Origin of the sequence: Streptomyces sp. KL116D, from assembly GCF_030766975.1 — a bacterium.
In the GTDB taxonomy this organism is placed as follows: Bacteria; Actinomycetota; Actinomycetes; order Streptomycetales; family Streptomycetaceae; genus Streptomyces; species Streptomyces longispororuber_A.
This window is the reverse complement of record NZ_JASERH010000041.1, coordinates 1-104,770: the sequence shown is the minus strand read 5'-3', so window position 1 is coordinate 104,770 and position 104,770 is coordinate 1. Positions and strand designations below refer to the sequence as shown.

At 72.4% G+C, this 104,770-nt stretch carries 84 protein-coding genes, 2 tRNA genes, 1 pseudogene and 1 CRISPR repeat array; of the genes and pseudogenes, 51 read left to right on the top strand and 36 right to left on the bottom strand.

The genetic code is table 11. The features are described from left to right. Nucleotides 1–91: 91 nt before the first annotated feature. The 4 genes from RBJ77_RS17165 (at nucleotide 92) to RBJ77_RS17150 (ending at nucleotide 2,825) form a co-directional block, all read left to right on the top strand. Nucleotides 92–661, top strand: coding sequence for a hypothetical protein (locus tag RBJ77_RS17165; protein WP_372345841.1), 570 nt, complete (start codon nucleotides 92–94; stop codon nucleotides 659–661). Continuing rightward, a complete protein-coding gene (locus RBJ77_RS17160) occupies nucleotides 658–1,383 on the top strand; it encodes a winged-helix domain-containing protein (protein WP_372345840.1) in 726 nt (241 codons plus the stop codon). Before RBJ77_RS17165 ends, RBJ77_RS17160 begins: the two co-directional genes overlap by 4 nt. Nucleotides 1,384–1,542: 159 nt before the next feature. Beyond that, complete coding sequence (locus RBJ77_RS17155; protein ID WP_372345839.1) at nucleotides 1,543–2,598, top strand: glycosyltransferase family 2 protein; 1,056 nt, start codon at nucleotides 1,543–1,545, stop codon at nucleotides 2,596–2,598. Nucleotides 2,599–2,630: 32 nt separating this feature from the next. Next, a complete protein-coding gene (locus tag RBJ77_RS17150) occupies nucleotides 2,631–2,825 on the top strand; it encodes a hypothetical protein (protein WP_255971552.1) in 195 nt (64 codons plus the stop codon). Nucleotides 2,826–2,889: 64 nt separating this feature from the next. On the opposite strand, the gene RBJ77_RS17145 is transcribed toward RBJ77_RS17150, so the two are convergent. Continuing rightward, a complete protein-coding gene (locus RBJ77_RS17145; RefSeq protein ID WP_372345838.1) occupies nucleotides 2,890–5,520 on the bottom strand; it encodes a valine--tRNA ligase in 2,631 nt (876 codons plus the stop codon). 115 nt (nucleotides 5,521–5,635) lie between these two features. On the opposite strand from RBJ77_RS17145, the gene RBJ77_RS17140 reads away from it, so the two are divergent. After that, entirely contained in the window at nucleotides 5,636–6,598 is a 963-nt protein-coding gene (locus RBJ77_RS17140) for a hypothetical protein (RefSeq protein WP_255971556.1), read from the top strand. Nucleotides 6,599–6,687: 89 nt separating this feature from the next. Here RBJ77_RS17140 and clpX read toward each other — a convergent pair whose 3' ends face one another. The 5 genes from clpX to RBJ77_RS17115 form a co-directional block, all read right to left on the bottom strand. After that, nucleotides 6,688–7,974, bottom strand: a complete 1,287-nt coding sequence (gene clpX, locus RBJ77_RS17135; protein WP_255971558.1) for an ATP-dependent Clp protease ATP-binding subunit ClpX — start codon at nucleotides 7,972–7,974, stop codon at nucleotides 6,688–6,690. Nucleotides 7,975–8,129: 155 nt separating this feature from the next. Then, nucleotides 8,130–8,789: an ATP-dependent Clp protease proteolytic subunit gene (locus RBJ77_RS17130; protein ID WP_018531452.1), complete on the bottom strand. Its 660-nt coding sequence runs from the start codon at nucleotides 8,787–8,789 to the stop codon at nucleotides 8,130–8,132. A gap of 67 nt (nucleotides 8,790–8,856) precedes the next feature. Beyond that, a complete protein-coding gene (locus RBJ77_RS17125; RefSeq protein WP_255971568.1) occupies nucleotides 8,857–9,462 on the bottom strand; it encodes an ATP-dependent Clp protease proteolytic subunit in 606 nt (201 codons plus the stop codon). 333 nt (nucleotides 9,463–9,795) lie between these two features. Continuing rightward, entirely contained in the window at nucleotides 9,796–11,193 is a 1,398-nt protein-coding gene (gene tig, locus RBJ77_RS17120; RefSeq protein ID WP_372345837.1) for a trigger factor, read from the bottom strand. 163 nt (nucleotides 11,194–11,356) lie between these two features. Next, nucleotides 11,357–11,433 (bottom strand) — tRNA-Pro (locus RBJ77_RS17115). A 176-nt stretch (nucleotides 11,434–11,609) separates the two neighbouring features. Here RBJ77_RS17115 and RBJ77_RS17110 point away from each other — a divergent pair. Next, nucleotides 11,610–11,680: transfer RNA gene (locus RBJ77_RS17110), tRNA-Gly, on the top strand. A gap of 76 nt (nucleotides 11,681–11,756) precedes the next feature. Here the strand turns inward: RBJ77_RS17110 and RBJ77_RS17105 are convergent. Beyond that, on the bottom strand, nucleotides 11,757–11,951 hold the full coding sequence (locus tag RBJ77_RS17105; RefSeq protein ID WP_372345836.1) for a hypothetical protein: 195 nt from the start codon (nucleotides 11,949–11,951) through the stop codon (nucleotides 11,757–11,759). 644 nt (nucleotides 11,952–12,595) lie between these two features. Here RBJ77_RS17105 and RBJ77_RS17100 point away from each other — a divergent pair. After that, nucleotides 12,596–13,750: an acyltransferase family protein gene (locus RBJ77_RS17100; protein ID WP_372345835.1), complete on the top strand. Its 1,155-nt coding sequence runs from the start codon at nucleotides 12,596–12,598 to the stop codon at nucleotides 13,748–13,750. On the opposite strand, the gene RBJ77_RS17095 is transcribed toward RBJ77_RS17100, so the two are convergent. The 3 genes from RBJ77_RS17095 to RBJ77_RS17085 are packed head-to-tail and all read right to left on the bottom strand — an operon-like array spanning nucleotide 13,738 to nucleotide 17,453. Further along, the gene (locus RBJ77_RS17095; RefSeq protein ID WP_372345834.1) at nucleotides 13,738–14,190 is read right to left on the bottom strand and encodes an HD domain-containing protein; all 453 of its coding nucleotides are present in this window, start codon (nucleotides 14,188–14,190) and stop codon (nucleotides 13,738–13,740) included. The two genes, RBJ77_RS17100 and RBJ77_RS17095, sit on opposite strands and share 13 nt — an antisense overlap. Nucleotides 14,191–14,214: 24 nt before the next feature. Beyond that, complete coding sequence (locus RBJ77_RS17090) at nucleotides 14,215–16,659, bottom strand: ABC transporter permease (protein WP_372345833.1); 2,445 nt, start codon at nucleotides 16,657–16,659, stop codon at nucleotides 14,215–14,217. After that, nucleotides 16,659–17,453, bottom strand: a complete 795-nt coding sequence (locus RBJ77_RS17085; RefSeq protein ID WP_372345832.1) for an ABC transporter ATP-binding protein — start codon at nucleotides 17,451–17,453, stop codon at nucleotides 16,659–16,661. Before RBJ77_RS17085 ends, RBJ77_RS17090 begins: the two co-directional genes overlap by 1 nt. A 251-nt stretch (nucleotides 17,454–17,704) precedes the next feature. Here RBJ77_RS17085 and RBJ77_RS17080 point away from each other — a divergent pair, with 251 nt between their 5' ends. Next, nucleotides 17,705–18,883 (top strand): cation:proton antiporter, encoded by a 1,179-nt coding sequence (locus RBJ77_RS17080; RefSeq protein WP_255983064.1) that lies wholly within the window; start codon nucleotides 17,705–17,707, stop codon nucleotides 18,881–18,883. A 314-nt stretch (nucleotides 18,884–19,197) separates the two neighbouring features. On the opposite strand, the gene RBJ77_RS17075 is transcribed toward RBJ77_RS17080, so the two are convergent. Beyond that, nucleotides 19,198–20,370 carry a PP2C family protein-serine/threonine phosphatase gene (locus RBJ77_RS17075; RefSeq protein WP_372345831.1) on the bottom strand — a complete coding sequence of 391 codons (1,173 nt, stop codon included), beginning with the start codon at nucleotides 20,368–20,370 and terminating at the stop codon, nucleotides 19,198–19,200. A 129-nt stretch (nucleotides 20,371–20,499) separates the two neighbouring features. Between RBJ77_RS17075 and RBJ77_RS17070 the strand changes: the two genes are divergently transcribed. Then, nucleotides 20,500–21,729 carry a GNAT family N-acetyltransferase gene (locus RBJ77_RS17070; protein ID WP_372345830.1) on the top strand — a complete coding sequence of 410 codons (1,230 nt, stop codon included), beginning with the start codon at nucleotides 20,500–20,502 and terminating at the stop codon, nucleotides 21,727–21,729. 19 nt (nucleotides 21,730–21,748) lie between these two features. Here the strand turns inward: RBJ77_RS17070 and RBJ77_RS17065 are convergent, their stop codons facing one another. Continuing rightward, nucleotides 21,749–22,567: an Fpg/Nei family DNA glycosylase gene (locus tag RBJ77_RS17065; protein WP_372345829.1), complete on the bottom strand. Its 819-nt coding sequence runs from the start codon at nucleotides 22,565–22,567 to the stop codon at nucleotides 21,749–21,751. A 184-nt stretch (nucleotides 22,568–22,751) separates the two neighbouring features. After that, a complete protein-coding gene (locus RBJ77_RS17060; RefSeq protein WP_372345828.1) occupies nucleotides 22,752–23,240 on the bottom strand; it encodes a ribose-5-phosphate isomerase in 489 nt (162 codons plus the stop codon). A gap of 175 nt (nucleotides 23,241–23,415) precedes the next feature. On the opposite strand from RBJ77_RS17060, the gene RBJ77_RS17055 reads away from it, so the two are divergent. Beyond that, on the top strand, nucleotides 23,416–24,867 hold the full coding sequence (locus RBJ77_RS17055; protein ID WP_372345827.1) for an amino acid permease: 1,452 nt from the start codon (nucleotides 23,416–23,418) through the stop codon (nucleotides 24,865–24,867). A 9-nt stretch (nucleotides 24,868–24,876) separates the two neighbouring features. Here RBJ77_RS17055 and RBJ77_RS17050 read toward each other — a convergent pair whose 3' ends face one another. Beyond that, entirely contained in the window at nucleotides 24,877–26,496 is a 1,620-nt protein-coding gene (locus RBJ77_RS17050; protein ID WP_372345826.1) for a serine/threonine-protein kinase, read from the bottom strand. 174 nt (nucleotides 26,497–26,670) lie between these two features. On the opposite strand from RBJ77_RS17050, the gene RBJ77_RS17045 reads away from it, so the two are divergent. Both RBJ77_RS17045 and RBJ77_RS17040 read left to right on the top strand, forming a co-directional pair. After that, nucleotides 26,671–27,432, top strand: coding sequence for a hypothetical protein (locus RBJ77_RS17045; RefSeq protein WP_372345825.1), 762 nt, complete (start codon nucleotides 26,671–26,673; stop codon nucleotides 27,430–27,432). A gap of 114 nt (nucleotides 27,433–27,546) precedes the next feature. After that, nucleotides 27,547–28,878 carry an FAD-binding oxidoreductase gene (locus tag RBJ77_RS17040; protein ID WP_372345824.1) on the top strand — a complete coding sequence of 444 codons (1,332 nt, stop codon included), beginning with the start codon at nucleotides 27,547–27,549 and terminating at the stop codon, nucleotides 28,876–28,878. Between the two features lie 4 nt (nucleotides 28,879–28,882). Here RBJ77_RS17040 and RBJ77_RS17035 read toward each other — a convergent pair whose 3' ends face one another. Continuing rightward, complete coding sequence (locus RBJ77_RS17035) at nucleotides 28,883–29,467, bottom strand: biotin transporter BioY (protein ID WP_372345823.1); 585 nt, start codon at nucleotides 29,465–29,467, stop codon at nucleotides 28,883–28,885. Nucleotides 29,468–29,735: 268 nt separating this feature from the next. Between RBJ77_RS17035 and RBJ77_RS17030 the strand changes: the two genes are divergently transcribed. The 5 genes from RBJ77_RS17030 to RBJ77_RS17010 all read left to right on the top strand — a co-directional run bounded on the left by RBJ77_RS17030 (nucleotide 29,736) and on the right by RBJ77_RS17010 (nucleotide 34,122). After that, on the top strand, nucleotides 29,736–31,136 hold the full coding sequence (locus RBJ77_RS17030) for an amino acid permease (RefSeq protein ID WP_372345822.1): 1,401 nt from the start codon (nucleotides 29,736–29,738) through the stop codon (nucleotides 31,134–31,136). A gap of 168 nt (nucleotides 31,137–31,304) precedes the next feature. After that, entirely contained in the window at nucleotides 31,305–32,732 is a 1,428-nt protein-coding gene (locus RBJ77_RS17025) for an amino acid permease (protein WP_372345821.1), read from the top strand. 143 nt (nucleotides 32,733–32,875) lie between these two features. After that, nucleotides 32,876–33,526: a superoxide dismutase gene (locus RBJ77_RS17020; RefSeq protein WP_372345820.1), complete on the top strand. Its 651-nt coding sequence runs from the start codon at nucleotides 32,876–32,878 to the stop codon at nucleotides 33,524–33,526. Between the two features lie 150 nt (nucleotides 33,527–33,676). Further along, the gene (locus tag RBJ77_RS17015) at nucleotides 33,677–33,907 is read left to right on the top strand and encodes a hypothetical protein (protein WP_372345819.1); all 231 of its coding nucleotides are present in this window, start codon (nucleotides 33,677–33,679) and stop codon (nucleotides 33,905–33,907) included. Between the two features lie 2 nt (nucleotides 33,908–33,909). Next, the gene (locus RBJ77_RS17010; protein WP_372345818.1) at nucleotides 33,910–34,122 is read left to right on the top strand and encodes a hypothetical protein; all 213 of its coding nucleotides are present in this window, start codon (nucleotides 33,910–33,912) and stop codon (nucleotides 34,120–34,122) included. 13 nt (nucleotides 34,123–34,135) lie between these two features. Here RBJ77_RS17010 and RBJ77_RS17005 read toward each other — a convergent pair whose 3' ends face one another. Further along, nucleotides 34,136–34,777, bottom strand: a complete 642-nt coding sequence (locus RBJ77_RS17005; RefSeq protein ID WP_372345817.1) for a DsbA family protein — start codon at nucleotides 34,775–34,777, stop codon at nucleotides 34,136–34,138. 177 nt (nucleotides 34,778–34,954) lie between these two features. Here RBJ77_RS17005 and pepN (RBJ77_RS17000) point away from each other — a divergent pair, with 177 nt between their 5' ends. Together pepN (RBJ77_RS17000) and RBJ77_RS16995 are read left to right on the top strand one after the other, a co-directional pair. Continuing rightward, nucleotides 34,955–37,534, top strand: a complete 2,580-nt coding sequence (gene pepN / locus RBJ77_RS17000; RefSeq protein ID WP_372345816.1) for an aminopeptidase N — start codon at nucleotides 34,955–34,957, stop codon at nucleotides 37,532–37,534. A gap of 203 nt (nucleotides 37,535–37,737) precedes the next feature. Next, nucleotides 37,738–38,799 (top strand): hypothetical protein, encoded by a 1,062-nt coding sequence (locus RBJ77_RS16995; RefSeq protein WP_372345815.1) that lies wholly within the window; start codon nucleotides 37,738–37,740, stop codon nucleotides 38,797–38,799. Nucleotides 38,800–38,906: 107 nt separating this feature from the next. On the opposite strand, the gene RBJ77_RS16990 is transcribed toward RBJ77_RS16995, so the two are convergent. After that, complete coding sequence (locus RBJ77_RS16990; RefSeq protein ID WP_372345814.1) at nucleotides 38,907–40,676, bottom strand: TIGR03767 family metallophosphoesterase; 1,770 nt, start codon at nucleotides 40,674–40,676, stop codon at nucleotides 38,907–38,909. 220 nt (nucleotides 40,677–40,896) lie between these two features. After that, nucleotides 40,897–41,364, bottom strand: coding sequence for an NUDIX hydrolase (locus tag RBJ77_RS16985; protein ID WP_372345813.1), 468 nt, complete (start codon nucleotides 41,362–41,364; stop codon nucleotides 40,897–40,899). 272 nt (nucleotides 41,365–41,636) lie between these two features. On the opposite strand from RBJ77_RS16985, the gene RBJ77_RS16980 reads away from it, so the two are divergent. Continuing rightward, complete coding sequence (locus tag RBJ77_RS16980) at nucleotides 41,637–44,954, top strand: S8 family serine peptidase (protein WP_372345812.1); 3,318 nt, start codon at nucleotides 41,637–41,639, stop codon at nucleotides 44,952–44,954. Nucleotides 44,955–45,028: 74 nt separating this feature from the next. Here the strand turns inward: RBJ77_RS16980 and RBJ77_RS16975 are convergent, their stop codons facing one another. Continuing rightward, entirely contained in the window at nucleotides 45,029–45,751 is a 723-nt protein-coding gene (locus RBJ77_RS16975; protein WP_372345811.1) for a hypothetical protein, read from the bottom strand. 1 nt (nucleotide 45,752) lies between these two features. Continuing rightward, nucleotides 45,753–46,268 carry a sigma-70 family RNA polymerase sigma factor gene (locus RBJ77_RS16970; protein ID WP_372345810.1) on the bottom strand — a complete coding sequence of 172 codons (516 nt, stop codon included), beginning with the start codon at nucleotides 46,266–46,268 and terminating at the stop codon, nucleotides 45,753–45,755. 130 nt (nucleotides 46,269–46,398) lie between these two features. On the opposite strand from RBJ77_RS16970, the gene RBJ77_RS16965 reads away from it, so the two are divergent. Together RBJ77_RS16965 and RBJ77_RS16960 are read left to right on the top strand one after the other, a co-directional pair. Continuing rightward, complete coding sequence (locus tag RBJ77_RS16965) at nucleotides 46,399–48,468, top strand: TerD family protein (protein WP_372345809.1); 2,070 nt, start codon at nucleotides 46,399–46,401, stop codon at nucleotides 48,466–48,468. Between the two features lie 119 nt (nucleotides 48,469–48,587). Further along, nucleotides 48,588–49,607, top strand: coding sequence for an aspartate-semialdehyde dehydrogenase (locus tag RBJ77_RS16960; RefSeq protein ID WP_372345808.1), 1,020 nt, complete (start codon nucleotides 48,588–48,590; stop codon nucleotides 49,605–49,607). A 203-nt stretch (nucleotides 49,608–49,810) separates the two neighbouring features. On the opposite strand, the gene RBJ77_RS16955 is transcribed toward RBJ77_RS16960, so the two are convergent. After that, entirely contained in the window at nucleotides 49,811–50,998 is a 1,188-nt protein-coding gene (locus RBJ77_RS16955; protein ID WP_372345807.1) for an MFS transporter, read from the bottom strand. A gap of 90 nt (nucleotides 50,999–51,088) precedes the next feature. Between RBJ77_RS16955 and RBJ77_RS16950 the strand changes: the two genes are divergently transcribed. Next, nucleotides 51,089–51,991: a LysR family transcriptional regulator gene (locus RBJ77_RS16950; protein ID WP_372345806.1), complete on the top strand. Its 903-nt coding sequence runs from the start codon at nucleotides 51,089–51,091 to the stop codon at nucleotides 51,989–51,991. Here the strand turns inward: RBJ77_RS16950 and RBJ77_RS16945 are convergent. Continuing rightward, nucleotides 51,933–52,448, bottom strand: coding sequence for a DUF1203 domain-containing protein (locus RBJ77_RS16945; protein WP_372345805.1), 516 nt, complete (start codon nucleotides 52,446–52,448; stop codon nucleotides 51,933–51,935). The two genes, RBJ77_RS16950 and RBJ77_RS16945, sit on opposite strands and share 59 nt — an antisense overlap. A gap of 123 nt (nucleotides 52,449–52,571) precedes the next feature. Here RBJ77_RS16945 and pepN (RBJ77_RS16940) point away from each other — a divergent pair, with 123 nt between their 5' ends. Beyond that, nucleotides 52,572–55,142 (top strand): aminopeptidase N, encoded by a 2,571-nt coding sequence (gene pepN, locus RBJ77_RS16940; protein WP_372345804.1) that lies wholly within the window; start codon nucleotides 52,572–52,574, stop codon nucleotides 55,140–55,142. 431 nt (nucleotides 55,143–55,573) lie between these two features. Here pepN (RBJ77_RS16940) and alc read toward each other — a convergent pair whose 3' ends face one another. After that, entirely contained in the window at nucleotides 55,574–56,701 is a 1,128-nt protein-coding gene (gene alc, locus RBJ77_RS16935) for an allantoicase (RefSeq protein ID WP_372345803.1), read from the bottom strand. A 113-nt stretch (nucleotides 56,702–56,814) separates the two neighbouring features. Next, a complete protein-coding gene (locus tag RBJ77_RS16930) occupies nucleotides 56,815–57,720 on the bottom strand; it encodes a LysR family transcriptional regulator (protein ID WP_372345802.1) in 906 nt (301 codons plus the stop codon). 33 nt (nucleotides 57,721–57,753) lie between these two features. On the opposite strand from RBJ77_RS16930, the gene RBJ77_RS16925 reads away from it, so the two are divergent. Then, nucleotides 57,754–58,275 (top strand): GNAT family N-acetyltransferase, encoded by a 522-nt coding sequence (locus tag RBJ77_RS16925; protein ID WP_372345801.1) that lies wholly within the window; start codon nucleotides 57,754–57,756, stop codon nucleotides 58,273–58,275. On the opposite strand, the gene RBJ77_RS16920 is transcribed toward RBJ77_RS16925, so the two are convergent. The 4 genes from RBJ77_RS16920 to RBJ77_RS16905 all read right to left on the bottom strand — a co-directional run bounded on the left by RBJ77_RS16920 (nucleotide 58,232) and on the right by RBJ77_RS16905 (nucleotide 62,495). Next, complete coding sequence (locus tag RBJ77_RS16920; RefSeq protein WP_372345800.1) at nucleotides 58,232–59,230, bottom strand: alpha/beta fold hydrolase; 999 nt, start codon at nucleotides 59,228–59,230, stop codon at nucleotides 58,232–58,234. The two genes, RBJ77_RS16925 and RBJ77_RS16920, sit on opposite strands and share 44 nt — an antisense overlap. 75 nt (nucleotides 59,231–59,305) lie before the next feature. Further along, entirely contained in the window at nucleotides 59,306–60,277 is a 972-nt protein-coding gene (locus RBJ77_RS16915; RefSeq protein ID WP_372345799.1) for a DMT family transporter, read from the bottom strand. A 50-nt stretch (nucleotides 60,278–60,327) separates the two neighbouring features. Beyond that, nucleotides 60,328–61,248: an EamA family transporter gene (locus tag RBJ77_RS16910; RefSeq protein WP_372345798.1), complete on the bottom strand. Its 921-nt coding sequence runs from the start codon at nucleotides 61,246–61,248 to the stop codon at nucleotides 60,328–60,330. After that, nucleotides 61,245–62,495, bottom strand: a complete 1,251-nt coding sequence (locus tag RBJ77_RS16905) for an MFS transporter (RefSeq protein WP_372345797.1) — start codon at nucleotides 62,493–62,495, stop codon at nucleotides 61,245–61,247. The genes RBJ77_RS16910 and RBJ77_RS16905 overlap by 4 nt, the downstream gene beginning before the upstream one ends. A gap of 112 nt (nucleotides 62,496–62,607) precedes the next feature. Here RBJ77_RS16905 and RBJ77_RS16900 point away from each other — a divergent pair, with 112 nt between their 5' ends. Continuing rightward, nucleotides 62,608–63,129: a MarR family winged helix-turn-helix transcriptional regulator gene (locus RBJ77_RS16900; RefSeq protein WP_372345796.1), complete on the top strand. Its 522-nt coding sequence runs from the start codon at nucleotides 62,608–62,610 to the stop codon at nucleotides 63,127–63,129. A 17-nt stretch (nucleotides 63,130–63,146) separates the two neighbouring features. Here the strand turns inward: RBJ77_RS16900 and RBJ77_RS16895 are convergent, their stop codons facing one another. From RBJ77_RS16895 to RBJ77_RS16885, 3 genes are read right to left on the bottom strand one after another with little or no spacing between them, the layout of a single operon-like run. Beyond that, nucleotides 63,147–63,791 carry a LuxR C-terminal-related transcriptional regulator gene (locus RBJ77_RS16895; protein WP_372345795.1) on the bottom strand — a complete coding sequence of 215 codons (645 nt, stop codon included), beginning with the start codon at nucleotides 63,789–63,791 and terminating at the stop codon, nucleotides 63,147–63,149. Next, nucleotides 63,755–65,017, bottom strand: coding sequence for a histidine kinase (locus RBJ77_RS16890; protein WP_372345794.1), 1,263 nt, complete (start codon nucleotides 65,015–65,017; stop codon nucleotides 63,755–63,757). The genes RBJ77_RS16895 and RBJ77_RS16890 overlap by 37 nt, the downstream gene beginning before the upstream one ends. A 35-nt stretch (nucleotides 65,018–65,052) precedes the next feature. Next, nucleotides 65,053–66,528: an FAD-dependent monooxygenase gene (locus RBJ77_RS16885; protein ID WP_372345793.1), complete on the bottom strand. Its 1,476-nt coding sequence runs from the start codon at nucleotides 66,526–66,528 to the stop codon at nucleotides 65,053–65,055. Between the two features lie 117 nt (nucleotides 66,529–66,645). On the opposite strand from RBJ77_RS16885, the gene RBJ77_RS16880 reads away from it, so the two are divergent. After that, nucleotides 66,646–67,227 carry a TetR family transcriptional regulator gene (locus RBJ77_RS16880; RefSeq protein WP_372345792.1) on the top strand — a complete coding sequence of 194 codons (582 nt, stop codon included), beginning with the start codon at nucleotides 66,646–66,648 and terminating at the stop codon, nucleotides 67,225–67,227. Between the two features lie 122 nt (nucleotides 67,228–67,349). On the opposite strand, the gene RBJ77_RS16875 is transcribed toward RBJ77_RS16880, so the two are convergent. From RBJ77_RS16875 to RBJ77_RS16865, 3 genes are read right to left on the bottom strand one after another with little or no spacing between them, the layout of a single operon-like run. Continuing rightward, nucleotides 67,350–67,589 carry a hypothetical protein gene (locus RBJ77_RS16875; RefSeq protein WP_255976278.1) on the bottom strand — a complete coding sequence of 80 codons (240 nt, stop codon included), beginning with the start codon at nucleotides 67,587–67,589 and terminating at the stop codon, nucleotides 67,350–67,352. Nucleotides 67,590–67,609: 20 nt separating this feature from the next. Then, nucleotides 67,610–69,670, bottom strand: a complete 2,061-nt coding sequence (gene malQ / locus RBJ77_RS16870; RefSeq protein WP_372345791.1) for a 4-alpha-glucanotransferase — start codon at nucleotides 69,668–69,670, stop codon at nucleotides 67,610–67,612. After that, the gene (locus RBJ77_RS16865; RefSeq protein WP_255976282.1) at nucleotides 69,667–69,879 is read right to left on the bottom strand and encodes a hypothetical protein; all 213 of its coding nucleotides are present in this window, start codon (nucleotides 69,877–69,879) and stop codon (nucleotides 69,667–69,669) included. Before RBJ77_RS16865 ends, malQ begins: the two co-directional genes overlap by 4 nt. A gap of 318 nt (nucleotides 69,880–70,197) precedes the next feature. Here RBJ77_RS16865 and RBJ77_RS16860 point away from each other — a divergent pair, with 318 nt between their 5' ends. The 4 genes from RBJ77_RS16860 (at nucleotide 70,198) to RBJ77_RS16845 (ending at nucleotide 75,871) form a co-directional block, all read left to right on the top strand. Next, entirely contained in the window at nucleotides 70,198–73,170 is a 2,973-nt protein-coding gene (locus RBJ77_RS16860; protein WP_372345790.1) for a beta-N-acetylglucosaminidase domain-containing protein, read from the top strand. A gap of 120 nt (nucleotides 73,171–73,290) precedes the next feature. Further along, nucleotides 73,291–73,833 (top strand): PadR family transcriptional regulator, encoded by a 543-nt coding sequence (locus RBJ77_RS16855; RefSeq protein WP_372345789.1) that lies wholly within the window; start codon nucleotides 73,291–73,293, stop codon nucleotides 73,831–73,833. Beyond that, nucleotides 73,830–74,522, top strand: a complete 693-nt coding sequence (locus tag RBJ77_RS16850; protein ID WP_372345788.1) for an ABC transporter ATP-binding protein — start codon at nucleotides 73,830–73,832, stop codon at nucleotides 74,520–74,522. The genes RBJ77_RS16855 and RBJ77_RS16850 overlap by 4 nt, the downstream gene beginning before the upstream one ends. Then, nucleotides 74,519–75,871 carry an FtsX-like permease family protein gene (locus RBJ77_RS16845; protein WP_372345787.1) on the top strand — a complete coding sequence of 451 codons (1,353 nt, stop codon included), beginning with the start codon at nucleotides 74,519–74,521 and terminating at the stop codon, nucleotides 75,869–75,871. The genes RBJ77_RS16850 and RBJ77_RS16845 overlap by 4 nt, the downstream gene beginning before the upstream one ends. Nucleotides 75,872–75,946: 75 nt before the next feature. On the opposite strand, the gene RBJ77_RS16840 is transcribed toward RBJ77_RS16845, so the two are convergent. After that, nucleotides 75,947–77,020 (bottom strand): mechanosensitive ion channel family protein, encoded by a 1,074-nt coding sequence (locus RBJ77_RS16840; protein WP_372345843.1) that lies wholly within the window; start codon nucleotides 77,018–77,020, stop codon nucleotides 75,947–75,949. A gap of 294 nt (nucleotides 77,021–77,314) precedes the next feature. Here RBJ77_RS16840 and RBJ77_RS16835 point away from each other — a divergent pair, with 294 nt between their 5' ends. From RBJ77_RS16835 to RBJ77_RS16755, 17 genes are all read left to right on the top strand, one after another. Next, nucleotides 77,315–77,851: an HNH endonuclease gene (locus RBJ77_RS16835; protein WP_018531511.1), complete on the top strand. Its 537-nt coding sequence runs from the start codon at nucleotides 77,315–77,317 to the stop codon at nucleotides 77,849–77,851. 109 nt (nucleotides 77,852–77,960) lie between these two features. Beyond that, entirely contained in the window at nucleotides 77,961–78,818 is an 858-nt protein-coding gene (locus RBJ77_RS16830) for an aldo/keto reductase (protein WP_372345786.1), read from the top strand. Between the two features lie 65 nt (nucleotides 78,819–78,883). Next, nucleotides 78,884–79,495, top strand: a complete 612-nt coding sequence (locus tag RBJ77_RS16825; RefSeq protein WP_372345785.1) for an RraA family protein — start codon at nucleotides 78,884–78,886, stop codon at nucleotides 79,493–79,495. A 21-nt stretch (nucleotides 79,496–79,516) separates the two neighbouring features. Further along, nucleotides 79,517–80,404, top strand: coding sequence for an alpha/beta fold hydrolase (locus RBJ77_RS16820; protein WP_372345784.1), 888 nt, complete (start codon nucleotides 79,517–79,519; stop codon nucleotides 80,402–80,404). Between the two features lie 110 nt (nucleotides 80,405–80,514). Further along, nucleotides 80,515–81,684 carry an ROK family protein gene (locus tag RBJ77_RS16815; protein ID WP_372345783.1) on the top strand — a complete coding sequence of 390 codons (1,170 nt, stop codon included), beginning with the start codon at nucleotides 80,515–80,517 and terminating at the stop codon, nucleotides 81,682–81,684. Between the two features lie 100 nt (nucleotides 81,685–81,784). Then, complete coding sequence (locus tag RBJ77_RS16810) at nucleotides 81,785–83,122, top strand: ABC transporter substrate-binding protein (protein WP_372345782.1); 1,338 nt, start codon at nucleotides 81,785–81,787, stop codon at nucleotides 83,120–83,122. A gap of 10 nt (nucleotides 83,123–83,132) precedes the next feature. After that, the gene (locus tag RBJ77_RS16805; RefSeq protein ID WP_372345781.1) at nucleotides 83,133–84,068 is read left to right on the top strand and encodes a carbohydrate ABC transporter permease; all 936 of its coding nucleotides are present in this window, start codon (nucleotides 83,133–83,135) and stop codon (nucleotides 84,066–84,068) included. A gap of 5 nt (nucleotides 84,069–84,073) precedes the next feature. Beyond that, entirely contained in the window at nucleotides 84,074–84,982 is a 909-nt protein-coding gene (locus tag RBJ77_RS16800) for a carbohydrate ABC transporter permease (protein WP_372345780.1), read from the top strand. A gap of 16 nt (nucleotides 84,983–84,998) precedes the next feature. After that, nucleotides 84,999–86,264, top strand: coding sequence for a 6-phospho-beta-glucosidase (locus tag RBJ77_RS16795; RefSeq protein ID WP_372345779.1), 1,266 nt, complete (start codon nucleotides 84,999–85,001; stop codon nucleotides 86,262–86,264). Next, nucleotides 86,255–87,235 carry an N-acetylglucosamine kinase gene (locus tag RBJ77_RS16790; RefSeq protein WP_372345778.1) on the top strand — a complete coding sequence of 327 codons (981 nt, stop codon included), beginning with the start codon at nucleotides 86,255–86,257 and terminating at the stop codon, nucleotides 87,233–87,235. The genes RBJ77_RS16795 and RBJ77_RS16790 overlap by 10 nt, the downstream gene beginning before the upstream one ends. 127 nt (nucleotides 87,236–87,362) lie before the next feature. Continuing rightward, a CRISPR array of direct repeats spans nucleotides 87,363–87,720; the repeat unit is 26 nt; unit sequence TCCAGGGGCGCGGGGAACTGCGCGAG. A gap of 150 nt (nucleotides 87,721–87,870) precedes the next feature. Continuing rightward, complete coding sequence (locus RBJ77_RS16785; protein WP_372345777.1) at nucleotides 87,871–89,319, top strand: hypothetical protein; 1,449 nt, start codon at nucleotides 87,871–87,873, stop codon at nucleotides 89,317–89,319. Nucleotides 89,320–89,333: 14 nt separating this feature from the next. Further along, the gene (locus RBJ77_RS16780) at nucleotides 89,334–90,386 is read left to right on the top strand and encodes a glutamate ABC transporter substrate-binding protein (protein WP_372345776.1); all 1,053 of its coding nucleotides are present in this window, start codon (nucleotides 89,334–89,336) and stop codon (nucleotides 90,384–90,386) included. A gap of 50 nt (nucleotides 90,387–90,436) precedes the next feature. Next, nucleotides 90,437–91,738, top strand: a complete 1,302-nt coding sequence (locus tag RBJ77_RS16775) for a hypothetical protein (protein WP_372345775.1) — start codon at nucleotides 90,437–90,439, stop codon at nucleotides 91,736–91,738. A 194-nt stretch (nucleotides 91,739–91,932) separates the two neighbouring features. After that, the gene (locus RBJ77_RS16770) at nucleotides 91,933–94,410 is read left to right on the top strand and encodes a tetratricopeptide repeat protein (protein ID WP_372345842.1); all 2,478 of its coding nucleotides are present in this window, start codon (nucleotides 91,933–91,935) and stop codon (nucleotides 94,408–94,410) included. 4 nt (nucleotides 94,411–94,414) lie between these two features. Beyond that, nucleotides 94,415–95,755 (top strand): PP2C family serine/threonine-protein phosphatase, encoded by a 1,341-nt coding sequence (locus RBJ77_RS16765; RefSeq protein ID WP_372345774.1) that lies wholly within the window; start codon nucleotides 94,415–94,417, stop codon nucleotides 95,753–95,755. Between the two features lie 48 nt (nucleotides 95,756–95,803). Further along, the gene (locus RBJ77_RS16760; RefSeq protein WP_372345773.1) at nucleotides 95,804–97,156 is read left to right on the top strand and encodes a VWA domain-containing protein; all 1,353 of its coding nucleotides are present in this window, start codon (nucleotides 95,804–95,806) and stop codon (nucleotides 97,154–97,156) included. A 62-nt stretch (nucleotides 97,157–97,218) separates the two neighbouring features. Next, on the top strand, nucleotides 97,219–98,412 hold the full coding sequence (locus RBJ77_RS16755) for an FHA domain-containing protein (RefSeq protein ID WP_372345772.1): 1,194 nt from the start codon (nucleotides 97,219–97,221) through the stop codon (nucleotides 98,410–98,412). A 331-nt stretch (nucleotides 98,413–98,743) separates the two neighbouring features. Here the strand turns inward: RBJ77_RS16755 and RBJ77_RS16750 are convergent, their stop codons facing one another. After that, a complete protein-coding gene (locus RBJ77_RS16750) occupies nucleotides 98,744–99,721 on the bottom strand; it encodes a methyltransferase domain-containing protein (RefSeq protein ID WP_372345771.1) in 978 nt (325 codons plus the stop codon). A gap of 94 nt (nucleotides 99,722–99,815) precedes the next feature. On the opposite strand from RBJ77_RS16750, the gene RBJ77_RS16745 reads away from it, so the two are divergent. The 3 genes and pseudogenes from RBJ77_RS16745 to RBJ77_RS16735 form a co-directional block, all read left to right on the top strand. Continuing rightward, entirely contained in the window at nucleotides 99,816–100,220 is a 405-nt protein-coding gene (locus RBJ77_RS16745; RefSeq protein WP_255980592.1) for a globin, read from the top strand. A gap of 140 nt (nucleotides 100,221–100,360) precedes the next feature. Beyond that, entirely contained in the window at nucleotides 100,361–103,657 is a 3,297-nt protein-coding gene (locus tag RBJ77_RS16740; RefSeq protein ID WP_372345770.1) for an FtsX-like permease family protein, read from the top strand. A gap of 1 nt (nucleotide 103,658) precedes the next feature. Beyond that, a pseudogene (locus tag RBJ77_RS16735) lies at nucleotides 103,659–104,770 on the top strand (ABC transporter permease); the annotation flags it as partial.

Genomic DNA, 104,770 nt, shown 5'->3' with positions numbered 1-104,770 from the left:
GCCGGTCGTCGCGCGTCCATCCGCCGTAACCCGCTCGGCCGTCCGGCGCGGTGACCACCCGGTCCGGGGACTCCGGGGGTCCAATCGGAGCATGTGGTACGCACATCACCCCGGCCGCCGCGTCCGGCAGGTCCTCGGCGACGGAGCCGTCCTGCTGTGGACCGCGGGCTGGGCCGCGGCCGCCGTCGTCGCGCACCGGCTCATCTCCGTCCAGGCCCGCCCCGCGCCCCACCCCCGGCCCCGGATCCCGCTGCTCGGGCCGCGGATGAACGGCACGCTGCACGACGTCGCCCTGGCCGGCGACCGGCTCGCGAGCGCCGCGCCGCCCGGGGCGGGTCCCGCCCGGGCGCTGGCCCTCCTCGCGGCCGTCGCCCTGTTCGTCGTACCCGTGGGGCTGCTGCTCCTGCTGTGGCTGCCGCGGCGGCTGCGCTGGGTCCGGCAGGCCGCCGCCGCCCGGGACCTCGCGGCCACCGAGGACGGCCGTGAACTCCTCGCCCTGCGCGCCCTGCTGCGCCCCCTGGACGAGGTCGGCCGCACCGCCGACACGCTCCCCGACAGCACCCCGGGCAGCCTCGCCGAGAGCTGGCGGGAGGGCGACCCGGCGACCCTGGACGCGCTGGCGGAGGCGGAGCTGGTCCGGCTCGGGCTGCGCGTCGCATGACGCACGGCACGCCCGGGAAGCGGGCCCTGCCGCTGCTGCTGGTGGCGGCGCCGCCCGACGCTCCCCTGGACGTCGTCCACGAGGTGCTGGACGAGCAGTTCACCTACCACCTCGTCCACACCGGCCGGGACGCGCTGCGCGATCTCTACAAGTACCGGCCCGACCTGCTGCTGCTCAGCCTGCGGCTGCGCGACCCCGGTCCGTGGGAAGTGCTGCAGCAGGTCCGCACCATGGACGAGGACCTGCGCATCATGGCGCTCGACCGGACCTACCGCGAGCGGGTCGCGCTGCGGGCGTTGCGGGCGGGCGCCGACGACCTGCTGTCGCTCGACGTCCCCCTGCCGCTGATCAAGGAACTGATCCAGGCACGGCTGCGGCGTGCCAGGCCCGCTGCCCCGACCAGCCAGTTGCTGAACGACGGCTGCCTCAGCCTCGACGTCGCCACCCGCGAAGCCTCGCTCGACGGCACCTTCGTCCCGCTCACCCCCCTGGAGTTCGACCTGCTGTTCGCGCTCGCCTACAACGCCGGACAGGTGCTCAGCCCGCAGCAGCTCATCGACCGGGCGTGGCGGACCCGGCCGGACGGCGACCCCTCGAAGGTCAAGTACGCGGTGCTGCGGTTGCGCCGCAGCATCGAGCGCGCCACCGGTCACCCTGCCCCCGTGGAGACGGTCCGCGGCGTCGGCTACCGGTACCTTCCGCCCGGCCGCCCCCGGCCTTAGGACCCGGGCCGAAGGACCCCTTCCGTCCCGGGCCGGCCGCGGCAACCGTCGTGCAACCCACGCGCCACGGCCCCACCACCCTTCCCTCCCACAGTAGTTGGGGTCGCAGGACGACCTGACTGCGGCGCTTCTCCAGCAGAGCGAGGGACAGCTCTTCCCATGACACTCGTCGCCCTGATACCCGCCCACGACGAGCAGGACCGCATCGTCGCCACCCTGGCCGGCCTGTACCGGCAGACCCGGCGCCCCGACCGCATCGTGGTCGTCGCCGACAACTGCTCCGACCGGACGGCCCGCATCGCCGAGTACTGCGGCGCCGAGGTCTTCCTCCCCACCGACAACAGGGACAAGAAGGCCGGCGCGCTCAACCAGGCACTCGCGCCCCTGCTCGCGGACCTGGACGACGACGCGTACGTCCTCGTGCAGGACGCCGACACCGTCCTCAACCCGGACTTCGTGCGCTGCGCCGTCGAGGCCTTCGACGAGGACGGAACGGTCGGCGCGGTCGGCGGCATCTTCTACGGCGAACAGGGCAGCGGCGTGCTCGGCATGCTCCAGCGGATGGAGTACCAGCGCTACGCACTGGAGATCCGGCGCAAGAAGAACGAGGCCGTGGTCCTCACCGGCACCGGCACCCTGTTCCGCGCCGACGTGCTGCGCCAGGTCCGCGAGGCCCGGCTCGCCGGGACGATCGGCGGGGGCGACGGCTACTACTCGCTGGCCTCGCTCACCGAGGACGACGAGATGACCAAGGCGGTCAAGACGCTCGGCCACCGCACCGTCTCCCCCGACGGCTGCTGGCTGGTCACCGAAGTGATGCCGTCCCTCGGCAAGTTGTGGCACCAGCGGCTGCGCTGGCAGCGCGGCGCCCTGGAGAACCTGCGCGACTACGGCTGGACCAAGGTCACCGCGCCGTACTTCCGCCAGCAGATGCTGCTCGGCGCGGGCGCCCTGGCACTCGCCCTGTTCGCCCTGTTCGCCGTACTGAACCTGACCCTCGTCGGCTGGGGCGGCTTCTCCGTCTTCTGGACCGCGATCACCCTGCTGTTCGTCGCCGAACGCACCCTGACCGTGCGCCGCCTCGGCTGGCGGGCCGCGCTGCTGGCCGCGCCACTGATCCCGGAGCTGCTCTACGACGTCTTCCGCCAGGCCGTCTTCGTCCGCTCCCTCGTCGATCTGGCGCTGCGCCGCGAGGCCCGCTGGGTCGCCACCTGAACCCACGCCCTACGCACAGGAGTTGATCCACCATGTACGGAAAGCCCACCGACGCCGCGATACTCGGTGGCGGCGGCACCGGAGCCCTCGCCGCCACCGGCTCGAACCCGCTGGCCATCCTGGCGCTGGTCGTCGGCTGCCTCACCCTGATCGCCGCGGGGCTCGCCCTGCGCAGCCTGGTCCCGGTGCTGCGCGGCAAGGACGACGGCCCCGGCCCCACCGCGTGACCGCACGCACGAAGGCCCCCGGAACCCTGCGGTTCCGGGGGCCTTCGTCATGCCCGTACGAGGGTCACGCCTGCGGCAGTCGCTCCAACTGCGCCTGGATGCGGGCGATGTCCTCGTCCGCCTTGGCGAGGCGCGCACGGATGCCGTCGACGACGTGGTCCGGAGCCTTGCTCAGGAACTTCTCGTTGCCCAGCTTGCCCTCGGCCTGCGCCTTGTCCTTCTCGGCGGCGGCGAGGTCCTTGGCCAGACGCTTGCGCTCGGCGGCCACGTCGATCGCGCCCGACAGGTCAAGCGCCACCTCGGCACCGGCGACGGGCAGCGTCGCGGCGGCCGTGAAGTCCTCGCCCGCCGGCTGCAGCTTGAGCAGCTGACGGATCGCCGGCTCGTGCGGGGCCAGCGCCGTGCCGTCCAGGGTGAGCCGGGCCGGGACACGCTGCCCGGCCTTCAGACCCTGCTCGGCCTTGAAGCGGCGGACCTCGACGACGACCTGCTGGACCGTCTCGATCTCCTTCTCGGCCGCCTCGTCCCGGAAGCCCGAGTCCTTCGGCCAGTCGGCGACGACCACGGACTCACCACCGGTCAGCGTCGTCCACAGCGTCTCCGTCACGAACGGCACGACCGGGTGCAGCAGCCGCAGCGTCACGTCCAGGACCTCACCGAGGACCCGGCCCGACACCTTGGCCGGCTCGCCGCCCGCCATGAACGTCGTCTTCGACAGCTCGACGTACCAGTCGAAGACCTCGTCCCACGCGAAGTGGTAGAGCGAGTCGGAGAGCTTCGCGAACTGGTAGTCGTCGTAGTACGCGTCGACCTCGGCCACGACCTTGTTGAGCCGCGACAGGATCCACCGGTCGGTCGCCGTCATCTGCGACGGCTCCGGCAGCGGGCCCTCGATCGTCGCGCCGTTCATCAGCGCGAAGCGGGTCGCGTTCCAGATCTTGTTGGCGAAGTTCCGGGAGGCCTGGACCCAGTCCTCGCCGATCGGCACGTCCGCACCCGGGTTGGCGCCGCGGGCCAGCGTGAACCGGACCGCGTCCGAACCGTAGGCGTCCATCCAGTCGATGGGGTCCACCGCGTTCGGGTTCGACTTCGACATCTTCTTGCCGAACTCGTCGCGCACCAGGCCGGTCAGGGCGACCGTCCGGAACGGGATCTCGCCGTCCATCGAGTACAGCCCGAACATCATCATCCGGACGACCCAGAAGAAGATGATGTCGTGCCCGGTCAGCAGCACCGAGGTCGGATAGAACTTCGCGAGGTCCTCGGTCCGCTCCGGCCAGCCGAGCGTGGAGAACGGCCACAGGCCGGACGAGAACCAGGTGTCCAGGACGTCCTCGTCCTGCGTCCAGCCCTCGGCCTCGGTGCCGGGCGCCTCCTCGTCGGGACCGACGCAGACGACCTGACCCTCCGGGCCGTACCAGACGGGAATCCGGTGACCCCACCACAACTGCCGCGAGATGCACCAGTCGTTGAGGTTGTCGACCCAGTCGAAGTACCGGCGCTCCATCTCCTTCGGGTGGAGCTCGACCCGCCCGTCACGGACCGCGTCACCGGCGGCCTGCGCGAGCGTCTCGACCTTGACCCACCACTGCAGCGAGAGCCGCGGCTCGATGGTGGTCTTGCAGCGGGAGCAGTGGCCCACGGAGTGGACGTACGGCCGCTTCTCGGCGACGACCCGGCCCTGCTCGCGCAGCGCGGCGACGATCGCGGACCGCGCCTCGAAGCGGTCGAGGCCCTGGAACGGACCGGGCACGGTGATCACACCGCGCTCGTCCATGATCGTCAGGGTCTCCAGGTCGTGCCGCTGCCCGATCGCGAAGTCGTTCGGGTCGTGGGCCGGGGTGACCTTGACCGCGCCGGTCCCGAACTCCGGGTCGACGTGCGTGTCCGCGACCACGGGGATCGTCCGGTCCGTCAGCGGCAGCTTGATCCGCTTGCCGATGAGGCGCGCGTACCGCTCGTCGTCCGGGTGGACGGCGACCGCGGTGTCACCGAGCATCGTCTCGACCCGGGTGGTCGCGACGACGACGGTCTCGTCGCCCTCGCCGTACTTCAGCGAGACCAGCTCGCCGTCGTCGTCCTGGTAGTCCACCTCGATGTCCGAGATGGCCGTCAGACAGCGCGGGCACCAGTTGATGATGCGCTCGGCACGGTAGATCAGGCCGTCGTCGAACAGGTCCTTGAAGATCTTCTGGACGGCGCGGGACAGCCCCTCGTCCATGGTGAACCGCTCGCGCGACCAGTCGAGACCGGCGCCGAGCCGCTTCAGCTGGCCGAGGATCCGGCCGCCGTACTCGTTCTTCCACTGCCAGGTCTTCTCGACGAAGGCCTCGCGGCCGATGTCGTGCCGGGACTTGCCCTCCTCGGCGAGCTGCTGCTCCACCTTGTTCTGCGTGGCGATGCCGGCGTGGTCCATGCCCGGCAGCCAGAGGGTCTCGAACCCCTGCATGCGCTTGCGGCGCGTGAGGGCGTCCATCAGCGTCACCTGGAACGCGTGGCCCAGGTGCAGCGCGCCCGTGACGTTCGGCGGCGGGATGACGATCGAGTACGGATCCTTCTCGCTCTTGGCATCAGCGGTGAAGTAGCCGCGGTCCACCCAGCGCTGATACAGCGCCCCCTCTACCTCGGCCGGCGCGTACTGGGTCGGCAGTTCGGTGGTGGGCGCTGGGTTCTGCTGCTGAGAGTTCTCGGTCACGGGGCCAGTTTAGAGGGGTCACAAGGCTGTACTGAAACCGAATCCGGTGGCCCGAACCGCACGCGCGTACGTCAGGATGTCGGGAGCACATAAGCATCGGGAGGGAACCCAACCAATGAGCTACAACCAGCCGGGCCCTTACGGAGGCCAGCAGCCCCAGCAGCCCGGGCCCTACGGCCAGCAGCCGCAGCAGCCGGGCCCGTACGGCCAGCAGCCCCAGGCCCCGCAGCCCGGCTACGGCTACCCGCAGCAGGCGCCGCAGGGCGTCCCGCCGCAGCAGCCGAACCCGTACGGCCAGCAGCCCGGCGGCTACAGCCAGCCGCAGCAGCCCGGCCCCTACGGCCAGCCGCAGCAGGACGCGTACGGCCAGTACCCGCCGGCCCCGCCGCAGGGCGGCGGCAAGAAGAAGACCGGCATCATCATCGCCGCGGTCGCGGTGGTGGCGGCGCTCGGCGTGGGCGCGTACTTCGTGCTCGGCGGGGGCGGCGGCGCGTCGGTCGCGGACGACGGCGCGCACAAGCTGACGACGCCGGCCACGGTCCTGGGCGAGTACAAGAAGGGCGCCGACGACGGCGACGGCTTCGACGAGCAGGACATGAAGGACGCCGAGAAGGACGGTCTGAAGAACGGCAAGCCGGTCAACGCCTCGTACCAGGTCCAGGACACCTCCAACCCGCTCGCGGGCAAGGTGCTCCAGTTCCAGGGCGCGTACGGCGAGATCGAGGACCCGGAGTCGGTCGTCGACGGCATGTTCTCCAAGGGCGCGCTGGAGGCCGCGAAGGGCGGCGACAGCGACGACGCCAAGGCCGAGCTCGTCGGTGACCCGACCGACTACAGCACGGACGACTACATCCTGAAGTGCCAGGAGATGACGGTCGAGAACACCGACCCGTCGTCGGGTACGTCCACCGGGCCCAAGAAGGTCCACATGCCGGTCTGCATCTGGGGCGACCACAGCACCGTCGCGCTCGTCGCGCCGGTCGAGATCGCCGACATGATGGCCGGCAAGAGCCCGGACCTGAAGACGGCTTCGGAGACCACGAAGAAGTTCCGCGCCGAGGTCCGCGTCAAGGCCTGACGCCCGGATCGCAGCGCACGAGAGGGGCCCCGGTCGGATGTCCGACCGGGGCCCCTCTCACATCTCACGTCGTGTCGACCGCTCCGCGGCTACGCCGACTTCTGCTCGCCGCTGCCGCCGCCGCGCGCGTCCCGCGGGATCAGCGTCGGGTTCACGTTCGAGTGAACGGCTTCCGCGGTGATGACCACGCGCGCCACGTCCTTGCGGGACGGGACCTCGTACATCACCGACTGGAGGACTTCCTCCATGATCGCGCGCAGGCCGCGTGCGCCGGTGCGGCGCAGGATCGCCTGGTCGGCGATGGCCTCCAGGGCCTCGCGCTCGAAGTCCAGCTCCACGCCGTCGAGTTCGAAGAGGCGCTGGTACTGCTTCACCAGGGCGTTGCGCGGCTCGACGAGGATCTGCAGGAGCGCCTCGCGGTCGAGGTTGTGGACCGAGGTGATGACGGGGAGACGGCCGATGAACTCGGGGATCATCCCGAACTTCACCAGGTCCTCCGGCATGACCTCCTGGAACTGGTCCTTCTCCTCCAGCTCGCGCTTGGAGTGGATCGTCGCGCCGAAGCCGATGCCCTTGGCACCCGCCCGCGACTCGATGATCTTCTCCAGGCCGGCGAACGCGCCGCCCACGATGAACAGCACGTTCGTCGTGTCGATCTGGATGAACTCCTGGTGCGGGTGCTTGCGGCCGCCCTGCGGCGGGACCGACGCCGTGGTCCCCTCGAGGATCTTCAGGAGCGCCTGCTGGACGCCTTCGCCGCTGACGTCGCGCGTGATCGACGGGTTCTCGCTCTTGCGGGCGACCTTGTCGATCTCGTCGATGTAGATGATCCCGGTCTCGGCCTTCTTGACGTCGTAGTCGGCCGCCTGGATCAGCTTCAGCAGGATGTTCTCGACGTCCTCGCCGACGTAGCCCGCTTCCGTGAGCGCCGTCGCGTCGGCGATGGCGAACGGGACGTTCAGCATCCGCGCCAGCGTCTGGGCGAGGAGCGTCTTGCCCGAGCCCGTGGGGCCGAGCAGCAGAATGTTGGACTTCGCCAGTTCGATGGCGTCGTCACGGCCGCTCGCGCCGCCGTTCTCGCCGGCCTGGACGCGCTTGTAGTGGTTGTAGACCGCCACGGAGAGCGCCTTCTTGGCGGCCTCCTGACCCACGACGTAGCCCTCGAGGAACTCGTAGATCTCGCGCGGCTTGGGAAGTTCTTCCCAACGCACTTCGCTCGTCTCCGCGAGTTCTTCCTCGATGATCTCGTTGCAGAGGTCGATGCACTCGTCGCAGATGTATACACCGGGGCCTGCGATGAGCTTCTTGACCTGCTTCTGGCTCTTTCCGCAGAACGAGCACTTGAGCAGATCGCCGCCGTCACCGATGCGTGCCACGAGGTGCTTCCCCTTCGCCTGGGAGACGCCACGTTCAGCGGCTCCTGGTGCCTGTATCCGACGGTACCTTGCCGGGCCCCCCGTTCGGGCCCCCCTTGGCACGGTTCACTTTGACGTGAACCGTGCCAAGGGATGGCAGACGATACAGCGAGCCGTTACGCGATCGCCTCGTTGTTCATCTTGCGCGTCGAGATGATCTGGTCGACGAGGCCGTACGCCAGGGCGTCCTCGGCCGTCAGGATCTTGTCGCGCTCGATGTCGTCGCGGATCTTCTCGATCGGCGTCGTCGAGTGCTTGGCCAGCATCTCTTCCAGCTGCGTACGCATCCGGAGGATCTCGTTCGCCGCGATCTCCAGGTCGGAGAGCTGCTCACGGCCGGTGCCGCCGGAGGGCTGGTGGATCAGCACGCGGGCGTTCGGCAGGGCCATGCGCTTGCCCGGGGTGCCGGCGGCGAGGAGCACGGCGGCCGCGGAGGACGCCTGGCCCATGCAGACCGTCTGGATGTCCGGCTTCACGAACTGCATCGTGTCGTAGATGGCCGTGAGGGCCGTGAACGAGCCGCCGGGGCTGTTGATGTAGATGGAGATGTCGCGGTCCGGGTCCATCGACTCCAGGCACAGCAGCTGCGCCATGACGTCGTTGGCCGACGCGTCGTCGATCTGCACGCCGAGGAAGATCACGCGCTCCTCGAAGAGCTTCGCGTACGGGTCGTACTCGCGCACGCCCTGCGAGGTGCGCTCGACGAAGCGCGGGATCACGTAGCGGTTGTCGACCTGCGGGCCCGTGTAGAGGCCGCTGCCGGGGATGTTGTTCATGATGGCGGTGTTCCGTCCTGGTGAAGGAAGCAGTGGGCTTGGGGCAGGCCGACGCTGATCGCGGGGATCAGGCGCCGGTGCCGCCGCCGCCCGGAACACCCGTAGCGGCAGTGATGATCTCGTCGATGAGGCCGTAGTCCTTGGCCTCCTCAGCGGTGTACCAGCGGTCGCGGTCGCCGTCCCGGATGATCGTCTCGACGGTCTGGCCGGAGTGCTGGGCCGTGATCCTCGCCATGCGCTGCTTCGTGCGCAGCAGGTACTCGGCCTGGATCTTGACGTCGGAGGCCGTGCCGCCGATGCCGGCGGAGCCCTGGTGCATCAGGATGTCGGTGTTCGGGAGCGCGAAGCGCTTGCCCGCGGTGCCGCCGGTGAGCAGGAACTGGCCCATGGAGGCGGCCATGCCCATGCCGATGGTCACGACGTCGTTCGGGATGTACTGCATGGTGTCGTAGATCGCCATGCCGGCCGTCACCGAGCCACCGGGGCTGTTGATGTAGAGGTAGATGTCCTTGTCCGGGTCTGCGGCCAGGAGGAGCATCTGCGCGGTGATCTTGTTGGCGATGTCGTCGTCGACCTGCTGGCCGAGGAAGACGATTCGCTCGCCGAGCAGCCGGTTGTAGACATGGTCGCCGAGGCCACCACCGATGGACGGCTCGCCGGCGGCGGAAGGCATCTGAATCGTCACGTATCCACCTGCTCGTCTCTGACGGCTACGCGCCGTCTCGCGTCTCTAGCTGGGGGCGGGGGCCTCGCTCGGGACTCCCCTGCCCGCCTCTTCATGGACCCTAACGCGCGGGTCCCTCCGGGGAATCCCGCAGAAGGAACTGTTCGCTGTGAGCGCAGGTCGCTCCGCTCGGGCGGGATCCGCGGACGCGTCTGCCTCGCGGTGCCGGTCGGCGGGTGCGAGTGGTCCGTGGTCGCTCGCGCCGCTCCCCGCGCCCCTGCGGGGCGCGACAGGCCCCCGGGACGTGCGTCCCGGGGGCCTGTCGCGCAACTACGGAGAGGCTCAGGCCTCGGTCTTGTCCTCGGCGGACTCGACGGTCTCGGTGGCGTCGGCGGCGGCCTCGGTGGCCTCCTCCGTCGTCTCCTCCTCGTCGTCCTCCAGGTCGACGACCTCACCGTTCGTGTCCTTGACGGTGGCGGCCTCGACGACCACGGCAAGGGCCTTGCCGCGGGCGACCTCGCCGACCAGCATCGGGACCTGGCCGCCCTCGACGACGGCCTGGGCGAACTGGTCGGGGGACATGCCGGAGGAGGCGGCGCGACGCATGAGGTGCTCGGTGAGCTCCTCCTGGTTCACGTTCAGCTTCTCCTTGTTGACGAGCTCGTCGAGGACGAACTGCGTCTTGATGCCCTTGACGGCCTGCTCGCGCGTCTCGGCGTCGAACTCCTCGACCGTCTTGCCCTGGATCTCGAGGTACTTCTCGATGTCCAGGCCCATCTGGCCGAGCTGGTGGTGCTCGAGGTTGTGCTTGCGGGTGTTGACCTCGTCCTCGAGCAGCTTCTCGGGAACGGGGACCTCGACCAGCTCGAGCAGCTTCTCCAGGACGCGCTCCTGGGCCTGCGTGGCCTGGTCGTACTGCTTCATGTTCTCGAGGCGCTTGCGGCTGTCGGCCTTCAGCTCGTCGAGGGTGTCGAACTCGGAGGCGAGCTGGGCGAACTCGTCGTCCAGGGCCGGGAGTTCACGGGCGGCGACCTGGGTGACCTTGACGGTGACCTCGGCCTCCTTGCCCTCGGCGGAACCGCCCTTGAGCTCGGAGGTGAAGGTGGCCTCGCCACCGGCCTCCAGGCCCTTCACGGCCTCGTCGATGCCGTCGAGCAGCTCGCCGGAACCGATGGTGTAGGAGACGCCGGAGGCGACGCCGTCCTCGAGGACCTCGCCCTCGACCTTGGCCTCCAGGTCGATCGTCACGACGTCGCCGTCCTCGGCGGCGCGCTCGACCGGGTTCGTCGAGGCGAAGCGGTCGCGCAGCTGCTCGACCGACTTGTCGACGTCCTCGTCGGTGACCTCGACGGCGTCGACCTCGACCTCGATGCCGGAGTAGTCCGGGATCTCGATGGTCGGGCGGACGTCGACCTCGGCGGTGAAGTTCAGCGTCTCGCCGTCCTTCAGCTCCGTGATGTCGACCTCGGGCTGGCCCAGCACGTTGAGCTCGGCCTCGTTGACCGCCTCGGTGTAGAACTTCGGGAGCGCGTCGTTGACGGCCTCCTCGAGGACCGCACCGCGGCCGAAGCGCTGGTCGATGACGCGGGCCGGGATCTTGCCCTTGCGGAAGCCCTTCACCGTGACCTGCTGGTTGATCTTCTTGTACGCCGCGTCGAGGCTGTCCTTGAGCTCCTCGAAGGGCACCTCGATGCTGAGCCGAACCCGGGTCGGGTTCAGGGTCTCCACGGCGCTCTTCACGGTTCGGTCTCCTTGGGGGCTGACTTCTTGGGTTCTGCCCGGCTTGAGAGACACACGGGCATGCAGCTTGCATAGTAACGGCACGCCGGAGCCCACCCACAATGCGATCTTGAACTGGGCCCTACGGTGATCCGCAGCGGCCCGCACGACGCCGCGACAACGCTGGTCGGGGTGGCGGGATTTGAACCCACGGCCTTCCGCTCCCAAAGCGGACGCGCTACCAAGCTGCGCCACACCCCGTCGGTGCGACACGTAGGGTACATGCCCGCAGGCAGTGCGGCTCCCGCGTTGCGGGGCGCACGGGAGGGCGCATCGGAGGGCTCGGTGGAGGGGCTCGGTAATGGGGTGTGCGGGCGGGGCCCGGGACCCGCTACGATGCCACCGTGCCGCGGTCACCGACCTGCGGTGCGAGCCGTGCGGGCGTAGCTCAATGGTAGAGCCCTAGTCTTCCAAACTAGCTACGCGGGTTCGATTCCCGTCGCCCGCTCTCGACAAAGGCCTCCGGCCCGGATCCACTCCGCGTGGACCGGGCCGGGGGCTTTTTCGCGTCCCCGGCCGCCGCCTCAGAAATTGATCGCGCTGATGCTGTCCGCGACGGAGTTGAGGAAGTTGTTGATGGCGGGGGCCATTCCCGTCGACGCCAGGAAGAAGCCGAAGAGCACCGCCACTATGGCGGGCCCTGCCTTGATCGAGCCGCCGCGCATCAGCACGATGAGAACGATCGCCAACAACAGCACCACTGACAGCGAAATGGCCACACTGATCACACCCTAGGTCGGTCCGCTCTCCCGGCCCGGGGGGCTCAGCCCCACACACCCCCCGCCAGAACCATCGTGCCACCAACGCGGCTCCTGTATGCGGTCGGTGACGCATCGTCGGCCACGCGCACGCAGGGGCGCGTGGGGCCTGTGGCCTTGGGGCGCACGAGCAGCGCACGTCGGCGGGGCCGTGGGGGTGTGAGGCGGGGGTCGGAATTCGGCTTGATCGTTTCCATCGGCGCACATGCGGCGCACACATGCCCCACGCATGTCTTTCCCGGTTTTCCCGCAGTTTCCCCTTGGCGTACGCACAAGGAAATCAACAGAATCCGACGGCTGAATTATTGCGGAACATACTCGAATGAATCGGGCATATCCCCGGAGTCGCCCGCGGGCGTTATGCGCGCTTTAAGCGGGATGAGCAGTGCGATAAGGGACAGATCGGCAATAGGGCGACGTCATGCGCAGGGATGTCGACTTCCGCGAATCCTGGGTACCCGAGACCGATAAGGAGGAATCGAGTTGAGGGTTTTACGAAATCCCACAGGCCCCACTAGGGTGCCTCAGATGTTCCACACTGCCACGACCCCAGCCGGCGCAGTGCGGTCCCGGATCTTCTCCCCGAGTTCCTGGTGGGAGGGCCGGTGACCAACTCGCTGTACCCGCACGGCTCGCATCGCAGCCCCCTGCCGCCGACGGCGCCCGCCCCCGTTCCCCGGCCGTCTCCCCCGGCCGCCACCACCACCGCGGCCACCACCGCCGCGGCACCGAAGCCCAAGCAGCGGGACGCGTTCTTCGACAACGCCAAGTACCTGGCCATCGTGTTCGTGGCGATGGGTCACTGCTGGGAACCCCTGACGGACGGCAGCCGTACCGCCGAGGCGCTGTACATGGTCGTCTACAGCTTCCACATGCCGGCGTTCATCGTCGTCTCCGGCTACTTCTCGCGCAGCTTCGACATGCGGCCCGACCGGCTGCGGCGGCTGATCACCGGTGTCGCCGTGCCGTACGTCCTCTTCGAGATCGCGTACACCTTCTTCAAGCGGACCGCCGGGGGCGACCCCTCGTACCCGATCAGTCTGCTCGACCCCTGGTACCTGACCTGGTTCCTCGTCGCCCTGTTCGTGTGGCGGCTGACCACTCCGCTGTGGAAGGCCGTGCGGTGGCCGCTGCCGCTCGCCGTCGCCGTCGCGGTGCTGGCGTCGGTCTCGCCGGACATCGGTGACGACCTCGATCTGCAGCGTGTCCTGCAGTTCCTGCCGTTCTTCGTGCTCGGTCTGGTCCTCAGGCCGGAGCACTTCCAGCTGGTGCGGCGGCGCGAGGTGCGGATCCTGTCCGTGCCGATCGCGGCCTGCGCCCTGGTGCTCGCGTACTGGGCCGGGCCCCGGATGACGTCCGCGTGGTTCTACCACCGGGACAGCGCGCAGGAACTGGGCGCGCCCTGGTGGGCCGGCGTCGTGATGACGCTGGCGCTGTTCGGCTGCTCCGTGGTGCTCACCGCGTGCTTCTTCTCGTGGGTGCCGCGGCGCCACATGTGGTTCACGGTGCTCGGCGCCGGAACGCTGTACGGCTATCTGCTGCACGGGTTCCTGGCGAAGGGGTCCCGGTTCTGGGGCTGGTTCGACGCCGAGTGGGTCCACACGCCGTGGGGCCAGATCGTCGTCACCGTCGCCGCGGCCGCCATCGTCACCGTGCTGTGCACTCCGCCGGTCCAGCGGATCTTCCGGTTCGCCATGGAGCCGAAGATGGAGTGGGCCTTCAAGAAGGACGCCGCCCAGCTGGCCCGTCAGCGCCGCTGAGGTTCCGCCGGGCCCAGGAGTGCGCGCATCCGCGCGTACTTCCGGGTCAGGCGGGTGCGGGTCTCCTCGTCCAGGACCGCGAGGCGGGCCGGATCGGCGTTGTGGGCCAGGTCCGACTCCTTGACCAGGCGGGCGCCCGGGGTGGCGAGGATGCGCTGCGCGTACGCCTCCGGGGGCTCGCCCGGTCGTTTCGTCAGGGCGCGGACGATCGCCTTGGTGGTGTCCGGGAGCGCGGCCCGCGTCAGCCAGTCGTCCGTGAGGGCGTCGTCCTCGATCGCGTCGTGCAGCCACGCCGCCGCGATCTGCTCCTCGGTGCCGCCCCTCTCCCGTACTCCGTCCGCGACGGCGCGGAGGTGTTCCTCGTAGGGGCGGCCCGCCTTGTCCGTCTGGGTGGCGTGGGCCCGGCGGGCCAGGGCTTCTACCTCGGTGAGGGTGAGCATGCGGTCACCCTAGGGCCCGCGCCCCTAGTTGACCTTCTTCATCGCCAGCCGTGCCGGTACCGCGGTCGCCGTCAGGCCCAGGAGGAGTGCCGCGCCCGCGAACGCCCCGTACAGCAGCGGCGGGACGTACGGGTTCTCGCCCGTCAGGCCGTTCATCATCGGGACCAGCGTCGCCAGGGCGATGCTCGTGCCGAGGACGATGCCCGCGCCGGCCACCAGGAGCGCCTCCCAGCGGATCATGCGCAGGACCTGGGTGCGGGTCGAGCCGATGAGGCGGAGGGTGCCCAGTTCGCGGCGGCGGTCGAGGACCGTCATGACGAGGGTGTTGACCGCGGCGATCGCGGCGAAGCCGCCGAGGACCGCGGCCATGGTGATGTTGGCCCAGGCGTTGAGTTCGCGGTCGACGGACCTGGCGGTCGTGTAGTCGTCGCGGGCCAGCAGGGTGCCGAGGCCGCCGAGGTCCTTCGTGGTGCCGCCCGCGGTCCAGATCTCCGCGTCGTACGGGTTCGTGACGTGGCCCTTCAGCGCCTCGCGCGGGAGCGTGACCTGGGACAGGCCGAGGCCGCGTGCGTACGTGGCCGTGACCTTCGGGGACGCCTTCGTGCCGTCCGGGAGGCGGAGGTGGATGGGGTCGCCGACCTCGACGTGCGCGCTGCGGGCCAGGGCCGCGTCGAGCGCCACGGCGTGCGGGTCGGTGAGGTCGAGCGCGCCGCGGGTCACCTTGAGGTCCTGGACCCGGGACAGCTCCTCGGCCGTGCCGGTGACCGCCTGGGTCGACGCGGTCTCCAGCCAGCGGTCGCCGCCGGAGCCCGCCGGCACCAGGACCGAGGTCTTGAGCAGGCCGACCGCCGAGGTGACGCCGGGCCGCCCGGCCGCGTCGGCGACGGCGCCCGGGGCCAGGCCCGCGTCCGCCGTGACGATGTGGTCGGCGGTGATGCCCGCCTTCTGCTGGCCGGCGGCGGCCCGGTCCTCGCTCGTGTGCATGAAGACCAGGACCGAGGAGAAGGCCATCGCCAGCACGATCGGGGTGATCGCGGAGGCCAGCCGGCGGGCGTTGCTGCGGGAGTTGGCGGCGGCGAGCGAGGCGGACGCGCCGGCGCCGCGCAGCGGGAGGCCGAACAGGGCGGCGCAGCCGCGGGCCAGCAGCGGACCCAGCAGGGCGACCGCGAGCATGAAGAGCATGACGACGCCGAGCGCCGCGTTGGCCGCGTCCTCGCCGTGCAGGCGCGCGGCGAGGAACGTGAAGAACGTGCCGCCGACCGCGGCCACGATGCCGAGGGGGGTGCGGATCCAGCCGACCGGGAGCCGCTCGACCGACGCTTCCGCGAGGGCCTGGCCCGGCTTGATGCGGGAGGGGCGGCGGGCCGCCATGTATCCGGCGAGGAGGCCGGTGAGCAGCGAGGTGCCGACGGCCGCGAGCAGCGGGATGTACGAGACCGCGAGGTCGACGGCCTGCGGGACGGCGCCCTTCGCCTGGAGCTGGCCGAACCACCAGCGGGCGAGGGCGGTGCCGGGCAGGCAGCCGAGGGCTCCGGCGAGCGGGGCGACCAGCAGGGTCTCGGTGGCGATGGAGCGGCGGATCTGCCGCGGGGTGGTGCCGATGGCGCGCAACAGGGCGTATTCGCGGGCGCGTTGGCCGACGGAGAGGGCGATCGTGCCGGCCGCGGTGAACACGGCGACCATGGTGGCGATGCCGCCGAACGAGCCGCCGATCCCGGTCAGGTTCTCCTTGGCGTAGGCGAGGGCGGAGTTCTCGACCGCGCCCCTGTCGTTCCCCGAGAAGACCTCGGCCGGCCCTGAAGTCACCTTCTGCACCCGTGACTTCAGGGTGGCCGTCGCGACGCCGTCCTTCGGGAGGACGGCGATGGCGTCGATGCGGCCGGGGTGGCCCGACACGCGCAGGGCCTCGGAGTCGGCGAGCCAGGCGGTGGCGTGGCCGGCCGTCGTGCCGGAGACGCGGTACGCGCGCTCGCCCTCGGGGGTGGTGAGCGTGACGCGGTCGCCGACGTGCGCGCCGCCGGACGTGACGATCTCGCCGGTCCGCGGGGCGCGGCCCGAGGTCAGCCGCTCGCCGGTGAAGGCGGTGGAGCCCCAGTTGTGGGCCTGGAGGGCCGTGCCGTCGCGCTGCACGGGGAAGGTGAGGTCGGCGACCGCCGTACGGACGCCGGGGGCCGAGGCGACCTTGGCCACCAGGGAGTCGTCGATGCGGGCGCGGTCCGGGAGCGGGACCGACTCCTCCTCGCGGTCCTCGCCGGAACCGGTGACGACCTTGACGCTCTGGTCGGCGGCCACGACGACGGGGGCGGACGCGTAGCGCTCCGGCGGGACCGAGGCGCGCAGGCCCGTCTCCAGGAGGATGCCGCAGGCCGAGACGATCAGGGCCGACATCATCAGCGCGACGAACGTGCCGACGAAGGCCGCGGGTTTGAAGCGGAGGGCGGCGCGGGCGAGGCCGTTGGGGCGGAACATCACGCGGCCGCCCCCACCGGCGTGCGCACGGTCAGGGTGCGCATCCGGGCCGCGATCCGGTCGGCCTGCGCGCCCTCCAGGTGGTCGACGATCTCGCCGTCCGCGAGGAACAGCACCCGGTCCGCGTACGCGGCGGCGGCCGGGTCGTGCGTGACCATGACGACGGTGGCGCCCATCCGGTCCACGGCGGAGCGCAGCAGGCCGAGGATCTCGGCGGCGGTCGTGGTGTCGAGGGCGCCGGTCGGCTCGTCGGCGAAGATCACGTCGGGCCGGGTGACGAGGGCGCGGGCGATGGCGACGCGCTGCTGCTGGCCGCCGGAGAGCTGGCCGGGGCGGCGCCTCCCCTTGTCGGCGAGGCCGACCTGGGCGAGGACCTCGGCGGCGCGGCGCTTGTCGGGGCGCTGTCCGGCGAGGCGCATCGGGAGCAGCACGTTCTGCTCGACGGTGAGCGAGGGCAGCAGGTTGAACGCCTGGAAGACGAAGCCGAGCCGGGTCCGGCGCAGCGCGGTGAGCTTGTTCTCGCTCATGCCGGTGATGGTGGTGCCGCCGAGCGAGACGGTGCCGTCGGAGGGCCGGTCGAGGCCGGCGGCGCACTGCAGGAACGTGGACTTGCCGGAGCCGGAGGGGCCCATCACGGCGGTGAACGTGCCCTTGGGGAGGGCGAGTTCGATGCCGCGCAGCGCGTGCACGGTCGCGTTGCCTCGGCCGTACCGGCGGCGTACGCCGCGCAGTTCGACGGCCCAGTCGCCGCGGGGTGCCTCCGGCTCGTCGTGCCGCTTCTTGCGCAGGCCCATGGTCGCCCTCTCGTACGTGCCCGATTCGATGTCTCGAACGTACGGATTCGGCACTGGTCGGAGCCATGGTGGCGGCTGGCGGAACGGGGGTGGGGAGAACCCCACCACGGGACGTTCGTCCTGCCCTCCCGGTCCTTTGGTAAGCTAACTATTGACGCTTTCTTGACACTCTCTTTGCCAAGTCGCACTGCCAGGCAGCCTTATCAACAAGGAGGAACGGGCCCATCGGACACGCAGACACCTTGATAGCCATGGGTGGCGCCTTTCTCGCCGCCGCCGTCCTCGCCCGCGTGGGCGGGCGCATCGGACTCCCCACCATCCCTCTGTTCATCCTGGCCGGGATCCTGCTCGGCCCGCACACACCCGGCATCGTGCTCGTCGCCGACCCGCACGACCTGGAGATGCTCTCCGCGCTCGGCCTGGTGCTGCTGCTCTTCTACCTCGGCCTCGAGTTCCACATGGACGACCTCAAGGCGGGTGGCCGCAAGATGGCCGTCGCCGGTGGTACGTACCTCGCGCTGAACGTCGGCGCCGGCCTCGGTTTCGGATTCGCCCTCGGCTGGGGCACCTCCGAAGCTCTGGTCCTCGCCGGGGTGCTCGGCATCTCGTCGTCCGCGATCGTGACGAAGGTCCTGGTCGACACCGGGCGGCTGGGCAATCCGGAGACCAAGCCGATCCTCGGCATCATCGTGGTCGAGGACATCTTCCTCGCGCTGTACCTGGCGGCGCTGCAACCGATCCTGTCCGGCGCGGACTCGCTGTCCGCCGCGGTCGTGGACGGCGGCAAGGCGTTCGGGTTCCTGCTGCTGCTCGCGCTGGCGGCGCGCTTCGGCACGCGGGTCGTGGGCCGGTTGTTCGACATCAAGGACGACGAGCTCCTCGTCATCTCCTTCCTCGGCGCGGCCGTGTTCGTGGCCGGGGTCTCGGAGTGGTTCGGGGTCGCGGACGCGATCGGTGCGTTCATGGTCGGTCTGATGCTGGGCTCCACCGCGTCCGGTGAGCGCATCCGCAAGCTGGTCCATCCGCTGCGGGACGCCTTCGGTGCGATCTTCTTCTTCGCGTTCGGCCTGTCGATCGATCCCGGGGACCTGCCGACGGTGCTGTGGCCGGTGCTGGCCGCTGTCGCGGTGACGCTGGTGATGAACGTGCTGGCGGGGCTCGGGGCGGCGAAGGTGTACGGGTTCGGGGCGGGGCCCGCGGCGAACATCTCCACGACGCTGCTGGCTCGGGGGGAGTTCGCGTTGATCCTCGCGACGATGGCGGCGGGGGCGGGGCTCGACGAGCGGCTGTCGCCGTTCATCGCCGGTTATGTGCTGCTGCTGGCGGTCCTCGGGCCGTTGGCCGCCGGGCGGTCGGAGTGGCTCGCCCGGATTCTGCCGGGTGGGCGAGCGGGTGAGCGGGAGCCGGAGCGGGTGTCGGTCGGCGTGTAGTGACGGTCACCCCCTTGCCGGGCCGGTCGACTGCGGCCCGGTGAGGCTTCCCGCGCCCCGCGGCGGAGCCGCTAATGACACAGCCCCGCGCCCCTGAGCGTCTGCCGGGCCGTTCCTTCGTCGTCTTCTGCGGCCCGGTGGGGCTTCCCGCGCAGTTCCCCGCGCCCCTGGAAGGCATGCGCTTCGCGCAGCCTTCCCCCGCCGGGGAGATGCCGCACCGCAGGTGCGCATCTCAGGGGCGCGGGGAACTGCGCGACCAGCCACGACGAAACCCGCACCCACCCACGACCCTCCACCCGGCCCCCCGCGGAGCGCTACGCGTCGCGGCAGATCAGGAGCAGCGCCCTGTCGTCGTTGACGTCCTTGGCGACCGCCTCGATGAGGTGCCAGGCCGCGCCGTGGAAGCCGCCCGTCACATAGCGGTCGGCCTCTCCGGTGAGGCGGTCGATGCCCTCGGCGATGTCCCGTTCGGACGTCTCCACGAGGCCGTCCGTGAAGAGCATCAGGACGTCACCGGGCCGGAGCGTGCCCTTCGTCGCGTCGAACTCGGCCCCGTCGTACACCCCGAGGAGAGGACCTTCCGCGGCCTTCTCCTCCCAGCGGCCCGTGCCCGCGCTGAGCTGGAGGCCCGGCGGGTGGCCCGCCGAGTAGAGCTCGTAGTCGCCCGATTCGAGGTCGAGGACGAGGTGGATCGAGGTCGCGAAGCCCTCGTCCCAGTCCTGGCGGAGGAGGTAGCCGTTGGCCGCCGGGAGGAAGGCGTGCGGGGGCAGCGAGCCGAGGAGGCCGCTGAAGGCGCCCGCCAGGAGCAGCGCGCGGGACGCGGCGTCCATGCCCTTGCCGGAGACGTCGGTGAGGACGACCTCCAGCGTGCGGCCGTTGTTCGTGCGGGCCGCCACCACGAAGTCGCCCGAGAACGACTGGCCGCCCGCCGGACGCAGCGCCATCTCGCGGTGCCAGCCCTGCGGCAGCTTGGGCAGCCGGCTCTGGGTGCGGATGCGTTCGCGCAGGTCGAAGAGCATCGTGCCGCCGCGCCGCCAGGGCACGCCGACCCGGCTGCGGAACTGGGCGATGAGCAGCCCGAAGAATCCGCAGGCCGCGACCGTGAGGACGGTGCCGGGGGTGACCGCGGCCGCGCGCTCCGAGTACGGGCCGAGCTGGACCGACTCCACGATCAGCGCCGCGGCGGCCGCCGCGTACAGGCCGAGCAGGCTGGCGGGGCGCAGCAGCAGGCCGCCCGCGACGATCGGCAGGACCAGCACCGCGGGCGAGCACCAGACCGGGTTGAGGATCGTGGCGCAGGCGATCAGCGGGATCGTGATCAGCAGTCCGGCGAGCGCGATCCAGTCCGACCCGTCGCCGCGGAAGTAGTCGACCCCGGATCTGCGCACGGCGGTGCGGACCCGGTGCATCCGCATCTTCAACCGGGCCGGGAACGTCTCGGCTTCGGCGCGCTGTTCGCGCCCGCGCCGCTCTCGTCGTACCGCCATTGCTCGTGGACCTTATCCGTGAGGCCTGGACCTGTGCACGGGAGGTCCCACTTGTCCCCCTTTCCGGGCACGTTCCCCGCCCGGTAAATCCCTCGCTCGCGGCCTGCCCGCCCTGGTAGGGATGGGCGTATGACGAACGACCTGCACGTGCTGCGCCGTGATGAGTGGGACCGCTGGTACGGGAGGCTGGAGCTGGCCTTCGGCGGGGTTCCCGAGGCGCCGCAGGAGCGGCGGCTGTGGGACGACCTGACGGAGCTCGACCGGTCGATCGGCGTGTGGGACGGCGACGAGTGCGTGGGCACCGCGGGTGCCTTCTCGTTCCGGGTGTCCGTGCCGGGCGGCGCGTTCGTCGACGCCGCCGGGGTGACCATGGTGAGCGTCGCCGCGACCCACCGCAGGCGCGGCATCCTCACGTCGATGATGCGCCGCCAGCTCGACGACGTCCGGGCCTGGGGCGAGCCGCTCGCCGTCCTCACCGCGTCCGAGCCCGCGATCTACGGCCGGTTCGGATACGGCATCGCGACCCGGCAGTTGGCGCTGGCCATCGACTCGACGAAGGTGCGGATCGACGCGCCGGCCGGCACCGACGACGTGCGGCTGCGGATCGTGGACGCGGCCGAGGCCGCCGAGCGCTGCGAGGCCGTGCACCTGCGCACGGTCGGCACCCGCCCGGGGATGCTCGCCCGCAAGCCGGGCTGGGAGCGGCTGCCGCTGCTCGACCCGGAGCAGGACCGCGGCGGCGCGTCCCCGCTGCAGTGCGTGGTCGCGGAGCGGGCCGGGGAGACGGTCGGTTTCGCCCGGTTCCACAACAAGCCGGAGTCGGAGTTCGCGGTGGCGCACGGCCGCATCCAGGCCCGCGAGGTCATCGCCCTCGACCCGGCGGCGTACGCGGCGCTGTGGCGGTTCCTGTGCGACATCGACCTGACGGAGACGGTGGAGGCGCGCAACCGTCCGGTGGACGATCCGCTGCTCTCCCTCGTTTCCGACGTTCGGCGGTGCGGGGTGCGCGTGCGCGACTCGATGCACGTACGACTGGTGGAGGTGGGCGCCGCCCTCGAAGCGCGTACGTATCTCACCCCGGTGGACGTCGTGTTCGACGTCGAGGACTCCTTCTGTCCCTGGAACGAGGGGCGTTGGCGGCTCGTCGGCGACGCGAAGGGCGCGTCGTGCAAGCGGACCGAGGAGCCGGCCGATCTCGCCCTGTCCGTAAGGGAGTTGGGCGCGGCCTACCTCGGTGACGTGTCGCTCACCGAGCTGGCCGGGGCGGGCCGGGTGCGGGAGCTGCGGCAGGGGGCGCTCGGCGAGGCGGCGGTCGCCTTCGGCTCACCGGTCGCGCCGTGGCTGCAGCACGGGTTCTAGGGCCTGCTGTCAGGCGCGGTCAGGTGTGGGCGGGCTGGCAGGTCGGGCACCAGAACAGGTTCCGGGCCGCCAGTTCCGCCGTGCGGATCTCGGTGCCGCACAGGTGGCACGGCTGGGGTGCGCGCCGGTACACGTAGACCTCGCCGCCGTGGTCGTCGACGCGGGGCGGTCGGTTCATCGCCTCGGGGGTGTGCTCGGGGCGGACCGTGTCGATGCGGTTGGCGCGCACGCCGTCCCGCATCAGCGCCACCAAGTCGTCCCAGACCAGGGCCAGTTGGGCCGGGTCGAGGTCCCGGCCCGGGGTGTACGGGTCGATGTGGTGGCGGAAGAGGACCTCGGCCCGGTAGACGTTGCCGACGCCCGCGATGACCTTCTGGTCCATGAGGAGCGCGGCGATCGTCGTACGGCTGCGGGCGATGCGCGCGTATGCCCTGGCCGGGTCGTCGGCGGGGCGCAGCGGGTCCGGGCCCAGGCGGTCGTGTATCGCCTGCTTCTCGGCGTCGGTGATCAGGGCGCAGGTGGTGGGGCCGCGGAGGTCCGAGTAGGCCCGCTCGTCGAGGAGGCGCAGGCGGACCGTGTCCGTGGGGGGCGGGGCCGGGGTGTCGCCGATGGCGTACTTGCCGAAGAGTCCGAGGTGGATGTGGATCCAGGCGTCGTCGTCCTCGAAGCCGAGGAAGAGGTGTTTGCCGTGGGCTTCTGTGCGGGTCAGTTCCTGGCCGGTGAGGAGCGCTGCCGCGTCGGAGAACTTGCCCTGAGGGCTGGTCACCGTGATCTTGCGGCCCTGGAAGCGGGCGGCGTGGTCCTGGGCCAGGCGGTGGATCGTGTGGCCTTCAGGCACGGCCGTCGCTCTCCTCGGGTTCGTGGGGGTTGCCGTCCTGGGGCTCCGCCCCGGACCCCGCTCCTCAATCGCCGGAGGGGCTTGATCGGGCAGGCCCCGCCTTGATTGGGCGGTCCTACCGGAGGGGCTTGAAACACCCAAGGGGCCGGGGGCGCAGCCCTGAGCGGATGCGCCCCCGGAGGGCTCAGTCCTGCTGCGGGTGGTGCGCCGGAATCGCCGGCAGCACGCCGGTCGTCTCGTACGCCGAGAGCATGTCGATGCGGCGCTGGTGGCGCTCCTCGTTCGAGTACGGCGTCGACAGGAAGATCTCGACGAACTTCGTCGCCTCGTCCTGCGTGTGCATGCGGCCGCCGATGGAGATCACGTTCGCGTCGTTGTGCTCGCGGCCGAGGGCGGCGGTCTGCTCGCTCCAGGCGAGGGCCGCACGGACGCCCTTGACCTTGTTCGCGGCGATCTGCTCGCCGTTGCCCGAGCCGCCGATCACGATGCCGAGCGACTCCGGGTCCGCCGCCGTCTTCTCCGCGGCGCGGAGGCAGAACGGGGGGTAGTCGTCGAGGGCGTCGTAGATGTGGGGCCCGCAGTCGACGGGCTCGTGGCCGTGGGCCTTGAGCCATTCGACGAGGTGGTTCTTGAGTTCGTAGCCGGCATGATCCGAGCCGAGGTACACGCGCATGGGTCCGAGTGTGGCACGCCGCGGGCCGGGTAGCCGCGACCGGGGGCAGAACCATGGTCATCCGGATGTGAGCCCGACGTAAGGAAGGCAACAATCCGGATTCAGGTCTTCCGCTCCGCGCCTCTCTGCGCTTTGAATGCCAGGGCTCGTACCCCGAGAACCTAAGGATCCGTTCATGACCTCGCAGTCATCCCTTGCGACGGAAGACACATCGCCCGTAGACCCCCATGGGGTCCAGGGCGGGCCGGACGGTGGCGACGGCCTGAAGGCAGGGCTCAAGAACCGTCATCTGTCGATGATCGCCATCGGCGGTGTCATCGGCGCCGGTCTGTTCGTCGGATCCGGTTCCGGCATCGCGGCGGCCGGCCCCGCCATCCTCATCTCGTACGCCCTCGTCGGCGCCATGGTCGTCCTCGTCATGCGGATGCTGGGCGAGATGGCCGCCGCCCGGCCGTCCTCCGGCTCCTTCTCCGCCTACGCCGACCAGGCCCTCGGGCGCTGGGCCGGATTCTCCATCGGCTGGCTGTACTGGTTCTTCTGGGTCGTGGTGCTCGCCGTGGAGGCGACCGCCGGGGCCAAGATCCTCAACGGCTGGATACCGGGCGTCCCCCAGTGGGGCTGGGCGCTGATCGTGATGGTCGTGCTCACCGCCGTGAACCTGGCGGCCGTGGGCTCGTACGGCGAGTTCGAGTTCTGGTTCGCCGGGATCAAGGTCGTCGCCATCGGCGCGTTCGTGATCGTCGGTCTGCTCGCCGTGTTCGGCGTGCTGCCGGGGTCGGACAACGCGGGCAGCGGGTTCGCCCACCTGACGGACGCCGGAGGGTTCTTCCCCAAGGGGCCCGGCGCGATCCTCACCGGTGTGCTGATGGTCGTCTTCTCCTTCATGGGCTCCGAGATCGTCACGCTCGCCGCCGGTGAGTCCGAGGACCCGCAGAAGGCCGTCACCAAGGCCACGAACTCCGTGATCTGGCGCATCGGCATCTTCTACCTGGGCTCGATCTTCGTCGTGCTCACCCTGCTGCCGTGGAACGACAAGTCGATCGTCGACGAGGGGTCCTACGTGGCCGCCCTGAACTCCATCGGCATTCCGCACGCCGGTCAGGTCATGGACGTCATCGTGCTGACCGCCGTCCTGTCCTGCCTGAACTCGGGCCTGTACACCGCCTCCCGCATGGCGTTCTCGCTCGGCCAGCGGGGCGACGCCCCCAAGGCGTTCGCGAAGACCACCAGCCGCGGCGTGCCGCGGACCGCGATCCTCGGCTCCGTCGTCTTCGGCTTCCTCGCCGTGTGGTTCAACTACCAGTGGCCGGACACCGTCTTCAACTTCCTGCTCAACTCCTCCGGCGCCGTCGCCCTGTTCGTGTGGCTGGTCATCTGCTTCACGCAGCTGAAGATGCGCGGCATCATCCTGCGCGAACAGCCGGAGAAGCTCGTCGTGAAGATGTGGCTGTTCCCCTACCTGACGTGGGCGACGATCGCCGCGATCTCGTTCGTGCTCGTCTACATGCTGACGGACGACGCCGGACGCGAGCAGGTGCTCCTGTCGCTGCTCGTGGCCGCGTTCGTGGTCGGGTTCTCGCTGGTCCGTGAGCGGATCCAGCGCGGCAAGGACCTCAGCAAGGTCTGACGGGTCCCGTCAGTTCCCGGAGGGGCCGGGCGTCAGGACGGTGAAGGTCCTCTTCACCCGCTCGTACGTCTGCTTCGCCCGCCCCTCCGCGCCCAGTTGGTACCAGGTGCTGATCTGGTACGACTGGGCTCCCTGCTCGAAGGCCAGCTGCTCGGCGTGCCAGCGCTTGCCGTCGAGCGTGAACAGGTACTCCCACACCACGGCGGGATGTCCGCGGAACGTGGTGCGGCCCAGGCGGATCTTCTCGTACGCCTGGCCCTGGTGGGCGCTGCGCTCCGACTTCTGCCACGTCGCCAGCAGGTCGTCCTTGGCCAGCGCGGACTGCGCCGCCAGTTCCTGCGTGCCGTCGGGTGACGTGTAGTGCACCTCGGCCGCCGTCTTGACCGCCCGCTTCCAGCCGCTGGGCGGTACCCACGCGTAGTCGATCTCGCGGCGCGATCCCGGCGGCAGCGACGGACTGGTGGTCGGCGGGCGCGAGGTGCCCTCGACCGTGGGCGGCCGCGAGGTGACCGTCGGCCCGCCGCCCGCCTGCGCCCCGCCGCCGGACGAGCCGTCGCCCGGCAGGGTCAGGACGAGCGCGGCGACGGCGCCCGCGACCAGCACTCCCCCGGCGGCGATCAGGGTGACGCGGCGCCGGTTCGGCCGGCCGGTCGCCGGGGCCGGGGCCGGGGCCTTCGGGGGTCCCAGGAGGTCGTCGCCCGGGGCCGGTTTCGCGCACTCCGTGGGGGCCTGCGAGGGGATCGGCGGCACCGGGGCGGGGCGGCGCAGCCCGATGTCGAGGGTGTGGGTCCTGGGACGCGGGACCGGCACCGGGTCCTGCGGCGGCGCCGGTTCGGGCCGCGGTGGCGCCAGTGCGTCGGCCACCTCGTCGAGGCCGGGCCTGTCCTGCGGCTCCTTCGCCAGAAGACCTTCGAGGAGCGGGGTCAGCCGGCCCGCCTCGGCCGGCAGCGTGGGCTCCTCGTAGAGCACGGCGTGCAGGGTCGCGAGCGTCGTGTCGCGGCTGAACGGGGAGTGCCCGCCGAGCGCCGCGCACAGCGTCGCGCCCAGTGACCAGAGGTCGGACGGCGGGCCCTGCGGCCGCCCGGCGACCCGCTCGGGCGCCATGTAGTCGGGCGAGCCGACGAGCATGCCGACCATGGTGAGCGCCTTGGTGTCCTGGATGGCGGCGATCCCGAAGTCGGTGAGGATGACGCGGCGGCGTCCGGCGCGCTCGATGAGGACGTTGCCGGGTTTGATGTCGCGGTGCAGGACGCCGCTCGCGTGCACCGGGCGCAGCGCCTCGGCGAGGCCCCGGCCGATCTCCGCGACCTCGTCGACGCCGAGCGGTCCGTCCGCCACCAGGATCTGTTCGAGGGAGCGGCCGTCGACCAGTTCCATGACGATCCACAGGCGTTCGCCCTCGTCCACGACGTCGTAGACGCGGACCACGTTCGGGTGGTCGATGCGGGCCGTCGCGCGGGCCTCGCGCAGGGTGCGCTCACGACGGGTGCGGGCGTCCTCGGGGTCGAGTCCGTCGATGCGCATCTCCTTGACGGCCACGGGCCGGTCGAGCATCTCGTCCACCGCGCGCCACACGCGCCCCATGCCGCCCTGGCCTATGTGTTCGTCCAGTCGGTAGCGCGCTGCCACCACTAATCCCCGGACGCCTCCACTCATGTTCCCAGGCAATCGACTGCACCCCCGAAACACAAAATCGACACTTCCCGCCGTCCCAGCATAGTGGGGAGAAATCTTGTGGTACCTCTTCAAGTACTGCGAATTCGGACGCAGTTGGGGGAGCGAGAAAGACCAAGGGGGACGAACATGAGTTCACGGCGTCAGGTGAAAATTGCCGGGTCGCTACTGACCGCGACGGTAACGGCAGTAGTGATCCTGCCTTTTGCCGCTGTCGCGGACGACGGGCCTGGTCCGGGCAGCAGCGAGGGCGGAAAGGCCATGGACACCGCGCCCGCGGGCGTCAAATTGACCACGGGTCTCAGCGAGAAGATCTCCGTCGACAATTCGACCAAGGAGACGAAGAACCTTGTCGCGAGCGTGAGCAATCAGGGCACCAAGGACAGCGGGAAGATCAATCTGCTCGTCGTCGGATTCGACGGAATGACGATCAAGGACGTGCCGGGCTGCACCGCACTCGCCGGAAAGGATCTGCCGAAGGGCTCCAACAGCGCCTTCTCGTGCGGGATCGACAATCTCGCGGCCGGAAAGTCGCAGTCGTACAAGGTCGCCGCCACCTTCGACGTCGCGAAGACCGGCAAGATCTGTCTGCCGGTGCAGAGCGGGGACGGCAAGAAGACCTTCTGGCAGCAGGGCCCCGTACCGTTCGGCAACACCAGCCCGTCGCCGAACGCACCCGTGACCCCGCTGCTGCTCGGCACGGAGAACAAGCCGGCCGCGCCCGCGGGCGACAAGGGCGGCGGCACCGGTGACACCGGGGACAAGGGGAACCTGCCGTCCACCGGTCCCGCCGAGGAGGTGCTGCCGCTCGGCGCGGTCGGCGCCGCGCTGCTCGCCGTGGGCGGGGCGGGCCTGTGGTGGTCCAGCCGGAGGCCCGGCGCGAAGGGCTGACACGAAGAGCTGACACGAAGAGCAGATGCGAGAGGTGGGTGCGAGAAGCCGACGCGAGAAGCCGAGGCAAAAAGCTGACGGAAGCTGTCAGGTTATGCGGGCACAGTACGTGCCATGACTCCACAGCACGACGCGATCACACTCCGTCCGGGCGATGCCGGTTACGACGACGAACTCGCCGGATTCCAGACCGGTTTCACCCAGCGGCCCGACGTGGTCTTCACCGCGGCCACCGCCGACGACGTGGTGGCCGCGGTGGCGTACGCCGCGGCCGAAGGCCTCCCGGTGGCCGTCCAGGCCACCGGGCACGGCCTGCCCGACGACACCGAGGGCGGCGTCCTCGTCAGCACCCGACGGATGACCGAGGTCGTCGTGGACCCCGCGGCCCGCACCGTGCGGATCGGCGCGGGCGCCCGCTGGGGCGCCGTCGTCGAGGCCGCCGCCGAGCACGGCCTCGCCCCGCTGAACGGTTCGGCGCCGAGCGTGGGCGCCGTCGGCTACACGCTGGGCGGCGGACTCGGCATCCTGGCGCGGGAGTTCGGCTACACGGCCGACCACGTGCGCGCGGTGGACGTCGTCACGGCGGACGCCACCCTGCGCCACGTCACGCACGACGGCGATCCGGAGCTCTTCGGCGGTCTGCTCGGCGGCGGCGCCAACCTCGGCGTGGTGACCGCGATCGAGGTCGGCCTGGTGCCGGTGACCCGGCTCTACGGGGGCTCGCTCACCCACGACGGGCGCGTGACGGACCCGGCGGACCTGGTGCGGGACTACGTCGCGTGGGCGTCGACCGTCCCCGAGACGCTGACGTCGTCGCTGGCCGCGCTCGTCTACCCGGACGTCCCGGCGATGCCGCCGCACCTGCGCGGCACGTATCTGGTGTCGGTGCGGATCGCGTTCACCGGGGACGCGGCGGAGGGCGAGCGGCTGGTGGCGCCGCTGCGGGCCGCGCTCGGCCCGGCGGTCTCGGACACCGTGCGCGAGATGCCGTACGGCGAGAGCCACACCATCCACAGCGACCCCGACTTCCCGCACGCGTACTACGGGGACAGCGTGTTCCTGGACGAGCTGGACGTCGCGGCGGTCACCGAGCTCTTCACCCTGTCGGGTCCCGCGGCCGACGGCATGCACGTCGTCCAGCTCAACCACCTGGGCGGCGCGCTCTCCCGGCCCGCGCCGAACGCGGTGCCGTACCGGGACGCGGGCTGGCTGGTGCGGATCCTGTCGCCGCTCGGCGAGGGGGGAAGGACCGCGGCGCGGGCGCATCACGCGCGGGCGTTCGCGGCCGTGGAGGGGCACGTCGTGGGCCGTTCGCTCAACTTCGCGTTCGGCGGCGGCGACCGGCCCGAGGGCCTGTACGACGCGGAGACGCGGAAGAGGCTCGCCGGTCTGAAGGCCGCGTACGACCCGGCGAACCTCTTCCGGAGGAACTACGACCTGCGCTAGCCGCCTACTTGTTGGCGAACTTCCAGGCGGTGGGCAGCGCGCCCATCGCCAGGACCGCCTTCAGCACGTCGCCGATCAGGAACGGGGTCAGGCCCGCGGCGACCGCGGCCGTCAGGCTCATGCCGGTGGAGACGGCGAGGTAGGGGACGCCGACCGCGTAGACGATCGCCTCGCCGATCACCATGGTGCCCGCGGTGCGCAGCACCGAGCGGTCGCCGCCGCGGCGGGCCAGGGCGCCGACGGCCGCCGAGGCCAGCATCAGGCCGATGACGTAGCCGAACGAGGGCATCGAGAAGCCGGAGGCGCCCTCGGCGAACCACGGCATGCCGGCCATGCCCGCGAGCGCGTACACGGCGAGCGCGAGGAAGCCGCGGCGGGCGCCGAGCGCGGTGCCGACGAGGAGCGCGGCGAAGGTCTGCCCGGTGACCGGCACCGGGGAGCCCGGGACGGGGACGGCGATCTGGGCGGCGATGCCGGTGAGGGCGGCGCCGCCGACGACCAGCGCGATGTCCTTGGTGCGGGAGGCGGGGATGAGGTCGGCGAGAACCTTGCCCGGGCGGGCGGCGACGGCTGCGGTGGCGGTGCTCATGGGGACTCCGCGTTCTTGAGTTCGGGCAGGGTGGGACTCCGTGACGCTATCCCAGGGGACTTGAGCCGATCACGGTCGCCGGTCGACAAAGGCTGACGCACCGGATTGGTGGGCTCCGTACAAAGGCGCTCCTGTACACCTCCTGCGAGGTGATGCTCGTCACTGAGGCCAGCGGTGGGTGGCCCCGTTTTGCACCGCAGGGCGCCCGGGCGGAACACTGTAGGTTCCCGCTAAACCCCGCACCATCCGAGATCGGCCGAAGCCCCCCATGCACGACAGCTCCCTGCCCGGCGGCTCCCTGCCCGGCAGCCCCACGCCCGACGAACCGCTCTCCGCCGGGCTGAAGCAGCGGCACCTGACCATGCTGGGGCTCGGCGGTGTCATCGGGGCCGGGCTCTTCGTCGGTTCGGGCGCCGGCATCGCGGTCGCGGGGCCGGGGATCGTCGTCTCGTACCTGATCGCGGGCGCGCTCGCGATGTGCGTGATGCGGATGCTCGGCGAGATGTCGGCGGCGATGCCCGCGTCCGGCTCGTTCTCCGTGCACGCGGAGCGGGCGCTCGGCCGGTGGGCCGGGTTCAGCGTCGGCTGGCTCTACTGGTTCCTGCTGGTGGTCGTCCTCGCCGTGGAGGCGACGGGCGCCGCGCAGATCGCGAACGGGTGGGTGCCGGGCGTCCCGCAGTGGGCGTGGGTGCTGCTGTTCATGGTCGTGTTCACGGTGGCCAACCTGGCGGCGGTGAAGAACTTCGGCGAGTTCGAGTTCTGGTTCGCGGCCCTGAAGGTCTTCGCGATCGTCGCGTTCCTGCTCCTGGGCACGCTCGCGATCTTCGGGCTGCTGCCGGACACGGACCCGGTCGGCCTCACCCATCTCACCGGCGACGGCGGCTTCCTGCCGCACGGCCGGCAGGGCGTCGTCTCCGGCGTGCTCGCGGTGATCTTCGCGTTCGGCGGTCTGGAGGTCGTCACGATCGCGGCCGCCGAGTCCGACGACCCGGTGCGTTCGGTGGCGCGGGCGGTGCGCAGCGCCGTGTTCCGGATCCTGTTCTTCTACGTCGGGTCGATGCTGGTCATCGTGACGGTGCTGCCGTGGACGGCGCAGCGGGCGGGGATCAGCCCGTACGTCACCGTGCTCGACTCGATCGGGGTGCCGTCGGCGGGCCAGATCATGAACATCGTGGTGTTCGTCGCCCTGCTGTCGGCGCTCAACGCCAATCTGTACGGCTCGTCCCGCATGGTCTTCTCGCTGGCCGAGCGCGCCGAGGCGCCGAAGGCGCTGCTGAAGGTGAGCGGGGGCGGCGTGCCGCGCCGGGCGGTCCTGGCGTCGGTGGCCTTCGGCTTCGTGTCCGTGCTGCTCAATCTGGAGTGGCCCGACTCGGTCTTCCTCTACATGCTCAACTCGGTCGGCGCGGTGCTGCTGTTCGTGTGGGCGCTGATCGCGGCGTCGCAGCTGCGGCTGCGGCGGCGGATCGAGACGGAGGCGCCGGAGCGGCTGGTGCTGCGGATGTGGGCGTTCCCGTGGCTGACGTGGGCGGCGCTCGCGGCGATGGCCGCGGTGTTCGGGCTGATGCTGACCGACGACACGGCGCGGCCGCAGCTGCTGTGGTCGACGGGGGCGACGGCGGCGGTGCTGCTGGTCGCGGGTGTGCGGGAGTTGCGCGCACGGCGTGCCTGACCGTTCACGGAACGTCGACACGATGGTCGCCGCGTGTGAGCGTCGTGTCCGTATTCCGGAAACGTATTCCCTGTGAGCGGGGTGCGCCCTCAGACTGTGGGCCGTTTTACCCCGCGCTTAACCCACTGCTCACGCACCCCCGTCTCAGCTACTGAACAGGGCACTTCCATGTCTCGGACGTCAGCGCAGTCATCCGCAGAACGTGCGGACGCGCCGCCCGTCGACCAGGCGCCGGCCGAGCCGTCGCTGTCGCACGGCCTCAAGCAGCGCCATCTGTCCATGATCGCGCTCGGCGGTGTGATCGGGGCCGGCCTCTTCGTGGGCTCCGGCACCGCGATCGCCGCGGCCGGGCCGTCGATCATCCTCGCCTACGCGATATCCGGCGCCCTCGTGATGCTCGTGATGCGCATGCTCGGCGAGATGGCGGCGGCGTACCCGGCCTCCGGCTCCTTCTCCGTGCACTCCGAGCGGGCCATCGGCCCGTGGGCCGGGTTCACGGCGGGCTGGGCGTTCTGGTTCCTGCTGTGCGTGGCCGTCGGCCTGGAGGGCATCGGTGCCGCGGGCATCGTGCACGCGTGGCTGCCGGGCGTGCCGGAGTGGGCGCTCGTCGCCCTGTTCATGCTGCTGTTCACCGGCACGAACCTCGCGGCGGTGAAGAACTTCGGCGAGTTCGAGTTCTGGTTCGCGACGCTGAAGGTCGGCGCGATCGTCCTCTTCCTCGGCATCGGCGTGCTGGCGATCCTCGGCGTGCTGCCCGACGTGGACGCCCCCGGCACGTCCAACCTCACCGGCCACGGCGGCTTCATGCCCAACGGCACGGAGGGCCTGATCGTCGGTCTGCTCGCGTCGGTCTTCGCGTACGGCGGTCTGGAGACGGTGACGATCGCCGCCGCCGAGTCCGAGCACCCGGTGCAGGGCGTCGCGAAGGCGGTCCGCACGGCGATGTGGCGCATCGCGCTCTTCTACGTCGGCTCGATGGCGGTCGTCGTGGTCCTGCTGCCGTGGACGGCGAAGGAGATCCCCACCAAGGGCCCGTACGTCGCCACCCTCGACCACCTGGGCATCCCCGGCGCCGGCCAGATCATGAACGTGGTCGTCCTCATCGCCCTGCTCTCCGCGATGAACGCCAACATCTACGGCGCCTCCCGGATGGCCGGTTCGCTGGTCGCCCGCGGCATGGGCCCGAAGGTCGTCGGCAAGATCACCGGCGGGGTGCCGCGCGTCGCGGTGCTGCTCTCGGCGGTCTTCGGCTTCGTCTGCGTGCTGCTCAGCTACTGGCGTCCCGACGACGTCTTCGCGTGGCTGCTCAACACCATCGGCGCGATCATCCTCGTCGTCTGGTTCTTCATCGCGATCTCGCAGCTGCTGCTGCGCCGCAAGCTGGAGCGCGAGGCGCCGGAGAAGCTCGTCGTGAAGATGTGGGCGTACCCGTACCTGACGATCCTGGCGCTCGCCGCGATGGTCGTCGTCTTCGTCCTGATGGCCCGTGAGCACGACACGCGCGTGCAGCTGTACTACACGGGCGGCCTGACGATCGTGCTCGCGATCGTCGGTTACGTGCGGCAGAAGGCGGCCGAGAAGAAGCAGCTCGCCTAGCGTCACCCCCCAACCCCGAGGACCCCCGTGCCCGTTGGCACGGGGGTCCTTCGCGTGGTGCCCTCCCCTTGCGCGCGACACTCTTGCTGCTAGCCTGCACTTGCGAATCACTTGCAATAAGCAGCCGGAGGGCACGGACGGACATGGCCATCTACACGCTTCCTGAACTTCCGTACGACTACGCGGCGCTCGAGCCGGTCATCAACCCGCAGATCATCGAGCTGCACCACGACAAGCACCACGCGGCGTACGTGAAGGGCGCGAACGACACCCTGGAGCAGCTGGCGCAGGCCCGGGACACGGAGTCGTGGGGCGCGATCAACGGCTTGGAGAAGAACCTGGCCTTCCACCTCTCCGGCCACATCCTGCACAGCATCTACTGGCACAACATGAACAGCCCCAAGGACGGTGGCGGCGGCGAGCCGCTGGCCGCGGACGGGGTCGGCGACCTCGCGGACGCCATCACCGAGTCCTTCGGCTCCTTCGCCAAGTTCAAGGCCCAGCTGACGAAGGCGTCGGCGACGACGCAGGGCTCCGGCTGGGGCGTCCTCGCGTACGAGCCGCTGAGCGGGCGGCTCATCGTCGAGCAGGTCTACGACCACCAGGGCAACGTCGGGCAGGGCTCGACGCCGGTCCTGGTCTTCGACGCGTGGGAGCACGCCTTCTACCTGCAGTACAAGAACCAGAAGGTCGACTTCATCGAGGCCATGTGGCAGGTCGTCAACTGGCAGGACGTGGCGAAGCGGTACGCCGCCGCGAAGGAGCGGGCGGACGTCCTGCTGCTCACCCCGTGACCCTTGTGACCCCTGTGACGCACTGAAGCGTCCCGCCTCGTGATCGTCTTCTCAGCCTTCGCGCGGGCGGGCGGAAGAAGGACGGACCCCCGTGAGGACGTGACTCACGGGGGTCTGTCGGTATGCGGGGTTCCGGGGGATTGTGCCGGTATGGCTGACGCTAAGGACAGGTTCTGCCGCAACTGCGGCCGGGGTCACCACCGGTTCCGGGAGCTCGACGCGGAGGAACGCGCGTACGTCGCCGCCGAGAAGGGCGCCGCCGCCGCGGACCGCTACCGGCGCTGCACCAACGGCACGTGTGTGCGCGTCCAGGACTACTTCAAGGCCGCCGACGGCCTGAGCCTGCCCGAGTCCTTCCGCGAACCGAAAGGAGCCGGGTGACCATGGCAACCAGGAACTTCCCCTGCGAGACCTGTGGCACGACCGAGCCCCACCGCCAGCTGAGCAAGGGCGAGCAGCAGCAGCTGGTGGGCATCGCAGGGGCGAAGCACCCCGGCGAGTACTGGATGTGCATGGGCGCGAACGGGAGCTGCCGCACCCTGCGCACCGGCTTCAACCAGCGCCCCTTCGGCGGCGGCCCCCGCAAGCTGCCCTAGGGAGCGTCCGGACTCAGTCGAAGATCGGGCCCTGCGTACGCGTGCGCTTGATCTCGTAGAAACCGGGGACCGAGGCGACCAGGAGGGTGCCGTCCCAGAGCTTGGCCGCCTCCTCGCCCTTCGGGGCGGGGGTGACGACCGGGCCGAAGAAGGCGATCTGGTTGCCGTCGGCGCCCGGGACCGCGATGACCGGCGTGCCGACGTCCTGGCCCACCTTGTCGATGCCCTCCTTGTGGGAGGCGCGCAGCTCGGGCTCGTACTTCGTGCCGTCCCAGTGGTCGAGCAGGGACGCCGGCAGGCCCACCTCGTCCAGGGCGGCGGCGACGGCCTCCTTGGTGGGGCCCTCGCCCTGGTTGTGGACGCGGGTGCCGATGGCCGTGTACAGGTCGCCGAGCACCTCCGCGCCGTGCTCCTCCTGCGCGGCGATGACGACCCGGACCGGGCCCCACGCCTTGGTCTCCAGGAGCTCGCGGTACTCGTCGGGCAGGTCGTCGAGCTTGTCCTCGTTCAGCACGGCCAGGCTCATCAGGTGCCAGCGGACCTTGATGTCGCGGACCTTCTCGACCTCAAGGACCCAGCGCGACGTCATCCACGCCCAGGGGCAGAGCGGGTCGAACCAGAAGTCGACGGGGGTCTTCGCATCCGTAGCGGACATGGCTCTCCTCGGAAGTCACCAAGTGGTCTTGCCTGCGGCAACGCGGCCCGTGCCGAGGGCATTCCCGGATGTTCGGCGCGGGGACCGCGTGCGAGGATCGTAGGCGTCCGGCCGGGGCCACCAGGGATCCGGAATCCGGACGGTCCCTGCGAACGAACGTCACGAAGGAGTGCCGCCGTGCCCGGTGAGAATCTGTCCCGCGACGAGGCCCGCGAGCGGGCGGGTCTGCTGTCCGTCGACGGGTACGAGGTCGCGCTCGACCTGCGGTCGGCCGTCGGCGAGCTCGGCGGCGACGGGCCGCGCACCTTCCGCTCGGTGACGACGATCCGGTTCCGGGCGAACGAGGCGGGCGCCGCGACGTTCGTCGACCTCATCGCCCCGTCCGTGACCGCCGTGTCCCTGAACGGCGAGGACCTCGACCCGGCCGCCGTGTTCGACGGCAACCGGATCCACCTGGAGGGCCTCGCGGAGGAGAACGAGCTGGTCGTCGACGCCCAGTGCGCCTACTCGCGCACCGGCGAGGGCATGCACCGCTTCGTCGACCCCGAGGACGGCGAGGTCTACCTCTACACCCAGTACGAGCCGGCCGACGCGCGCCGCGTCTTCGCCAACTTCGAGCAGCCGGACCTCAAGGCGCCCTACCGGTTCTCCGTCCGGGCCCCCGAGGGCTGGACCGTCTGGTCGAACGGGGCCGGTGAACTCGCCGACGGCGTCTGGCGGTTCGCGGAGACCAAGCCGATCTCCACGTACATCACGGCCGTCGTCGCCGGTCCCTACCACTACGTGACGGACTCCTACGAGCGGGTGCTCGACGACGGCTCCAAGCTCGTCGTGCCGCTGGGCGCCATGTGCCGCAAGGGTCTCGCGCCGTACTTCGACGCCGACGACGTGTTCCTGGTGACGAAGCAGGGCCTCGACTTCTTCCACGAGAACTTCGACTACCCCTACCCCTTCGGCACGTACGACCAGGCGTTCGTGCCCGAGTACAACCTCGGCGCGATGGAGAACCCCGGACTCGTCACGTTCCGCGAGGAGTTCATCTTCCGCGGCAAGGTCACGCAGGCGTCGTACGAGCGGCGCGCGAACGTGATCCTGCACGAGATGGCCCACATGTGGTTCGGCGACCTCGTCACCATGCAGTGGTGGGACGACCTGTGGCTGAAGGAGTCGTTCGCCGACTTCATGGGGTCGTTCTCGATGGTGGAGGCGACCCGGTTCGAGAACGGCTGGATCACCTTCGCCAACAACCGCAAGTCGTGGGCGTACCGCGCGGACCAGCTGCCGAGCACGCACCCGATCACGGCCGACATCCGTGACCTGGAGGACGCCAAGCTCAACTTCGACGGCATCACGTACGCCAAGGGCGCATCGGTGCTGAAGCAGCTGGTCGCGTACGTGGGGCGGGACGCGTTCCTGGAGGGCGCGCGCCGCTACTTCAAGCGGCACGCGTACGGGAACACGCAGCTCGGCGACCTGCTGTCGGTCCTGGAGGAGACCAGCGGGCGCGACATGACGTCCTGGTCGGCGGCGTGGCTGCAGACGGCCGGGGTCAACTCCCTGACGCCGCAGGTCACGCTGAGCGGCGAGGGGCGGATCACCGAGCTGGCCGTGGTGCAGGAGGCCGCCGCGTCGCACCCGCAGCTGCGGCCGCACCGGGTGGCCGTCGGCCTGTACCGGCGCACGCCGGACGGGGCGCTGGAGCGGTACGCGCGGGCCGAGCTCGACGTGGACGGGCCGCGCACCGTGGTCGCCGAGCTGGCCGGGGCCGAGGCGCCCGAGCTGGTGCTGGTGAACGACGACGACCTCACCTACTGCAAGATCCGCTTCGACGCGACGTCGCTCGCCACGCTGCGGGAGCGGCTCGGCGACCTGACCGACCCGCTGGCGCGCGCCCTGTGCTGGACCGCGCTGTGGAACCTGACGCGGGACGCGCTCATGCCCGCGCGGGACTTCGTGGACCTGGTGCTGCGGTTCGCCGGGCGGGAGTCGGACATCGGCGTGCTGCAGATGCTGCACGCGTGGGCCCGGTCCGCGCTCGTGCACTACGCGGCCCCCGAGTGGCGCGAGGAGGGCGGGCGGCTGCTCGCCGAGGGCGCGCTGCGGGAGCTGCGGCTCACCGGTCCCGGCAGCCAGCACCAGCTGACGTGGGCGCGGTTCTTCGCGTCGGTGGCGTCGAGCGAGGCCGATCTGCAGCTGCTGCAGGGCCTGTTGGACGGCACCGGGAAGATCGACGGGCTGGAGGTCGACCAGGAACTGCGGTGGGCGTTCCTCGACACGCTCGCCACGTACGGCCGCGCGGACGAGGGTGTGCTCGCGGCGGAGCTGGCCCGGGACGACACGGCGTCCGGCAAGCGGCACCAGGTGCGGTGCCTGGCCTCCCGGCCGTCGGCCGCGGTGAAGGCGCAGGCGTGGGCGCAGGTCGTGGAGTCGGACGTGCTGAGCAACGCGCTGGTGGAGGCGACGATCGCGGGGTTCGAGCAGCCGTCGCAGCGGGAGCTGACCGCGCCGTACGCGGAGAAGTACTTCGCGGCGATCGAGCGGGTGTGGGCCGACCGGTCGATCCAGATCGGGATGCACGTGGTGCGCGGGCTGTTCCCGGGGTTGCAGGACTCGCAGGAGACGCTGGACGCGACGGACGCGTGGCTGGCGTCGCACGAGGGGGCCGCTCCGGCGCTGCGCCGGCTGGTCCTCGAGGCGCAGGACGATCTGGCGCGGGCGCTGCGCGGCCAGACCTGCGACGCGGCTGCCGCCGTCTAGCCGTTCGGAGCGGGGCCCCGCGCCGGGGCCCCGCGCCCGTTCTGGTGGTGTTACCGAATGCGGGCACGCGGAGCCGTAACCCCTTGGGTCGTCTGGGCTTTTCGGCAGATGGGGCGTTCGGCTTTAGGACGAGCTTGTCCGGTTTTGTCGACGGGACTGTAACAGCGGTTAGCGGAGGTGATCCGGCCGGGAATGGCCGGGTCATGAACCACAACACCCCCGCTCCCCTGTCCCCCCGCCCCCTGCGCCACCTCGTCCAGACGCAGCGGCGCGTCATGAGCGGCAGCCAGCTCAAGGCGCACGGGGTCTCCACGTCGGCGGCGCACGAGCAGTGCCGGTCCGGCGGGCCGTGGCAGCAGGTGCTGCCCGGGGTCTTCCTGCTCCACCCGGGCCCGCCGACCGGCGAGGAGCGGCTGCACGCCGTGCTGTTGTACGCGGGACGGGCCGTCCAGGAGCGGCGGCGGAGCACCGACGCCGTCCCCGCGCAGCCCCTCGCCGGCGAGGCGCACGCGGCGCCGTACGCCGACGCGATGATCACGGGTCTCGCCGCGCTGACGCTGCACGGGTTCGCGTCCGCTCCCCCGCTGCTCTCGCTCGACCACATCGACGTCCTGGTGCCGCGCACCCGGCGGCTGCGGGCCACCGAGTTCGCCCGGCTCGTCCGGACGACGGGGATGCCGACTCCCGTACAGCTCACGGGAGTTCCGGTGGCACCCGTGCCGCGGGCGATCGCGGACGCGGTGGCGCAGCTGGCCGACGCGGGCGCCGTGCGGCGCCTGCTGACCGAGGCCGTGCGCGGCGGCCACTGCGAACCGGCGGCCGTCGTCCGGGAGTTGACCCAGGCCCGGCTGCTCAGCCGGCCGCACGTGGTGGACGCGGTGGACTCGCTGCTCGCCGAGGGCCGGGCGATCGCCGAGGACCGGCTGTACACGATGGTGCGGGAGCACGGGCTGCCGGACCCGCTGTGGAACGTCGACCTGCGGCTGCCCGGCGGCCCGCATCTGGGCGGCGTGGACGGGTACTGGCCCGACCAGGCGGTCGCCGTCGAGCTGGACACGCGGGCGCCCCGGCAGGACGAGGACGCCCTCTGGAGCGAGTACGCACGCAAGCGCGAGCACCTGGAGCGGCTCGGCATCACGGTCGTGCACATCACGCCGAAGAAGCTGCGGGAGTCGATCGAGCAGCAGGCGGCCGTCGTACGCACCGCGCTGATGGCTTCCGGCGACCGTGACCCCGCGGCGTACGTCGTGGTGCTGCCCCGGTAGTGACGGACCGGGGCGGTTGCCAGGAGGGGAGTGAAGGGGCGGGATCCCGAGGGCGGGTCCCGCCCCTTCACCTGTCAGCAGGAGGCGCCGGGACGGTTGAGCGGGAATCAGCCCTTCCGGAGGACCAGTTCGGTGTTGCGGTCGCCCGGGGTGCCGGAGAGCGTGGCGCGGGAGCCGGGGGCGTTGAAGGAGAGTTCGCGGTAGAGCGCGGCCAGGCCGGTCTGGGTGAGGTCGGTGAAGTCCGTGCGGTGCGGGGCCGAGGACTCGATGAGGGTGGTGAAGAGGGAGAGCGTGCCGTCGTGGTTGTCGGCGATCTCGATGATGCGGGCGAGCTGCGGGAAGTCGACGTGCGAAGCGGTCGAGATCTCCCAGTAGCCGCCGGACCCGCTCTCCCCGGCGTGCGCGGTGATGGCGTTCTTGTGGCTGTGGCCGTTGACCCAGGCCAGGACCGGGCGGTGGCGGCCGAGGAGGGCGGCGAGTTCCTTGCCGCCGTGGCGCCGCTCGCCGGGGTGGTGCGGGTCCTCGCGGAGGTTGCGCATCGTCCTGCTGGTGTGGTGCGAGAAGACGACGACGTGGTCCTTGTCGCGGGCCGCCTTGGTCAACTGACGCTCCAGCCAGGTGAGTTGGCTGTGGCTGATCGAGCCCTCGTAGTGGCCGCCCGGGTCGGTGGTGTCGAGGCTGAGGCCGACGACGTCGTCGGAGACCCGGAACGCGTAGTACTGGGTGGTGGCGGCGAGGTTGGCCTGGGTGTAGCCGTGGCCGTGCGGGCCGGGGCCGGTGTGCGCGGGGTCGAGGTGGGCCGCGAGGTACTCGGCCGGGGTGAAGGGGGCCCGGGACTCGTCCGGGGTGACGGAGCGCATGTGGCGGGCCTGGGCGCGCAGCAGTTCCTTGAACGCCGTGCCCTTGGGGTCGCCGCCCTGCTTCACGTTGTCCCAGATCGCCTTGCCCGCGGAGGCCGGCAGCTCCATCAGCTTCTTGCCGCCGACGGCGAACTCGGCGAAGAACGGGTCGCCGGGGGCGTAGCAACCGCCCGGCAGCGCGTCGTGGTTGCCGACCGTCGAGTACCAGGGGAGGTTCAGGCCCGGGCTGCGCAGTTCCGCGATCGCGGCGTCGAGGAAGCCGTGGATGCGGGGGAAGCGGTGGTCGCGCTTGTCGGTGTCGCGCAGGGCCGCGTCCGGGTGCCAGTAGAGCGGGACGCCACTGTTCTGGACGCCCTCGTAGTGGCGCGGGTCGCCGGTGTTGGGGGTGATGCGCCCGCCGCGGCTGCCGCTCATCGCCGTGAGGAACCAGTCGAGTTCGGAGCGGGCGTTGTTGTCCGTGTTGTCGCCCGTCGTCATCACGAAGTGCAGGGGCGACGCGGTGACGGGGGCGCCGCGCAGGGCGTTGACCCGCTCGACGAGCGCGACCGCGCCGGCCACGGAGAGGGCCTCCTGCGGGCGCCAGGCGCTGGCGGTCTGCGCCCGCAGGTACTCGTAGCGCAGCGGGTGCTGGACGTCGACCAGGTGCAGGTCGGTGAACTGGACGAACGCGGCGAGCGCGGTGCGGCGGGCCTCGCGGCCGCCCTTGGCGCCGGTGAGGTCCTCGCGGGTGACCCGCTGCCAGGCGGGGCCGTCGCCGAGACGGCGGTAGCCGGTGCCGCCGGGGGCGGCCGCGACCGAGGCGAGGGTCGTGCCGCGGGTGTACGGGGCGAGGGGCGCGGCGGGGGCCTGTCGGGAGGCGGCCCGCACCGGGGTGACGGGGCCCGCGGCGGCCTCGCCGCCACCGGGGCCGAGGGCGTAGCCGACGCCGGCGCTCAGCGTCACCGCGCCGGTGGCGGCCAGGAAGGTACGGCGGTCGAGTGCGGCGGCGACATTGGTGACAGAGCGTGTGCGCGGCATGGCGCGTCTCCCCGAGTGCGAACGCGTCGACAGTGACCGCGGGCGGTCCGGGGATCCGAACAGCCCGCTCGTACTGGATCGTTGGCATCGGGGGTGGCCTGCGCGTTAACGGTGACGCAACGCGCGACGCCGATCACGGTACGTGGATCTCCGTGCGGCGGCGCGGGGCTCCTGGGCCCTCGTCTTGTCATGTGCGGGAGGGCGGACGGAACGCTTCCGGCTACTCTGCGTTCATCTCGCGGGGAAGGGTGTGCCCGGCCGCGGGGCGGTCCCGCCAGAGGTCGAGGCCGACGTCGACGAGTTCCACGCGGGGCAGTTCGGGGACGGCGTCGAGGTCGTGCCAGGCCGCCATGTCGGTGGAGCCGTCCCGCTCGAACCGCAGGGCGCCGCCGGTGATCTCGCCCTCGTAGACGATGCGCAGACCGTGGAAGTCGGCGATCTTGCCGAGCTTGCGGGGGTAGCGGCGCAGGACGGAGTGCACGCCGAGCAGGGCGACGGGTTCGAGGACGTAGCCGGTCTCCTCGTCGACCTCGCGGATCACCGTGTCGTACGGGTCCTCGCCGTGGTCCATGCCGCCGCCGGGCAGGGTCCAGCGTCTGCTGCCGTCACCGGCGACCCAGCGGGCGAGGAGCACCTGTCCGTCCCGCACGCACACGGCGTACGCCGCCACCCTCAGCTCTTTGTGCATCCCCCGACGCTAGAGGCATCCGGCCCGGCGCGCAGGGGGATGTGACCGCGGGTCCACCCGTCCGGGAGCACGGGGAACTTCGCGGTACAGGCGGCTTGGTCCCGTTTGCGCCGGATGGCGTATGGCGGAAGTACGCCATGGCCTCATCCCGCCCCGGGCAACTCTCCCCAAACCGTGGTCACTTACGTAAAGCTGAGCGGTCATCCGGCACCGAAATCCGGATCCCTTTCGATCAACCCCATGTTGTCCCACCTTTACGTACAGGGATGCTGATGACCCCCGATCCCCAGCGCGCACCGATATCCGGTGCGAGACGCGCGGCCCGGCTCGCGGCCGCCGCAGGCCTCGTGGCAGCGCTCACCGCGACCGGGCCGATACCCATGGCCCTCGCGGCGGAGTCCGGTTCCACCCCGGCCGCCGACCCCGCCGTCAAGTCCGCGGGCGAGAAGCTCGGCGCCCATGACGCCGAACTGCTCGCGGACGCCCAGGCCGACGGCGCCAAGAACGTGACCGTGATGGTCGCGACCGCCCCCGGCAGGACGGAGGAGGTCGCCTCGCAGCTCGACTCCGTCAAGGGCGGCTCCGTCGGGCGCACCTACGACAAGCTCGGCTACGTGCGGGCCACCCTGCCGACCGGCCGGGCCGAGGCCGCCATCAAGGCCGCCGAGAAGCTCGACTCCGTGCACGGCATCGACCTGCGCCAGGAGATCCAGCTCGACGACCCGACGCCCGCCGCCGACTCCGCCAAGGGGTCGAAGGGCGCGGCGACCGGCGCGTACAGCGGTCCCGGCAAGAACACGCCGGCCAAGAACCCGTACAACCCGTCCTTCGAGACGGGCGCCGTCGACTTCGTGAAGGACAACCCGAAGGCGGACGGCCGCGGCGTCACCATCGGCATCCTCGACTCGGGCGTCGACCTCGGTCACCCCGCGCTGCAGAAGACCACCACCGGCGAGCGCAAGATCGTCGACTGGGTCACGGCGACCGACCCGATCGTGGACAGCGACGGCACGTGGCGGCCGATGGTCACCTCGGTGACCGGCCCGACGTTCACGTACAGCGGCCGCACCTGGAAGGCTCCCGCGGGCTCGTACGGCGTCAGCGTCTTCTCGGAGGCGGCGACCGCGGGCGGCGACGCCAAGGGCGACGCGAACCGGGACGGCGACACCACCGACAAGTGGGGCGTCCTGTACGACGCCGCCGCCGGCACGGTCACCGTCGACCTCAACGACAACGGCGACTTCACCGACGACACCCCGATGAAGCCGTACAAGGACGGCTACCAGGTCGGGTACTTCGGCAAGGACGACCCGGCCACCGACGTGGTCGAGCGGCAGCCGTTCGTGGTGGAGATCCGCAAGGACGTCCCGATGGACCCGTACGGCGGGGACTGGGTCGGCCAGAAGCGCGACTTCGTCAACATCGGCGTCATCGAGTCCGAGCACGGCACGCACGTCGCGGGCATCACCGCGGCCAACTCGCTGTTCGGCAACAAGAACATGAACGGTGCGGCGCCCGGCGCGAAGCTCGTCTCCTCGCGTGCCTGCACCTGGACCGGCGGCTGCACCAACGTCGCGCTCACCGAGGGCATGATCGACCTCGTCACCAAGCGCGGTGTCGACATCGTCAACATGTCCATCGGCGGTCTGCCCGCGCTGAACGACGGCAACAACGCCCGCTCCGAGCTGTACACCCGGCTCATCGACGACTACGGCGTCCAGCTCGTGATCTCGGCCGGCAACTCGGGCCCCGGTGCCAACACCATCGGCGACCCCGGTCTCGCGGACAAGGTCCTCTCGGTCGGCGCCTCGATCTCGAAGGACACCTGGGCCGCCAACTACGGCTCCCAGGTCGAGAAGCCGTACGCGATGATGCCCTTCTCCTCCCGCGGCCCGCGCGAGGACGGCGGCTTCACGCCGACCATCACCGCCCCCGGCGCGGCGATCAACTCCACCCAGACCTGGCTGCCCGGTTCGCCGGTCGCCGAGGCGGGCTACGCGCTGCCGGCCGGCTACTCGATGCTCCAGGGCACGTCGATGGCGTCGCCGCAGGCCGCCGGCGCCTCCGCGCTGCTGCTGTCCGCCGCCAAGCGCGAGCACGTCGACCTGACCCCGGCGAAGCTGCGCACCGCGCTGACCTCCACCGCCCGGCACATCAGTGGTGAGCAGGCGTACGCCGAGGGCTCCGGCCTGATCGACATCGAGAAGGCCTGGGACTCGATCGAGGACGGGGCGAGCGCGCACACGTACTCCGTGAAGGCGCCCGTCGACACCGCGATCGACTACGCCCTGAAGACCCCGGGCTTCGGCACCGGCATCTACGACCGCGAGAGCGGTCTCAAGGCCGGGCAGAAGAAGACCTACGACGTGACGATCACGCGTACGTCCGGTTCCGCGAAGCCGGTGCTGCACCGGGTCTCGCTGCAGAACAACTCGGGTGACACCTTCTCCGTCGTCGGCACGCCCTACGTGTACCTGCCGCTGAACAAGGCCGTCACCGTCAAGGTGCAGGCCAAGCCGTCGGCCGCCGGTCTGCGCAGCGCGATCCTGCGGGTCGACGACCCGAAGACCGAGGGCGTGGACCAGCAGGTCCTGGCGACCGTCGTCGTCTCGACGCCGCTGAAGCACACGTTCGCCGCCACCGGTTCGGTGCAGCGCAACAGCACGAAGTCGTACTTCGTGACCGTGCCCGAGGGCGCCAAGGCGCTGCAGGTGCGGATGAGCGGGCTGAAGGACAAGAGCCAGACCCGGTTCATCTCCATCCACCCGTACGGCGTCCCGGTCGACGACACGTCGACGCCGAGCTGCTACCCGAACTACGAGAACCCGGCCAACACCTGCCGCCCCGACCTGCGTTCGTACGCGGACCCGCAGGCCGGCGTCTGGGAGATCGAGGTCGAGTCGCGTCGTACGTCGCCGCTGCTCGACAACCCGTACAAGCTGGACGTCGCCGTGCTCGGCGCCTCCTTCGACCCGGCCGTGCAGACGCTGCCCGAGGCGAAGGTCGGCACCCCCGCCGACGTCTCGTGGAAGGTCACGAACAACTTCGCGGCCATCGACGGCGGCAAGCTCCAGGGCGGCGCCCTCGGCTCGTCGAAGTCGGCGCGTCCCACGCTCGCGGACGGCGCCACGGCGACGTCCACGGTCGAGGTGCCCGCGGGTGCCGAGAAGCTCGACGTGAGCATCGGCAACGTCTCCGACCAGGCCGCCGACCTGGACCTCACGGTCTACGACAAGGACGGCAACGTCGTCGCGCAGTCCGCCGACGGCGACTCCGAGGAGTCCGTCAGCATCGCGAAGCCGGCCGCCGGTACGTACACGGTGGAGGTCGCCGGTTACTCGGTGCCGTCCGGTTCGACCGCGTACGACTACACCGACGTCTTCTTCTCGCCGTCGCTCGGCACGGTGAAGGTCGACGACTCGAAGACGGTCTCGCTGGCCTCCGGTGCGTCCACGGACGTCACCGCCCAGGTCACGGCCGCGGCCGCCGCGCCGGAGGGCCGGGAGTTCTTCGGCCAGGTGCAGCTGCTGAACGAGCGGGGCGTCGCCTCGGGCATCGGCAGCGTGAAGATCGAGAAGGTCACGCCGTAACGGTGACCTGACGTGCACGGGAGGGGCGGACGCCGACGGCGTCCGCCCCTTCGTCGTTCGGCGGCATGCGCCGTTCAGCGGCCGGGCCCCGCGCAGTGCAGGCCCTTCGCCCTCGGCAGCGCGTCGAGGATGTCTCCCCGCGCGTCGCCCACGCCCTTCCCGGTCTCCCAGTCCTCGCGGTCCTCGGGGTGCACCGGCGTACGGATCAGCGTGTACGTGCCGGGCCTGAGGTCCTGGCGGGCCGACCCGTCGAGGGTGACCGCGATCGTGGGGTGGTCCCGCACGGAGCGCTCGGGGCGGTAGTAGCGCTTGACGTCGACGACGACGCGCACGTCGCCGTCCGCGCGCGGTGTGACGCTGACCACGCGTCCCTCGACGAGCACCCGCGAACAGGCGATGTGCATCGCGGGCGGGTACACGGACTTCCCCTTGCTGTCCTGGGCCCCCGACTCCGCCGACTTGTCGGATCCGGCGCTGGTGTCGCTGCTGCCGCCCGGCGCGTGGGCACCGAGCCAGAACAGTCCGCCGATGAACGAGACGGCGCACGCCACGACGAGGGTGCCGAGGGCGAGCCGGAACGGACGGCGGCGGCGCACGGGGATCCTGGCCGGCGCGGGTGCCGGTGCGGGCGCGGGTGCCGGGCGGGACGCGAGGGCGTCGCCCAGGCCCCGCACCTGCTCCCGCAGCAGGGCGACGTCGGCCGCGACGGCCGCGGACCCGGGATCGTCGTCGGGGAGCGGCTCCCCGGTGACGGCGAGCATCAGGAGCCGGTCCTCGTGCGTACGGTCCTCCTCCACGTCACACCACCTCCTGTTCGTGCAGCCGGGCCCTGAGCGCCCGCACGGCCGTGTGCAGCCGGCTCTTCACGGTGCCCTCCGGCACGCCGAGCTCCGCCGCGATGTCCCGCACCGGCAGATCGGCGTAGAAGCGCAGCACGACGACCTGCCGCTGCTGGTCAGGGAGCTGGTCGAGTCCCTGGGCCACGGCGAGCGAGAGGACCCGGGTCTCGGCGGCGTCCCGGCCGTTCTCCTGGCGCAGCGCGGCGAGGCGCTCGCCGAGCCGCTCCTGGCGGCGGCGCGCCCGGTGCCAGTCCATGGCGAGGTTCGAGGCGACGACCGCCGCCCACGCCGAGACGTCGCGCGGCGCCTCCTGCCCCTTCGCGGCCCGCTCCAGCAGCCGCAGCCGCACCTGCTGCACGCCGTCCGGCAGGTCGGCGTACGGCACGCCCCCCAGCGACAGGACGGCGCGCACCCGGTCCTCGACGGTCGCGTCCAGGGGGTCGTCGGCCCGACCCCGTGGTTTTCTGCGCAGCAATGCCCCTCCCCTCCCCGCGTCAGTCCTAGGACGCCGGTGGCGGGCGAAACGTTCGCGGCGATCAAGACGTCTTTCGTCCTTCGTTCCTGGGCCATCGACTTCACCCGGCCGCCCCTGCACCATGAACCCCATGGCACACATCACCAAAGGCGCCAACGCCCCTGTCCCCACAGCCGCGTTGAGAGTCGCCGTCTGCCGCCAGGACGTCCCCGGTGTCCCGGTCATCGATGCCTCGGCCCTGCTGCTCGACGCGGCCGGCAAGGTCCGCGGCGACGCCGACCTCGTGTTCTACAACCAGCCCGCCCACCCCTCGGGGGCGGTCCGGCACACGGGGACGACGCAGGGCGGCGGGCAGCTCGCCGAGTGGCTGGAGCTGGACCTGGAGCGTGTCGAACCCGCCGTGCAGCGCGTGGTGATAGCGGGCTCCTGCGACGGCGGCGTGTTCGGCCAGGTGCCCGGCCTCTCCGTGCAGGCGCTGCTGCCGGACGGGTCGGTGGTGGCGCACTACGCGGTGACCGACGCGTCGAGCGAGACGGCGTTCGTGCTCGGGGAGTTCTACCGGCGGAACGGGGCGTGGAAGTTCCGGGCGGTGGGGCAGGGCTACGCGTCCGGTCTCGCGGGCCTCGCCACGGACTTCGGCATCGCGGTGGACGAGCCGGCCCCGGAGCCGAAGGACGCCGTGCCGCCGCAGGACGCCGTGCCACCACCCCACCACGCCGTACCGCCCCAGGACGCCGTGCCACCCCACCACCCCGCACCGCCCGGGGAGCCGGCCCCCTACTCCTTCGGCCCGGAGTTCCCCCCGTACCAGCAGCGGGGCCGGGGCAACGGCGTCGTCGCCGTGAACGCGCCGCTGCCGCCGGGACCGGTCCTCGTCGAGGCCTGGCACCACGGCGACGGCTACTTCGGGTTGCACACCCTGGACCGCCGCAACAAGGAGGACGAACTCCTCTTCAACACCACGCTGCGCGACTTCCGCGGCCGCGTTCTCGTCCACTCCCCGCAGGACCGCCCGCTGCGCCTGCGCGTCGAGGCCGACGAGGACTGGACGGTCGTGGTGCAGCCCCTCTCCGTCGTCCGCCGCCTGGGCGCGGGACCGCTCCAGGGATACGGCCCTGAGGTGGTCGCCCACACCGGTTCCGCGGCCGACCTCGACGTCGACTTCGCGGGCGACGAGAACGGCGAGGGCTACATCGGCCTCAAGAGCCAGGAGGCCCGGCAGCTGTCCGACCCGGACGCCTACGACCTGCTCGTCAACGACACCGACCGGCTCCGCCAGACCGTCCCCCTGCCCGACGGCCCGCTCCTCCTGCTCCTGGAGGCCGACGGCGCCTGGCAGCTGACCGCCCGCCCGCTGCCGGTGTTCGACGGCGCCGCGGCCCAGCAGGCGGGCGAGTGGACCGGGCGCGGGGACACGACGGTCACCCTCGTGAACCCGGCCCCCGGGCGCCCGGCGCTGCTCGACTACTCCTTCGGCAACGGCCGCTCCTCCTTCGCCGACCCCCGGGTCACCCTGCTCGACGAGTACGACGACGAGGAGCCGTTCCTGGACGCCGCCCGGCACGGCGTCCGGGGCCGCACCGTCGTGTTCCGCTCCGGCGAACCCCAGGTGCGGCTGCGTCTGGAGAACACCGGTGACTGGCGGCTGCACCTGCTCCCGATCGACGAGGCGCCGCCGCTCGGCAGGGCCGGCGAGGGGCGGGGCAGCGCGGTGCTGCGTTACGACGGGCCGCCCTCGCTGCTCACCCTCGCCCGCACCACCACGGACACGGAGTCGCTGGAGACCCGCACCCTCCAGGCCGACGGCCAGCTGCGGATCTCCGCCGACAGCGTGGGTCGGCGCCGCCCGGCCACCGGCCCGCTCTGGGTCGCCGAGGCCGGGTACTGCTACGTCCTGGTGTTCGCCGCGAGCGCGGAGACCGGCTGGCGGCTCGAACCGGGCGACCCGGCGTCGGTGCCCGTGCTCGACGGGGGCGTGCAGGGCCAGGGCTATGGAGTCGTACGTCACACCGGACCCGAGGCCGAGGTGATGATCAGGCACGAGCCGCGCGGGATGCTCGACCTCTTCGTGCTCTGGGAACTGGACGAACGCCTGGAACCGGTACGGCGGCTCAGTACGGCCTCCGGTCTGCAACGCGTTCCGAGCGGATTCCTGCAGATCAGGACCTCCGGCAAGTGGAGCATCACCCTCCACGGCTGAGCGGCCCCGCCGTCCCGCACCTCGGACAATGGATTGGACAAGGCGGGTCTGGACAGACGCATCATGGACACAACCCGCCAGGCCGCACCCATGGCCGCAGTCACGCACGGAGGAACCCTGTGAAGGTCGGAATCGTCGGAGCCACCGGTCAGGTCGGCACGGTCATGCGCAAGATCCTGGTCGAGCGGGCCTTCCCGATCGACGAGCTGCGCCTGTTCGCCTCGGCGCGCAGCGCCGGGACGGTCGTGGACGGCGTGACGGTCGAGGACGCCTCGACGGCCGACTTCACCGGCCTGGACATCGTGCTGTTCTCGGCGGGCGGCGCCACGTCGAAGGCCCTCGCGGAGAAGGTGGCGTCCCAGGGCGCGGTCGTCATCGACAACTCGTCGGCCTGGCGCAAGGACCCCGAGGTGCCGCTGGTCGTCTCCGAGGTGAACCCGCACGCGATCGCGGACCGGCCCAAGGGCATTATCGCGAACCCGAACTGCACGACCATGGCCGCGATGCCGGTCCTGCGCCCCCTGCACGACGAGGCGGGCCTGGAGGCCCTCGTCGTCGCCACGTACCAGGCGGTGTCGGGTTCGGGTCTCGCGGGCGTCGCCGAGCTGCACGGCCAGGCGCAGAAGGTGGTCGCGGACGCGGACAGGCTGACGCACGACGGTGACGCCGTCGACTTCCCCGAGCCGAACGTCTACAAGCGCCCCATCGCCTTCAACGTGCTGCCGCTGGCCGGTGCGATCGTGGACGACGGCCTGAACGAGACGGACGAGGAGCAGAAGCTCCGCAACGAGTCCCGCAAGATCCTCGAGATCCCCGGCCTGAAGGTCTCGGGCACGTGTGTCCGCGTCCCCGTGTTCTCCGGGCACTCCCTCCAGGTCAACGCCCGCTTCGCCCGTCCGATCAGCGTCGAGCGCGCGACGGCGCTGCTCGCGGCCGCGCAGGGGGTCGAGCTGTCCGAGATTCCGACGCCGCTGCAGGCCGCCGGCAAGGACGCGTCGTTCGTGGGCCGGATCCGCGTCGACGAGACCGTCGACAACGGTCTGTCGCTCTTCATCTCCAACGACAACCTCCGCAAGGGCGCTGCGCTGAACGCGGTGCAGATCGCTGAGCTGGTCGCCGCGGAGCTCTCGGCCAAGTAGGCCGGTGTCCGGCTGCGGGCCGGTGGGGGTTGCTCGCGCAGTTCCCCGCGCCCCTGGAGCATGCGGCTTCGCCGCAGCCCCCTCGGGCGCCCCCTGAGACGGCGCACGCAGTGCGCCTCTCAGGGGCGCGGGGAACGGCGCGAGAAGCCCCACCCGCCCGCACCCCGCTACAAAAGCCCGACCCGGCAGACGCAGTCGGCCTTTCAGGGGCGCGGGGAACGGCGCGGCCCGCCCCCACCGGGCCGCAGCCGAAGTCCCGCCACCACGGTCGCGGCCAGCGCGAGCGCCCCGCCCAGCCACAGCACCCCACCCGCGCCGGAGGCGTCGAACGTCAGGCCGCCGGTGAACGCGCCCAGTGCGATCGCGCAGTTGAAGGTGCCGGCGAACAGGCCGGAGACGGCCTCCCGGGCGGCGGGCGCGGCCCCGGCCAGCCAGTTCTGCGCGGCGACGGAGACACCCCCGTACGCCGCGCCCCACGCGAGCAGCAGCACGGCCGAGGCGAGCAACGAACCGCCCGCGGGCACCAGCAGCAGCACCACCCCGCCGAGCGCCGCGGAGCGCACCGCGAGGGTGCCGCCGAGGAAGTTCCCGGCGATCCCCGCGATGCCGTACGCGAGGAGCAGCGCGCTGACGAGGCCGGGCGTCAGGTCCGGTACGCGTTCCAGGAGCGGCCGCACGTAGGTGTACGCGGCGAAGTGCCCGGTCACCAGGAGCAGCACCACCACCAGACCCTGCCTCACCCGCCGGGCGCGCAGGAGGACCAGGAGCGCGGCGGGCCGCACCGCGCGTGCGGCGGGGAGCGGCGGCAGCACCGCGCGCAGCAGTGCGGCGACGCCCGGCGCGAGGGCGCCGACGACGGCGAACGACCAGCGCCAGCCCGCGAGTTCACCCAGGAGCGTGCCCGCCGGTACGCCGGCGACCGACGCGACGGCGATCCCGCTGAAGACCACGGCGGTGGCCCGCCCGGCCCGCTCGGCCGGGACGAGCCGGGGGGCGAGGCCCGCCGCGATCGCCCACACCCCGCCGATGCAGACGCCGACCAGGACGCGGGCGGCGAGCAGGGCGGGCAGGTTCGGGGCGAGCGCGCAGCACAGGTTCGCGGCGCCGAGCACGACGAGCAGGGTGACGAGGACGGTGCGCCGTCCGGTGCGCCGCACGGCGGGCGGCAGCAAGGGTGCGGCGAGCGCGGCGACGATCCCCGGCAGCGTGACGGCGAGCCCGACGGCTCCTTCGGAGCGGCCGAGCCCCTCGGCGAGCGGGCTGAGCAGGCCGACGGGCAGCATCTCGCTCGTGACGACGGTGAAGGTGGCGGCCGCGAGCGCGAGCACGGCGCCGCGCCCGTCACTGGCCAACGGGCCGCTGCGGGGAGTGAGTTCGGTACGGGTGTGCATGCGGCAAGCCTTCGCCGTCGCGCCCCCGGGAACAACGGCGGATCACTCACCCTTCCATGAGTGAGGCTCATCGATGGAGGACGGGGGACCGTGCTGGAGGTCAGGGAACTGGAGGCGTTCCTCGCCGTCGCCGACGAACTGCACTTCGGCCGGGCGGGCGAGCGGCTGCACGTCTCGCAGTCCCGGGTCAGCCAGCTGCTCGCCGCGCTGGAGCGGCGGGTGGGCGCGCGGCTCGTGGAGCGGACCAGCAGACGGGTGCGGCTCACCCCGCTCGGGGCCCGGTTCGCGGCCGAACTGCGGCCCGCCTACGAGGAGTTGGGGGCGGTCGTGGCGCGGGCCCGGGAGTCGGCGCGCGGGATCGAGGGGCGGCTGCGGATCGGGTTCCAGGGGACGGCCGACCACCGGCTGATGGCCGCGATCGCGCTCTTCCAGGAGCGGCACCCGGGGTGTGTGACGGAGATCGTGGAGGTGCCGTTCGCGGACCCGTTCGGCGCGGTGCGGCACGGCGACGTGGACGTCGCGATCGTGCTGCTGCCGGTCGAGGAGCCGGACGTGGTGCTGGGCCCGACCTTCTCCCGCGAGCGGCAGAACGTGGCCGTGTCCGTACGGCATCCGTTCGCGGCCCGCGCCGAGGTGACCGCCGCCGACCTGGCGGCGGCCCCGCTGATCCCGGCGACGGCGCCCGCCCCCGCGTACTGGCGCGCGGCGCACGCCCCGACGACCGCGCCGGGCCCCGCCGTGCGCACGCTCCAGGAGGGGCTGACGCTGGTCGCGGCGGGGCGCGGCGCGATGCTGCTGTGCCGGCCCACGGCGGAGTACCACGGGCGCCGCGACGTGGTGCACGTGCCGGTCACCGGGCTGCCGGACTCCGTGCTCGGGGTCGTGTGGCAGCGGGACGCCGAGACGGAGCGGGTGCGGGCGTTCGCGCGGGCGGTCAGCGAGTCGACGGCCGGCCGACCGCGAAGTGCAGACAGCCGTACTCCACCGCCCTGACGTGCACGAGGACGACGTCCGGGTCGGCGAACGCCTCGTCGAGCGCCGCGTCGAAGCCGGCCGTCGCGTCCTCGGGGATCTCCAGGAGGCGGCCGCCCGCGATGTGCCCGCGGGCGTCGTAGCGGCGCAGCGTGCGCAGCGCGCCGGGCCGGTCGAAGGGGTAGCCGTCCCGGTCGGTGGCGGGGCCGTCGCAGGGGTCGGTGTGGATGAAGACCGGGCCCTGCTCGTCGTAGGCGCCGGGCCGCGCGCCCGTCGCCGCGGCCCAGCGGCGCAGCGGCGCGTAGGAGACGAGGGCGATCCGCTCGCCCTCCTCGACGGGCTTGAGGCAGCAGCGCAGCGGGGAGCCCGCGTCGTCGCCGGTCGCGGTGTACGGGACGCAGGGGCGGCCCGCGTCGTCGGTGGTCCTGAGTTCCTTGAGGGCCGTCGCGTCGACGGGAAGTGCGGTGTACCTGGTCATGACTCCAGGCTGGCCCCGCGCGCGCGTGTTCACCGGCGGAAAACGGACATCGCCTTCCGGTATCCGGCGTGGAAGGATGACCGGAAACGTCACATACGTAGACCGCTACTAGGAGATGACCGCGTGCCTGGCACCAATCTGACCCGCGAAGAGGCGCAGCAGCGGGCGAAGCTGCTCACCGTTGACTCGTACGAGATCGATCTCGACCTCTCCGGCGCGCAGGAGGGCGGCACGTTCCGGTCGGTGACCACCGTGCGCTTCGACAGCGCGGAGGCGGGCGCCGAGACGTTCGTGGACCTGATCGCCGACGCGGTCCACGAGGTCGTCCTGAACGGGCACTCGCTGGACGTCGCCGCCGTCTTCCGTGACTCCCGGATCGCGCTCAAGCGCCTGGAGGCGGGGCCGAACGAGCTGAAGGTCGTCGCCGACTGCGCCTACACGAACACCGGTGAGGGCCTGCACCGCTTCGTCGACCCGGTCGACCAGCAGGCGTATCTGTACACGCAGTTCGAGGTGCCGGACGCCCGCCGGGTGTTCGCGAACTTCGAGCAGCCCGACCTCAAGGGCACCTTCCAGTTCACGGTGAAGGCGCCGACCGGGTGGACGGTCATCTCCAACTCCCCCACCCCGGAGCCGAAGGACGACGTCTGGCACTTCGAGCCGACGCCGCGCATCTCGACGTACATCACGGCGCTCGTCGTCGGCCCGTACCACTCGGTGCACTCCTCGTACGAGGGTCCGGGCGGGCAGAGCGTGCCGCTGGGCATCTACTGCCGTCCTTCGCTCGCCGAGTTCCTCGACTCGGACGCGATCTTCGAGGTGACGCGGCAGGGCTTCGCCTGGTTCCAGGAGAAGTTCGACTACGCGTACCCGTTCGCCAAGTACGACCAGCTCTTCGTGCCGGAGTTCAACGCGGGCGCGATGGAGAACGCGGGCGCGGTGACCATCCGCGACCAGTACGTGTTCCGGTCGAAGGTGACCGACGCCGCGTACGAGGTGCGGGCCGAGACGATCCTGCACGAGCTGGCCCACATGTGGTTCGGCGACCTGGTCACCATGGAGTGGTGGAACGACCTGTGGCTGAACGAGTCGTTCGCCACGTACACCTCGATCGCCTGCCAGGCGTACGCGCCGGACAGCCGCTGGCCGCACTCGTGGACGACGTTCGCCAACTCCATGAAGACGTGGGCCTACCGCCAGGACCAGCTGCCGTCCACGCACCCGATCATGGCGGAGATCAACGACCTCGACGACGTCCTGGTCAACTTCGACGGCATCACGTACGCCAAGGGCGCCTCGGTGCTCAAGCAGCTCGTCGCGTACGTCGGCATGGACGAGTTCTTCCAGGGCGTGCAGGCGTACTTCAAGCGCCACGCGTTCGGCAACACGCGGCTGTCCGACCTGCTCGGCGCGCTGGAGGAGACCAGTGGCCGTGACCTGAAGTCGTGGTCGAAGGCGTGGCTGGAGACGGCCGGCATCAACGTCCTGCGGCCCGAGATCGAGACGGACGAGCACGGCGTCATCACGTCGTTCGCCATCCGCCAGGAGGCGCCCGCGCTCCCGGCCGGCGCCAAGGGCGAGCCGACGCTGCGCCCGCACCGCATCGCGATCGGCCTGTACGACCTCGACGACGACAGCGGCAAGCTGCTGCGCGGCGAGCGCATCGAACTCGACGTCACGGCGAGCGAGTCGACGCAGGTCCCGCAGCTGGTCGGCAAGCGCCGGCCGGCCGTGGTGCTGCTCAACGACGACGACCTGTCGTACGCGAAGGTCCGCCTCGACGAGCAGTCCCTCGCCTTCGTCACCGAGCACCTCGGCGACTTCGAGTCGTCGCTGCCGCGTGCGCTGTGCTGGGCGTCGGCCTGGGACATGACGCGGGACGCGGAGCTGTCCACGAGCGCGTACCTGGACCTGGTCCTGAGCGGTGTCGGCAAGGAGTCCGACATCGGCGTGGTCCAGTCGCTGCACCGTCAGGTGAAGCTGGCCATCGACCTGTACGCGGCGCCGTCCCACCGGGACGCGCTGCTCACCCGCTGGACCGAGGCGACGCTGACGCACCTGCGCACCGCCGAGGCGGGCAGCGACCACCAGCTGGCGTGGGCCCGCGCGTTCGCGGCGACGGCCCGTACGCCGGAGCAGCTCGATCTGCTGGAGGCGCTGCTGGAGGGTGGCCAGACGATCGAGGGCCTCGCGGTCGACACCGAGCTGCGCTGGGCGTTCGTGCAGCGGCTCGCGGTCGTCGGGCGGTTCGACGAGGCGGAGATCGAGGCGGAGTACGAGCGGGACCGGACCGCCGCGGGTGAGCGGCACGCCGCCACGGCGCGGGCCGCGCGGCCGACTCCGGAGGCGAAGGCGGAGGCGTGGGCCTCCGTCGTCGACTCCGACAAGCTGCCGAACGCGGTGCAGGAGGCCGTCATCGGCGGCTTCGTCCAGACCGATCAGCGTGAGCTGCTCGCGCCGTACGTGGAGAAGTACTTCGCGGCGGTCAAGGGGGTGTGGGACTCCCGGTCCCACGAGATGGCGCAGCAGATCGCGGTCGGCCTGTACCCGTCGATCCACGTCTCGCCGGAGACGCTGACGCGCACGGACGAGTGGCTCTCCGCCGCGAACCCGAGCGCGGCGCTCCGCCGTCTCGTCTCGGAGTCCCGCGCGGGCGTCGAGCGCGCCCTGAAGGCACAGTCAGCAGACGCGTAACCGACTCCGTCCGCGGGCCCGGTGGGGGCTGAGCGCGCAGTTCCCCGCGCCCCCAAAAAACCGACTGCGTCCGCGGGCCGGTGGGGGCTGGGCGCGCAGTTCCCCGCGCCCCCAAAAAACCGACTGCGTCCGCGGGCCGGTGGGGGCTGGGCGCGCAGTTCCCCGCGCCCCTAAAAGCCCACTGCGTCCGCGGGCCGGTGGGGGGTGCTCGCGCCGTTCCCCGCGCCCCTGAGAGGCGCACTTCGTGCGCCGTCTCAGGGGGCGCCTATGGGGCTGCGGCGGAGCCGCATGCTCCAGGGGCGCGGGGAACTGCGCGAGCAACCCAGCACGGTCGGCAGCTCGCGACGAATGATCAGCCCGGCAGACGCAGTCGAGCTTTCAGGGGGCGCGGGGAACCGCGCGAGAAGCCCCACCGGCCGGAGCCATGGCGCCTAGCCGCGGCCGAAGCGTTCCGCGAGGGACGCCCGGCCCGGCTCGGTCAGGGCGCCGTGCAGCCGCATCCGGGCCACACCCCCGTCGGGGAACGCGTCAAGACGGACGTGCGTCACCACGGCCTGCGCCGCCAGCGGGAACCGGTGCACCGTGTCGGGCTGCAGCTTCGTGCGCGGAATGATCTCGAACCACTCCCCCGTCTCCCCGTCGCGCCCGCTCAGCGCGATCCACCCGGCCGAGTTCCCCTTCAGATAGGCCGTGTCGATCTCGACGGCCCGCACCGCCCCCTGCGCGACCAGCCGGAACCGCACCCAGTCGTTCGTGCCGTGCACCCGGCGCCGCCGGTTCTCCCAGCCGTCGTCCATCTTCCGCGAGGTCCCGGGCAGGATGATCTGCGTCGGCGACGAGTAGAACTTGTCGGACGCGTCCTCGTACACACCCCCGTTGAGTACGGAGACCAGATCGATCGTGCCGAGCAGGTCGAGCCACTCCGGGTCCGGGACGACCTCGCCGTGCACGCGCAGCCGCGCGATGCCCCCGTCGGGGTGCTGGCAGACGCGGACGTGGGTGTAGCGGCGCTCGGAGGTGACGGTGAACGCGTTGGCGGCGTGCCCGCGCACCTGGCTGCGCGGGACGATCTCCTCCCACTTCACGTCGTCGGCGAGGAGTTCCTCGGGCCCGGGGGCGCCGGGCACGGAGGCGGCCTGGAGGCTGACGCGCTGCGGGTAGTTGCCGCGGAAGTGGGCGGTGTCGACGACGACGCCACGGATCACGCCGGGCGCGCCGAGCCGCACGATCGCCCAGTCGTGGTCCTCGGGCGCGGGGAACGGCGCGTCGGCCGTGCCACGCCGGCGGCGGGTCTCCCAGCCGTCCATGATCTTGCCCTTGTGCCCGAAGTGCTCCGGGTCGAAGACGGCGCGCTCGCGGACGAGGAGGTTCTCGCGCTCGGCGAAGAACTCGTCGTTGGCGGCGATGACACCCGCGCCGAGGCGGCGGTCGGCGAGGTCGACGAGGTCGGTGAAGGCGGCCGCGTCACCGAAGACGCGGTAGTCGGCGTACGGGTCGCCGCCGCCGTAGGGGGCGGCGTCGTTGGCGTGCGGGTCGTCCGGCAGGGAGTTCGTCGTCATGCCTTCACTGTCGAACCCCGCGACCTCTCAGGTCCATCGAAAGTTTCCGAGGTCGCCATTCATTTCTACTGAACGATCGGGCGGGCAGGTCAGGACGTCAGTGCGTCATTGCGTCAGTGCGTCAGCACGTCCAGGAACCGCCGCACCGCGCCCCGCTCCTCCGCCCCCCGGCGCACGGCCGCCACCACGTGCCGTACGGGCCGGTCGGCGCCCAGCGGGCACATCACGACGCCGTCCCGCCGCGCCGCCGCCATCCGCGGCACCAGGGCGATGCCCATGCCCGCCTCGACCATGGCCAGGATCGCCGTCCAGCCCGCCGCGCTGTGCGCCTGCTCGGGCACGAACCCGGCGGCCTCGCACGCGGCGATGGTGATCTCGGACCAGGGCCCGGACCCGCCGAAGATCCACGGCTCCCCGGCGAGGTCGGCGAGGCGCAGCCCCGGTTCCCCGGCGCGCGGATGCCCGACGGGCAGGGCCACGTCCAGCGGGTCGGCGAGCAGCGGCACCCGGGTGAACTTGGGGTCCCGGGCGGTCGGCGCGTGCGCGGCGAGGGACAGGGCGAGGTCCACGTCACCGGCGGCGAGCAGCTCGTACGCCGCCCCGGCCTCGGCCTCCCGCACCCGCACGGTGATCCCGGGGTGCGCGGCGCGCAGCGCCCGTACGGCGGGCACGACGAGGGCGGGCACGGCGGTGGAGAAGGCGGCGACCCGCACCACGCCGACCTCGCCCTGCACGTACGAGGCCAACTCGGCGTCGGCGCGCTCCAGTTCGGCGAACACGGCCTCGGCGTGCCGCAGCACGAGATGCGCGGCGTCGGTGAGCCGCACCCGTCGCCCGTGCGCCTCCAGGAGCGGCACGCCGAGCTGTTTCGCCAGGTTGGTGAGCTGCTGGGAGACGGCGGACGGCGTCATGAGCAGCGCGGCCGCCGTGGCGGTGACCGTCCCGCGCTCCCGCAGCGTCCGCAGGACGACCAGCTTCTTCACGTCCCACCGGTCGGGCCCGGGCACTCGCTCGCTCATACGCCCCAACGTAACGCGCCCTACGCTGGCGGCATGACGGAGCCGAAACAGACACAGGGGACAGAGCGGACGCACACGGCACGGATCCGGCCGGCCCGCCCGGAGGAGGCGGCGGAGCTGAGCGCGCTGGCGCTGCGTTCGAAGGCGCACTGGGGCTACGACGCGGCGTTCATGGCGGCCTGCGTCGACGAGCTGACGCTGCGGCCGGCCGACGTGGAGCGGCGGCGCACGGTGGTGGCCGAGGACCCCGACGGCCGGGTGCTGGGCCTGGCGACGCTCGAAGGGCAGCCGCCTGCGGGCGAGTTGGGCCTGATGTTCGTGGACCCGGAGGCGCTCGGCCTGGGCGTGGGCCGCCTCCTGTTCACGCACGTGCGGGACACGGCGGACGCCGGCGGTTTCGCCACCGTGCACTGGGCGGCCGACCCGAACGCGGTCCCCTTCTACGAGGCGATGGGCGGCCGCCACGTCGGCACGATCCCGTCGGGCTCGGTCCCCGGCCGGACCCTGCCCCTCATGGAGCTACGGCTGCGAGCCACTCCACCAGCAGCCGGTTGACGTCGTCGGCCCGCTCCTGCTGGATCCAGTGCCCGGCCCCGTCGAGGACGTGCGAGCCGACGAGGCCCGGCAGGGTCTTCGGGTACGCCTCGATCGCCTCGGCGAGCCAGGTGGTGGACGCGTCGCGGGAGCCGCCGACGAAGAGGGACGGCTGCGGGATCGCGGCGCCGTGGTACGCGCGCAGGTCCGCCCAGTCCCGGTCCATGTTCCGGTAGCGGGCGAGGGCGCCGCTCAGTCCCGTGCGCTCGAACTCGCCCGCGTACACGTCGAGTTCGGCCTCGTCGAGCCATGCGGGCAGCGTCCCGCCGGCCGGGAACCGGTCGCGCAGCCGGCCGCCGCGGGCGACGAAGTGGGGGTCGGGCGCGTCGGGTCCCGGCATCGTGTCGGCGGACAGCGCGGCGTAGAACCCGGCGAGCCAGCCGCGCACGTCGGGCTCGATCTCCGCCTCGGCCCGGCCGGGCTCCTGGAAGTAGGAGACGTAGAACTCCTCGGGTCCCGCGGCCATCCCGGCGAACACCTCGCTGGGCCGGGGCCCGCCGGGCGGCGCGTACGGGACGCTCAGCAGGCCCACGGCGGAGAAGACGTCGGGCCGCAGGAGCGCCGATCCGGCGGCGATGTTGGCGCCCCAGTCGTGGCCGATCACGACGGCGCCCTCCTCGCCGAGGGCGTGCACCACGGCGACGTTGTCCTCGACGAGTTCCCGCATGCGGTAGGCATCGACGGCGGCGGGCCGGGAGGAGCGCCCGTAGCCGCGGACGTCGAGGGCGACGGCCCGGTACCCGGCGGCGGCGAGCGCGGGGAGCTGGCGGCGCCACGAGTACCAGGACTCGGGGAATCCGTGCAGGAGGAGGACGAGCGGGCCCGTCCCCTGTTCGACGAGGTGGCTGCGCCCGGCGGGCGAGGGGACGAGGCGGTGGACCGGGGCGGGCACGGACTCGGCTGAGGTGGACGGCATCGCTTCCTCCGGATCGGATCGATCGGACCAGGGCCGGACCAGGGCCGGACCAGGGGCTCGGTCCTCATCCTTCCGCTACGGGGCCGTGGAACCCGCGCCCCGTTGCCGTTCCGGCAAACGCGGGGCGAGGGAGGCGAGCACGACGCCGCCGAGGATCAGGGCCATGCACACCCCTTGCAGCGGGCCCATCGCCTCGCCGAGCACCGCGTACGACAGGAGCGCCACGCACACTGGCTGGAGGTAGTAGACGACGCCCGCGCGGGCCGCGCCGACCAGCGCGATCGCCTTGTTCCACGCGAAGAAGGCGATCGCCGACGACACCACGCCCACGTACAGCAGCGGTCCCACCGTGCCCGCCCGCACCTCGAAGCCGCCCTGCAGCGCGACGCTCGCCGCGTACGCGGGTGCCAGCATCAGCGCGCCGAGCACGAACGTCGCGAACAGGAACGCCACGCCCCCGATCTCCCGGGGCCTGCGCCGCAGCAGCGCGCTGTACGAGCCGAAGGAGACGGCCGCGGCGACCACCCACAGGTCGCCCGGCGCGAAGTCCGGGGACAGGGAGCCCTTGCTGACGAGGAGGACGACCCCGGTGCAGGCGACGAGGGTGCCGGTGACCCGGCGGGCGCCGAGCCGGGCCCCGCCGAGGCGCTCGCAGAGGGCCATGAGGACCGGTGAGGCGGCCATGACCATGCCCATGTTCCCGGCGGACGTGGTCAGGCCGGCCTGGTTGACGAGGGTGTTGTAGACGGTGACGCCGAGCAGCGCGGCCAGCGCGACGAAGCCCGAGTGGCGGCGCAGGGCGGCCCGTTCGCGCCATGCCGCCCGCACACCGAACGGCGCCACGGCCACGATCGCGATGATCCAGCGCCAGAACGCGTGCTGGACCGGTGGCACGCTGTCGTGCAGTCCCCGTGCGGTGACGAAGCTGCCGGACCAGACGACGGTGGCGAGGGCGGCGAGGGCGAGACCGGCGCCGAGCCCCCCGGCCGCACGGCCGGCGGCCGCGCTCGGCTTCACGGGGGTACGGGTACGGTCCAGGACTGCCATCGGGGCCCTCTCTGCTGGGTCGGGTCGCCCTCGGTCCGCCGGGGGCACGACTACCGTCGCAGCGCGGTACCTGTCACGTCCATCGAAACTTTTCGCTCGATACTTTCAGTCGTTCTGAACAATCCGGGTGGGCGCTGGCCCGCGACCGTCGCGCCGAACGCCAGCCCCATCCCGATCAGCTGGACCGCCGACAGCTCCTGTCCGAGCGCCGCCCAGCCGATCACCGCGGCGGTCAGCGGCGAGAGCGGGCCGAGGAAGGTGACCTGGGTGGCGCTCATCCGGCCGATGCCACGGAACCAGAGCCAGTACGCGACCGCCGTGTTGGCGAGCGCGAGGTACGCGTAGCCGCCGAGCGCCCGGCCGTCGAGCGCCGGGGGCGCGCCCTCCACCGCGAGCGCGAGGGGAGCGATCAGCAGGCCGCCCGCCGTGAGCTGCCAGCCGGTGATCGCCAGCGGGCCCGCGCCGTCCGGGCGGCCCCACTTCTTCGTCAGGACCGTGCCCGTCGACATCGACGCGGTGGAGGCGACCGCCGCGGCGACCCCGAGCGCGTCCAGCGCGCCGGCCGCCCGCAGCACCACGAGGCTCACCCCGAACGCGGCCACGAACCCCGTCACCAGCGTGCGGCGGGAGGGGCGTTGGGAGAGGAGGAGCGCCGAGAGGCCCGCCACGAACAGCGGCCCCACCGATCCGACGACCGCCGCGAGGCCGCCCGGCAGCCGGTACGCGGAGAGGAACAGGAGCGGGAAGAACGCGCCGATGTTGAGCGCGCCGAGGACCGCCGACCGCCACCACCACTCCCCCGCCGGCAGCCGCCGCGCCAGGGCGAGCAGCACCAGGCCCGCGGGCAGCGCCCGCATCGCCGCCGTGAACAGCGGGCGGTCCGGCGGCAGGAACTCCGTCGTCACCGCGTAGGTCGAGCCCCAGGAGACCGGCGCGAGGGCCGTGAGCAGTACCGTGCCGGTGCGCCTCATGACGCCACCACCAGGTCGCGCGGGGCGCGGGCCACGACGACCGACTCCACCGGCAGCCGGCGCTCGACCCGGATCAGCAGTCCCGCGGCGACCGCGGACGTGGCGATGAGGAACAGCCACGGGACCCGGCCGTCCACCGCGAGGAGCCCGGTGAAGAGCGACGGCGCGAGGGCCTTCGCCAGCGACCAGGACAGCTGGTAGGTCGCCAGGTAGCGGCCGCGCACCGGCTCCGGCGCCGCCGACACCGCGAGGACCTCGGCCGACGGGCTGTGCACCAGCTCCCCCACCGTGTAGACGACGACCAGGGCCAGCAGCGCCGCGCCGATCACCCAGCCCGCCGCGGGCCGCACCGCGGCGAGCACCGCGAGGCCCGCGAACGACGCCGCGAAGAGCATCCCGCCGAGCGCCGCCGCCCGGGTGCGCCGGGCGCCCGCCCCGCGGACCCGGCCGGCGACGAACATCCCGGCGACCGCGCACAGCACCGTGTTGATGGTGAAGGCGGTGCCGGTCAGCGCGGCGGGACCGTGCAGCCACTGCACGATGAAGAGCGGGAAGAGCACCGAAAGGGCCGAGTAGGACAGGGCGTTGAGGAAGTTCGCGGCCGTCAGGGTCAGGAAGGGGCGGTCCGCCGCGACCATCCGGTAGCCCGCCTTGCGGCGTGCGCCCGGTGCGGCACCCGGCGCCGTGCGCACCGGCCGCAGCGGGCGCAGCAGCAGCGCCGCGACCGTGAACGTCAGCGCGTTCCCCCAGGCCGCGTACGTGTAGGCGCCCGGGCCCGCGACCCCGATGACCAGTGTGGCGAGCAGCGCCCCCGCGCCGCTGCCGCCGTTGGTGAGCGCGCGCAGGGCGGCCTGGAGCCGGTCGCGGTCGGCGCCGCGGGCCACTTCGCCGATGAGCGCGGACTGGGCGGCGGGGAAGGCGCGGTCGGCGGCGGCCGTCAGGAAGGCGACGGCGGCGAAGGCCGGCAGCGACTGGGCGGCCGGGTAGAGCAGGAAGCCGACGGCGCGGGTCGCGTAGAGGACGTACTGGACCGGGCGCGCCCCGAACCGGTCGACGGCCGCCCCGGCGAGCGGCAGGGCCGCCATCCCGGCGAGGCCCGTCACGGTCAGGACCGCGCCGACGACCGGGAACGAGAGCCCGGTGACGTAGTGGAAGAAGACCAGGGTGAACGGGACGTACATGCCGTTGCCGATGCCGTTCACCGCCGCCGCGAAGGTCATGGACCGTTCGCCGGGTATGCGCCGCACGCCGTGCATAGGAACCCCTCAGGTAGCTCGATGGAAAGTAGCTTAGTCGCAAGCTACTTTTCGTCAAGCTACTTTCTTGCCTCCTACCGATCCGGCGCGGATACTCGGAGTCATGAGCAGCGGCAGGAACGACAAGGGCGCGCCCGACGCGGTCGACGCGATCATCGAGCAGTGGGCGGCGGTCCGGCCCGACCTGGACACCGCCGCCATGGAGGTGTTCGGGCGGATCTACCGGCTGGCGCGCGGCATGGGCGACCGGATCGAGCAGACGTACGCGCGGATCGGCATCTCGCGCGGCGAGTTCGACGTGCTGGCGACGCTGCGCCGGGCCGGCGAGCCGTACACGCTCTCGCCGCGCCGGCTGTCGGGGACGCTGATGCTGACGACGGGCGGGATGACGGGGCGCCTCGACAAGCTGGAGCGGCGGGGTCTGGTGCGCCGCTCACCCGATCCGCACGACCGGCGCGGCCTTCAGGTCACCCTCACCGACGAGGGTCTCGCGATCGTCGACGAGGCGGTGGGCGCCGGCCTCGACGTGCAGAAGAAGGCTCTCGACGGTGCTCTGGACGGCGAGCAGTCCGGTCAACTGGCGGATCTGCTGCGGCAGTTGCTGGCGACGTCCGTGCCGGAGTAGCCGGCCGGGGCGGGGGCTCAGCCCTCCAGGTACGCCAGAACAGCCAGCACACGACGGTTGTCGCTCTCTCCCGGGTACAGGCCCAGCTTGGTGAAGATGTTGCCGATGTGCTTGGCGACGGCCTTCTCGCTGACGACCAGGGCCTCGGCGACGCCCGCGTTCGAGCGGCCCTGGGCGAGCAGGCCGAGCACCTCGCGCTCGCGGCCGGTCAGCGAACCGAGCCGCTGGTCGCGGACCTTGCGGGCGAGCAGCTTGGACACCACCTCGGGGTCCATCACCGTGCCGCCGCCCGCCACCTGCTGGATGGTGCGCAGGAACTCGGCGCCGTTCGTGACCCGGTCCTTCAGCACGTAGCCGACCGCGCCCGCGCCGTCGGCCAGCAACTCCCGCGCGTACAGGGGCTCCACGTACTGCGAGAGCAGCAGCACGGGGAGCCCCGGCACCTCGGCCCGGGCGCCGAGCGCCGCGCGCAGGCCCTCGTCGCTGAAGTCCGGCGGCAGCCGCACGTCGACGATCGCGACGTCCGGCCGCTCGGCGACGAGGACCTTGCGCAGCTCGGGCCCGTTGTCCACGGCCGCGACGACCTCGTGGCCGAACGCGCCGAGGAGCCGGACGAGACCGTCCCTCAGCAGGAAGTGGTCTTCGGCGACTGCAACGCGCACGGCACCTCCATGGAGATCTGGGTCGGCCCGCCGGCCGGACTGTTGACGGCGATGACGCCGTCGAAGGTGGCGAGCCGCCGCTCGATCCCGGCGAGACCGCTGCCCCGGGCGGGGTCCGCGCCGCCACGCCCGTCGTCGCCGACGGAGACCCGCAGGGTCCCGGTCCCGGCGTCGTACGCGATGTCGATCCAGAGGCGCTCGGCCTCCCCGTGCTTGGCCGCGTTGGTGACCGTCTCGGCGACCGCGAAGTAGACCGCCGACTCGACGGGGGCCTCGGGCCGCGCGGGGAGGTCGACGGTGACCTCCGCCGCCAGCGGGCTGAGCAGCGCCAACGACCGTACGGCGTCGGCGAGTCCGCGGTCGGCGAGGACCGGCGGGTGGATGCCGCGGACCAGGTCGCGCAGTTCCTTCAGGGCCGCGGACGAGGAGGCGCGGGCCTCGGCGAGCAGCGCGCGGACCGCCTCCGGGTCGTCGTTCAGCCGGTGCTCGGCGGCGTCCAGGGTCATGCCCATCGCGACGAGCCGGGCCTGGGCGCCGTCGTGCAGGTCCCGCTCGATGCGGCGCAGTTCGGCGGCGGAGGTGTCCACGGCGTCGGAGCGGGTCGCGGCGAGGTGGGCGATCCTGGCGGCCATCAGCTCCTGCTCGCTGGGGGCCAGGGTGGCGCGGACGAAGCGGGCGTGGCAGTCGACGGTGCCGGGCGCGAGCCACAGCCCCGTCGCGCCGACGGCCAGGCCGAGCAGGCCCGCCATCAGGCCCGTCGGGACGTCCTCGACGTGGATGAACATGTACCAGAGGCCGTCCCAGCCCGCGTCGTCGGCCAGGTACGAGCCGAACGCGGCGAGGAAGAGGCCCCACAGGCCGTAGAGGACGAGGGCGCCCGGCACGCAGGCGATGAGCCCGCCGACGAACGAGTACATCGTGGTCCAGCGCCACTCGCGGAACCGCTGCGCGTCGCCGAACAGCCAGCGGTAGCGGGCGAGCAGCCCGAGGGCCTCCCGCTCCTTCCCGGCCGTCGGCGCGGGCGTCGCCTCGACGGTGAGGCCCGACCACTCGGCCGCGAGGGCCCGCTCGCGGTCCACGAGGCGGCGCATCCCCGCCGCGGCCCGGGGCAGCAGCCCCGGCACCGGGGTCCACACCGCGATGTGGACCATCGTCGACCAGTGCAGCGCCACCACGGACAGCCACCACAACCGGTGGCACCGCCTGACCGCCTCGACCCGCTCCATGTCCCCCAACTCCCCTGCGCTCCGGTTGTCGACCGTTACCGCAACGAGTATCCGGCGTACTCCTCGGGCACGTCGGTGGACTTAACTCCCCCATTCGCCCCGGTCCCGTCCGCCGCCCACGCCGCGTATCCGTCCGGCCGCACCAGCAGCGCCGTGCGCCGGTCGCCCGCCCAGTGCGCGACCCGGACCCCGTCCCGCCCGCTCTGCTCCCCCTGGGGCAGGATCAGCACGAACTCGCCCGCGCGCAAGGCCTCGTAGAGCCGGGTGCCGCCCTGGAGGGCGACGTCGGGGACGCGCCTGCCGACGAGCGGGTGGGCTCCCTTGGGGGCCGGGTAGCGGACGCCGATGCCGGTGATCTGGCCGACGGCGCGGGTGCGGGCGGGGCGGACCCGGTCGAGGAAGCCGGTCAGTGCGGCGCGGGCCGCGAGCGTCCACGGGCGCTTGGCCATCGCCATCCGCACGATGCCGCCGCTGCTGCGCAGCACGGCCCTGCCGACCGGGTGCCGCTCGGCCTCGTAGGTGTCCAGCAGGTCCGCGGAAGCCCGGCCGCCGACGACGGCGGCGAGCTTCCAGCTCAGGTTCGCGGCGTCCTGGAGGCCGGTGTTCATGCCCTGGCCGCCGGCCGGGGTGTGCACGTGGGCGGCGTCCCCGGCGAGCAGCACCCGGCCCACGCGGTAGTGCGGCGCCTGGCGTTCGTCGCTGTGGAAGCGGGACATCCAGCGGGCGTCGTGCATGCCGTAGTCGTGGCCCAGGGCGAGCCGGGCGATCTCCTTGATCTCGTCGAGGTCGAGTGGCTCGGTGTCCGGGACGTTGCGCGCCCGGTTCCAGCCGATGACCCGGTAGTAGCCGTCGCCGAAGGGGGCGATGAAGGCGAAGGCGTCGCCGACCGCGTTCACGGTGAGCAGGTTCTCGGGCTTCTCGGCGAGCCGTACGTCGGCGAGGACGACGGAGCGGATCGCGGACCGGCCGGGGAAGGGCAGTCCCACGGCCTCCCGCACGGTGCTGCGCATCCCGTCGGTGCCGACGACGTACGCGGCGCTCAGCTCCCGGTCGGCCGCCGACTCCCCTTCCTTGGTGCGGAGTTGGAGGGTGACGCCGTCCGAGCCCTGGACCAGGCCGGTCACCTCGGTGTCGTACGCGAAGGTGACCCCGGCCTCGGCGGCGCGCCGCTCCAGCGCCTTCTCGACCTCGTACTGCGGGACGACGAGGAGGTGGTTGAAGCGGGACGGCAGGCCGGTCAGGTCGATGGAGAGGCGGCCGAAGAGGCGCAGCCGGTCGAGCTGCTGACCTGCTTCCTCGATCTGGTCGGCGAGGCCGCGCGCGTCGAGCTGCTCCAGGGTGCGGGCGTGCACGACGAAGGCGCGGGAGAGGTTGCTGATCCCGCGGGGGCGCTTCTCGACCAGGGTGACCGGGACCCCGGCGGCGGCGAGGTCGCCCGCCAGGAGCAGTCCGGTGGGGCCGGAGCCGACGATGATCACAGAGTTCGTGGAGCCGCTCGCGGTGCCGTTCATGGTGGCCTCCTGCGTCCGTGCGCTACGTCCGTGCCAACACTTGTTGGTCAACGCTTGTTGGCAAACGTAGAACCGCCGGTATGGACTGTCAACAGGTGTTGGCCTACGTTTGTTGGCATGAGCGAGAAGCAGCAGGTTGGGCGCCGTTCCGACGCCACCCGGGCCACGATCCTCGCCGCGGCCAGGGACCGGTTCGCGGCGGACGGCTACGAGCGGGCGACGATCCGCGCCATCGCGGGCGACGCCCGGATCGACCCGTCCATGGTGATGCGGTACTTCGGGAACAAGGAAGGCCTCTTCGCGGCGGCCGTCGCCCTCGATCTGCGGCTGCCGGACCCGGCGGACGTCGCGCGCGAGGACATCGGGCGGACGCTGGTGGGCCACTTCCTGGACCTGTGGGAGGCGAACGACGAGCTCACGGCGCTGCTGCGGGTCGGCGCCACCAACCCGTCGGCCGCCGAGCGCATGCAGGGCGTGCTGCGCGAGCAGCTGATCCCGATCGCCCGGCAGGTCTGCCCGCACCCGGACCAGGCGCCGGCCCGGGCGGCGCTCAGCGCGTCACAGGTCCTGGGGTTCGCGCTGACCCGGTACGTGCTGCGGTTCCCGGCGAGCGTGGCCCTGGAGCGCGCGGAGGTCGTGGACTGGCTCGGGCCCACCGTGCAGCGCTATCTGACGGCGGAGTCGGCCGACAAGCCGTAGGCGCGCGGGCCGGGAGGGCGCGACCGACGGACGCCGAGCCGGGAGAACGCGTCGAGGGCACCCACCGCGGCGGGTGCGCGACGGGTGCCCTCGACGGGGAAACTCAGGGGGAAGCCGGGGCGTCAGCCCTGCTTCTGCTGCTTGCGGGACTTGTCGCCCACCATCACCAGACCGGCGATGACCAGGAACAGGACGATCGGGGCGACCACGTAGAGGCCGAGCGTCTCGATCACGCTCAGGCCGGTACCCGGGTCGTCGCCGTCGTCGCGCGTGAGCGCGAGCGCCGGGGACGTCATGAGCAGCATCATCAGCGTCGTACCGGAGGCCAGGGCGCCGGCGCGCAGAGCGTTCTTCTTGTCCACGGTGCCAACGTAGCGAACGCCTAAACGAGGCGCGCGCCCGGGGGGCCTGTAAGAGGCACGTCGCGTGCCCCGCCCGCTGCGGCGAACACCGCGAGCAGGGCGTGCGCGCGCGGCGATCGCGCCAGGTCGTCCAGGGTGACGGGGCGCCCCTCGGCGTCGGCCACCGGCAGCCGCCAGTTGGGGTACTCGGCCCAGGTCCCCGGCAGGTTCTGCGGCCGCCGGTCGCCGACCAGGTCCGGCAGCCAGACGCCGATCATCCGGGCGGGCGTGCGCAGCAGGAAGCGGTGCACGGCGCGGACGGCCTCCTCCTCCTGGTCGGCGCCGCCCGGAAGCAGACCGAGCCGGGCGAAGAGCGCGAGCCACTCGGCGACCTCCGTGGCCGCCTCGGTCGGGGTGGCGCTGGAGAGGCCGAGCCGCTCCCGCAGCCGTACGTCGTCGCCGGTCAGCCGGGCCGCGGTGGACGGCAGGTCGTGCGTGGTGGCGGTGGCGACGCAGTCCGTGCGCCACCGTTCGGCCGGCACCGGCCGCCCGTCGCCCTCCCAGTCGCGCTCGAACCAGAGCACGGACGTGCCGAGCACCCCGCGCTCGCGCAGCGTCTCGCGGACGCCCGGCTCGACCGTGCCGAGGTCCTCGCCGATGACGTACGTGCCCGAGCGCGACGCCTCCAGGAGCAGCACGGCGAGCATGGCCTCGGCGTCGTAGTGGACGTAGCAGCCCTCGGTCGGCTCCTCGCCCTCCGGGATCCACCAGAGCCGGAACAGGCCCATGACGTGGTCGATGCGGACGGCGCCCGCGTGCCGCATGAGGCCGCGCAGCAGGTCGCGGAAGGGCGCGTACCCGCTCTCGGCCAGCCGGTCGGGGCGCCACGGCGGCAAACCCCAGTCCTGGCCGCGGGCGTTGAAGGCGTCGGGCGGCGCGCCCACGCTCATCCGCTCGGCGAAGACGTCGCGCTGCGCCCAGGCGTCGGCGCCGCCCGGGTGCACGCCGACGGCCAGGTCGTGCACGAGCCCGATCGGCATGCCCGCGTCCCGGGCGGCCCGCTGGGCGGCGGCGAGCTGGGTGTCGGTGAGCCAGGCGAGGCGGCTGTGGAAGTCGACGCGGTCCATCAGCTCGCGCCGTGCGCGCGCCGTCCCGGGTGAGCGCGGGTCCTGGAGCTCGGCGGGCCAGGCGTGCCGGTCGGGGCCGTACCGCTCGGCGAGGGCGCACCACGTGGCGTGGTCCTCCAGGGCGGTGCCCTGCTCGGCGAGGAAGTCGCAGTAGGCGGCGCGGCGCCCCGGGCCGAGCGGCACGGCGTGGATCGCTTCGAGGGCCTCGCGCTTGAGCGCCCAGACGGCGTCCCGGTCGATCAGCCCGCCCTTGTCGAGGACCGCGTCCCGCAGCAGGGCGGCCTCCCGCGTCCTGGCGGGGACGTACGCGTACTCGGGGACGTCCTCGATCCGCAGGTGCACCGGGTCGGGGAAGCGGCGGGAGGAGGGGCGGTACGGGGACGGGTCGGTGCCTCCGTCGGGCCCGGCGGGCACCGCCGCGTGCAGCGGGTTGACCTGGAGGAAGCCGGTGCCGTGGGTGCGCGCCGACCAGGACGCGAGGTCGGCGAGGTCCGCGAGGTCGCCCATGCCCCAGGAGCGGGCGGACAGCAGGGAGTAGAGCTGGACCAGCAGGCCGTGGGTGCGGCCCGGCGGGGCCGGGGCGGTGGGCGGCGCCGCGATCAGATGGGCCTCGGCGGTCCGGCCGCCGGGCACGGTGACGCGCAGCCGGTGCGCGCCGGGCGGGGTCGGCGTCGCCGGGTCCCACGCCGCATAGTTCTGCCCGCCCTCCAGCCGGAGCTCCAGGTCCGCCTGCTCGGGCAGCCGCAGGACCCAGTCGGGGACCCGGCCGTCGGCCCAGAGCACCACGGTGGGCGGGAGCAGGCGCGCGGCGAGTTCCGCCTCGCGCGCGGCGAGCGCGTCCGGCGAGGCGGCGTCCACGCCGAGGGCCGCGAGGGCGGCCGTCACCGCCGCGTCGGACGCGGCGACCGTCCGGCCGGGGGCCGGGGAGTAAGAGGTGGCCACGCCGTACAGGGCGGCGAGCCGGGCAGGACTCACCCCGCGGCCAGGCCGCTGGGGGTGGGCTCGGAGGTGAGCGGCGCCTCGTCGGCCATCGGCGGCTCGGACGTCAGCGGGGCGTAGTCGGCGAACGGCGGTTCGCTGGTCAGCGGCGGCTCGTAGGAGTACGTGGTGGTGTCGGCACCGGTCGTGACGGTGTCCGCGTGTTTGGAGAGAGCCGAGAGCAGAAGATGAGCCGATGCGGCCACGGGGGCCTCCTTCGTCAGAAGTCTTCGGTGGGCCGTGAGTCACAAGCCCTACCCAGAGGACGCGGTCGCAGACCTGTCTTGGCGCTCAACGTGTTGCTGGTCACATTGTGTACGACGAAAGGAACTTGGCCAGAGGGCCGGGGGAACCGGAAGAACTTCACCCGCCTCACCACGCCCGACAGGGCAATTGCGGCACAACGGCCACGGGCGTTGACACTCCGCCCCGGTGAATGGTGGGCTCGGTAGCCACTCTGGGACACTCGTCTCTTTGTTGATCTCTGAGTCGATCGCTGATCGTTGATCCGTGAGGAGTACGCCGTGCAGCTCCGGCGCAGGAAGAGGGCGGCCGCCGTCGCGGTCGCCGTCATCGCGGGGACGCTGGGCGGCGCGAGCGGAGCACTGGCCGCCCCGCCGGCGCCGGGCACCTCGTCGGGCGACCTGACGTCGGACGAGGGACTGCCGTCGGTGTGGCCGCGGCCGCAGTCGCTGAAGGCCGCGGCGAACGACGTGACCGTGCCGGACGACGTGGTGCTCGTGGTGCCGCCGGGCACCGACCCGTACGCGGCTCAGGCGCTGCGCACCGTGCTGCGGTCCGCGGGGGCGCGGGAGATCCGGCAGGTCGACGACGAGGCCGCGATCCCGGCCGGGTCCGGGCTCGTCGTGCGCACGGGCTCCGCGACGCCCGAGTCGGCGTCGTCCGGCGCGAGCGACTACCGCACCGAGTCGCGCGGCAACGCGGCCGGTTCGCTGGACACGGCGCTGCGCGGGCTCGGCGCGACCGCCCGCCGCGATCTGCCGTCGGGCGGCTACCGGCTCGCCGTCGGGTACGCGGCCGGGCGGCCCCTCGTCGCCATGGAGGGCATCGGGGACGACGGCCTGTTCCACGCCGTGCAGACGTTCCGTCAGCTCGTCAGCGGGCGGACCGTCGCCGGGGCCGTGGTGCGGGACTGGCCGGGCACGACGGTGCGCGGGCTCACCGAGGGCTTCTACGGGACGCCGTGGACGACCGAACAGCGGCTCGCCCAGCTGGACTTCATGGGCCGCACCAAGCAGAACCGCTATCTCTACGCGCCCGGCGACGACCTGTACCGCCAGGCCCGCTGGCGCGAGACGTACCCGGCGGCGCAGCGCGCCGACTTCCGCGAGCTGGCGGCGCGGGCCCGCGCCAACCACGTGACGCTGGGCTGGGCCGTCGCGCCCGGCCAGGCGATGTGCATGTCGTCCGACGCCGACCTCAAGGCCCTCACCCGCAAGCTGGACGCCATGTGGGCGCTGGGCGTGCGGGCGTTCCAGCTGCAGTTCCAGGACGTGTCGTACAGCGAGTGGCACTGCTCGGCCGACGCCGAGGAGTTCGGGTCGGGGCCGGAGGCGGCCGCAAAGGCGCAGGCGAAGGTGGCGAACGCGGTGGCCGCGCACCTCGCCGCCCGGCACCCGGGCGCCGGGCCGCTGTCGCTGATGCCGACCGAGTACTACCAGGACGGGAAGACCGAGTACCGCACGGCGCTCGCGCGCGGTCTCGACGACGCGGTGCAGGTCGCCTGGACCGGGGTCGGCGTCGTGCCGCGCACCATCACGGGCGGTGAACTGGCCGACGCCCGCGCCGCGTTCGGCTCGTCCGGCTCGGCGCACCGGCTGCTCACGATGGACAACTACCCGGTCAACGACTACGCGCAGGACCGTATCTTCCTCGGTCCGTACACCGGCCGCGAGCCCGCCGTGGCGTCCGGCTCGGCGGCACTGCTCGCCAACGCGATGGCCCAGCCGACGGCGTCCCGCATCCCGCTGTTCACGGCGGCGGACTACGCGTGGAACCCGCGCGACTACCGCCCCCAGGAGTCGTGGAAGGCGGCGATCGACGATCTGGCGGGCGGCGACGAGGACACGGAGCGGGCCATCGGCGCCCTCGCGGGCAACGACGCGTCCTCGGTCCTCGGCGCCGACGAGTCGGCGTACCTGAAGCCGCTGATCTCGGCGTTCTGGCAGGCGCGCACGACGACGGACGCGAAGCGGACCACGAAGACCGCCGCGGCGCTGCGGGACGCGTTCACCGTGATGCGCCGGACGCCGGGCGCGCTCGACGACACCGGTCTCGACGCCGAGGTGCGGCCCTGGAGCGAGAAGCTGGGGCGCTACGGCGAGGCGGGCGAGGCGGCCGTCGACATGCTGGCCGCGGCGGCCCGCGACGACAGCACGGCGGCGTGGACGGCCGCCCGCCGTCTGGAGGGGCTGCGAGCCGACCTGAAGAGGCGGCAGGTCACGGTCGGGGCCGGGGTGCTCGACCCGTTCCTGACGAAGGCGCAGCAGGCGTTCGCGGCGTGGTCCGGCACCGACCGGGCGGACAGCGCGCGGGGCGCCGAGGCCGAACTCCCGCGCACCCGCACCCTGTCCACGGTCACCGTCCTCGCCGACCCGGGCACCCGGGGCACGGTCGAGGCGCGGGTGCCGGGACAGGGCTGGCGGCGCATCGGCGGCCTCACGGACGGCGGCTTCACGGAGCTGTCCGCGAAGGGCGTCCGGGCGGACGCGGTGCGCGTCACGGGCGCCGCCGCCGGCGCGGTCGGCCACGTCGTGCCCTGGTACGCGGACTCCCCCGCCGCCTCCCTCGCCCTGGCCCGCACCGAGGCCGACGCGGAGATCGGCGGCGGCGCGCAGCGGGTGACGGCCCGGCTCACGTCGCAGCGCCCCGGCGCCGTGCGCGGGAAGCTCACGGCGAAGGCCCCGCACGGGATCCGGGTCGAGGTGCCCGCGGAGTCCGAACTGCCGCGCGGCACACGGGTGGACGTGCCGGTCGAGGTGACCGTCCCCAAGGACACGCCCGCGGGGACGTACGAGATCCCGGTGTCGTTCGGCGACGAGACCCGGGCGGTGTCGGTGCGCGCCTATCCGCGCACCGCGGGCCCCGACCTCGCCCGCTCCGGCACGGCGTCCGCGTCGGCCGACGAGACGGCGGACTTCCCGGCCGCCGACGCCAACGACGGTGACGCCTCGACCCGTTGGTCCTCGCCCGCGAAGGACGGCGAGTGGTGGCAGGTCGAGCTGGCGGAGCCGGTCAGGCTCGGTCAGGTGGTGCTGCACTGGCAGGACGCGTACGCGAAGGGCTACCGCGTCCAGACCTCCGCCGACGGCCGCACCTGGCGCACGGCGGCGACCGTGCGGGACGGGCACGGCGGGCGCGAGTCGGTGCGGATGGACGCGAAGGACGTGACGTTCGTCCGGGTCGTCGGCGACGAGCGGGCGACCGAGTACGGGATCTCGCTGTTCTCGGTGGAGGCATACGCAGTCGCGGATTGAGCCGCGGAGTCAGCCGCGGAGTGAGCTGACCGCAAGCAGAACCGGAATCCATTCCCTCACTTGTCCCGCCGCGCTCGTCGCTATGTACTCAGTACATATACGCGGTACATAATGATCGCCATGAGCACCCGCCACGTCCTGCTGGGACTGCTCGCCGCCGGTCCGCGCCACGGCTACGACCTCAAGCGCCGGCACGACGAACGGTTCCCGCAGGCCCGCCCCCTCGCCTACGCGCAGGTCTACACGACCCTGCAGCGCCTGGTCCGCGACGGACTGGTGGAGGTCGACGGCACGGACTCCGACGGCGGCCCCGAGCGCACCCTGTACCGGGCCACCGCCGACGGGACGGTCGAACTCCTCGGCTGGGCCGGGGAGATCACCCCGCCCGCACCGCACGTCGCCAACGAGATCTTCGCCAAGGTCGTCGTCTCCATCCTGGTCGCCGACCAGGGTGCGGACCCCGCCGCGCACCTGCTGGCCCAGCGGGCCGCGCACATGGCCCGGATGCGCGAACTCACCGCGGTGAAGAGCGATCCGGGCGCCGACCTCACCACCGTCCTCTCCGCCGACTACGCCCTCGTCCACCTCGACGCCGATCTGCGCTGGATGACCACCACCGCAGCCCGGCTCACCACCCTGACCGCGGAGGTCACCGCAGCATGAGCACACTCCTGACCGCCGAAGGGCTCACCAAGTCCTACGGCAGGACGCCCGCGCTCCGCGGCGCCCGCGTCGACGTCCGCCCCGGCGAGATCCTCGCCGTGACGGGCGCGAGCGGCAGCGGCAAGTCGACGCTGCTGCACTGCCTGGCCGGCATCGTGCGCCCCGACGAGGGCTCGGTGATGTACCGGGGCGACCGGCTCGGCGCACTCGACGAGGAGCGGCTGAGCGAGCTGCGCCGCACCGACTTCGGGGTCGTCTTCCAGTTCGGCCAGCTCATCCCGGAGCTGAGCGCCCTGGACAACGTCGCCCTGCCGCTGCTGCTCGCCGGCCGGTCGCGTACGGCGGCCCGGACGGAGGCCGACGCGTGGCTGGAGCGGTTCGGGGTGCGCGGCGGGCGCGAGCTGCGGCCCGGCGAGCTGAGCGGCGGGCAGAACCAGCGGGTCGCGCTCGCCCGCGCCCTGGTGACCGAGCCGCAGGTCGTCTTCGCCGACGAGCCGACCGGCGCCCTCGACTCCCTCGCCACCGAGCAGGTCCTCACCTCCCTGGTCCACACCACGCGCGAGACGCACACGGCGGTGGTCCTGGTGACGCACGAGGCGCAGGTGGCGGCGTACGCGGACCGGGAGGTGTGCCTGCAGGACGGGGTGGTGCAGGAGACCTCCGTGGCCATGGCGGCGGTGGACCGGTGAGCCTCTCCTCCGACCTGCGGCTCGCCTGGCTGCTCACCCGCGGCGCCGACCGGCTGGAGCGGCGCAGGGCCGCCCTGACCGCCGTGGGGGCGGCCGGGGCGACCGGGTTCGCGACGGCGGCGGTGGCGCTGACGAGCCTGCGCGGGCAGGTCGCGTTCCCGTACGGGTACGGCCTGCTGGACCAGCCGGGGACCCGGCAGGGCATCGTCGCCGGGCTGCTCCTGCTGCTGGTCCCGGTGCTCGGCTTCCTCGGCCAGTGCGCCCGGATCGGCGCCGTCCACCGGGACCGGCGACTCGCGGCCCTGCGGCTCTCGGGGGCCGGGCCGAAGCGGGTGCGGCGGATCGCGGCCCTGGAGGCGGGGCTCGCCTGTCTGGTGGGCGCGGCCGCCGGGTACGCCGTGTTCGCGCTGGCCGCGCTGAGCCTGGACCGGGCGGCGGACCCGCTCGCCTGGCTGGGGGCCGCGGTGGTGGCCCTGGCGGTCCCGGTGCTCGGCGTCCTGGTGAGCGCGCTGGCGCTGCGCCGGGTCATCGCCTCGCCGCTCGGGCACGTGCGGCGGGAGCGGCCGGGGCGCGGGCCCGGGGTGCTCGCGGGGCTGCTGCTGCCGGCGCTGGTGGTCGTCGTCGGGGCGGTCCTGATCATGACGCAGGGCTCCCGGTCGGGCAGCGCGGCCCTGCCGATGTCCATCCTCGGCACCGTGGTGCTGACCGGCACGGGCGCCATCTGGGTCGCCGGGGCGTCGGCGAAGGCGATCGGGCGGCGGCTGGCCGCACGCGCCGAGCGGGCCGACGTGCTCATCGCGGCGCACCGCCTCCAGGCGGACCCGTGGGCGGCGTCCCGCAGCCACGCGGCGGTCGTCCTCGTCACGGTGGTCGGCGTCGCCACCGCCGGCATCGGCCAGACCCTCGTCGACGGACTGCACGAGCAGCAGCGCCGCGGGACGATGGGCGAGTCCATCGCGTACTACACCTTCGGCCTCGGCCTGACCGCCGCGGCCATCGGGATCGCCCTGCTGATCAGCCTGGCCGGGCTGGCCGTGGGCACCGCCGAGTCGCTGTCCTCGCGGCGCCGGGCGCTCGCCGCGCAGTCCGCCGCCGGGGTGCCGCGCCGGGTCCTGTCCCGCACGCTGCTCCTGGAGACGGCGCTGCCGCTGGCCCCCGCCCTGGTCCTGGCGACGGCGGGCGGGACGGTGATCCACGCCGCGTACGCGATCGCCCTGAACCGGCCCGTCCCGGTCGTGCTGCCGCTCCTGGTCCCGGTCCTCGTCTACGCGACCTGCCTGCTGGCGGCGGCGACGGCCCTGCCGCTGCTGCACCGCTCGGCCCGGCCGGACCGGCTGCGGGTGGCCTGACGGCCTCGGGCGTACGAGAGCGGGGGCGCGGGAGAAGATCTCCCGCGCCCCCGCTGTCGTAGCTGCCGGACGGCTCTACTTCGACAGGTTCGCCGGCGGTATCGGCGATGCGGCCAGCGACTGCGGTGACGTCGTCGACGCGTACGCGGACGGCGCCGACATGCCGGCCGTCGGGTCCGCGGCGGCCTCGGCCTCCGCCTGGGCGGGCAGCCCGCCGACGATCCGGATGCCGGCCTCGTCGAAGGCCCGCTTGATGCGCCAGCGCAGCTCGCGCTCGACGGTCAGGGCCTTGCCCGGCATGGTCTTGGCGGTGACTCGCACCACCATCGAGTCGAGCAGCACGCTGTCCAGGCCGAGCACCTCGACCGGGCCCCACAGCATCTCGTTCCACGGCTCGGCCTTGCTCATGGCCTCGCCGGCCTCGGCGAGCACGGCCTTCACCTTGTCGAGGTCCTCGTCCGAGCGGACGGTGACGTCGACGCCGGCGGTGGCCCAGCCCTGGGACAGGTTGCCGATCCGCTTGACCTCGCCGTTGCGCACGTACCAGATCTCGCCGTTGTCGCCGCGCAGCTTGGTGACGCGCAGCCCGACCTCGATGACCTCGCCGGAGGCGACGCCCGCGTCGATGGTGTCGCCGACGCCGTACTGGTCCTCCAGGATCATGAAGACGCCGGACAGGAAGTCCGTGACGAGGTTGCGGGCGCCGAAGCCGATCGCGACACCGGCGACACCGGCCGAGGCCAGCAGCGGCGCCAGATTGATCTCGAACGTGCCGAGGATCATCAGCGCGGCCGTGCCGAGGATCACGAACGACGCCACCGAGCGCAGCACGCTGCCGATGGCGTGCGAGCGCTGCCTGCGCCGCTCCACGTTGACCAGCAGGCCGCCGAGCGCGGTGCCGTCGACGGCCTGCACGGTGCGGTTCATGCGCTCGATCAGCTTGGTGATCGCCCGCCGGATGGCGACGCGCAGCACGGCGGCGATGACGACGATCAGGACGATCCGCAGACCGATGCCCAGCCAGGTCGACCAGTTCTGCTCGACCCAGCTGGCGGCCTGACCGGCCTGCTCCTGGGCGTCCTTGAGTGTGGGCTGTTCATTGCCGCCGGCAGCCGACAGGACGGACAAGATCACGGCAGGTACCTCCAGGCGTAGCCATCTGCCCGCCTCGGGGGGACGCGGCTCGGGGTCAGCGCGGGCAGGCCCACCACACTAACGGGGCATCGTGTGTGGATCGTTGTCACATTCGCAGGAGAGACCGTGCTCACCCCGTGCCCACCTGGGTCTCGCCCGGCTCGCCGCGGGGCAAGAAGGAGATGTGGTCGAAAACACTTCAAGGCCGTTACGCGGACATGGTGGCGCCATGACCAGCCATGAGGGGAGACTGACTACGAGATCGTCCCGGCGCGAGCCACGCGCCGCCGGCGTACAAGGAGGCATTCCGTGCCGCATGTCCTGGTCCTCAACGCGTCGTACGAGCCCCTCGGCGTCGTACCGCTCCGCCGCGCGCTCGTACTCGTCCTCGAGAACAAGGCCACGTGCCTCGAGGAGTCCGGCGCCTTCATGCACAGCGCGACACGTACCGTCCCCGCACCCAGCGTGGTCCGCCTCAAGCGGTTCGTCCGGGTCCCTTACCGGGGGCCCGTTCCACTGACCCGGCGTGCGCTGTTCGCCCGTGACGGCGGCCGGTGCATGTACTGCGGTGGCGTCGCAACCAGCGTCGACCACGTCATCCCGCGCAGCCGCGGGGGTCAGCACGTCTGGGACAACGTGGTGGCGTCGTGCCGCCGCTGCAACCACACGAAGGCCGACCGCCACCTGGTGGAGATCGGCTGGCGACTGCGCCACAAACCGGCTCCGCCGTCGGGCCTGGCCTGGCGCATCATCGGGACCGGACATAGGGACCCGCGCTGGCTGCCCTACTTGCAGCCGTTCGGCGCGGACGAGGCACTGGCCCGGATCGAAGGCGTCTCCGCCTGATCTTCGATCCGGGTCTTTGCGTATCGGACCGGCACGTCCGGTGGCCGCCCGCGCGGGTGCGCGGGCGGCCACCGGCGTGACTCCTGTCACGAAAGGGCTGAGGACCGCGATGACACGGACCACGTTCGCGATCGGTGGGGACCTGGAGGTGGGCCGGCTCGGGTTCGGCGCGATGCACCTGCCGACCGAACCGGAAGAGGCCCGTGCGTCCGCCGTCGCGGTGGCGCGGCGCGCGGTCGAGCTGGGCGTCACCCTGATCGACACCGCGCACATGTACGGGGGCGGCGGGGCCAACGAGGAACTCCTCGCCGAGGCCCTCCACCCGTACCCGGACGGGCTGTTGATCACCACCAAGGTCGGCATCGCCCGCTCGGCCGGGTCCGGCGAGTGGGAGCGGGACGGGCGGCCGGAGGTACTGCGCGACCAGGTCGATCAGGCGCTGCGCCGGCTCCGCGTCGAGCGCATCGAACTGCTCCAGCTGCACCGGATCGACCCGAACACCCCGCTCGCCGACCAGCTCGGCACGCTGCGGGAACTGCGGACCGAGGGCAAGGTCGGCCGGATCGGGCTGTCCGAGGTGACGGTCGACGAGCTGGCGGAGGCGCGGAAACTGGTCGACGTGGCGAGCGTGCAGAACCGCTACAACCTCCTCGACCGCGAGCACGAACCGGTACTCGACGTCTGCACGGCGGCCGGCATCGCGTTCCTGCCCTGGCGCACGGTCGCCTGGGGGGACTCGGGGGCGCGGGCCGAGGTCGCCGCCGTGGCCGCCGAACTGGACGCCACCCCCACCCAGGTGGCCCTCGCCTGGCTCCTCGCCCACTCCCCCGCCGTCCTCCCGATCCCCGGCACCGCCCACCTCGGCCACCTGGAGGAGAACGTCGCGGCGGCCGGCCTCGACCTGACCCCCGCCCAGCGCGAACGGCTCGACGGGCTCGACAAGGCCACCAACGGAGGCCGGGCGTAGGGCCGTTGGTCATGCCGTGCCGGGCGCCGACCGGCGTTCGCCGTATCCGTCCGTAGCATCGGGGGATGACCTTCGACGACATCCCCACGACGACCCTCGCCGACCTCCTGGGCCGGGCGCAGGTCATGGAGCTCGGTGTCCGCTCGCTGTGGGCGCCGGTCCCGCACCTCGCGGGGCCCGCCTTCACGGTCCGCTGCGCGCCCGGCGACAACCTGATGCTGCACGCCGCGATCCACCGTGCCCCGGCCGGCTCGGTGATCGTCGTCGAGTCCGGCGACGTCGACTTCGCGCTCGCCGGGGGCAACGTGTGCGCGGTGGCCCAGCGGCGCGGGGTCGCCGGGTTCGTGCTCGACGGGGTGATCCGGGACATCGGCGAGGTGCGCGCGGCGGGGTTCCCGGTGTTCGGGCGCGGGGTCGTGCCGATCCCGGGTACGAAGAAGGCGGTGACGCCCCTGGGTGAACCGGTGCGCTGCGGCGGGGTGACCGTGCGCGCGGGCGACGTGGTCGTGGCCGACGAGGACGGCGTCGTGGTGGTCCCGCAGGACCGCACCGGCCAGGTCGTCGCCGACGCCCGGGCCAAGCTCGCCGCGGAGTCCGCCGAGACGCTCGACGCGTGGGAGGCGGCGCATCGGGCGAAGATCGAGAAGGCGCTCGGCGAGGGCGGCTTCACCGGGTGAGGAAGGGCTGGTGGTGCGCTGATGGGTGAGCGGACGGTCGTGGCGAACGGGGTCCGGATCCGCGTCGAGTCCTTCGGCGATCCGGCCGACCCGCCGCTCCTGCTCGTCATGGGCAACGGCGCGTCCATGCTCTGGTGGGACGAGGGGTTCTGCCGGACGCTCGCCGGTGGCGGGCGGTTCGTCGTCCGGTACGACCAGCGGGACACCGGGCGCTCCGTGACGTACCCGGTGGGGCGGCCGGGGTACACCGGCGCCGATCTCGTCGACGACGCCGCCGGTGTGCTCGACGCGTACGGCATCCCCGCCGCGCACGTGATGGGCGTCTCGGGCGGCGGCGGGATCGCGCAGCTGCTCGCCCTCGACCACCCCGGGCGGGTCCTGTCGCTCGTCCTGATGAGCACCACCGCCGCCGTGCCGGACGACGAGGGGCGTGAACTGCCGCCGCCCAGCGAGGAGTTCGGCCGCTTCGTCGCCGGCGCGCGGGTCGACTGGACCGACGAGGCCTCCGTCGTCGACCACCTCGTGGCCTACGAGCAGGTGCTCACCGGCACCGCGCGGCCCTTCGACGAGGCGGCGGCCCGCGACCTCGTCCGCCGGGACGTCGCGCGGGCCCGGGACTTCCCCGCCGTGCAGAACCACGACCTGCTCGCCGACGACGACGGCAACGGCGACAGCAACGGCGGCGACGGACGCCGACGGCGCCGCGGGCCCCTCTCCTCGATCGCCGTGCCCACCCTCGTCGTCCACGGCACCGCCGACCCCCTGTTCCCCGTCGAGCACGGCTCCGCCCTCGCGGACCGGATTCCGGGGGCCGGGTTCCTGCCGCTCACCGGCGCCGGGCACGGACTGCACCGCCCGGACCTGGCGGTCGTCGCCCGCGCGGTCCTCGCGCACACCGGCCGGAAGTAACGAGTTGGTTGCCCAGAGGGGGTCCCCTATTGACGCCCCCGTCACGGGCGACTTACGTTCCTCGCACCCAATAGGAAACTTTCCTAACAGTGCTTGCGAGGAGGCAGGTCATGGCCGGGACGACTCCGGGTACCCCCAGCGTGCTGCGCGCCATGAACGACCGCGCCGCCCTCGACCTCCTCGTCGCCCACGGGCCGCTCACCCGCACCCGGATCGGTGAGCTGACCGGGCTCTCCAAGCCGACGACCTCGCAGATCCTGGGGCGGCTGGAGAGCGCCGGCCTGGTGCGGACCACGGGCAGCCAGACCGGCCGGCCGGGACCGAACGCCCTGCTGTACGAGATCGACCCGGACGCCGGCCACGTCGCCGCCCTCTCCGCCGACCCGACCGGCATCACCGCCGTCGTCGCCGACATCACCGGCGCCGAGCGCGGCCGCCGCCGCATCGAGGCCGTCGCCGTGGCGGAGGACGTGCGGCACCGCACCGCCCAGCTCGTCGCCGAGGCCGTCGACGGCGCGCTGCACCAGGCCGGGCTCGGCCACGACGACCTGACCGCCACCGTCATCGGCACGCCGGGCGCCATCGACCCGCACAGCGGCCAGCTGCGGTACGCGCCCCATCTGCCGGGCTGGCACTCGCGGACCCTGCGCGCCGAGCTCGCGGAAGTGCTCGGCACCCCCGTGTCCATCGAGAACGACGTCAACCTCGCGGCGCTCGCCGAGCAGTACGAAGGCGCCGCCCAGGACCACGACGACTTCGTCCTCGCGTACGTGGACGAGGGGGTCGGCGCCGCCATCGTGCTCGGCGGCGTCCTGCTGCGCGGGGCCACCGGCGGCGCCGGCGAGATCGGCTACATGCCGCTGCCCGGCGCTCCGCTGGCCCGGGGCGGCGACTCCGTGCACGCCCGCACCGACGCGGGCGGCGGCTTCCAGAGCATCGTCGCCGCCCCTGCCGTGCGCCAACTCGCCGGTGGGGTACAGGACTTGACCGAGGCGCTGGCCGACGAGAAGGTCCTCGACGAGATCGCCCGGCGGCTCGCCACCGGGCTCGCCGCCGTCGTCGCCGTCGTCGACCCCGAACTCGTCGTGCTCTCCGGGCAGGTGGCCCAGGCGGGCGGCGACGCGCTGCGCGAGCGCGTGGAGGAGGAGCTGACCGGACTGGCGCTCCCCCGTCCGCAACTGCGGATCAGCGAGCTCCACGGCGACCCCATCCTCACCGGCGCCCTGCGCACCGCCCTCACCCAGGCCCGCGACACCGTCTTCGACACCAGCGGCGCCTGACCGCACCCCTTCTGCTCCCGTTCTGCTCCCGTCCTGCTCCCCTCTGCCACCCCTTCTCCGGACCTCCCCCGAACCCCCGTACCAGTAAAGGACGTTCGCCATGCCCCGATGGCGTATACCCCTGCGCGCCCCCGTGCTGCTCACCGCGGCCGGGCTGCTGCTCGCCGGCTGTGCCAATCCGAGTACCGGCAGCGCCACCGACGATCCGACGAAGCCGGTCACCATCACCTTCTGGCACGGCTGGTCGGCGGAGGGCGAGGTCAAGGCGATCGACGACTCGATCGCCCGCTTCGAGAAGGCCCATCCGAACATCAAGGTGAAGTCGGTCGGGAACGTCTCCGACGCCACCGTCAACCAGGCGCTGCGGGCCGGCGGCGACGAGGCACCCGACGTCGTCTCGTCCTTCACCACGAACAACGTCGGCCAGTACTGCGACTCCGGCATGTGGGCCGACCTCGACCCGTTCATGAAGAAGACCGGGCTCGACAAGAAGAAGGTCTTCCCGCAGTCGCTGCTCGACTACACCAGCTACCGGGGCAACCAGTGCGCCCTGCCGCTGCTCGCCGACGCGTTCGGCATGTACTACAACAAGGACGCCTTCGAGGAGGCGGGCATCACGCACCCGCCGAAGACGATGTCCGAGTTCGTCGCCGACGCCAAGAAGCTCACGGTCAGGAGCGGCAACTCGTACCAGCGCGTCGGCTTCATGCCGAACTTCCGGCTCTACCAGAACAGCCCCGACCGGCTCTTCGCGCAGTGGGGACCGACGTACTTCGACAAGGACGGGGCGTCGCGGCTCGCGAAGGACCCGGCGACCTACCAGTTCTTCGACACCGCGAAGAAGCTGATGGACGCGCAGGGCGGCTACAACGCCCTGGAGCGGTTCCGGACGTCCTTCGGCGACGAGATGTCCAACCAGAACGCCTTCCTGAGCGGCAAGCTGGCGATGCACCTCGACGGTGAGTGGCGCGGGCTCATGCTCAACGACTCCAAGGCGAAGTTCGACTGGGACGTCGCCCCGCTGCCCGTCCCCGACGACCAGCCGGAGACGTACGGGCGCGGCTATCTGACCGGCACCGTCGCCGGCATCGCGCACAGCAGCAAGCACCAGAACGCGGCCTGGGAGCTGGTGAAGTTCCTGACCACCGACACCGACCAGGTCGTGAAGTTCGCCAACGCGATCCACAACGTGCCGTCCACGAACGCGGCCCTCACGTCGCCGAAGCTGGACGCCGACCCGAAGTTCCGCACCTTCCTGGACATCGCGAAGAACAAGTACAGCCAGGTGATGCCCCCGTCGACGAACGGCGGCATGTACGTCGTCCAGCTCCAGGACTTCTCCTACACCCAGGAAGCGGGCCGCGTCCCGGACCTGAAGGCGGGGCTGAAACGCCTCGACAAGCTCATCGACGCCGACACCCTGCAGTCGCAGAACTGAGGACCCGCGCATGGCAATCGCACTCTCCCGGCCGGCGCGGCGCAGACTGCGCACGCTCGGCTTCCTGTCCCCCTGGCTGATCGGGTTCAGCGTCTTCTTCGCGTACCCGCTGCTCGCCACCGTCTACTTCTCGTTCATGCACTACAACCAGATCAAGGCGCCCACGTTCGTGGGGCTGCGGAACTGGAAGTACGTGTTCCAGGACATGCCGCTGTTCGGCCCCGCCCTGTGGAACACGCTGTGGCTGGTCGTCGTCATGGTGGCGCTGCGGGTGGTCTTCGGACTCTCCCTCGGCCTGCTGGTCACGAAGATCAAGACGGGGGTCGGCTTCTTCCGCACCGCCTTCTACCTGCCGTACCTGGCGCCGCCGGTGGCCGCCACCGTCGCCTTCGTGTTCCTCCTCAACCCGGGCACGGGACCGGTCAACGAGGTCCTGAGCAAGATCGGCATCGACGGCCCGAACTGGTTCAACGACCCGACCTGGGCCAAGCCGTCCCTCGTGCTGCTCTCCCTGTGGGGCATCGGCGACCTCATGGTCATCTTCATGGCCGCGCTCCTCGACGTGCCCAAGGAGCAGTACGAGGCCGCGGACCTGGACGGCGCCGGGGCGTTCGCCAAGTTCCGGTACGTGACCTGGCCGTCCATCACGCCCATCGTGATGTTCGCCGTCGTGACCGGTGTCGTGCAGACCATGCAGTACTACACCCAGGCCCTGGTCGCCGGAAAGATCGCGTCGGGCGTCTCCATCGGTCCCGGCTCGGTCATCCAGCCCGGCTATCCCGACCACTCGACCCTGACCGTCCCCCAGCTCGTCTACTCGATGGGCTTCCAGAACTTCAACACCGGCGCGGCGTGCGTCCTTTCGCTCGTGCTGTTCGCCATCGCGATGGCCGTGACCATGCTGCTCATGCGCAAGCGCTCGGGCCTGCTCGCGGCGGAGGACTGATCCACATGACCACTACGACCCTGCGCCCGGCGCCCGCCGCGGCCGACCCGGCCCCCGCGGCCGACGGCCCCGCCGGTGCCCGCGCCCGCCGCAAGCGGATCCTGAACTGGATCGCCGTGCACTGCGTCGCCATCGCGGTGGCGCTGCTGTTCGTCCTCCCCTTCGTGTTCGTCTTCCTCACGTCCGTGATGAGCGACGACCAGGCCATGAGCGGCGACCTGTGGCCGAACTCCTGGCACTGGGAGAACTACCAGGCCGTCTTCGAGACGGACGGCTTCCTGGACTGGTGGAAGAACTCGCTGATCTACGCGGGGCTCGGCACGCTCCTCACGGTCTGCTCGGCGGTCCCCGTCGCCTACGCCCTCGCCAAGTTCCGCTTCCGCGGCCGCCGCACGGCGATGCTCCTGGTCATCTCGACGATGATGCTGCCGCCGCAGGTCATCGTGATCCCGATGTACCTGGTGTGGGCGCAGCAGTTCCACCTCTCCGGGACGCTGTGGCCGCTGATCATCCCGATGGCGTTCGGCGACGCGTACTCGATCTTCCTGCTCCGTCAGTTCCTGCTGACGATCCCGAAGGAGTACATCGAGTCCGCGAAGGTCGACGGGTGCGGCGAGCTGCGCACCCTGCTGAAGATCGTCGTCCCGATGGCCAAGCCGGGCATCGCCGCGATCGCGCTGTTCCAGTTCTTCTACTGCTGGAACGACTACTTCGGACCGCAGATCTACGCGGCCCAGAACCCGGCGTCCTGGACGCTCAGCTACGGGCTCGAATCCTTCAAGTCGGCGCACAGCGTCAACTGGAACCTGACGATGGCCGCGACACTCCTGGTGATGGCGCCGGTCTGCATCGTCTTCTTCTTCGCACAGAAGGCCTTCGTCGAAGGCGTCACCCTCACCGGGGTCAAGGGCTAAGGACGGTATTTCGGTTATGAAGCTCGCAGTGGTCGGCGGAGGCTCGACCTACACACCCGAACTCATCGACGGATTCGCCCGGTTGCGGGACACCCTGCCGATCGAGGAGCTGGTCCTCGTCGACCCGGCCGCCGACCGCCTGGAACTGGTGGGCGGCCTGGCCCAGCGCATCTTCGCCAAGCAGGGGCACCCGGGCGTCATCCGCACCACGTCCGACGTGGACGCGGGCGTCGCCGACGCGGACGCCGTGCTGCTCCAGCTGCGCGTGGGCGGACAGGCCGCCCGCAACCAGGACGAGACGTGGCCGCTGGACTGCGGCTGCGTCGGCCAGGAGACGACCGGCGCCGGCGGCCTCGCCAAGGCGCTGCGCACCGTCCCCGTCGTCCTCGACATCGCCGAGCGCGTGCGCCGCGCCAACCCCGACGCGTGGATCATCGACTTCACGAACCCGGTCGGCATCGTGACCCGGGCCCTGCTCCAGGCCGGGCACAAGGCGGTCGGCCTGTGCAACGTGGCGATCGGCTTCCAGCGCAAGTTCGCCCGGCTGCTCGACGTCACGCCGTCGCAGGTGCACCTGGACCACGTCGGCCTCAACCACCTGACGTGGGAGCTCGGCGTCCGCCTCGGCGGGCCGGACGGCGAGAACGTGCTGCCGCGCCTGCTCGCCGAGCACGGCGACGCCGTCGCCGACGACCTGCACATGCCGCGGGAGATCGTCGACCGCCTCGGGGTGGTCCCGTCCTACTACCTGCGCTACTACTACCAGCACGACGCGGTCGTCAGGGAGCTGCGCACGAAGCCGTCCCGGGCCGCCCAGGTGGCCGAGATGGAGCGTGAGTTGCTGAAGATGTACGGCGACCCGGCGCTGGACGAGAAGCCGGAGCTGCTCGCCAAGCGCGGCGGCGCGTTCTACAGCGAGGCCGCGGTCGACCTGGCGGCGTCGCTGCTGGGCGCCGGCGGCTCCCCGTACCAGGTGGTCAACACGTACAACAACGGCACGCTGCCCTTCCTGCCCGACGACGCCGTCATCGAGGTGCAGGCCGCCGTGGACGGCAAGGGCGCGCGCCCGCTGCCGGTGGCGCAGCTCGACCCGCTGTACGCGGGCCTGATCGCCAACGTCACGGCGTACGAGGACCTGGCCCTGGAGGCCGCCCTGCGCGGCGGCCGCGACCGCGTCTTCAAGGCCCTGCTCGCGCACCCGCTGGTGGGCCAGATCGAGTACGCCGAGCAGCTCACGGACCAGCTGATCGCGCACAACCGGGAGCACCTCGCGTGGGCATGACCGTCCTTGCCGTCGATGCGGGGAACAGCAAGACCGACGTCGCGGTGGTCGCGGCCGACGGCACCGTCGTCGGCGCGGCCCGCGGCGGCGGGTTCCAACCGCCCAGAGTGGGCGTCGAGGCAGCCGTCGACGTGCTGGCGGACGCGGTCGGCCGGGCCTTCGCACAGGCCGGGGTCGACTCGGTCGGGCATGTCTCGGCCTGCCTGGCTAACGCCGATCTCCCGGTGGAGGAACGGGAGTTGGCGGATGCGCTGCGGGCCCGCGGATGGTCCTCCTCGTCGAGCGTCGACGTCCGCAACGACACGTTCGCGGTGCTGCGGGCCGGGCTGCTGGAGGACGCGGAGCCGCGCGGGGTGGCCGTGGTGTGCGGCGCGGGCGTCAACTGCGCCGGCATGCTGCCGGACGGGCGCACCGCCCGGTTCCCCGCGATCGGCAAGATCTCGGGTGACTGGGGCGGTGGCGGGGGCCTGGCGGAGGAGGCCCTCTGGTACGCCGCCCGGGCGGAGGACGGCCGGGGCGGGCCCACGGCGCTGATGCGGACGCTGCCCGCGCACTTCGGGGTGTCCTCCATGTACGCCCTGATCGAGGCGCTGCACCTGGGGCGGGTGCCCGCGGAGCGGCGCCACGAGTGCACGCCGGTCCTCTTCGCGACGGCGGCCGACGGGGACCCGGTGGCCCGCTCGCTGGTCGACCGGATGGCCGACGAGGTCGTGGCGATGTCGACGGTGGCGCTGCGCAGGCTCGACCTGCTGGAGGAGGAGGTGCCGGTGCTGCTGGGCGGGAGCGTGCTGGCGGCGCGGCATCCGCAACTCGACTCGCGGATCCGTGAGTTGCTGGCGACGGCGGCGCCGAAGGCCGCGGTGCGGGTGGTGGCGGAGCGGCCCGTGCTGGGCGCTGCGCTGCTCGGTCTGGACACGGTGGGCGCCTCCCCCGACGTGCACGCCCGCGTGCGGAGCCACTACTCGCCGTAGGCGGCTGCGTCGGTCCTTCGTCCGCGGTCCGGCGGGGCTTCTCGCGCAGTTCCCCGCGCCCCTGGAGATGCGCACTGCGTGCGCCATCTCCAGGGGCGCCCGATGGGGCTGCGGCGAAGCCGCATGCTCCAGGGGCGCGGGGAACTGCGCGAGCAACCACGACGAGACCCGCAGCCCGCGACGAAAGCCCGACCCGGCAGACGCAGTCGATACTCCAGGGGCGCGGGGAACTGCGCGAGAAGCCCCACCGGACCCGCACCCCGCGACGAAAGCCCGGCCCGGCAGACGCAGTCGGTATTCCAGGGGCGCGGGGAACTGCGCGAGAAGCCCCACCGGACCCGCACCCCGCGACGAAAGCCCGACCCGGCAGACGCAGTCGATACTCCAGGGGCGCGGGGAACTGCGCGAGCAACCACGACGAGACCCGCAGACGAAGAACCGGCCGCCACACGGCAGACGCCCAGGGGCGCGGGGAACTGCGCGAGAAGCCCCACCGGACCCGCACCCGGGAACCGAACACCCCCGACACTCGTGTTCAAGAGGAGGACCCGCGCACAAGATCCAGCAAGGTCTGTGCGGATGCACCTCGCGGCAGCGATACTTGCGGCCGACGTACGACCATGGGGGAGGGTCGAGTGACATACCCGCCGAACGGGAGCGAGGCGCCACCGGGGCGCGGCGCCGTGCCCACGATGCCGACGGTCCCGCCGCAGCAGACGCGCGGCGGCACCCCACCGGCCCGGCCCGCCGCACCGGCGGCCCCGCGCCGCACCGCCTGGGCGGAGGGCGTGGACCGGCTGAAGGCCGGGGCCACGACCGAGCCGGGGCGGCTGCGGATCATCGGCGCCGTACTGGCGCTGCTCGTCGTCGCGTTCGGCGCGACGACGGCCTGGCAGATGACGGACCGCTCGGCCGCCGCGGACGACGTGCTGCACTCCAGTCAGCCGCTGAGCGCCGACGCCGCCGACATCTACCGGTCGCTCGCCGACGCCAACACCGCGGCGTCCAGCGGCTTCCTGGCGGGGGGCCAGGAGCCCGCCGCCGTACGGGACCGGTACGAGAAGAACATCAGGACCGCGGCGGGCAAGCTCGTGACGGCCGCGGCCAGCACCGACCCGGGCTCCCCCTCCGCGAAGACGATCGCGAAGCTGAACACGCTGCTGCCGCAGTACAAGGGCCTGATCGAGCGCGCCAGGGCGAACAACCGGCAGGGCTTCCCGCTGGGCGGCGCCTATCTGCGGTACGCGAACGACAAGATGCAGACCGAGATGCTGCCGGCCGCCGAGGACCTGTACACGAAGGAGAACCAGCGGCTGCGCGACGACTACGACTCGGCGACGCCGTACCCGTGGATCGCGATCGGCTTCGGAGTCCTCGCCATCGGCGGTCTCGCGTGGGCGCAGCGGCGCAACTACCGTCGTACGAACCGGGTGTTCAACCAGGGACTGCTCGCCGCCACCGCCGCGTCGACCGTGGTGCTGCTGTGGCTGGTCGTGGGGCACACGGTGGCGCGCAGCGGGCTCGACTCCTCGTACGACCACGGGGTGCGGTCGCTGAACGTGCTGCACGACGCGAGCATCGCGTCCCTGAAGGCGCGGGGGAACGAGAACCTGACGCTGGTCAGCCGCGGCGCCGAGACGGTGCAGGTGAAGGGCAAGACCGAGGACAAGTACAACGTCGACTTCGAGAAGCAGATGACCACGCTGGCGGACAAGCTGAAGGCGGCGGACGCGCTCGCCGACGACGGGGCGGGCAAGCAGCCCGTCACCAAGGCCGACGCGAGCATGAAGGAATGGCTCAACCGCCACAAGGACGCCCGCGCCAAGGACGACGTCGGCGACTACCAGGGCGCGCTCGACAAGATCATCGGCTCGAAGCAGGACAAGCCGACGGGTGAGTGCTTCGATCTGGTGGACCAGAGTCTCGACACGGCGCTCGCGCACGAGCAGGCGCAGTTCGACGCCGACGCCGGTGACGGCCGCGACGCGATGACCGGGCTGCCGGTCGGCGCGGCGGTGCTCGCGGTGCTGGCCGCCGCGGGAGCGGTGCTCGGCATCGGGCGCAGGCTTTCGGAGTACCGGTGAGAGGGGGTGCGGAGATGGACGGCCGACAGGTTGGGCGGACGGTGAGTCTGCGCGGCTGGGGCGGTGTGGCGGCGATGGCGGTCGCCTGCGCCCTGACGGCGGTGTTCGCGCTGCTGCTCCCCCTGACGACGCAGCGCGCGGAGACGGGCGACGGCAGCACCGGGGTCGGCGGCGGCGGGGTCGCCGAGGGCCTCCAGGCCGTCGCCAAGGACTGCGACCCCGCGGTCGAGGGCAAGGAGCCGGAGGCCAGCCTGCGGCCGGACGGCAGTGAGAGCGGCGCGGCCGTGCAGGCCATCAAGAAGCGCGGCTACCTCTCGGTCGGCGTCGACCAGAACAGCTACCGCTGGGGCTACCGCGACCCCAACAGCACGTCGAAGACCAGTGAGCTGGAAGGTTTTGACATCGATCTCGCGCACGAGATCGCGGACCAGATCCTCGGCAGCCCGGACAAGATCCGCCTGAAGGCGATCCCGACGAACGAGCGCATCCCGGCGATCCAGCGCGGCGACGTCGACATGGTGGTGCGCACGATGACCATCAGCTGCAAGCGCCTCGACGAGGTCGACTTCTCCACCGCGTACTTCCAGACGGGCCAGCAGGTGCTCGCCCCCAAGTCCTCGACCGTCAAGGGGTACGGGGCGTCGCTCGCCGGCAAGCGGATCTGCACGGCGAAGGGGTCGACGGCCGAGCTCGAACTGGGCAACGCGAAGAAGAAGCCGGTCGACGAGGGCGGGGTGCCGCAGAACACCGACATCTCCACGACCGTGCCGAACCAGCTGGACTGCCTGGTGCGCCTCCAGCTCGGCGAGGTCGACGCGGTGGTCACCGACGGCGCGCTCGCGGCGAGCCAGGCCGCGCAGGACCCGACGGTGGAGCTCAAGGGCAAGCCGTTCACCGAGGAGTACTACGGCGTCGCCATGAAGAAGGGCGCCGACGACCTGGTCCGCCGGGTCAACCAGGTCCTCGAGGACTACCGCAAGGACGGCGGCTGGCAGAAGTCCTACGACAAGTGGCTGAAGCCGGCGCTGGGGCCGTCCGACGGGCCGCCCGCGCCGAAGTACAAGTAGCGAGTTTTTTCCGGGCACTTGAGCAATTGAGGGAAAGCGAGAGGTGATCGATGGGCGTCGCGGGACCCCCTGGTCCGGTGATGGACCGGGACGAGGTGGACCGTGCCCTGGCCCGGCTCGGCGCCGAGCACGAGGCGATCGAGACGTCGCTGCTCGCGCTCCAGGACCACGCCGGCCGCCGCCTGCTCGAAGGCGCGCAGCTGACCGGGACGACCCGGGAGCGCTGGTCGTCGGCCGAGCAGGCGATCACGCTGTTGTGGACGTACTTCGACGCGTACGCGGCGGCGCTGCGCACCGCGCGCGAGGTGCGCTCGCGGCGCCGCTGGCCGGGCCGGGACGATCTGGTGGAGCTCACCGACCTGCTGCGCGGCGAGAGCGTCACGGTCGCCCCGGTCACGAGCACGGGCGGCGGTTCGCCGTCGATCACCGGTCCCGCGAAGCTGTCCGAGCGGTTCACGCTCGCCGCGCTCGTGGAGCGGATGAACGAGCTGTACGCGTCGTCGCTCGACATGGTGGTGGCCGCCGACGTCGTGTGGTCGGCGCTGCCCGCCCGGATCGACCTGCTCGCCGCCGAGCTGGGCCGCACCCGTCAGCTCGCCCACTCCGTCGGCGTGCGCCCCGGTGAGCATCCGGCGGGCGACGACCTGGAGCAGATCACCGGCGCGCTGACCCGGCTGCGGGAGCAGGTGGTGTCGGATCCGCTCGCGTACTGGCAGCGGGCGCACGGCAGTTCGGCGCCCGGTGGCGGCCGGCCCGACACGACGGCGTACGACCGGGAGGCGCGCGCCCTGGAGGACGTGCGGCGGGAGATCGAGGCCGTGCTGACGGTGCGGCAGGACGCGGAGGCCCGCCTCGGCAGGCTGCGGGACGTGCTCTCGCGCGCGGACCGCACGCTCGCGGAGGCGAGATCGGCGCGCGGTGAGGTGCTGGCGAAGATCGCCGCGTCGGAGGTGCCCGCGGTGTCGGGTCCGCCGACGGCGCTGCAGGAGCAGCTGGCGGCGGCCGCCGACTACCGCAGACACGGCCAGTGGCACCGGCTCTCCCCGCTCCTGGAGTCCCTGGAGTCGAAGGCCGAGGACGAACTGCTGCGCGCCCGCGAGTCGTTGACGGCCGTGACGGCGCCGCTCGCCGTCCGCGCGGAGCTGCGCGGGCGGCTCGACGCGTACAAGGCGAAGGTGGCCAGGCTCGGTTTCGCCGAGGACCCGTTCCTCGTGGAGCGGTACGACGCGGCGCGGCGCATGCTGTGGAGCGCGCCCTGCGATCTGCGGGTGGCGGAGGAGGCGGTCCTGCGGTACCAGCGGGCGGCGGCCGACGTGCTGGCCGCGCCCACGGAACAGAGGGGGGAGTCGTAGTCGTGGCTGAGGTACGCAAGTGCACCCGCCCCGGTTGTCCGGGGTCGTACGAGGACATGGGCGGCGAGCTGTACTGCGACACGTGCGGGCTGAAGCCCGACGCGGCGGCGGTGAACGGCGCGGCGCCGGCGGCGGCGGGCGGCGGATCGGCCCGGTCCTGCCAGCGCCCGGGCTGCTCCGGCGCCTACGAGGACATGGGCGGCGGCGAGCTGTACTGCGACACGTGCGGGCTCGCCCCGGTCGTCTCCCCGAACGGCATGGTGTCGTCCCCGCCGACCGGGATGGCGGGCACCAGGAACGGTTCGCGCGGCTCGCAGAGTTCCAGCTCCAGTTCGCGGGCGTCGTCCCGGGCGTCGTCGCGTTCCTCGCAGTCGCGCCGGTCGGTGTCGGGGCGGCTGTCCCGCTCGCTGTCCGGGAGTTCGACGTCGCGGTCGGTGTCGGTGCGCAGTTCGGGGTCGAGCGCGGGCAGTTCGGGGCGGGCCAGGCTCGGTGTGGGTCTGGTCAACGTGCCCGACGTGCCGCGGCCCGACCCGCGCGCGATGGTGCAGGAGAACCCCGAGGTCCCCGAGCGGAAGCGATTCTGCTCCCGGTCCGACTGCGGCGCCCCGGTGGGCCGTGCGCGCGGCGACCGGCCGGGCCGGACGGAAGGGTTCTGCACCAAGTGCGGGCACCCGTACTCGTTCGTCCCGAAGCTGGGCACGGGCGACATCGTGCACGGCCAGTACGAGGTCGTGGGCTGTCTGGCGCACGGCGGGCTCGGCTGGGTGTACCTCGCCATCGACCGTGCGGTGTCCGACCGCTGGGTGGTCCTCAAGGGCCTGCTCGACACCGGTGACCAGGACGCGATGGCGGCGGCGATCTCGGAGCGCCGCTTCCTGGCGGAGATCGAGCACAGCAACATCGTGCGGATCTACAACTTCGTCGAGCACCTCGACCAGCGCACCGGCTCCATGGACGGCTACATCGTCATGGAGTACGTCGGCGGCAAGTCGCTGAAGGAGATCGCCAACGAGCGGCGCACGGTCGACGGCAAGCGCGACCCGCTGCCCGTCGAGCAGGCCTGCGCGTACGGCATCGAGGCCCTGGAGGCCCTCGGCCACCTGCACAGCCGCAACCTGCTCTACTGCGACTTCAAGGTCGACAACGCCATACAGACCGAGGACCAGCTGAAGCTCATCGACATGGGCGCGGTCCGCAGGATGGACGACGACGAGTCCGCGATCTACGGGACCGTCGGCTACCAGGCGCCCGAGGTCGCCGAGGTCGGCCCGTCCGTCGCCTCCGACCTGTACACCGTGGCCCGGACGCTCGCGGTCCTCACCTTCGACTTCCAGGGCTACACGAACGTCTTCGTGGACTCCCTGCCGGACCCCGACAACATCGAGGTGTTCCGCCGCTACGAGTCGTTCTACCGGCTCCTGGTGCGGGCCACCGACCCGGACCCGGCCCGCCGGTTCGCCTCCGCGCAGGAGATGGCCGAGCAGCTGACGGGGGTGCTGCGCGAGGTCGTGGCGCTGCAGACGAACCGGCCGCGGCCGGCCCTGTCGACGCTGTTCGGGCCCGAGGTGAGGGTCACCGACACGGAGCTGTTCGGGCGCTTCGAGGGTGATGTGTCGTGGCTCGGGGTGCGCCGGACGCCCGTCCGGGCCCGGGGGAAGGCCGCCGCGCTGTCCGCGGCGCCCGCCCGGCCCGCGCTGCCGCCGTCGCCGACCGCGCTCGTCAAGCACCTGGAGGCGACGGCCACCGCGCTGGCGCTGCCGGTGCCGCGGGTGGACCCGGGCGACCCGAACGCCGGGTTCCTGGCCGGTCTGATGGCGTCGGCGCCCGCCGAGCTGATCGCGGCGCTGCACGCGGCGCCCACCGGCTCGCTCGAACTGCGCCTGCGCGAGCTGCGGGCCCGCCTGGAGATGGGCGAACTCGACTCCGCGGCGCGCGGGTTGGCGGCGCTGGAGGCCGACCACCCCGACGACTGGCGGGTGGTCTGGTACCGGGGTGTGGCGGCGCTCGCGACGGGTGACCACGCGAGCGCGGCGCTGTCGTTCGACGCGATCTACGACGCGTTCCCCGGCGAGCCCGCGCCGAAGCTGGCGCTCGGGGTGTGCGCGGAGGTGCTCGGCCAGCTGGACAACGCGGCGGAGTACTACCGCCTCGTGTGGGCGACCGATCCGAGCTACGTCAGCGCCGCGTTCGGGCTCGCCCGGGTGCAGTTGGCGGCCGGCGACCGGGGCGGCGCGGTGCGCACCCTGGAGTCGGTGCCGGAGTCGTCGATCCACTACACGGCGGCCCGGGTCGCCTCCGTACGGGCCCGGCTGCGCGGGCGGATGGCCGAGGGGGCGGTGCTCAACGGGGACCCGCTCCTGGGCGATCTGACGGCCGCCGCCGGGCAGGTCGAGGCGCTCGACGCGTTCGGTCTCGACGCCGTGCGACGTGAACAGTTGTCGACCGAGGTCCTCGGCACGGCGCTCGACTGGGTACTCTCCGGTAGGCAGGGTTCCGGTCAGCCGGCCGGCCCCGGACGCACGGTGGTGCTCGGCAACGACCTGGACGAGCGCGGCCTGCGCCTCGGCCTGGAGCGCTCGTACCGGACACTGGCCAGGCTCGCTCAGCGGGGCGAGGAGAGGATCGAACTGGTGGAGCGGGCCAACCGTTACCGCCCCCGGACGTGGGTGTGAGTTGATGTCGCAGACGCACCAGCTGGCCGCTTGCCCCAGTTGCGAGGAGCCGCTCGACGAGGGCGATCGCTTCTGCGGGGCGTGCGGATACGACCTGTCGTCGGTGCCGCCCGCGCCGGACGACCACCCGACGCTGACCATCGGCGCCGCCGGGGAGACGGCCGGCGAGGCGGCCGGGGAGACGGCGGGCGAGGCGTCGGCGGAGGCCGCGTCCGTCGAGTGGCCCGACGCGCCCGAGCTGGACAGCTCGGACACGCCCGCGCCGGTCCACCTGCCGACCGACCTGGAGGGCACGGACTCCGGCGGGGCCGAACTGCCCGCCGCCGTACGGTTCGACGACGCTCCCGAGGGCGGCGACTTCGAGCTCGCCGCGCCCGATCCGCGCACCGCGACGCCGGAGGAGCTGGAGGCGGCCACCCCGCCGTCCGGCACCAAGCTGTGCGTGGCGTGCCGCGCCGGGCACGTCGACCCGGACGGCTACTGCGAGAACTGCGGGCACGCCCAGCCGCGCGAACGCGACCACATGGAGCAGGAGTTGGGCGCGGTCGCCGCGGTCAGCGACCGGGGCCTGCGGCACCACCGCAACGAGGACGCGTTCGCGATCTCCTCGGCCGCGCTGCCGGACGGCTCCCCCGCCGTCGTCGCGATCGTCTGCGACGGGGTGTCGTCGGCGACCCGGCCCGACGACGCCTCGCTCGCCGCGTCCCGCGCGGCCAACGAGTCGCTGCATGAGTCGCTGCCGCGCGGCACGCACCCGCAGCAGGCGATGCACGAGGCGATCGTCGCGGCCGCCGAGGCGGTCAACTCGCTGGCGCAGGAGCCCGCGACGGCCCGCGAGCACCAGCCGCACCAGAACGCTCCGGCGTGCACGTTCGTCGGTTCGGTCATCACCAAGGAGCTGCTCGTCGTCGGCTGGGTGGGCGACTCGCGCGCCTACTGGGTGCCGGACGACCGCAGCTCGCCGGCCGCCCGGCTCACCGAGGACGACTCGTGGGCCGCGCAGATGGTGGCGGCGGGCCTGATGAACGAGGCGGAGGCGTACGCGGACGAGCGGGCCCACGCGATCACCGGCTGGCTCGGCGCGGACGCGTACGAACTGGAGCCGCACACCGCTTCCTTCAAGCCGGACCGGCCTGGTGTCGTGGTGGTGTGCACCGACGGACTGTGGAACTACGCGGAGGCGGCCGAGCAGATGGCGCAGGTCGTCCCGGCCGACGCCGCCGTGCGGCCGCTGCACAGCGCCCAGGTCCTGGTCGGTCACGCCCTGGACGGCGGGGGCCACGACAACGTAACAGTGGCGGTGCTGCCGTTCCCGGTCCCGCCCGCGGGGGCAGGATCGGCGTAGTCCGACGGCCGTACCGGTGTGGCGATACAGCAGGGGGGACTTGTCAACATGGCCAACTTCTCGAAGTCGAACGTGCCGCAGTTCTCGGTCGAGGTGTACCAGAACGAGTATCTGCCGGAGGGCGGCCGCGAGGTCAACGCGATCGTCACGGTGACGTCCACCGGCGGCGGCACCATCGGCGGCGCGGTCGGCGCGCCGCAGCTCCACGGCCCCGGGGGCGGGCCGGACGCCGCGGTGGCGCTGATGGTGGACTGCTCCGGCTCCATGGACTATCCGCCGACGAAGATGCGCGGCGCCCGGGACGCGTCGGCCGCCGCGATCGACACGCTGCGCGACGGGGTGCGCTTCGCGGTGATCGCCGGCACCCACGTCGCCAAGGAGGTCTATCCGGGCGGCGGGCGGGTCGCGTTCGCCGACCCGAGCACCCGGGAGCAGGCCAAGCAGGCGCTGCGCAAGCTGTCGGCGGGCGGCGGCACCGCGATCGGCACCTGGCTGCGGCTGGCCGACCGGCTGCTGTCCTCCGCCGACGTGCCCGCGTCCGCGGTGCGGCACGGCATCCTGCTCACCGACGGACGCAACGAGCACGAGTCGCCGGAGGACCTGCGCACCACGCTCGACGCGTGCGCGGGCCGCTTCACCTGTGACGCGCGCGGCGTCGGCACGGACTGGGAGGTGAAGGAGGTCACGGGGATCGCCTCCGCGCTGCTCGGCACCGCCGACATCGTCGCCGACCCGGCGCACCTGGCCGGCGACTTCACGCAGATGATGGAGACGGCGATGGGCAAGGAGGTCGCGGACGTGGCGCTGCGGCTGTGGACCCCGCTCGGCTCCGAGATCAAGTTCGTCAAGCAAGTGGCGCCCACCGTCGAGGAGTTGACGGAGCGCCGCACCGAGTCGGGACCGCGCGCGGGCGACTACCCGACCGGCTCCTGGGGCGACGAGTCCCGCGACTACCACGTGTGCGTCCAGGTCCCGAACGCCGAGCTCGGCCAGGAGATGCTCGCGGCCCGCGTCTCCCTGGTGATCCCGCAGCCGGACGGCTCGGCCCAGACGCTCTCGCAGGGCCTGGTCCGCGCGGTCTGGACGGACGACATGGCGGCGTCTACGTCCATCAACCCGCAGGTCGCCCACTACACGGGCCAGGCGGAGCTCGCCCAGGTCATCCAGCAGGGCCTGGACGCGCGCAAAGCCGGTGACGTGGACGGTGCCACCGCGAAACTGGGCCGCGCGGTGCAGCTCGCGGCGCTCTCCGGAAACGCGGATACGGCGAAACTGCTTTCGAAGGTGGTGGACGTGGTGGATGCCGCGGAAGGTACTGTTCGATTGAAGGCGAAGGTCGCGGAGGCCGACGAGATGACTCTCGAGACCCGGTCCACCAAGACGGTTCGCGTCAAGAAGTAACCGAGAAGCAGCAGCTCAGACTGACGTACGAGTACGTACGAAGGAAAGGGGGAAGCGCCGACATGCCGACCTGCCCGAACGGACACCAGTCGGGTTCCGACGACTGGTGCGAGGTCTGCGGTCACCGCATGGCCGGTGCCGTGCCCCCGCCCCCGCCGCCGCCCCCGGCCGCCGGCTACGGCTACCCCCAGCAGCCGCCCGCGCCGCAGGCGCCCCAGGGCGGTGGCGGAGCCGAGCTGTGCCCGCAGTGCCGCACGCCGCGCGAGGGCGGCGCGCCGTTCTGCGAGGAGTGCCGCTGGAACTTCCTCACGAACACGGCGACGTCGTACACCCCGGCGGCCCCGAACCCGCCGCTGCCGCACACCTCCGGCGGCCCGCAGGGCCCCAACCCGGCGCTGCGCTTCCAGCAGCCGCCGCAGGGCCCCGACCCGTACGAGTACCAGGGCTCGCGCCCCTCGCAGATGAACCGGCCCGCCGAGCCGATCCCGCCGAATCCGTTCGGCAACGAGCCGCCGGGACCGGTCCAGCCGCGGCCCTACGAGGGTCCCGGGGCGAACGGGACGGGCGGGGGCGTCCCGCAGGCGTTCCAGCAGCAGCCGCCGGCGCCCGTGCAGCCGCAGCAGCCCGGGCCGCCCGCGCCGCCGCCGTTCCCCGACTACCCGCAGTCCCCGGACCCGCAGGGTCCGCCGCCTCCGCCCGGCCCTTCGCCGTCGTTCGGCGGGGGTGGCGGTGACGACTGGGTGATCTCGCCGCCGTCGTCGCCGTCGACCGCGCCCGAGGGGCCGCCGCAGCACGGCTTCCCGCCGCAGCAGCAGCCGCCAGGACCCGGCTACCCGCAGGCGCAGGGTCCCGTCTCCTGGTCCGCGACGATCGGGCCCGACCGGGACTACTTCATGGCGATGATGCAGCGCAGCGGGCCCGAGGCGTCGGGTCTGAACCTGCCCGCGTACTCGCCTGAGCAGCAGCGCCGGCTCACCGGCAACCAGATCACGATCGGCCGCCGCCGGCACTCGACCGGGGACACCCCCGACATCGACCTGTCGGTGCCGCCGGAGGATCCGGGGGTCTCGCACTCGCACGCGGTGCTGGTGCAGCAGCCGGACGGTACGTGGGCCGTCGTCGACCAGAACTCGACGAACGGCACGACGGTCAACGGCGGCGAGGAGCCCATCCAGCCCTTCGTCCCGGTCCCCCTCCAGGACGGCGACCGCGTCCACGTCGGCGCCTGGACGACCATCACGATCCGCCGCGACTAGATCACTCCACTTCCGCCCACGGCCCGTCGCCCGGCCCACCCCGTCTACCGGGCCACGGCCGTTTCCAGTCTGCGGCCCGGTGGACGGTTCGTCCCGTCTGCCGGGCCACGGCCGTTTCCGGTCTGCGGCCCGGTGGGGCTTCTCGCGCAGTTCCCCGCGCCCCTGGAGCATGCGGCTTCGCCGCAGCCCCATGGGCGCCCCTGAGATGGCGCACGCAGTGCGCATCTCAGGGGCGCGGGGAACTGCGCGACCAGCCCCCACCGGCCCGCACCCGCACCCGCACCCGCACCCGCACCCGCACCCGCCAGCACGGCAGCACGCCGGCACACCCCTACGGCGCGAGAGCCCACACGTACGGCCCGCCGGGATCGTCCAGCCAGGCCCACTCCCGGCCCCCACGCACGGTCACCCCGAACCGCTCCCGCACGGGCCGCCCCTCCCGCTCCCACAGCGCGAGCGCCTCGTGCGGATCGAGCGCCCCCGCCGTCAGCGTCAGCAGGAACCGGAACAGCTCGTCCCGCAGCACCCGCCGGGGCAGCCCCCCGATGTGCTGCACGACCTCCCGCTCCCCCTCCCCCCGCAACGCCACGAAGTACGCGGGCGTGTGCAGGAACCGCCCCTCCGCGGAGGACTCGTCCCGCACGGTGAGCGCCACGAGCCCCGTGGACAGCGGCGCCAGGATCCGCGCCCCGGGCCGGCACTGCCCGAGCCACCCCACCGGCACCGAGCGCAGCGCACACGTCGCGACGATCCGGTCGAACGGGGCCCGCTCGGCACACCCCCGCGCCCCGTCCCCGGTGACCACGTACGGCCGGTACCCCGCGGCAGCGCAGTGCGCCCGCGCCGACTCGGTGATCTCCGGGTCGAGGTCGACGGTGGTGACGTGGTCGTCGCCGAGCCGGTGCGCGAGCAGCGCCGCGTTGTACCCGGTGCCCGCGCCGATCTCCAGGACCCGGTCCCCGTCCCGTACGTCCAGGTCCACCAGCATCTTCGCCATCAGCGACGGCTGGCTGCTGGACGAGACGAGTTCGCCGTCCCGCAGCCGGGTGGCCAGCGGCTGGTCGGCGTACGCGCCGCGCAGCCACCGCTCGCGCCGCTCGGGGTCGGGGTGCTCGCCCCACAGCCGCTCGTAGCCGCCGGGCACGCCCACGAAGTAGTACGGCACGAAGAGATGGCGCGGCACCGTCTCGAACGCCTCCCGCCAGCGCGGGTCGGTGTCCCAGGCGCCGCTCTCCTCGATCTCGCGCACGAGTGCCGCCCGCGCCCGTACGGCGAGTGACTCCAGTGCGTCGGTGTGCTCTGCGCCCATATGTCCACTGTGCTGCCGCAGGCCGGAAACAGCGAGCCCCTTCCCGGGTCCTAAGCCCGGAGTCCTCCGCCACCCCGTCTGAGACCATGGACGGGTGACTGAGATCCCGCGCGACACGCTTCAGGAGCAGACGTTCTACGAGCAGGTGGGTGGCGAGGAGACCTTCCGCCGCCTCGTGCACCGCTTCTACGAGGGCGTCGCACAGGACCCGCTGCTGCGCCCGATGTACCCGGAGGAGGACCTGGGCCCCGCCGAGGAGCGGTTCGCGCTGTTCCTCATGCAGTACTGGGGCGGCCCCCGCACGTACAGCGACCACCGCGGCCACCCGCGGCTGCGGATGCGGCACGCCCCGTTCGCGGTGGACCGGGCGGCGCACGACGCGTGGCTGAAGCACATGCGGGTCGCGGTGGACGAGCTCGGGCTGTCCGACGAGCACGAGCGGACGCTGTGGAACTACCTGACGTACGCCGCCGCGTCGATGGTGAACACCGAGGGCTGACGTCCCCCGGACACCGCTGAGCGAGCATCGCGGCCCGCTATCCGGTCCAGACCTCTTCCCCAATCCGGGTCCGCTCTGACAACATCCGGACAGACTTTCGGGGGCGGAAGGCTTGAAACGGGAATGCGGGGGCGGCGAGGGTGTGGGGTTTTGTCCTCCTACGGGTACGGGCGCATCGTCTCCTGCTGACCGCGGCGGTACTCGCGGTCCTGCTCACCACGTCGGTCCTGGCGATGCTCAGCGCGTTCTCCGGCGCGATCGGTGACGCCTCGCTGCGCCACGCACTGCGTACCAGGGACACGGCGACGACCGCGCTCGTGCTCCGCGCCGAGATCCCGGCGGAAGGGCGAAAAGCAGCCATCGCCGCGTTCGACGAAGGGGCCCGGCGGACCTTCGACGGGCTTCCGGTGCACCGCGAGTCCCTGGTCCAGTCCGGCCCCTACGGACTGCCGGGCGCGGCCCGCGGCGGCAAGCCCGACCTGACGAAGCTCGCGGCGGTCGAACCGTCCGAGGTGAAGGTCACGTCCGGCCGGCTGCCCCGCGCCCGCGAGGACTCCGTGATCGAGGCCGCGCTCCCGCAGGTCGCCGCCGAGCAGCTGAAGCTGGAGCCCGGCGACCGGCTCACGCTCACCGACCGGCTCAGCGGCCCGAAGGTCACCGTCGAGCTGACCGGCGTGTACCGCCCGGCCCGGCCGCAGGACCCGTACTGGACGCTGGACGAACTCGGCGGCCGCGGTGTGCAGAAGCTCGGCTACACGACGTACGGGCCGCTGATGACGGACCCGTCGGTGGTGCTCGACGGGCGGGTCAGCGGCGGTCCTTCGGCGCTGCTGGCCTCCGCGGACTTCTCGACGCTGACGACGGACCGGATCGACGCGCTGCGCGACGCGGCCCGCGCCGGCCCCCGTGCCCTGCTGCACGACAAGGCGCTCGCGGGCACGACCGCGGCGAGCACCAGCCTGCCGGACGTGCTCGACCGGGCCGAGCGGGCGCTGCTGGTGTCCCGCTCGACGCTGCTGATCGTGGCGCTGCAGCTGGTACTGCTCGCCGGGTACACGCTGCTGCTCGTGGCCCGGCTGCTCAGTGTCGAACGGGCCGGTGAGACGGGCATGTTGCGGGCCCGCGGCGGTTCGCGCGCCCGGATCACCGGGCTCGCGGCGACGGAGGCGCTGCTGCTCGCGGTGCCCGCCGCCGTCTGCGCGCCGCTGCTGGCGGGACCGCTGACCCGGCTCGTCGCCTCGCAGGGCGCGCTGTCCCGGATCGGGCTGCGCCTGGAGGTGGGCGCCGGTTCGGCGTCGGTGTGGCTGGTGGCCGTGGCGGTCGCGGTGGGCTGCGCGCTGGCGGTGGCCGTGCCCGCGCTGACGGCGCAGGGTCCCGACAAGGGCCGGGCCCGGGCGCTGCCCGCGCCGGTGCGGGCCGGGGCCGACGTGGGTCTGCTGGTCGTCGCCGGCGTCGCGTACTGGCAGCTGGACCGGCAGACGTCCGGCTCGGGCGCCCTGAGCAGCGACCGGGACGGCGCGCTCGGCATCGATCCGCTGCTCGTCGTCGCCCCGGCCCTCGCGCTGCTCGCGGGCACCGTGCTCACGCTGCGGCTGCTGCCGCCGGTGGCCCGGCTCGCGGAGCGGCGCGCGGCGAGCGGGCGGGGGCTGCCGGTGGCGCTCGCCGGCTGGCAGTTCAGCCGGCGTCCGATGCGCGGCGCGGGCCCCGTGCTGCTGCTCGTCCTGGCGGTCGCGATGGGCATGCTGGCGATCGGGCAGGGCGCGTCGTGGGACCGCTCGCAGGAGGACCAGGCCGACTTCCGCTCGGGCGCCCCGGTCCGGGTCCTGGCCACGGAACCCGGCATGGACCAGGCCGCCCGGTACGCGTCCGTGCCCGGCGTGCGGGACGCGGCGCCCGGCTACCGTCTGTCGGTGCCGCTCAGCGGTGACCGGACGGGCACGCTCCTCGCGCTCGACACGGCGCACGTCAAGGACGGTCTGATGCTGCGCGACGACCTCACGGACGCGTCGCCGCGGCAGGTCGTCGACGCGGTGCGGCCGAAGTCGGGGACGGACCCGGGCGTCCGGCTGCCCGAGCACGCCGACCGCCTCCAGCTCTCGTTGCGCGCGACGAACCTGGACGGCCGGGGCAGCCGCGGCCCCGGCGAGACGACGTCCGTGTCGGTGACCCTCCAGGACCGCTACGGACTCCCCTACCGCAAGCAGGCCGGCGATCTGCCGCTGGACGGCCGCGTCCACCGGCTCGACCTGGACCTCGGCCCCGCGGCGGGGCCGCTGACGCTGACCGGGCTCGACTTCGAGACGACCCAGACCGTGGGCCGGGGCGCCGAGCACCGGATCGCCCTCGAAGGCGCCCACGCCGTCGAACGGGGCGGTGCGCGGCGGACGTTGAGCATGGCGGGCCTGCGCTGGAACACGTCCCTGTTCGGCCGGGGCACGGTGGACGCGAGCATGGAGGACGCGCCCAGGTCGCCGGAGCTCGCCGGCTCCCCGACGGCCCACCGCGTGGCCATGGAGTACGGCACCGGGTACGTGCTGCCGGAGAACTCCTCCTACGGCGCCTCGCCCAGCGTCGTCGTCCACCTCGACGCCGCCCGCCCGCAGGTCACCGAGGTCGCCGCCGTGGCCACCGACCGCTATCTGACGTCGGCGGGCACCCGCACCGGGCAGCGCGTCGACGTGAACGTGGGCGGTGCGACGGTGCGGCTGCGGATCGTGCGGAGCGTCCGGGCGCTGCCCACGACGGGCACCTCGGCGGCCGCGGCGAAGGAGGGCACCCGGGACGGCGGCGCGCTCCTGCTCGACCTGCGCGACCTGAACCGGGCGCTCGCCGACGCCGCGTCCGACGACAACACCGACCCCCTCGCGCCGAACGAGTGGTGGCTGTCCACCGCGCCGGGCGGCGACGCGAAGGCGGCGGCCGCGCTGCGGGCCCTGCCCGACCTGGATCCGTCGCAGGTCGTGGTGCGCTCGGAGATCGCCGAGGAGCTGCGCGACGACCCGCTGGGCGCCGGTCCGCAGTCGGCGCTCACCGCGGCGGCCCTGGCGGCGGCCGCGCTCGCGGCGGTCGGCTTCGCCGTGAACACGGCGGGCTCGCTGCGCGAACGGGGCGCCGAGTTCGCCATCCTGGGCGCCCTCGGCACCTCGCGCCGCCGCCTGGCCCGGCTCGTCGCCGCCGAACAGGGCGTCCTGGTCGCGCTCACGCTCCTGGTGGGCACGGCGCTCGGCGCGATCCTGACGCGGGCCGTGGTGCCGCTGATCGTGCTGACCGGGGAGGCGACCCGCCCCGTGCCGGACGTCCTGGTCCGGCTCCCGCTGAACCAGGTGGTGCTGCTGCTCGCGGGCGTGGCACTCACCCCCGTACTGATCACCGCGGTCCTCGCGCTGCGCCGGCCGCCGGACGCCACGGTCGCGCTGCGCACCAAGGGAGGCGAATAGCATGGCCGCCGCGCAGAAGGCCGTCGCGCCCTGGGTGCGCACGAGGCTGCGGACGGCGCCGGGCGCGGCCGTCGCGCTGGCCCTGCTCGTCCTGCTCACGTCGTGTCTGGCCGCGGCGTTCCCGCGGGCCGTCGACCGCTACCAGGACGAGGGGCTGCGGCACGCCGTCGCCGAGGAGGCGGCCGGCCGGATGGTGCTGAACGTGACGACGACCGACCCGGGCATCGAACTGCCGCCGGAACAGCGGGCGCGGCAGCTGCGCGAGGCGTTCACCCGCCGCGCGGAGAAGAAGATCACCGGATCGCTGAAGGCGCCGTTCGCGGCGGACCCGCGCGAGTCGTCGTACGGGGTGCGCACCCCGGAGTCGATGGCCGCCACGGACGACTTCCTGCCCCAGCCGTACGGGCTGCCCGCCGAGTTCACCATGACCGCGCAGGGCGGGCTCGCCGCGCACGCGAAGGTCACCTCGGGCCGGCTGCCGGCCGCCGACGCCACGGCGACCCGCGTCGAGGCCGCCGTCACCGAGGAGACCGCGCGGCGCCTGCACCTCAAGGCGGGCTCGGTCCTGCACATCCCGAACGCCGAGGCGAGGACCACGTCCGTACGGATCACGGGGGTCGTCGTCCCGCGCAACCCGTCGGGCGCCTACTGGTCGGCGGCGCCCCAACTGCGCACCGCACAGCTGCGCAGCACCGACACGGTCCCGCCCGAGCGGTACTGGGTGGGCGCCCTGCTGCTGCACCCGGACGCCGGTCCCGTGCTCACGACCACCACCGGCGGCGTCGAGCAGTACTGGCAGCTGGCCCCGGCCACCTCCGCGCTCACCGCCAGTGAACTGCCCGCCCTGAAGGAAGCGTTGGCGTACACGACGAGCGGCCCCGGGCTGCTCTCCGTGCGGGTGGCGACGGGCAGCCCCACCACCGACGTCAGCACCGGTCTCGCCGATGTCGTCCGCCGGTACGAGGAGCTGAGCGCCGGCATCACGCCGGTGGTGTCGGTCGCCGCGTACGGCACCGGCACGGTCGCCTGCGTCGTGCTGCTGATGGCGGGCGGTCTGGGCGCGGACCGGCGGCGGTCCGAGCTCGCCCTGCTGCGGGCGCGCGGCGGCTCGCT

Bases quoted from the DNA above. Each gene is read 5' to 3' on its own strand.
- RBJ77_RS17025 (WP_372345821.1), top strand. From the start codon at position 31,305: ATGTCTCGGACGTCAGCGCAGTCATCCGCAGAACGTGCGGACGCGCCG.
- RBJ77_RS16995 (WP_372345815.1), top strand. From the start codon at position 37,738: ATGAACCACAACACCCCCGCTCCCCTGTCCCCCCGCCCCCTGCGCCAC.
- RBJ77_RS16775 (WP_372345775.1), top strand. From the start codon at position 90,437: ATGGGCGTCGCGGGACCCCCTGGTCCGGTGATGGACCGGGACGAGGTG.
- RBJ77_RS17005 (WP_372345817.1), bottom strand. From the start codon at position 34,777: ATGTCCGCTACGGATGCGAAGACCCCCGTCGACTTCTGGTTCGACCCG.
- RBJ77_RS16825 (WP_372345785.1), top strand. From the start codon at position 78,884: ATGACCTTCGACGACATCCCCACGACGACCCTCGCCGACCTCCTGGGC.
- RBJ77_RS17055 (WP_372345827.1), top strand. From the start codon at position 23,416: ATGACCTCGCAGTCATCCCTTGCGACGGAAGACACATCGCCCGTAGAC.
- RBJ77_RS16915 (WP_372345799.1), bottom strand. From the start codon at position 60,277: ATGGCAGTCCTGGACCGTACCCGTACCCCCGTGAAGCCGAGCGCGGCC.
- RBJ77_RS16885 (WP_372345793.1), bottom strand. From the start codon at position 66,528: ATGAACGGCACCGCGAGCGGCTCCACGAACTCTGTGATCATCGTCGGC.
- RBJ77_RS16750 (WP_372345771.1), bottom strand. From the start codon at position 99,721: ATGGGCGCAGAGCACACCGACGCACTGGAGTCACTCGCCGTACGGGCG.
- RBJ77_RS17035 (WP_372345823.1), bottom strand. From the start codon at position 29,467: ATGAGCACCGCCACCGCAGCCGTCGCCGCCCGCCCGGGCAAGGTTCTC.
- RBJ77_RS17125 (WP_255971568.1), bottom strand. From the start codon at position 9,462: ATGCCTTCCGCCGCCGGCGAGCCGTCCATCGGTGGTGGCCTCGGCGAC.
- RBJ77_RS16805 (WP_372345781.1), top strand. From the start codon at position 83,133: ATGGCAATCGCACTCTCCCGGCCGGCGCGGCGCAGACTGCGCACGCTC.
- RBJ77_RS17155 (WP_372345839.1), top strand. From the start codon at position 1,543: ATGACACTCGTCGCCCTGATACCCGCCCACGACGAGCAGGACCGCATC.
- RBJ77_RS16890 (WP_372345794.1), bottom strand. From the start codon at position 65,017: ATGGAGCGGGTCGAGGCGGTCAGGCGGTGCCACCGGTTGTGGTGGCTG.
- RBJ77_RS16980 (WP_372345812.1), top strand. From the start codon at position 41,637: ATGACCCCCGATCCCCAGCGCGCACCGATATCCGGTGCGAGACGCGCG.
- RBJ77_RS16990 (WP_372345814.1), bottom strand. From the start codon at position 40,676: ATGCCGCGCACACGCTCTGTCACCAATGTCGCCGCCGCACTCGACCGC.
- RBJ77_RS16920 (WP_372345800.1), bottom strand. From the start codon at position 59,230: ATGCCGTCCACCTCAGCCGAGTCCGTGCCCGCCCCGGTCCACCGCCTC.
- RBJ77_RS17030 (WP_372345822.1), top strand. From the start codon at position 29,736: ATGCACGACAGCTCCCTGCCCGGCGGCTCCCTGCCCGGCAGCCCCACG.
- RBJ77_RS16910 (WP_372345798.1), bottom strand. From the start codon at position 61,248: ATGAGGCGCACCGGCACGGTACTGCTCACGGCCCTCGCGCCGGTCTCC.
- RBJ77_RS16930 (WP_372345802.1), bottom strand. From the start codon at position 57,720: ATGAGCGAGCGAGTGCCCGGGCCCGACCGGTGGGACGTGAAGAAGCTG.
- RBJ77_RS16955 (WP_372345807.1), bottom strand. From the start codon at position 50,998: ATGCACACCCGTACCGAACTCACTCCCCGCAGCGGCCCGTTGGCCAGT.
- RBJ77_RS17080 (WP_255983064.1), top strand. From the start codon at position 17,705: ATGGGTGGCGCCTTTCTCGCCGCCGCCGTCCTCGCCCGCGTGGGCGGG.
- RBJ77_RS17130 (WP_018531452.1), bottom strand. From the start codon at position 8,789: ATGAACAACATCCCCGGCAGCGGCCTCTACACGGGCCCGCAGGTCGAC.
- RBJ77_RS16815 (WP_372345783.1), top strand. From the start codon at position 80,515: ATGGCCGGGACGACTCCGGGTACCCCCAGCGTGCTGCGCGCCATGAAC.
- RBJ77_RS17090 (WP_372345833.1), bottom strand. From the start codon at position 16,659: ATGTTCCGCCCCAACGGCCTCGCCCGCGCCGCCCTCCGCTTCAAACCC.
- RBJ77_RS17095 (WP_372345834.1), bottom strand. From the start codon at position 14,190: ATGCTCACCCTCACCGAGGTAGAAGCCCTGGCCCGCCGGGCCCACGCC.
- RBJ77_RS17010 (WP_372345818.1), top strand. From the start codon at position 33,910: ATGGCAACCAGGAACTTCCCCTGCGAGACCTGTGGCACGACCGAGCCC.
- RBJ77_RS17045 (WP_372345825.1), top strand. From the start codon at position 26,671: ATGAGTTCACGGCGTCAGGTGAAAATTGCCGGGTCGCTACTGACCGCG.
- RBJ77_RS16855 (WP_372345789.1), top strand. From the start codon at position 73,291: ATGAGCACCCGCCACGTCCTGCTGGGACTGCTCGCCGCCGGTCCGCGC.
- RBJ77_RS16850 (WP_372345788.1), top strand. From the start codon at position 73,830: ATGAGCACACTCCTGACCGCCGAAGGGCTCACCAAGTCCTACGGCAGG.
- RBJ77_RS16820 (WP_372345784.1), top strand. From the start codon at position 79,517: ATGGGTGAGCGGACGGTCGTGGCGAACGGGGTCCGGATCCGCGTCGAG.
- RBJ77_RS17160 (WP_372345840.1), top strand. From the start codon at position 658: ATGACGCACGGCACGCCCGGGAAGCGGGCCCTGCCGCTGCTGCTGGTG.
- RBJ77_RS16765 (WP_372345774.1), top strand. From the start codon at position 94,415: ATGTCGCAGACGCACCAGCTGGCCGCTTGCCCCAGTTGCGAGGAGCCG.
- RBJ77_RS16780 (WP_372345776.1), top strand. From the start codon at position 89,334: ATGGACGGCCGACAGGTTGGGCGGACGGTGAGTCTGCGCGGCTGGGGC.
- RBJ77_RS16945 (WP_372345805.1), bottom strand. From the start codon at position 52,448: ATGACCAGGTACACCGCACTTCCCGTCGACGCGACGGCCCTCAAGGAA.
- RBJ77_RS16755 (WP_372345772.1), top strand. From the start codon at position 97,219: ATGCCGACCTGCCCGAACGGACACCAGTCGGGTTCCGACGACTGGTGC.
- RBJ77_RS16925 (WP_372345801.1), top strand. From the start codon at position 57,754: ATGACGGAGCCGAAACAGACACAGGGGACAGAGCGGACGCACACGGCA.
- RBJ77_RS17140 (WP_255971556.1), top strand. From the start codon at position 5,636: ATGAGCTACAACCAGCCGGGCCCTTACGGAGGCCAGCAGCCCCAGCAG.
- RBJ77_RS16965 (WP_372345809.1), top strand. From the start codon at position 46,399: ATGGCACACATCACCAAAGGCGCCAACGCCCCTGTCCCCACAGCCGCG.
- RBJ77_RS17070 (WP_372345830.1), top strand. From the start codon at position 20,500: ATGACGAACGACCTGCACGTGCTGCGCCGTGATGAGTGGGACCGCTGG.
- RBJ77_RS17085 (WP_372345832.1), bottom strand. From the start codon at position 17,453: ATGGGCCTGCGCAAGAAGCGGCACGACGAGCCGGAGGCACCCCGCGGC.
- RBJ77_RS16810 (WP_372345782.1), top strand. From the start codon at position 81,785: ATGCCCCGATGGCGTATACCCCTGCGCGCCCCCGTGCTGCTCACCGCG.
- RBJ77_RS16900 (WP_372345796.1), top strand. From the start codon at position 62,608: ATGAGCAGCGGCAGGAACGACAAGGGCGCGCCCGACGCGGTCGACGCG.
- RBJ77_RS17150 (WP_255971552.1), top strand. From the start codon at position 2,631: ATGTACGGAAAGCCCACCGACGCCGCGATACTCGGTGGCGGCGGCACC.
- RBJ77_RS16830 (WP_372345786.1), top strand. From the start codon at position 77,961: ATGACACGGACCACGTTCGCGATCGGTGGGGACCTGGAGGTGGGCCGG.
- RBJ77_RS17020 (WP_372345820.1), top strand. From the start codon at position 32,876: ATGGCCATCTACACGCTTCCTGAACTTCCGTACGACTACGCGGCGCTC.
- RBJ77_RS17060 (WP_372345828.1), bottom strand. From the start codon at position 23,240: ATGCGCGTGTACCTCGGCTCGGATCATGCCGGCTACGAACTCAAGAAC.
- alc (WP_372345803.1), bottom strand. From the start codon at position 56,701: ATGACGACGAACTCCCTGCCGGACGACCCGCACGCCAACGACGCCGCC.
- RBJ77_RS16880 (WP_372345792.1), top strand. From the start codon at position 66,646: ATGAGCGAGAAGCAGCAGGTTGGGCGCCGTTCCGACGCCACCCGGGCC.
- RBJ77_RS16770 (WP_372345842.1), top strand. From the start codon at position 91,933: ATGGGCGGCGGCGAGCTGTACTGCGACACGTGCGGGCTCGCCCCGGTC.
- RBJ77_RS17015 (WP_372345819.1), top strand. From the start codon at position 33,677: ATGGCTGACGCTAAGGACAGGTTCTGCCGCAACTGCGGCCGGGGTCAC.
- RBJ77_RS17040 (WP_372345824.1), top strand. From the start codon at position 27,547: ATGACTCCACAGCACGACGCGATCACACTCCGTCCGGGCGATGCCGGT.
- RBJ77_RS17075 (WP_372345831.1), bottom strand. From the start codon at position 20,370: ATGGCGGTACGACGAGAGCGGCGCGGGCGCGAACAGCGCGCCGAAGCC.
- RBJ77_RS16760 (WP_372345773.1), top strand. From the start codon at position 95,804: ATGGCCAACTTCTCGAAGTCGAACGTGCCGCAGTTCTCGGTCGAGGTG.
- RBJ77_RS16985 (WP_372345813.1), bottom strand. From the start codon at position 41,364: ATGCACAAAGAGCTGAGGGTGGCGGCGTACGCCGTGTGCGTGCGGGAC.
- RBJ77_RS16800 (WP_372345780.1), top strand. From the start codon at position 84,074: ATGACCACTACGACCCTGCGCCCGGCGCCCGCCGCGGCCGACCCGGCC.
- RBJ77_RS17165 (WP_372345841.1), top strand. From the start codon at position 92: ATGTGGTACGCACATCACCCCGGCCGCCGCGTCCGGCAGGTCCTCGGC.
- RBJ77_RS16795 (WP_372345779.1), top strand. From the start codon at position 84,999: ATGAAGCTCGCAGTGGTCGGCGGAGGCTCGACCTACACACCCGAACTC.